104 protein-coding genes and 2 pseudogenes (1 of these 106 running past the window's edge) are annotated in these 113984 nt (G+C 73.0%); 58 read left to right on the top strand and 48 right to left on the bottom strand.

The features are described from left to right. Nucleotides 1-41 precede the first annotated feature (41 nt). The 4 genes from BMZ50_RS07460 to BMZ50_RS07445 all read right to left on the bottom strand — a co-directional run bounded on the left by BMZ50_RS07460 (nt 42) and on the right by BMZ50_RS07445 (nt 3865). Nucleotides 42-335: a hypothetical protein gene (locus BMZ50_RS07460; protein WP_091322652.1), complete on the bottom strand. Its 294-nt coding sequence runs from the start codon at nt 333-335 to the stop codon at nt 42-44. Between the two features lie 97 nt (nt 336-432). Beyond that, nucleotides 433-2196 carry a DEAD/DEAH box helicase gene (locus BMZ50_RS07455; RefSeq protein ID WP_091322650.1) on the bottom strand — a complete coding sequence of 588 codons (1764 nt, stop codon included), beginning with the start codon at nt 2194-2196 and terminating at the stop codon, nt 433-435. A gap of 400 nt (nt 2197-2596) precedes the next feature. Continuing rightward, on the bottom strand, nt 2597-3181 hold the full coding sequence (locus BMZ50_RS07450) for a DUF6328 family protein (RefSeq protein ID WP_245753441.1): 585 nt from the start codon (nt 3179-3181) through the stop codon (nt 2597-2599). Between the two features lie 117 nt (nt 3182-3298). Then, nucleotides 3299-3865 (bottom strand): hemerythrin domain-containing protein, encoded by a 567-nt coding sequence (locus tag BMZ50_RS07445; protein WP_091322646.1) that lies wholly within the window; start codon nt 3863-3865, stop codon nt 3299-3301. A gap of 309 nt (nt 3866-4174) precedes the next feature. Here BMZ50_RS07445 and BMZ50_RS07440 point away from each other — a divergent pair, with 309 nt between their 5' ends. The 5 genes from BMZ50_RS07440 (at nt 4175) to BMZ50_RS07420 (ending at nt 6994) form a co-directional block, all read left to right on the top strand. Beyond that, nucleotides 4175-4594, top strand: coding sequence for a hypothetical protein (locus BMZ50_RS07440; protein ID WP_091322643.1), 420 nt, complete (start codon nt 4175-4177; stop codon nt 4592-4594). A 550-nt stretch (nt 4595-5144) separates the two neighbouring features. Further along, nucleotides 5145-5567, top strand: coding sequence for a hypothetical protein (locus BMZ50_RS07435; RefSeq protein WP_143087114.1), 423 nt, complete (start codon nt 5145-5147; stop codon nt 5565-5567). Further along, complete coding sequence (gene gvpJ, locus BMZ50_RS07430; RefSeq protein WP_091322640.1) at nt 5568-5993, top strand: gas vesicle protein GvpJ; 426 nt, start codon at nt 5568-5570, stop codon at nt 5991-5993. It begins immediately after the preceding gene. Between the two features lie 21 nt (nt 5994-6014). Beyond that, a complete protein-coding gene (locus BMZ50_RS07425; protein ID WP_091322638.1) occupies nt 6015-6758 on the top strand; it encodes a GvpL/GvpF family gas vesicle protein in 744 nt (247 codons plus the stop codon). Between the two features lie 2 nt (nt 6759-6760). Continuing rightward, the gene (locus BMZ50_RS07420) at nt 6761-6994 is read left to right on the top strand and encodes a gas vesicle protein GvpG (RefSeq protein WP_091322637.1); all 234 of its coding nucleotides are present in this window, start codon (nt 6761-6763) and stop codon (nt 6992-6994) included. 19 nt (nt 6995-7013) lie between these two features. Here BMZ50_RS07420 and BMZ50_RS07415 read toward each other — a convergent pair whose 3' ends face one another. Continuing rightward, a complete protein-coding gene (locus BMZ50_RS07415) occupies nt 7014-7340 on the bottom strand; it encodes a hypothetical protein (protein WP_091322636.1) in 327 nt (108 codons plus the stop codon). A 164-nt stretch (nt 7341-7504) separates the two neighbouring features. Here BMZ50_RS07415 and BMZ50_RS25000 point away from each other — a divergent pair, with 164 nt between their 5' ends. The 8 genes from BMZ50_RS25000 (at nt 7505) to BMZ50_RS07375 (ending at nt 13323) form a co-directional block, all read left to right on the top strand. Then, on the top strand, nt 7505-7813 hold the full coding sequence (locus tag BMZ50_RS25000; protein ID WP_091322635.1) for an SH3-like domain-containing protein: 309 nt from the start codon (nt 7505-7507) through the stop codon (nt 7811-7813). Next, on the top strand, nt 7806-8084 hold the full coding sequence (locus tag BMZ50_RS24995) for an SH3-like domain-containing protein (RefSeq protein WP_091322634.1): 279 nt from the start codon (nt 7806-7808) through the stop codon (nt 8082-8084). Before BMZ50_RS25000 ends, BMZ50_RS24995 begins: the two co-directional genes overlap by 8 nt. Further along, a complete protein-coding gene (locus BMZ50_RS07400) occupies nt 8081-8668 on the top strand; it encodes a nitrile hydratase subunit alpha (RefSeq protein WP_091322633.1) in 588 nt (195 codons plus the stop codon). The genes BMZ50_RS24995 and BMZ50_RS07400 overlap by 4 nt, the downstream gene beginning before the upstream one ends. Nucleotides 8669-8724: 56 nt before the next feature. Next, the gene (locus tag BMZ50_RS07395; protein WP_091322632.1) at nt 8725-9078 is read left to right on the top strand and encodes a hypothetical protein; all 354 of its coding nucleotides are present in this window, start codon (nt 8725-8727) and stop codon (nt 9076-9078) included. 416 nt (nt 9079-9494) lie between these two features. Further along, nucleotides 9495-10958, top strand: a complete 1464-nt coding sequence (locus BMZ50_RS07390) for a protein adenylyltransferase SelO (RefSeq protein ID WP_218146146.1) — start codon at nt 9495-9497, stop codon at nt 10956-10958. Nucleotides 10959-11067: 109 nt separating this feature from the next. Beyond that, entirely contained in the window at nt 11068-11874 is an 807-nt protein-coding gene (locus BMZ50_RS07385; protein ID WP_091322630.1) for an aldo/keto reductase, read from the top strand. 247 nt (nt 11875-12121) lie between these two features. Then, nucleotides 12122-12328: a lipase family protein gene (locus BMZ50_RS24100; RefSeq protein ID WP_091322629.1), complete on the top strand. Its 207-nt coding sequence runs from the start codon at nt 12122-12124 to the stop codon at nt 12326-12328. A gap of 5 nt (nt 12329-12333) precedes the next feature. Continuing rightward, entirely contained in the window at nt 12334-13323 is a 990-nt protein-coding gene (locus tag BMZ50_RS07375; RefSeq protein ID WP_091322628.1) for a thioredoxin family protein, read from the top strand. Between the two features lie 33 nt (nt 13324-13356). Here BMZ50_RS07375 and BMZ50_RS07370 read toward each other — a convergent pair whose 3' ends face one another. Continuing rightward, complete coding sequence (locus BMZ50_RS07370) at nt 13357-14865, bottom strand: flavin-containing monooxygenase (protein WP_091322627.1); 1509 nt, start codon at nt 14863-14865, stop codon at nt 13357-13359. Nucleotides 14866-15094: 229 nt separating this feature from the next. After that, nucleotides 15095-16216, bottom strand: a complete 1122-nt coding sequence (locus BMZ50_RS07365) for a hypothetical protein (RefSeq protein ID WP_143087113.1) — start codon at nt 16214-16216, stop codon at nt 15095-15097. 144 nt (nt 16217-16360) lie between these two features. Here BMZ50_RS07365 and BMZ50_RS07360 point away from each other — a divergent pair, with 144 nt between their 5' ends. Beyond that, complete coding sequence (locus BMZ50_RS07360) at nt 16361-17386, top strand: tyrosine-type recombinase/integrase (RefSeq protein WP_091322625.1); 1026 nt, start codon at nt 16361-16363, stop codon at nt 17384-17386. A gap of 275 nt (nt 17387-17661) precedes the next feature. Here BMZ50_RS07360 and BMZ50_RS07355 read toward each other — a convergent pair whose 3' ends face one another. The 8 genes from BMZ50_RS07355 to BMZ50_RS07320 all read right to left on the bottom strand — a co-directional run bounded on the left by BMZ50_RS07355 (nt 17662) and on the right by BMZ50_RS07320 (nt 26238). Beyond that, a complete protein-coding gene (locus tag BMZ50_RS07355; RefSeq protein WP_245753439.1) occupies nt 17662-19389 on the bottom strand; it encodes a glycerol-3-phosphate dehydrogenase/oxidase in 1728 nt (575 codons plus the stop codon). Next, the gene (glpK, locus tag BMZ50_RS07350) at nt 19386-20903 is read right to left on the bottom strand and encodes a glycerol kinase GlpK (RefSeq protein ID WP_091322624.1); all 1518 of its coding nucleotides are present in this window, start codon (nt 20901-20903) and stop codon (nt 19386-19388) included. The genes BMZ50_RS07355 and glpK overlap by 4 nt, the downstream gene beginning before the upstream one ends. After that, nucleotides 20896-21813, bottom strand: coding sequence for an MIP/aquaporin family protein (locus tag BMZ50_RS07345; protein ID WP_091322623.1), 918 nt, complete (start codon nt 21811-21813; stop codon nt 20896-20898). The genes glpK and BMZ50_RS07345 overlap by 8 nt, the downstream gene beginning before the upstream one ends. 125 nt (nt 21814-21938) lie before the next feature. Continuing rightward, on the bottom strand, nt 21939-22358 hold the full coding sequence (dhaM, locus tag BMZ50_RS07340) for a dihydroxyacetone kinase phosphoryl donor subunit DhaM (protein WP_091322622.1): 420 nt from the start codon (nt 22356-22358) through the stop codon (nt 21939-21941). Between the two features lie 3 nt (nt 22359-22361). Continuing rightward, nucleotides 22362-23021: a dihydroxyacetone kinase subunit DhaL gene (gene dhaL, locus BMZ50_RS07335; RefSeq protein ID WP_245753437.1), complete on the bottom strand. Its 660-nt coding sequence runs from the start codon at nt 23019-23021 to the stop codon at nt 22362-22364. Continuing rightward, a complete protein-coding gene (gene dhaK, locus BMZ50_RS07330) occupies nt 23009-24010 on the bottom strand; it encodes a dihydroxyacetone kinase subunit DhaK (protein WP_091322621.1) in 1002 nt (333 codons plus the stop codon). The genes dhaL and dhaK overlap by 13 nt, the downstream gene beginning before the upstream one ends. 164 nt (nt 24011-24174) lie before the next feature. After that, a complete protein-coding gene (locus BMZ50_RS07325; RefSeq protein WP_245753435.1) occupies nt 24175-25551 on the bottom strand; it encodes a helix-turn-helix domain-containing protein in 1377 nt (458 codons plus the stop codon). A gap of 264 nt (nt 25552-25815) precedes the next feature. Further along, nucleotides 25816-26238, bottom strand: a complete 423-nt coding sequence (locus BMZ50_RS07320) for a GlcG/HbpS family heme-binding protein (RefSeq protein ID WP_091322779.1) — start codon at nt 26236-26238, stop codon at nt 25816-25818. A gap of 169 nt (nt 26239-26407) precedes the next feature. Here BMZ50_RS07320 and BMZ50_RS07315 point away from each other — a divergent pair, with 169 nt between their 5' ends. Genes BMZ50_RS07315 through BMZ50_RS07295 form a run of 5 tightly spaced genes read left to right on the top strand, consistent with a single transcriptional unit; the run spans nt 26408 to nt 31433 of the window. After that, a complete protein-coding gene (locus BMZ50_RS07315; RefSeq protein WP_245753434.1) occupies nt 26408-26869 on the top strand; it encodes a diol dehydratase small subunit in 462 nt (153 codons plus the stop codon). 17 nt (nt 26870-26886) lie between these two features. After that, nucleotides 26887-28581: a propanediol/glycerol family dehydratase large subunit gene (locus BMZ50_RS07310; RefSeq protein ID WP_091322618.1), complete on the top strand. Its 1695-nt coding sequence runs from the start codon at nt 26887-26889 to the stop codon at nt 28579-28581. Nucleotides 28582-28583: 2 nt separating this feature from the next. Then, nucleotides 28584-29180, top strand: a complete 597-nt coding sequence (locus tag BMZ50_RS07305) for a propanediol/glycerol family dehydratase medium subunit (RefSeq protein ID WP_091322617.1) — start codon at nt 28584-28586, stop codon at nt 29178-29180. A gap of 7 nt (nt 29181-29187) precedes the next feature. After that, nucleotides 29188-31041, top strand: a complete 1854-nt coding sequence (locus tag BMZ50_RS07300) for a diol dehydratase reactivase subunit alpha (RefSeq protein ID WP_143087112.1) — start codon at nt 29188-29190, stop codon at nt 31039-31041. After that, nucleotides 31038-31433 carry a glycerol dehydratase reactivase beta/small subunit family protein gene (locus tag BMZ50_RS07295; protein ID WP_091322616.1) on the top strand — a complete coding sequence of 132 codons (396 nt, stop codon included), beginning with the start codon at nt 31038-31040 and terminating at the stop codon, nt 31431-31433. Before BMZ50_RS07300 ends, BMZ50_RS07295 begins: the two co-directional genes overlap by 4 nt. A 65-nt stretch (nt 31434-31498) precedes the next feature. Here BMZ50_RS07295 and BMZ50_RS07290 read toward each other — a convergent pair whose 3' ends face one another. Beyond that, complete coding sequence (locus BMZ50_RS07290) at nt 31499-31975, bottom strand: carboxymuconolactone decarboxylase family protein (RefSeq protein ID WP_091322615.1); 477 nt, start codon at nt 31973-31975, stop codon at nt 31499-31501. A gap of 585 nt (nt 31976-32560) precedes the next feature. On the opposite strand from BMZ50_RS07290, the gene BMZ50_RS07285 reads away from it, so the two are divergent. The 3 genes from BMZ50_RS07285 to BMZ50_RS07275 all read left to right on the top strand — a co-directional run bounded on the left by BMZ50_RS07285 (nt 32561) and on the right by BMZ50_RS07275 (nt 35119). Continuing rightward, complete coding sequence (locus BMZ50_RS07285) at nt 32561-33583, top strand: methionine ABC transporter ATP-binding protein (RefSeq protein ID WP_091322614.1); 1023 nt, start codon at nt 32561-32563, stop codon at nt 33581-33583. Continuing rightward, the gene (locus tag BMZ50_RS07280) at nt 33580-34239 is read left to right on the top strand and encodes a methionine ABC transporter permease (protein WP_091322613.1); all 660 of its coding nucleotides are present in this window, start codon (nt 33580-33582) and stop codon (nt 34237-34239) included. Before BMZ50_RS07285 ends, BMZ50_RS07280 begins: the two co-directional genes overlap by 4 nt. 61 nt (nt 34240-34300) lie before the next feature. Next, entirely contained in the window at nt 34301-35119 is an 819-nt protein-coding gene (locus tag BMZ50_RS07275; protein ID WP_091322612.1) for a MetQ/NlpA family ABC transporter substrate-binding protein, read from the top strand. Between the two features lie 77 nt (nt 35120-35196). Here the strand turns inward: BMZ50_RS07275 and BMZ50_RS07270 are convergent, their stop codons facing one another. Together BMZ50_RS07270 and BMZ50_RS07265 are read right to left on the bottom strand one after the other, a co-directional pair. After that, the gene (locus BMZ50_RS07270; protein ID WP_091322611.1) at nt 35197-36672 is read right to left on the bottom strand and encodes an FAD-binding oxidoreductase; all 1476 of its coding nucleotides are present in this window, start codon (nt 36670-36672) and stop codon (nt 35197-35199) included. 258 nt (nt 36673-36930) lie between these two features. Next, nucleotides 36931-38340: a selenium-binding protein SBP56-related protein gene (locus BMZ50_RS07265; RefSeq protein WP_091322610.1), complete on the bottom strand. Its 1410-nt coding sequence runs from the start codon at nt 38338-38340 to the stop codon at nt 36931-36933. A gap of 218 nt (nt 38341-38558) precedes the next feature. Here BMZ50_RS07265 and BMZ50_RS07260 point away from each other — a divergent pair, with 218 nt between their 5' ends. From BMZ50_RS07260 to frdD, 8 genes are all read left to right on the top strand, one after another. Next, nucleotides 38559-39221 (top strand): ArsR/SmtB family transcription factor, encoded by a 663-nt coding sequence (locus tag BMZ50_RS07260; protein ID WP_091322609.1) that lies wholly within the window; start codon nt 38559-38561, stop codon nt 39219-39221. Between the two features lie 32 nt (nt 39222-39253). Further along, nucleotides 39254-40633 carry an MBL fold metallo-hydrolase gene (locus tag BMZ50_RS07255; RefSeq protein WP_218146145.1) on the top strand — a complete coding sequence of 460 codons (1380 nt, stop codon included), beginning with the start codon at nt 39254-39256 and terminating at the stop codon, nt 40631-40633. Next, entirely contained in the window at nt 40630-41982 is a 1353-nt protein-coding gene (locus BMZ50_RS07250) for an MFS transporter (protein WP_091322607.1), read from the top strand. The genes BMZ50_RS07255 and BMZ50_RS07250 overlap by 4 nt, the downstream gene beginning before the upstream one ends. A gap of 87 nt (nt 41983-42069) precedes the next feature. Beyond that, nucleotides 42070-42297 (top strand): hypothetical protein, encoded by a 228-nt coding sequence (locus BMZ50_RS07245; RefSeq protein WP_091322606.1) that lies wholly within the window; start codon nt 42070-42072, stop codon nt 42295-42297. Next, complete coding sequence (gene frdA / locus BMZ50_RS07240; protein WP_218146144.1) at nt 42290-44044, top strand: fumarate reductase (quinol) flavoprotein subunit; 1755 nt, start codon at nt 42290-42292, stop codon at nt 44042-44044. Before BMZ50_RS07245 ends, frdA begins: the two co-directional genes overlap by 8 nt. Before the next feature lie 2 nt (nt 44045-44046). Then, on the top strand, nt 44047-44796 hold the full coding sequence (locus tag BMZ50_RS07235; RefSeq protein WP_091322605.1) for a succinate dehydrogenase/fumarate reductase iron-sulfur subunit: 750 nt from the start codon (nt 44047-44049) through the stop codon (nt 44794-44796). Continuing rightward, entirely contained in the window at nt 44793-45182 is a 390-nt protein-coding gene (locus tag BMZ50_RS07230) for a fumarate reductase subunit C (protein ID WP_091322604.1), read from the top strand. The genes BMZ50_RS07235 and BMZ50_RS07230 overlap by 4 nt, the downstream gene beginning before the upstream one ends. After that, nucleotides 45179-45535, top strand: a complete 357-nt coding sequence (gene frdD / locus BMZ50_RS07225) for a fumarate reductase subunit FrdD (protein WP_091322603.1) — start codon at nt 45179-45181, stop codon at nt 45533-45535. The genes BMZ50_RS07230 and frdD overlap by 4 nt, the downstream gene beginning before the upstream one ends. A 99-nt stretch (nt 45536-45634) precedes the next feature. Here frdD and BMZ50_RS07220 read toward each other — a convergent pair whose 3' ends face one another. Beyond that, nucleotides 45635-46123, bottom strand: a complete 489-nt coding sequence (locus BMZ50_RS07220) for a single-stranded DNA-binding protein (RefSeq protein WP_091322602.1) — start codon at nt 46121-46123, stop codon at nt 45635-45637. Between the two features lie 204 nt (nt 46124-46327). On the opposite strand from BMZ50_RS07220, the gene recD2 reads away from it, so the two are divergent. The 4 genes from recD2 to BMZ50_RS07200 all read left to right on the top strand — a co-directional run bounded on the left by recD2 (nt 46328) and on the right by BMZ50_RS07200 (nt 51552). Continuing rightward, the gene (gene recD2 / locus BMZ50_RS07215; protein WP_245753431.1) at nt 46328-48595 is read left to right on the top strand and encodes an SF1B family DNA helicase RecD2; all 2268 of its coding nucleotides are present in this window, start codon (nt 46328-46330) and stop codon (nt 48593-48595) included. A gap of 112 nt (nt 48596-48707) precedes the next feature. Then, entirely contained in the window at nt 48708-50153 is a 1446-nt protein-coding gene (locus tag BMZ50_RS07210) for a DEAD/DEAH box helicase family protein (protein WP_091322600.1), read from the top strand. Next, nucleotides 50150-51199, top strand: coding sequence for a PD-(D/E)XK nuclease family protein (locus BMZ50_RS07205; protein ID WP_091322599.1), 1050 nt, complete (start codon nt 50150-50152; stop codon nt 51197-51199). The genes BMZ50_RS07210 and BMZ50_RS07205 overlap by 4 nt, the downstream gene beginning before the upstream one ends. Before the next feature lie 80 nt (nt 51200-51279). Further along, nucleotides 51280-51552 carry a hypothetical protein gene (locus BMZ50_RS07200; protein ID WP_091322598.1) on the top strand — a complete coding sequence of 91 codons (273 nt, stop codon included), beginning with the start codon at nt 51280-51282 and terminating at the stop codon, nt 51550-51552. A gap of 83 nt (nt 51553-51635) precedes the next feature. Here BMZ50_RS07200 and BMZ50_RS07195 read toward each other — a convergent pair whose 3' ends face one another. Next, nucleotides 51636-52181 (bottom strand): hypothetical protein, encoded by a 546-nt coding sequence (locus BMZ50_RS07195; RefSeq protein WP_091322597.1) that lies wholly within the window; start codon nt 52179-52181, stop codon nt 51636-51638. 112 nt (nt 52182-52293) lie between these two features. Here BMZ50_RS07195 and BMZ50_RS07190 point away from each other — a divergent pair, with 112 nt between their 5' ends. Then, nucleotides 52294-52473 (top strand): hypothetical protein, encoded by a 180-nt coding sequence (locus tag BMZ50_RS07190; protein WP_091322596.1) that lies wholly within the window; start codon nt 52294-52296, stop codon nt 52471-52473. Between the two features lie 125 nt (nt 52474-52598). On the opposite strand, the gene BMZ50_RS07185 is transcribed toward BMZ50_RS07190, so the two are convergent. Then, nucleotides 52599-53249, bottom strand: coding sequence for a DUF1345 domain-containing protein (locus BMZ50_RS07185; RefSeq protein ID WP_091322595.1), 651 nt, complete (start codon nt 53247-53249; stop codon nt 52599-52601). An 891-nt stretch (nt 53250-54140) separates the two neighbouring features. Here BMZ50_RS07185 and BMZ50_RS07175 point away from each other — a divergent pair. After that, on the top strand, nt 54141-55292 hold the full coding sequence (locus BMZ50_RS07175; protein WP_218146142.1) for an MFS transporter: 1152 nt from the start codon (nt 54141-54143) through the stop codon (nt 55290-55292). A gap of 44 nt (nt 55293-55336) precedes the next feature. Here BMZ50_RS07175 and BMZ50_RS07170 read toward each other — a convergent pair whose 3' ends face one another. From BMZ50_RS07170 to BMZ50_RS07160, 3 genes are all read right to left on the bottom strand, one after another. Then, nucleotides 55337-55798 carry an ATP-binding protein gene (locus tag BMZ50_RS07170; RefSeq protein WP_281245407.1) on the bottom strand — a complete coding sequence of 154 codons (462 nt, stop codon included), beginning with the start codon at nt 55796-55798 and terminating at the stop codon, nt 55337-55339. A gap of 344 nt (nt 55799-56142) precedes the next feature. Further along, a complete protein-coding gene (locus BMZ50_RS07165; RefSeq protein ID WP_091322592.1) occupies nt 56143-56724 on the bottom strand; it encodes a hypothetical protein in 582 nt (193 codons plus the stop codon). After that, the gene (locus tag BMZ50_RS07160) at nt 56721-59165 is read right to left on the bottom strand and encodes an arylsulfatase (RefSeq protein WP_091322591.1); all 2445 of its coding nucleotides are present in this window, start codon (nt 59163-59165) and stop codon (nt 56721-56723) included. The genes BMZ50_RS07165 and BMZ50_RS07160 overlap by 4 nt, the downstream gene beginning before the upstream one ends. A 167-nt stretch (nt 59166-59332) precedes the next feature. Here BMZ50_RS07160 and BMZ50_RS07155 point away from each other — a divergent pair, with 167 nt between their 5' ends. Continuing rightward, nucleotides 59333-60307, top strand: coding sequence for a formylglycine-generating enzyme family protein (locus BMZ50_RS07155; protein ID WP_091322590.1), 975 nt, complete (start codon nt 59333-59335; stop codon nt 60305-60307). Nucleotides 60308-60596: 289 nt separating this feature from the next. Here BMZ50_RS07155 and BMZ50_RS07150 read toward each other — a convergent pair whose 3' ends face one another. Next, nucleotides 60597-61589 carry a zinc-dependent alcohol dehydrogenase family protein gene (locus BMZ50_RS07150; protein ID WP_091322589.1) on the bottom strand — a complete coding sequence of 331 codons (993 nt, stop codon included), beginning with the start codon at nt 61587-61589 and terminating at the stop codon, nt 60597-60599. Between the two features lie 157 nt (nt 61590-61746). Between BMZ50_RS07150 and BMZ50_RS07145 the strand changes: the two genes are divergently transcribed. Continuing rightward, on the top strand, nt 61747-63012 hold the full coding sequence (locus tag BMZ50_RS07145; RefSeq protein WP_177212689.1) for a universal stress protein: 1266 nt from the start codon (nt 61747-61749) through the stop codon (nt 63010-63012). Between the two features lie 33 nt (nt 63013-63045). Here BMZ50_RS07145 and BMZ50_RS07140 read toward each other — a convergent pair whose 3' ends face one another. Continuing rightward, nucleotides 63046-63408: a hydrogenase maturation protease gene (locus BMZ50_RS07140; protein ID WP_091322587.1), complete on the bottom strand. Its 363-nt coding sequence runs from the start codon at nt 63406-63408 to the stop codon at nt 63046-63048. 166 nt (nt 63409-63574) lie between these two features. Between BMZ50_RS07140 and BMZ50_RS07135 the strand changes: the two genes are divergently transcribed. The 5 genes from BMZ50_RS07135 (at nt 63575) to BMZ50_RS07115 (ending at nt 71297) form a co-directional block, all read left to right on the top strand. Beyond that, nucleotides 63575-64027 carry a universal stress protein gene (locus BMZ50_RS07135; protein ID WP_091322586.1) on the top strand — a complete coding sequence of 151 codons (453 nt, stop codon included), beginning with the start codon at nt 63575-63577 and terminating at the stop codon, nt 64025-64027. Between the two features lie 566 nt (nt 64028-64593). Next, nucleotides 64594-67275, top strand: a complete 2682-nt coding sequence (locus BMZ50_RS07130; protein WP_091322585.1) for a GNAT family N-acetyltransferase — start codon at nt 64594-64596, stop codon at nt 67273-67275. Between the two features lie 168 nt (nt 67276-67443). After that, nucleotides 67444-68640: an FAD binding domain-containing protein gene (locus BMZ50_RS07125; RefSeq protein ID WP_091322584.1), complete on the top strand. Its 1197-nt coding sequence runs from the start codon at nt 67444-67446 to the stop codon at nt 68638-68640. Nucleotides 68641-68738: 98 nt separating this feature from the next. Beyond that, nucleotides 68739-69869 (top strand): DUF3500 domain-containing protein, encoded by a 1131-nt coding sequence (locus tag BMZ50_RS07120; protein ID WP_091322583.1) that lies wholly within the window; start codon nt 68739-68741, stop codon nt 69867-69869. Between the two features lie 207 nt (nt 69870-70076). Next, nucleotides 70077-71297, top strand: a complete 1221-nt coding sequence (locus BMZ50_RS07115; RefSeq protein ID WP_091322582.1) for an MFS transporter — start codon at nt 70077-70079, stop codon at nt 71295-71297. A 20-nt stretch (nt 71298-71317) separates the two neighbouring features. On the opposite strand, the gene BMZ50_RS07110 is transcribed toward BMZ50_RS07115, so the two are convergent. Then, nucleotides 71318-73090, bottom strand: coding sequence for a helix-turn-helix domain-containing protein (locus tag BMZ50_RS07110; protein ID WP_245753429.1), 1773 nt, complete (start codon nt 73088-73090; stop codon nt 71318-71320). A 314-nt stretch (nt 73091-73404) separates the two neighbouring features. On the opposite strand from BMZ50_RS07110, the gene BMZ50_RS07105 reads away from it, so the two are divergent. From BMZ50_RS07105 to BMZ50_RS07085, 5 genes are all read left to right on the top strand, one after another. Beyond that, nucleotides 73405-74286, top strand: a complete 882-nt coding sequence (locus BMZ50_RS07105; protein ID WP_091322580.1) for an FAD binding domain-containing protein — start codon at nt 73405-73407, stop codon at nt 74284-74286. Further along, nucleotides 74283-74858: a (2Fe-2S)-binding protein gene (locus BMZ50_RS07100; RefSeq protein WP_218146140.1), complete on the top strand. Its 576-nt coding sequence runs from the start codon at nt 74283-74285 to the stop codon at nt 74856-74858. Before BMZ50_RS07105 ends, BMZ50_RS07100 begins: the two co-directional genes overlap by 4 nt. Before the next feature lie 4 nt (nt 74859-74862). Beyond that, nucleotides 74863-77319, top strand: a complete 2457-nt coding sequence (locus tag BMZ50_RS07095) for a xanthine dehydrogenase family protein molybdopterin-binding subunit (protein ID WP_091322579.1) — start codon at nt 74863-74865, stop codon at nt 77317-77319. 70 nt (nt 77320-77389) lie between these two features. Beyond that, a complete protein-coding gene (locus tag BMZ50_RS07090) occupies nt 77390-78277 on the top strand; it encodes an AAA family ATPase (protein ID WP_091322578.1) in 888 nt (295 codons plus the stop codon). Between the two features lie 90 nt (nt 78278-78367). Beyond that, nucleotides 78368-79447 carry a vWA domain-containing protein gene (locus BMZ50_RS07085; RefSeq protein WP_245753428.1) on the top strand — a complete coding sequence of 360 codons (1080 nt, stop codon included), beginning with the start codon at nt 78368-78370 and terminating at the stop codon, nt 79445-79447. Between the two features lie 57 nt (nt 79448-79504). On the opposite strand, the gene BMZ50_RS07080 is transcribed toward BMZ50_RS07085, so the two are convergent. Continuing rightward, entirely contained in the window at nt 79505-79810 is a 306-nt protein-coding gene (locus tag BMZ50_RS07080) for an antibiotic biosynthesis monooxygenase family protein (RefSeq protein WP_091322576.1), read from the bottom strand. 630 nt (nt 79811-80440) lie between these two features. Here BMZ50_RS07080 and BMZ50_RS07075 point away from each other — a divergent pair. Continuing rightward, nucleotides 80441-82597, top strand: a complete 2157-nt coding sequence (locus BMZ50_RS07075; protein ID WP_091322575.1) for a DEAD/DEAH box helicase — start codon at nt 80441-80443, stop codon at nt 82595-82597. A 155-nt stretch (nt 82598-82752) separates the two neighbouring features. Here BMZ50_RS07075 and BMZ50_RS07070 read toward each other — a convergent pair whose 3' ends face one another. After that, a complete protein-coding gene (locus BMZ50_RS07070; RefSeq protein ID WP_091322574.1) occupies nt 82753-83706 on the bottom strand; it encodes a glycoside hydrolase family 26 protein in 954 nt (317 codons plus the stop codon). Between the two features lie 125 nt (nt 83707-83831). Here BMZ50_RS07070 and BMZ50_RS07065 point away from each other — a divergent pair, with 125 nt between their 5' ends. The 4 genes from BMZ50_RS07065 to BMZ50_RS07050 are packed head-to-tail and all read left to right on the top strand — an operon-like array spanning nt 83832 to nt 87745. Beyond that, on the top strand, nt 83832-85031 hold the full coding sequence (locus tag BMZ50_RS07065; protein WP_091322573.1) for a PP2C family protein-serine/threonine phosphatase: 1200 nt from the start codon (nt 83832-83834) through the stop codon (nt 85029-85031). Between the two features lie 56 nt (nt 85032-85087). Then, on the top strand, nt 85088-87007 hold the full coding sequence (locus tag BMZ50_RS07060; RefSeq protein ID WP_218146139.1) for a glycosyltransferase family 2 protein: 1920 nt from the start codon (nt 85088-85090) through the stop codon (nt 87005-87007). After that, a complete protein-coding gene (locus BMZ50_RS07055) occupies nt 87004-87339 on the top strand; it encodes an STAS domain-containing protein (RefSeq protein ID WP_218146138.1) in 336 nt (111 codons plus the stop codon). The genes BMZ50_RS07060 and BMZ50_RS07055 overlap by 4 nt, the downstream gene beginning before the upstream one ends. After that, nucleotides 87329-87745, top strand: a complete 417-nt coding sequence (locus tag BMZ50_RS07050) for an ATP-binding protein (protein ID WP_091322571.1) — start codon at nt 87329-87331, stop codon at nt 87743-87745. The genes BMZ50_RS07055 and BMZ50_RS07050 overlap by 11 nt, the downstream gene beginning before the upstream one ends. A gap of 355 nt (nt 87746-88100) precedes the next feature. On the opposite strand, the gene BMZ50_RS07045 is transcribed toward BMZ50_RS07050, so the two are convergent. The 9 genes from BMZ50_RS07045 to BMZ50_RS07005 all read right to left on the bottom strand — a co-directional run bounded on the left by BMZ50_RS07045 (nt 88101) and on the right by BMZ50_RS07005 (nt 96509). Continuing rightward, nucleotides 88101-88961, bottom strand: a complete 861-nt coding sequence (locus BMZ50_RS07045; protein ID WP_091322570.1) for an NAD(P)-dependent oxidoreductase — start codon at nt 88959-88961, stop codon at nt 88101-88103. Nucleotide 88962: 1 nt separating this feature from the next. Beyond that, entirely contained in the window at nt 88963-89361 is a 399-nt protein-coding gene (locus tag BMZ50_RS07040; protein ID WP_091322569.1) for a carboxymuconolactone decarboxylase family protein, read from the bottom strand. A 93-nt stretch (nt 89362-89454) separates the two neighbouring features. Continuing rightward, nucleotides 89455-90444 carry an alpha/beta fold hydrolase gene (locus BMZ50_RS07035; protein WP_091322568.1) on the bottom strand — a complete coding sequence of 330 codons (990 nt, stop codon included), beginning with the start codon at nt 90442-90444 and terminating at the stop codon, nt 89455-89457. Between the two features lie 70 nt (nt 90445-90514). Further along, a complete protein-coding gene (locus BMZ50_RS07030; RefSeq protein ID WP_218146137.1) occupies nt 90515-91372 on the bottom strand; it encodes an SDR family NAD(P)-dependent oxidoreductase in 858 nt (285 codons plus the stop codon). 187 nt (nt 91373-91559) lie between these two features. Continuing rightward, on the bottom strand, nt 91560-92762 hold the full coding sequence (locus BMZ50_RS07025) for an FAD-dependent oxidoreductase (RefSeq protein ID WP_091322567.1): 1203 nt from the start codon (nt 92760-92762) through the stop codon (nt 91560-91562). Between the two features lie 66 nt (nt 92763-92828). Further along, a complete protein-coding gene (locus tag BMZ50_RS07020; RefSeq protein WP_245753426.1) occupies nt 92829-93662 on the bottom strand; it encodes an ABC transporter ATP-binding protein in 834 nt (277 codons plus the stop codon). A gap of 43 nt (nt 93663-93705) precedes the next feature. Continuing rightward, nucleotides 93706-94572 carry an ABC transporter permease gene (locus tag BMZ50_RS07015; RefSeq protein ID WP_091322566.1) on the bottom strand — a complete coding sequence of 289 codons (867 nt, stop codon included), beginning with the start codon at nt 94570-94572 and terminating at the stop codon, nt 93706-93708. Between the two features lie 4 nt (nt 94573-94576). After that, nucleotides 94577-95440 carry an ABC transporter permease gene (locus BMZ50_RS07010; RefSeq protein WP_177212688.1) on the bottom strand — a complete coding sequence of 288 codons (864 nt, stop codon included), beginning with the start codon at nt 95438-95440 and terminating at the stop codon, nt 94577-94579. Nucleotides 95441-95477: 37 nt separating this feature from the next. Then, nucleotides 95478-96509: an ABC transporter substrate-binding protein gene (locus BMZ50_RS07005; RefSeq protein ID WP_091322564.1), complete on the bottom strand. Its 1032-nt coding sequence runs from the start codon at nt 96507-96509 to the stop codon at nt 95478-95480. Between the two features lie 909 nt (nt 96510-97418). On the opposite strand from BMZ50_RS07005, the pseudogene BMZ50_RS24990 reads away from it, so the two are divergent. Beyond that, nucleotides 97419-97643 (top strand): annotated as a pseudogene (locus BMZ50_RS24990) (epoxide hydrolase N-terminal domain-containing protein); the annotation flags it as partial. 402 nt (nt 97644-98045) lie between these two features. Here the strand turns inward: BMZ50_RS24990 and katG are convergent. Together katG and BMZ50_RS06990 are read right to left on the bottom strand one after the other, a co-directional pair. Further along, nucleotides 98046-100265 (bottom strand): catalase/peroxidase HPI, encoded by a 2220-nt coding sequence (gene katG, locus BMZ50_RS06995; RefSeq protein WP_218146136.1) that lies wholly within the window; start codon nt 100263-100265, stop codon nt 98046-98048. 50 nt (nt 100266-100315) lie between these two features. After that, complete coding sequence (locus BMZ50_RS06990) at nt 100316-100738, bottom strand: Fur family transcriptional regulator (protein WP_091322563.1); 423 nt, start codon at nt 100736-100738, stop codon at nt 100316-100318. Between the two features lie 244 nt (nt 100739-100982). On the opposite strand from BMZ50_RS06990, the pseudogene BMZ50_RS23640 reads away from it, so the two are divergent. Beyond that, nucleotides 100983-101117 (top strand): annotated as a pseudogene (locus tag BMZ50_RS23640) (transposase); the annotation flags it as partial. A 135-nt stretch (nt 101118-101252) separates the two neighbouring features. Here the strand turns inward: BMZ50_RS23640 and BMZ50_RS06985 are convergent. From BMZ50_RS06985 to BMZ50_RS06945, 8 genes are all read right to left on the bottom strand, one after another. Continuing rightward, complete coding sequence (locus BMZ50_RS06985) at nt 101253-102128, bottom strand: sugar phosphate isomerase/epimerase family protein (RefSeq protein ID WP_091322562.1); 876 nt, start codon at nt 102126-102128, stop codon at nt 101253-101255. Further along, the gene (locus BMZ50_RS06980) at nt 102125-102331 is read right to left on the bottom strand and encodes a hypothetical protein (protein WP_091322561.1); all 207 of its coding nucleotides are present in this window, start codon (nt 102329-102331) and stop codon (nt 102125-102127) included. Before BMZ50_RS06980 ends, BMZ50_RS06985 begins: the two co-directional genes overlap by 4 nt. Before the next feature lie 26 nt (nt 102332-102357). After that, on the bottom strand, nt 102358-104301 hold the full coding sequence (iolD, locus tag BMZ50_RS06975) for a 3D-(3,5/4)-trihydroxycyclohexane-1,2-dione acylhydrolase (decyclizing) (protein WP_091322560.1): 1944 nt from the start codon (nt 104299-104301) through the stop codon (nt 102358-102360). Next, nucleotides 104298-105242 carry a 5-deoxy-glucuronate isomerase gene (iolB, locus tag BMZ50_RS06970; protein WP_218146135.1) on the bottom strand — a complete coding sequence of 315 codons (945 nt, stop codon included), beginning with the start codon at nt 105240-105242 and terminating at the stop codon, nt 104298-104300. The genes iolD and iolB overlap by 4 nt, the downstream gene beginning before the upstream one ends. Continuing rightward, nucleotides 105223-106185, bottom strand: coding sequence for a class I fructose-bisphosphate aldolase (locus BMZ50_RS06965; RefSeq protein WP_218146134.1), 963 nt, complete (start codon nt 106183-106185; stop codon nt 105223-105225). Before BMZ50_RS06965 ends, iolB begins: the two co-directional genes overlap by 20 nt. Then, nucleotides 106178-107158 (bottom strand): 5-dehydro-2-deoxygluconokinase, encoded by a 981-nt coding sequence (gene iolC / locus BMZ50_RS06960; protein WP_218146133.1) that lies wholly within the window; start codon nt 107156-107158, stop codon nt 106178-106180. Before iolC ends, BMZ50_RS06965 begins: the two co-directional genes overlap by 8 nt. 580 nt (nt 107159-107738) lie before the next feature. Continuing rightward, complete coding sequence (locus BMZ50_RS06950; RefSeq protein WP_091322558.1) at nt 107739-109088, bottom strand: ammonium transporter; 1350 nt, start codon at nt 109086-109088, stop codon at nt 107739-107741. Between the two features lie 105 nt (nt 109089-109193). Beyond that, nucleotides 109194-109922 (bottom strand): TetR/AcrR family transcriptional regulator, encoded by a 729-nt coding sequence (locus tag BMZ50_RS06945; RefSeq protein WP_091322557.1) that lies wholly within the window; start codon nt 109920-109922, stop codon nt 109194-109196. Nucleotides 109923-110021: 99 nt separating this feature from the next. Here BMZ50_RS06945 and glnT point away from each other — a divergent pair, with 99 nt between their 5' ends. The 3 genes from glnT to BMZ50_RS06930 form a co-directional block, all read left to right on the top strand. Beyond that, nucleotides 110022-111401 (top strand): type III glutamate--ammonia ligase, encoded by a 1380-nt coding sequence (glnT, locus tag BMZ50_RS06940; protein ID WP_091322556.1) that lies wholly within the window; start codon nt 110022-110024, stop codon nt 111399-111401. Next, nucleotides 111401-112393, top strand: a complete 993-nt coding sequence (locus BMZ50_RS06935; protein WP_091322555.1) for an alpha/beta fold hydrolase — start codon at nt 111401-111403, stop codon at nt 112391-112393. The genes glnT and BMZ50_RS06935 overlap by 1 nt, the downstream gene beginning before the upstream one ends. Before the next feature lie 267 nt (nt 112394-112660). Then, nucleotides 112661-113984, top strand: the 5' portion of a protein-coding gene (locus BMZ50_RS06930; RefSeq protein WP_091322554.1) for an acyl-CoA dehydrogenase family protein. The gene runs 47 nt beyond the window's last position; the window shows 1324 of its 1371 coding nt (coding positions 1-1324); the start codon lies at nt 112661-112663; its stop codon lies beyond the right edge, outside the window.

Raw genomic sequence — 113984 nt, 5'->3', positions numbered from 1 at the left:
GCCGGCCCCGGGGTGTCGTCCCGCGCTGCGGGCGTCCGTCGTCAGGGGCGGGGGTCCGGTTGCGGAAGGTCGTGCTCGCCCTCGCGGCGTCCTTCGTCGCCGGACAGCACCGCGCGCAGCAGCTCGGCGGGGCCGGCGGGCGGCTCGGCCGTCGCACCGCTCGTGCTCTCGACGGGCGTGGTCCCGACGGAGAAGTCGGGGTCGGCGTGCTGCTCGATCAGGTGAAGCAGCGCCGTGGCGTAGGTGTCGGCCTCGGCGTCCTCCAGCGGCCCGACCGCCGCCACCACGTCCGCGTGCCCGTCGCCGGCCTGCCGCGTCAGCTCCACCAGCTTCACGTCGCGCTCCTCTCCCCGAGGTCCAGCAGCCGGGCTCCGGTCGCGTCGCACCGACGGCGACCCCCGTGACTGCCCGGAAACCGGCCCGGTCCGCCGCTCACCCGTCCGCGCGGTCCCGCCGGACGACGGGCCGGCGCCCCTTGATCGTGGCCTGACGCAGGGCTGCGATGACCGGTTCGGCCGCGGCCTCGGGGACCTCCACGACGGAGAACCGCTGGGCGATCTCGATGGCCCCGATGTCGCGTCCGCGCAGCCCGGCTTCCCCGGTGATGGCGCCCACCAGGTCGGCGGGCCGGACACCGGCGTCGCGACCGAGCCCGACGAACAGCCGGGTGACCCCGGCGCCGACGGCGCCTCTGCCCCGGTCGTCGCCCCGCCCACGCCGCTCGTCGCGTCCGCCACCGGGCCGCCGAGGATCCCGCCGCTCCGGCCGCAGCGCCACCTCGGGGATGTCCTCGTCGTCGTCGTCGGAGCCGCCGCCGGCCTCGTGGGCCAGCTTGACCGCGGCCAGGGCGACCTCCATGACGTCGAACTCGTCGGTGAGCGTCTCGACGACCACCCGGAAGTGCTCCAGATCGTCCTCCAGCAGGCTCTCGCGCAGCGCCGCGCGGGTGAGCTCCAGCCGGCGGGCGCGCAGGTCGGCGACCGTGGGCAGCTTCTCCACCGCGATCGACGAGCCGGCCACCTGCTCGATCGTCTTGAGCATGCGGTGCCCGCGGGGCTCGACGAGCGTGATCGCGACGCCTTCCCGGCCGGCCCTGCCCACCCGGCCGATGCGGTGGACGTAGGTCTCCGGCGCCGAGGGGACGTCGTAGTTCACGACATGGGTGAGCTGATCGATGTCCAGCCCGCGGGCGGCGACGTCGGTGGCCACGAGGAGGTCTGCCGTCCCCGCCCGCAACCGTCCCATCACGCGGTCGCGCTGCTCCTGGCTCATGCCGCCGTGCAGCGGTTCGGCCCGATAGCCGCGGCCGTTGAGGGTCTCGGTGAGCTCGTCGACCTCGCCGCGGGTCCGGCAGAACACGATGGCCGCCGTCGGCGCCTCCACGTCGAGGACCCGCCCCAGGGCGGCCGGCTTGCTGGCTCGGGGCACGACGTAGGCCGTCTGCCGTACCCGGGGCGCCTCGCCCGAGGCGCGCTGCTCCCGGGCGACCTGGATCCGTACCGGGTCCCGCAGGTGCCGGCGGGCGAGGGAGTCCAGGCGGTGCGGCATCGTGGCCGAGAACAACACGGTCTGCCGGTCCTCCGGCGTCTCGTCCAGGATCGCCTCGAGGTCCTCGGCGAAGCCCATGTCCAGCATCTCGTCGGCTTCGTCCAGGACCACGGTCGCGACCGACCCCAGGCGCAGGGTCGAGCGCCGGACGTGGTCCAGCGCCCGCCCCGGCGTGGCGACGACGACGTCGACGCCGCCGTCGAGAGCGCGCAGCTGCCGGCCGATCGGCTGCCCGCCGTAGACGGGGACGACGCGGGTGCCGAGCGCCCGGCCGTAGCGGTACACCGCTTCGGACACCTGGATCGCCAGCTCGCGGGTGGGGACCAGGATCAGCCCGACCGGCTCGGGGTCCCGGCGACCCGCCTGCAGCCGCTGCAGCAGCGGCAGCGCGTAGGCCGCGGTCTTGCCGGTCCCGGTGGCCGCCTGCCCCTGCAGGTCCCGGCCCTCGATCAGCAGCGGGATCGCCGCGCGCTGGATCGGGGTGGGCTCCTCGTAGCCGAGGCCGGTCAGCGCCGTCAGCAGCTCGGGGCGCAGCCCGAGGTCGGCGAACGTGCCACCGCTCTCGTCGTCCGGGGCGACACCGGGCGCCGGCTCCGCGGTGGGGGAGCCGGACCCTGCCCGGTCGTGTTGCCCTGCCTCGCCGGTCATCCGAGCCGCTCCTCACATCCTCGTCCGGGCCGGGTGCCGGCCCTGCTCACGGACGCGGTGCTGCACCTACCCCGCGGGCTGTGGGCCGGAACGGGACGGGCGAACGCCCGCAAGCCGGCCTCGAGCGTTCCTCACCGGGATGGTGGGCGCACATCCGGGGCACGACGACCCGGACCGATCGAGGACTTCGGGCGGCATCGGCGAACGACTGCGCCGGCCGGTCGGTATCGGAAGGCCTGCCGAGCGGAGGCTGTTCCGACCACGGCCGGGGAAGGACTCACCGGGGCGGCGAAGCCGAGTCGGGCTGTGTGAGGACGACGATCGAGCGCACGCCGCCGACGGGCACGTGCACCTCGACGACCCTGCGGGGCGTTGCGCACGCCGATCCGGGCGACCCGGTTCATCGGCGCGTGATGCCCGGCTCGTTGCGGCGGTCGACGACGCCGTGGCCGGAGCGGCGGATGGCCAGGGGCAACGCGTACCACGTGAGCAAACCGACCAGGGCGGTGAGGGACCCGCAGACGATCCCGGTCCACCGGCCGAGCACGACGCCGACGATCAGGAGGACGGCGCAGCTGATCGCGGGAACGAGCACCGCGAGGCCGACGATCAGCATCCGGTCCGCGACGACGACCAGCGCGGCCTTCTGCCGCCTGCGGAAGACGATCCGGTGGCACGACACCGGGGCGATGAGCAGGATCGTCGCCAGCGCGGTGGACAGCAGGGCCACGGCGTAGACGGCGAGGTCGAAGCCGTCGAGGGTTCCGAAGCGCTGGGTGAAGGCGAGGCTGAGCAGGAAGCCGAACAGGATCTGCACGCCGGTGAAGGCGACCCGCAGCTCCTGCAGCAGCTCGGCGAGGTTGCGGTCCAGAACCTGGTCGAGGTTCTCGCCCCGCGACTCCGCCACGCGCTCCGCCGCGGAGGGGTCGAAGCGCCGGTTCCAGGCCGTCGGTGCGTCCGGCGCCGACGACGGGCCTCCCCTCATGGACGGAACGTTCCCCTCGGGGGAGCGGTGAACCGCCACACCGCGGAAGGATTGCGTCACGCCGTCGAGCGGTGGTGGTCGATGGCCTCGTTGTCCGGGGCTGCTCCGGGAGAGCGGTCAGGCCCGGTTCGGCCTGCCCGTCAGCTTGTCCCGCAGCCGGTCCACCATGCCGACGCCCGGACCGACCAGTTTGTGGAACAGCTCGCTGTGAGGGGCGGCAGGGTGGGGGCGGGTCGGGGCCACCTTCTTCGCGGCCTCGACCTTCTGGCCCAGCTCCACCAGTTGGTCGCGGGAGAGGCGCGCGCGAAGCTCGGGGAACTGGTCGCGCTCCTCGTCCGAGATGTGGTCGCGCAGCACCTGTTCCAGGCGACCCAGCGTCTCGGTGAAGCTCGGGTCCGCGGCGTCGAGGCGCTCGAGCTCCTTCATGATCTCCTCGAGCTGCTGGTGCTCCTCGACGTCGTGCCGCACCCTGCTCTCGCCGTCGGGCAGGTGGTCCCGCATGGCCGGGTAGACGTACATCTCCTCGGCCACCGCGTGCCGCATCAGCTCGGCGATGACCGTGTCGGCCATGTCGCGCCGCTGCGCAGGATCGGCGGTGGGGATCTGCCGCACGAGACCGAGGACTTCCTGGTGGTCTGCGGTCAGGATGTCGACGACGTCCTGGTTGCCCGTGGTCGCGGTCATCTCGTCCTCGTCTCACTGCCTCGGTCTCTGAGCGGCCTGCCGTTTCCTCCCGTCCTACCCGGACGCCGGCTGCTGCACTCGGCGCGACGACGGGTCCCTCGCGCCGTGGCGAGGAGTCGAACGGCTACGCGGGCGCCGCGCCGCGGGGCCGGGGCCACCGCGGTCCGAATCCGAACACCGCGGGTGGGGCGCCCAGGCGCATCGCGTCGCATAATCGAACACAAGTTCGAGTGGATGAGGTCCACCCGTGCCCGCAAGCGATCGTCCGGGGCCGGTCCTCCGGCCGCCCCGACCCCCAGGAGGCTCCCGATGACCACCGTGCCCACGTCCGCCCACCCGTTCAGCCGGGCCGCGGGTGAGGTCGCCTGGCGCTGCGTGTGCGGGATGAGCCGGAAGGCCGCTGTGCACCGTGGCGCGGCGAGCCCGGCCCGGCCTGCTGCGCCGGCGCCAGAACCCACGGTCACCGTCTCGACGTCCCGCCTGCCCGCCGGCGAGCCGGTCCTGACCACCGACGTCGTCGGCACCGACTTCGGCCTGCCCCTCGTTCGACCGACCAAGACCCGGCGAGGGGGTCAGGTTCGGGTCGTGCGTTCGCACTGCAGGGCGCACGGGGGTGTCGTCGTGTGGTTCACCGACGGCACCAAGACCCCGCCGCTTCACGGGCGCACGACGTGGATCGTCGCCGCGCCCGAATCAGATGCGCACGATCCTGCGCGTGTCGTGGCGTGACCCGAGCGGCCGTCGCGCCCCGTTGCGCGACCGAGCTCGGACGGGTGATCGCGCGCGTGGCAGCCGGTCGACGGCTCGGGCTCCCGCCGCCGTTCCGATCGGTGCGTCGTCCGCCCCTCCTCGATCGGCGCGTGGGACCGGGCTCATCGCCGTCGGTGCCCGGGCGGTTGAGCGCCGTGTGCGACACGCCGGAAGTGCACCCGGTCGGCCCGAACCAGGGATGCCGAGCGGGTATCGCCGAGCCGCTCCTGAGTAAATCGGACGCGGCCGTCGAGCGGGGTGGGTGCCGGATGTCAGAGGACAGCAGGCTCTGCGCCCGTGAGGGGCCGGAGGGCACCGTCCAGCGTGTCCTGGGGGAGTGTGCCGAGCTCACCGGCCTGGCACCGGTGGCTGCCCGCGGAGGCGCGCGCTGCGGGAGCACGTGGCCGCGCACGAGGCGCCGGCCCGGCGGTCCTGTCCCGACCCGGCGGCGGCCGGGACGATGCGGTCGCCGAGGAGTCGCGGACGGGATGTCGCAGTCGTTCGCTCGAGCACGAAGAAGGGGCGGTTCATGACCACTTCGACCGGCGCGCGCACGAGCGAGTCCACCATCCTCAGGGATATCGAGGATGTGGTGGCCGAGATACTGGGTGAATTCGCCCAGAAACCCGACCAGTCGCCCCTGTCCATCGTGAAGTCCGTCGTGAAGGACGTCGTCAAGGGTGCGCTGCTCGGTGCCTTCCAGGGTGTGATCGAAGCTGTGACCTCGCTGTTCCGCAGCGGACGCGTGGTGGTCCTCGAGCACATGGTCGGCATCATCGGCCAGATCGAGCGGCTTCTGCTGCAGGCGATTGCAGCCATGGCGCGATTGCTCGGCCGGCTTGGCGAAGGATCCGGCGGCCCGGCCGCAACTGCAGAATCCGGTGAGGACGAGGACCGCGGCCGTCGCGAGGACATGGAACCCGCCCGACGAGAGAGGATGGGGAGTTCGTAAATGTCTGTCATGACGCAAGGTGGCGCTGGCGGCAATGTCGAGCATTCGCGCGGAGGCGGGTCGAGCGGCCTCGCCGATGTCGTCGCGCTGATTCTCGACAAGGGGATCGTGATCGACGTCTTTGCGCGGGTCTCTCTGGTCGGAATCGAGATTCTCACCGTCGACGTCCGTGTGGTCATCGCCAGTGTGGACACCTACCTGAAGTTCGCCGAGGCGGCCAATCGCCTTGACCTGTACGCCGACGGCGTGAAGCCGAAGGGCCTGACCGACGTTGTCCAGGACGTCACTCAGGCGCCGGCCCAGGGCATTGCCAAGGGGAAGACCAAGGGCGCGCTCGAGGGAGCTGTCGAGCAGATCGAGGACATGGTGGGCGGCCGACGAGAGCAGGAGCCGGAAGCAGCGCAGCGCCGGCAGACCGAGCAGTGATCGTAGAAGGAGCGTGAAGCGATGTCCTCTCCCGCGGATACTGCGAGGTACGTCTACGGTCTGGTCTCTGCCGACACCGTGTTACCGGACGGGCTGACGGGCCTGGGCCCTTCCGGGCAGGTGTGGAAGATGACCTGCGAGAACGTGGCCGCGATCGTCGGCGATGTTCCGGACGACCGCAGGTTGGGCCGGCGGCGCCACCTGATGGCGCATGAGGCAGTGGTCGAAGCCGTAGCGGCCGAGTCCACCATCCTCCCGATGCGGTTCGGGGCCGTCATCACGGAAGAAGGGGTGATGACGGAACTGCTCGCACCGCAGCACGAGTACTTCGCCGGTGTTCTCGAAGAGCTCGACGGGCGTACGCAGTACACGCTGAAAGGTCACTACGACCTCGAGGCGGTGCTCCCGGGCATCATCCAGAACGACGAGGGCATGCGGGCTCTCCACGAAAGGATCAGGGGACTCTCCGAGGAGGCCGCTCATTTTGATCGCATCCAGCTGGGTGAGCTCATCGCCCAGGCGCTGAAGGCGAGGCGGCAGCAGGACGCGCAGGACATCGTCGATGCGCTCGGGCCCCATGTCGCCGTGCGGAAGGTCTACGAGCCCGAACAGGACGGCGACGTGGTCAATGCGGCGTTCCTGGTGGAACGTGCTCGGCAACGTGAATTCGAGGACGCGGTGGACGAGGTCGCCGGACGGTTCCCGATGCTCCGCCTGAAGCTGCACGGACCGCTCGCCCCGTACGACTTCGTGTCGGCGAGGTAGCCGTGGGTCTTCTGACGGGTGTTGTCGGTCTCCCCCTGCTTCCTCTGAAGGGAGTCATCTGGGTCGCCGAGCACATCCGAGAAGAGGCGGAAGCGCAATACTACGATCCGGTGCGGATCCGTGCCCAGCTGGAAGAGGTGGACGAAGCCCGGCGTGACGGGACGCTCTCCGAAGAGGAGGCTGAAGAGCTGGAAGACGAATTGTTGGAGCGGTTGCAGGGCCCTCCGGCCGGGTGACCCTTTTCCGCGTTCCGGTTCAGGGATCGCGGAGAAGGCGCCTCAGATTCACCAATTGCACGAAGTGGAAGACGATCCAGGTGGAGTAGCTTCCCCAGTGGCTGGCTCGGTGCCTGATCCCGGATATGTCGCCGTGGTACGCGGCTCGCTCGAAGACGATGAGTTCTCCCTGGCGGGGTACCAACTCCCTGTGGCCGGTGAAGACGATGCGGTTCTCTTGTTCGTCGAGAACCAGATGGCAGGCGTCTCGCAGGCGAAAGAAGATCACGTCTTCGCTGTTGGTCTGGATCAGCCCGAGCTGTTTCTCCGGAAAGTAGCGGGCAACGATGCCGACTTCCACTCCCATGACGTCGATCCTGGCAGCTCGGCCGCGGCAGGAGTTGCTGCGGCGTACTCAGGGCAGCGGCTGCGGTAGATGGCCTCGCCGTCGCGATCCGCCACGACGCCTGCCGCCCGGCGGCCGGAAGGACGCACCTGTACCGCGCGGGCGCGGCACGGTAGGAAGCAGCGGTGAGCCGGATCAACGACGTCGGTGGGATGGCCGGGTTCCCGGCGATCGTCGAGGAGCCCGACGAGCCGCCGTTCCACGCCGACTGGGAGGCGCATGTCTTCGCCCTCAACGGCGCGCTGATCCGGCGGGGCGTCTACAACCTCGACGAGTTCCGGGACGCGATCGAGCGGATGCCGGCGGAGGAGTACCTGGCCGCCTCGTACTACGAGCGCTGGTTCGCCGCGATCACGACCCTGCTGGTGGAGAAGGGCGTGGCGGTGCCGGAGGAATTGGACCTGCCCGACGAGCGGGACCGGCCGCATGGCTGACCTCGCGCCCGGCATGCGGGTGCGCACCCGCACGACCGACCCCGACGGCCACACCCGGCTGCCCCGGTACGTCCGCGGCGCCGTCGGCGTCCTGGTGGAGGAGGCCGGCCGGCACCCCCTGGCCGACGACCGCGCCCGTGGCCGGGCAGGGGCGCCGCAGCCGGTGTGGCACGTGCGGTTCGCGGCCGCGGACCTGTTCGGCTCCGGCGCCCACACGGTCACCGTGGAGCTGTGGGCGGACTACCTGATCCCGATCGAGGAGCACCCATGAGCGACCACCCGAGTTCGGTCATCTCGGCGCGGGTGCGCCACGTCGAGGCGCTGCTGGAGAGCCGGGGTCTGCTCGAGGACGGCGAGATCGACGGCCGGATCGACGAGTTCCTCGCCGGTGGCTCACCCGCCAACGGCGCCCGGATCGCCGCCCGCGCCTGGGTCGACCCCGGATTCGCCGAGCGGCTGCTCGCCGACGCGAACGGCGCGATCCGCGAGCTCGGGTTCTCGATGGCCGGCGGGCTGCAGGAGCAGCGGCTGAAGGTGGTGGCCAACACCGCCGAGGAGCACAACGTCGTCGTCTGCACGCTGTGCTCCTGCTACCCGATCGCGCTGCTGGGCCCCTCGCCCGGCTGGTACAAGAGCGAGGCCTACCGCTCGCGGGTGGTGCGGGACCCGCGCGGCGTGCTGCGGGAGTTCGGGCTCGAGCTGCCCGAGCGGACGCGGATCTCGGTCTGGGACGCCAGCGCGGAGTCGCGGTACATGGTGGTGCCGCGCCGTCCCGAGGGCACCGAGGGCCTGTCGGAGGAGCAGCTCGCCGGTCTCGTCACGCGCAAGGGGCTGATCGGCACCGCCGCGGTCTGAACCCGCGCGCCGATCCCCCTTGTCAAGTCACGCTCGGTGCCGCAGCGTCACCGGCCGTGTTGATCACCCAGGCCCTGTTCCTCGTCACCTGCCTCGTCTTCCTCGCCCTGTGCTGGCGGGAGACGTGGCGGGTGCGGATGGCCGCGGTGGCCGGGCTCGTCCCGATGGCGGCCGGCGTCGCGATCGGCCCGGCAGGGGGCGGGCTGGTCATGCTCGGTCTGTGGCTGGTGGCGCTGGGCGTGGTCGCCTGCTGCTGCGCCACCCGGTCGGCCCGTGCCCGCGCGGCCCGCTGGCTGGCCGAGCAGGACGCGAGCAGCACCAGCCGGCGGGTGCAGCGGCGGCAGGCCCGGGCGGCGCTGCTGGCCGTGGATCCCAACGAGGCGGCCGAGCTGTCGGGCAGCTGGGGCTAGGCCCCGACGGCCGGCTCGGACGTCATCGCGCGCGTGACCCGGCGCCCGCGGATGGCCGCGAGCACGGCGGCACCCGGCCCCTCCTCCGCGCCGGTCACGCGCGGACCACCGGGTCCGGCGCCCATCGGGCGGTCAGGTGGGCGGCGAGCGCCCGGCACAGCTCGTCGAGCCCGGCGACGTACGCCTCCCGCCCGGTGCGGGGCACGGCGAGCTCGGCGACCTGCTCCAGCGGGCCGGTCCAGATGGGCCAGCAGCTCCAGCGCCTCGTCCTCCTCGAGGACCAAGGTGGGGGCGGTGCTCGGCATGACGGCTCCCATCCTGCCGCGCATCCCCGCAGCGGATCCGGCCCGCGGGGCCGGACCGGGATGCGGTCGCGGGGGAGGCCCCGGCCCGGCCCCGTCCGTACGCTGGGCGAGGTGACCGTCGCACCCGCCGCGCCCCTGACCCTCGGGAACCGCTTCGCGCGCGAGTTGCCGGAGATGGCGCTGCCGTGGCAGGCCGACGAGGCGCCGGAGCCGGGGCTGCTCGTGCTCAACGAGGGGCTGGCGGCGGAGCTCGGCCTCGACCCCGCCTGGCTGCGGAGCGCCGACGGCGTCCGACTGCTCGTCGGCAACGCCCTGCCGGCCGAGGCCACGCCGGTCGCGCAGGCCTACGCCGGGCACCAGTTCGGCGGGTACTCCCCGCGGCTCGGGGACGGCCGAGCCCTCCTGCTCGGTGAGGTCCTCGACGTCGAGGGCCGGCTGCGCGACCTCCACCTCAAGGGCTCGGGGCGCACCCCGTTCTCGCGGGGCGGGGACGGGCTGGCCGCGGTCGGGCCGATGCTGCGCGAGTACGTGATCAGCGAGGCGATGCACGCGCTCGGCATCCCGACGACCCGCTCCCTCGCCGTCGTGGCGACCGGGCGCCCCGTGCGCCGGGAAACCCTGCTGCCGGGCGCGGTGCTGGCCCGGGTGGCCGGCAGCCACCTGCGCGTGGGCAGCGTCCAGTACGCCCGCGCCACCGGGGACGTCGCCCTCCTGCGCCGCCTGGCCGACGCAGCGATCGGCCGGCACCACCCGGCCGCCGCGGAGGCGGAGAACCCGTACCTGGCGCTGTTCGACGCGGTGGTCGCGGCGCAGGCGTCCCTCGTGGCCCGGTGGATGCTGGTCGGCTTCGTCCACGGGGTCATGAACACCGACAACATGACCCTCTCCGGCGAGACGATCGACTACGGGCCCTGTGCGTTTCTGGACGCGTTCGACCCGGCGACGGTCTACAGCTCGGTCGACGAGTTCGGGCGCTACGCCTACGGCAACCAGCCACTCGTGGCGGAGTGGAACCTGGCCCGGCTCGCCGAGGCCCTGCTGCCCCTCCTCGACGCCGACGAGGAGCGCGCGGTGGCCCTCGCGGTCCAGTCCCTCGGCGCCTTCCGCGGGCGGTACCGCGCCGCCTGGCTGGCCGGCATGCGTGCCAAGCTGGGCCTGCCCGAGGGGCTGGACGACGCGGTGACCGCACCCGTGGCCGACGACCTGCTCGCCCTGCTCCAGGAGGGCCGGGCGGATCACACCTCGTTCTTCCGCCACCTCGGTGCCGCGGCCCGCGGCGACGCCGAGCCCGCGCGCCGGCTCGTCCTCGACCTCGCGGCGTTCGACGCCTGGGCCGAGCGGTGGCGGCGACTCGGGCCCGACGCCGACGCCATGGACGCGACCAACCCCGTCTACATCCCGCGGAACCACCTCGTCGAGGAGGCCCTGGCCGCGGCGGCCGCCGGCGACCTGGACCCGCTCGGGCGGCTGCTGGCGGTCGTGACCCGCCCTTACGAGGAGCGCCCCGGCCTCGAGCGCTACGCGGCGCCCGCCCCGGCCGGCTCCGGCCCGTACCGGACGTTCTGCGGGACCTGACCCACCGCGTCGTCCCGACCGCACCGGGAATTCCGCGCCGCGGCAGGGGACACCGGCGCCGGAGGGGTACACGGGCAGCGGCAGGCCGAACCGCGCGAGGGGAGCCGACATGGAGAACCGGAGCCTGGGACGGGGCCGGATCGGCGTGCCGGTGGTCGGGCTGGGCACCTGGCGGCGCCTCGAGGCCGCCGCCGCGGCCGGCCGGCACCGCGAGCTGATCGACACCGCGCTCGCCGTCGGCGTCCGGCTCGTCGACACCTCACCCATGTACGGCGACGCCGAGCGGCTGCTCGCCGCCGCGCTCGACGGACGGCGCGACCAGGCCGTCGTCGCCGACAAGGTCTGGACCCCGTCCCCGGACGAGGGCGTGGCACAGCTGGCCCGCGCCGTGAACTGGTACGGCGGCCGGGTCGACCTCATGCAGATCCACAACCTGGTGGCCTGGCCCGCGCACCTCCCGATGCTGGAGGCCGCCCGGGACCAGGGGCGGGTGGGACTGATCGGCGCCACCCACTACTCCGCGGCGGCCTTCCCCGAGCTGGCCGCGCTGATGTCCACCGGCCGCATCGACACCGTCCAGGTGCCCTACAACCCGCTGCAGCGGGAGGTCGAGGGCACGGTCCTGCCGCTGGCCGACGCGCTGGGCCTCGGCGTCCTGCTCATGCGCCCGCTCGGCGAGGGACGGCTCGTGCGCCGGCAACCCAGCCCGGCCGCGCTCGCTCCGCTGCAGCCCTTCGGGATCACCACCTGGGGGCAGGCCCTGCTCAAGTGGGGGCTGAGCGACCCGCGCGTGCACGTCTCGCTGACCGCCACCGCCCGTCCCGACCGGCTGGCGGAGAACGCCGCCGCGGGGGCGCCGCCGTGGTTCGGGCCGGAGGAGCGGGCCTACGTGCTGCGCCTGGCCGGCGCGCGCTGACCGGCCCGCCGCCTACGGCTCCCCGTTGCCGGCGGCACGGTGCAGGGTGATGAGGCCGTCGAGCAGCCGCCCGATGGCGCGCACGCGTGCCCGGCAGGCACATGTCGGCTTGTCGACGTGCGGGCAAGCCGACATGTCCGCCCCTCCCTGAGGTGGCCCGCCCTCTCATCCCTCGCGGATGAGGTCCGACGGTGCCGGAGCGATGAGCGTGGGGCCCCGGAACCGGTCACGGGAGGAGCACACGTCCATGAACCCGGATGTCCAGCAGCCCGCGCGCCCCGACCCCACCGTCGTGCTGCTGCACGGCGCCTTCGCCGACGCCTCCAGCTGGAACGAGGTCATCGCACTGCTGCAGCAGCGGGGCCGCACCGCCGTCGCGCCGCCCCCCGACGACGGCGAAGTCCTGGGCGCCGTCGAGAGCGGCGTCCCCGCTCCGACCACACCAGCGAGGTGAGGCAGATGGCCGGCCCCGGACAGACCCTGCGCGCGGAGGGCCGGATGCCGGCGCTCGACGGCGCGACCGGATGGCTCAACACCGAGCCGTTGACCCCGGAGGGGCTGCGCGGGCGGGTCGTGCTCGTCGACTTCTGGACCTACACCTGCATCAACTGGCTGCGGACACTCCCGCACGTCCGGGCGTGGGCCGGGCGGTACCGGGACCAGGGACTGGTCGTCCTCGGCGTGCACACGCCCGAGTTCTCCTTCGAGCAGGACGCCGGCAACGTCCGCCGGGCGGTCGAGCGCAGCGGGATCACCTACCCGGTCGCGCTCGACAGCGACTACGCGATCTGGCGTGCCTTCGCCAACCGGTACTGGCCGGCGCTGTACTTCGTCGACGCCACGGGCCGCGTCCGGCACCACTGGTTCGGCGAGGGGGACTTCGAGCGCTCCGAGCAGGTGATCCGGCAGCTGCTGGCCGAGTCCGGCGCCGACCCGGTCGGCCCGCCGCTCGGCCCGGTCGCCGGCGACGGCGTGGAGGCCGCCGCCGACTGGGGTTCCCTGGAATCGGGGGAGACCTACCTCGGCTACGAGCGGACCGGCGGCTTCGCCTCCCCCGAGGGACCGGTGCCGGACGAGAGCCGGTCCTACTCCCTCCCGGCGCGGCTGCGGCCCGACCACTGGGCCCTGGCCGGGACCTGGACCGTGGGGAGCGAGGCCGCCGTGCTCGACGAGGCCGGCGGGGTGATCTCCTGCCGCTTCCACGCCCGGGACCTCCACCTCGTCATGGGCCCGGGGGCCCGCGGAGCGCCCGTACCCTTCCGGGTGCTCCTCGACGGACGGCCGCCGGGCGGCGCCCACGGGGCCGACGTGGACGAGCGGGGCGGCGGGGTGCTCTCCGAGCCGCGGCTGCACCAGCTGATCCGGCAACCGCCGTCCGTCGCCGACCGGCAGTTCGAGATCGAGTTCGCCGCCCCCGGTGCGGAGGCGTTGGTCTTCACCTTCGGCTGATCCACCTCCGGGCGTGGGGGCAGCCGCTCGTGGTCAGCGGTAGACGAGCGACCCGTCGTCGAGGTCGGCGTTCGGCAGGATCTCCCGCTCCTGCTCGTGCTCCAGCATGTGGGTCCACGGCTCCCGGTCGCCCTGCTTGAACAGGATGTGCTGCGAGCGCAGCACGTACCCGGCGTTGAAGTTCTCCGGATCGGACCACGGGCGCAGCTGCATGCCGTCGTCCTCCGGCCGGAGGGTGGGGACGACCGTGGCGGCGCCCTTCGCCTGCATGGTCTCGAGCAGCCGGCAGACCAGGTCGCTGACCAGGTCCACCCGCAGCGTCCAGCTGTGCCGGAAGTAGCCGAACATGTACGCCATGTTCGGCACCCCGGCGATCATGACCCCGCGCCAGGTGACCCGCTGGGGGAAGTCGACCGGTTCGCCGTCGACGGTGAACGCGACGTCACCGAGGAGCGACAGGTTGAAGCCCGTGGCGGTGACGACGACGTCGGCCGGGATCTCCTCGCCCGAGCCGACGCGGATGCCCTTCTCGGTGAACTCCGCGATGGTGTCGGTGACGATGGACACCCTGCCCTCGCGCACCGCCGCGAAGAGGTCGCCGTCCGGGACGATCGCGATGCGCTGCTGCCACGGGCGGTAGCGGGGCGTGAAGTGCTTCTCGACGTCGAAGCCCTCGGGCAGCAGCGGGCGCATGGACTCGATGAGGAACGTGTGCAGCTCGTCGGGCGCCTCGAACGACATCCGGGCCAGCCAGTGGTACTGCGAGATGTACTGGCGGCGGAGGATCTCGTGCGTCCACTCCTCCGGGATGTCGAGCTGGCGCAGCGTCACGGCGAGCTCGTGGGTCGTGGGCGGGGCGAAGTAGTAGGACGGCGAGCGCTGCAGCATGGTCACGTGCGCCGCCTTCTCCGCGATGGCGGGGATGAGGGTCGACGCGGTGGAGCCCGAGCCGATGACGACGACACGCTTGCCGCTGTAGTCCAGGTCCACCGGCCACCGCTGCGGGTGGACGACGACACCCGCGAAGCGGTCCATGCCCTCCCACCGCGGCTGGTAGGGCCGGGCGTGGTTGTAGTAGCCCTGGCACATCCACAGGAAGTCGGTGGTGAGGCGCAGCTGCTCCCCGGTGTCGCCCCTGGTGACCTCCACGGTCCACCGGTGGTCCCCGCTCGACCAGCGGGCCGCGGTGACACGGTGCTGGTAGCGGATGTAGCCGGCCAGCCCGTTCTCGGCGATGACCTCGTCGAGGTAGGCCAGGATCTCCTCGCCGGCCGCGATCGAGGGGCCGGTCCAGGGCTTGAACCGGTAGCCGTAGGTGAACAGGTCGCTGTCCGAGCGCACGCCGGGGTAGCGGTGGGTCCACCACGTGCCGCCCCGGTCCTCCTGCGCGTCCAGGACGGCGAAGGACCGCTCGGGGAAGCGCTCCCGGAGGTGGTAGGCGGCATCGATACCGGAGACGCCGGCCCCGACCACGAGGACGTCGACGTGCTCCACGCCGCCGCCGCGCGGCTCCGCGCCGCTCGCCTGCTCGATCGTCGTCATGATGTGCGCCTCCGCCCGCCGAAGTGACCCAGCTCACGGACGCTACCGGCGGCGTCACCTCCGTGAACCGGATTGCGGCGCGGCCCCGTGACCGGCTCGCCACCGGCCCCGGACAGCCCGGCGCAGGTGGGCGGGGACGAGGTACCCGCCGTCCCCGCACGGCGATGAAGCCCATCGCGTGCGTCGTGGCGAACCGGGCGGTGCCGTGGCTCGGCACGCGCCGCGCCGGTCAGTCCGCGCCGCGCGGCGAACGGTCGGCGGTCAGGCCCTCGATCCGGGTGCGGAGGGCCGCGACCTCGGCGCTGAGCGCACCGGCGCGCTCGGCCGCGGTGCGGGCGCCGGCGGCGGCCTGCGCCGCCCGCCGCTCGGCGTCGTCGGCACGGTGGTGGGCGACGGCCGCGTCGGTGCCGGCCGCCTGACGGGCCTGCTCGGCAGCGGCCGCCGCGGCCGTGGCCCGCTCGGCCCGCTCCTGCGCGACCCGCTCGGCCCGTCGGGCCTCGGCCCGTTCGCGGTCGGCGTCGCGGGCCCGCTGCTGCGCCGCCGCCGCCGCGCGGCGTGCCTCGTCCCGCGCAGTCAGCGCATCGTCGCGGTCGCGGGCGGTGACCGCGAGGGACGCGCGCAGCGTGCGCTCGGTGACCGCCCACGCGGCGCGCGCCTCGACGAGGGCGTCGTGCTCGCGGCCGGCCTCCTCGCGGGCGCGCTGCGCGGCCTGCCGTGCCTCGTCGGCGTCCCGGGCGGCGGCCTGCCGGTCCTGCTCGGCGGCGCGGCGCTGCTCCGCCGACTCGTCGCGGGCGCTCTCGGCTGCCTGCTGCGCGGCCGCGGCGACCCGGACGGCGCGCGCGGCGGCCCCGCGCGCCTCCTCGGCCTCCGTGGCGCGCTGCTCGGCCGCACCGGCCCGCTGCTCGGCGAGGTGGGCCCGCTCCTCGGTGCGGGCCTGGGCGGCGTGGGCCGCGGCCACCTCGGCGGTCGCCTGGGTGATCCGGGCCTCCACGGTCGCGTGGTCCCGGTACTCGTCGAGCGCGTCGGCGGCCGCAGAGAGCAGACCCGCCTGGGCGTCGGCCGCGACGGCCGCCTCCCGGGTGGCCAGGGCCCACTGGCGCACCAGGTGACGGATCCGGCCCTCGGGGGGGAGCTCCTCCACCAACGCGGCGGCGGTCGCGGCCACCCGGGAGGTCGTGTCCCGGGTGGCCCGCACCCGCGCCCGGCGGGCGGACTCGGGATCGTGCCCGGGGTCCGCGCAGTACTTCGGTGGCGGGCCGCTGCGCCCGGGCACGCGGGGCTGCGGGGCCCGCCGGCAGCCGGGATAGGCGCACCGGGCAGGGGGCGGGGACTCACCGGAAAGCCCGGCCATGCCCACAAGATAGATGGGTGCAGCGCCGCCATCCATGCATTGCGGCCGCGGCTGCGGCCCGGCGCCGGGCGCGGCAGACTGCGATGGGTTCGAAGAAGTCCGCTTTCTCCGAACCGAAACCCGCCGTCGTCCGACGGAGCCCCGATGCCCGATCCGCTCCGCCCCGGGGATCCCCCCGGCCACCCCGCGCCACCCGGCGCCCGGCCGGCGCCGCCCGGGCTGCTGCCGCCCGGTGAACTCGACGCGGTCGGCTCCTACCTCTCGGCGTCGCAGGCCGAGTCCACCCGCCGGGCCTATGCCCAGGACGTGGCCGCCTGGCGGCGGTGGTGCACCGCCCGCGGCCTCACCGCGCTGCCCGCCGACCCCCTGGCCGTCGCCGCCTGGCTGGCGCACCTGGCCGACGCCGGCCACGCTCCGCGGTACATCGCCCGGCGGTTGTCCGGGCTCAACGACGCCCACCGGGCGGCCGGGCATCCCGCGCCCGGGGACACCGAGGGGGTGCGCCGCACCCTCGCCGGGATCCGCCGCACCGCCGCGCACAGCGGCCACCGGCCCCGCCGGGCCCGCGCGATCGACACCGCCACCGTCCGCGCGCTCGTCGAGGGCCTCCCCGACACGCTCGCCGGGCGGCGCGACCGTGCGCTGCTGCTCCTGGGCTACGCCCTGGGCCTGCGGGCCTCCGACCTGGTGGCGCTGCGGATCGAGGACCTCGCCCCGGCCGGCCACGGCGGCCTCGACGTCGTGCTCCGGTTCAGCAAGACCGACCAGGAGGGCCGCGGCGAGACCCTGGCCCTGGCCGAGGGCGTCCGCGCGGTCACCTGCCCGGTCCGCGCGCTCCGCGCCTGGACCGCGGCGCTCGCCGCGCAGGGGGCGACCCGCGGGCCGCTGTTCCGCAGCGTCGGCAAGGGCGCGAGCCAGCGCCTGGGCACGACCGGGCTGAGCACCCGCAGCGTGGACCTGATCCTGGCGCGCGCCGCCGCCCGCGCCGGGGTCTCCGCCGAGGGCCTGTCGCCGCACTCGCTGCGCCGCGGCTTCGCCACCACCGCCTACGCCCAGGGGGTGAGCGAGAAGGAGATCAGCCGGACCGGCCGGTGGAAGTCCCTGGTGGTCCGGTCCTACGACGCCTCCAGCCGGTGGGCCGACCCCGCCTCCGGGTCCCTCGGCCTCTGACGGTGAGCCGGCCGGACGGACAGCGCCCGACCGGTCGAGCCGGGCGAAGGGGTCGTCGCCGTCGCTGGCGCGGGGGACGCCGATTGGCTGCGCCGCGTCTCCGATTCCTGATCTGCCTCCGCCCAGATCCGACCTCTCCCGGTGGTCGAAGGGGTGCGCCTCGTCGGCAGGGTGGACATCCGCGTCGTCTGCCGGGGACTGCGTGCGACACGCAGGCACCGCGACGGCTGAACCCGCAGGTCACGGCGGACGGTAGGGGTGCCGCCACGTCGGAGCTAGGACGCGGTCGGGACCACGTCGCCGGCCTCCAGTCGCGCGGCGTCGGCGAACGCGTCGTCGGGCTGCTCCTGCGATTTCCGTTCCGCCGCGACCCGCCGCTCGTAGAAGTTGACCTCGCGCTTGATCTGCTCCTCGTCCCAGCCGAGGACCTCGCCCATCAGCCGGGCGGCCTCCTCGGCGGACTCGAGTCCACGGTGCCAGGTCTCGATCGAGATCCGGGTGCGCCGGGCGAGCACGTCGTCGAGGTGACGGGCGCCTTCGTGCGAGGCCGCGTACACGACCTCGGCCCGCAGGTAGTCCTCCGTGCCCGCGAGCGGCTGCCCCAGGCTCGGGTCGTCGGCCACCAGTGGCAGCAGGTCGAGGACGAGGGTGCCCTGCCGGCGGAGCAGGTGCTCGATCCGGGCGACGTGCAGGCCCGACTCCGCAGCGAGCTCGTGCCGCTGGTTCCACAGCGCGTGGTAGCCCTCCGCACCGACCAGCGGGACCTCGTCGGTGATGGACTCGGGCACCCGTTCGTCGAGGGCCCGGCTCGCTTCGTCGACCGCGTCCTTGGCCATCACCCGGTAGGTCGTGTACTTGCCGCCCGCGACGACGACGAGGCCCGGGGCGGGATGGGCGACGACGTGCTCCCGGGAGAGCTTGCTCGTCGCGTCGGACTCCCCGGTCAGCAACGGCCGCAGCCCGGCGTACACACCCTCCACGTCGGCGTGCGTCAACGGTGTCCGGAGGACGGCGTTGACGTGGTCGAGGACGTATTCGATGTCGGCGGCGGTGGCGGCGGGGTGGGCCTTGTCGTACGTCCAGGGCGTGTCCGTCGTGCCGACGATCCAGTGCCGTCCCCACGGGATGACGAACAGGACGCTCTTCTCGGTCCGCAGGATGATGCCGGTGGACGAGTTGATCCGGTCCCGCGGGACGACCAGGTGGATGCCCTTGCTGGCCTGCACGTGGATCTGCCCCCGGGTGCCGACCATGCTCTGCGTGTCGTCGGTCCAGACGCCGGTGGCGTTGATGACCTGATCGGCCTCGATGTCGAACTCGCGTCCGGTCTCCAGGTCGCGGGCGCGCGCGCCGGTGACCCGCTCGCCCTGACGCAGGAAGGTCACGACCTCCACCCGGTTGGCGCAGAGCGCCCCGTACGCCGCGGCGGTCCGAGCGATCATCATGACGTGGCGGGCGTCGTCGACCTGCCCGTCCCAGTACTGGATGGCGCCGACCAGGCTGTCGGGCTTGAGGCAGGGGGCTTCGCGCAGCGCCCGGCGCCGGGTCATGTGCCGGTGGTGCGGCAGCCCCCGGCCGTGACCCGAGGTGAGGGCCATCGCGTCGTAGAGTGCTATGCCCGCCCCCACGTAGGCCCGTTCCCAGAGCCGGTGCTCCAGCGGGTAGAGGAAGGGCACCGGCCGGGCCAGGTGGGGGGCCAGGCGCTGCAGGTGCAGCCCGCGTTCGTGCAGCGCCTCCCTGACCAGGGCGAAGTCGAGCATCTCCAGGTAGCGCAGCCCGCCGTGCAGCAGCTTGCTGGACCGGCTGGAGGTGCCGCTCGCCCAGTCCCGCGCCTCGACCAGCCCGACCCGCAGCCCGCGGGTGACGGCGTCCAGCGCGCAGCCGGTGCCGACGACACCGCCTCCCACGACCAGGACGTCGAGCTCGCCCGACTCCATCTCGGCCATGGCGTGCGCCCTGCCCGCGGAGGACAGGGCGCTGCTGCGCTCGAGGCCGTCGGTCACTGCACGTCGACCCAGTCGAGCGTGCGCTCCACGGCCTTCTGCCAACCGCGGTAGCCCGCCGCGCGCTCCTCGTCGCTCCAGGTCGGGGTCCACCGCTCGCCCTCGTTCCAGTTCGCCCGCAACTCGTCGGTGTCCTTCCAGAAGCCGACGGCGAGCCCGGCCGCATACGCGGCGCCCAGTGCGGTCGTCTCCGCGACCTTCGGCCGGCTCACCGGGACCCCGAGGATGTCGGCCTGCAGCTGCATGCACAGCGAGTTCGCGGTCACGCCGCCATCCACCTTCAGCACGTCCAGATCGACCCCGGAGTCCTTGGCCATGGCCTCGACCACGTCCCGGCTCTGGTAGCAGATGGCCTCGAGGGTGGCCCGGGCCAGGTGCGCGCTGGTGTTGTACCGGGACAGCCCGACGATGACGCCGCGGGCATCGGAGCGCCAGTAGGGGGCGAACAGGCCGGAGAACGCGGGGACGAAGTAGACGCCTCCGTTGTCCTCCACCTGGCGGGCGAGCACCTCGCTCTGCGCCGCGTCCCGGATGATGCCGAGCTGGTCGCGCAGCCACTGCACCGCCGAACCGGTGACCGCGATCGAGCCCTCCAGGGCGTACACCGGCCTGGCGTCACCGAAGCGGTAGCACACCGTCGTCAGCAGTCCGGACTTCGAGCGGACGAGCTCCTCGCCGGTGTTGAGCAGCATGAAGTTGCCCGTGCCGTAGGTGTTCTTCGCCTCGCCGGGGGAGAAGCACACCTGGCCGACGGTGGCCGCCTGCTGGTCACCGAGGTCGCCGGTGAGCGGGATCTCCCCACCGTGGGGACCGCCGGTGCGGACGGTGCCGTAGCCCTGCGGGTCCGAGGAGGGCCGGATCTCCGGCAGCATCGACCGCGGGATGTCGAAGAACGACAGCAGCTCGTCGTCCCAGTCCAGCGTCTCGAGATTCATGAGCATCGTGCGGCTGGCGTTGGTCACGTCGGTGACGTGCACGCCGCCGTCGATGCCCCCGGTGAAGTTCCACATCAGCCAGCTGTCGGTGTTGCCGAAGAGCGCGTCGCCGCGCTCGGCGGCCTCGCGCGCGCCGTCGACGTTCTCGAGGATCCACTGCACCTTGCCGGCGGAGAAGTACGTCGCCGGGGGCAGGCCGGCCTTGCGCCGGATGACGTCGCCGCGCCCGTCCCGCTCCAGGGCGGAGGCGATGCGGTCGGTGCGGGTGTCCTGCCAGACGATCGCGTTGTACAGCGGCCGGCCGCTGCGCCGGTCCCAGACCACCGTGGTCTCGCGCTGGTTGGTGACGCCGATCGCGGCCAGGTCCGAGGCGCTCAGGCCCATCTGGTTCATGACCGTCCGGACGACGGTCTCGGTCCGCTCCCGGATCTCCAGCGGGTTGTGCTCCACCCAGCCGGCGCGGGGCAGGATCTGCTCGTGCTCGAGTTGGAACCTGCCGCGCTCGTTGCCGCCGTGGTCGAAGAGCATGAAACGGGTGCTGGTCGTGCCCTGGTCGACCGCTCCGATGAAGTCAGCCACGGGTCGTCTCACCCCTCGTCTCGGTGGTGGTCTCGGCGGTGGTGTCGGCCGCCACGTTGTCGGCGAACTCGTGGGCCCGGGCCTTGTCCGCCTCCGGCTCGGTCGGGGTGCGACCGGGCTCCTGCTCGGCGGGGGCGAGCGGCAGGCTGCGGCCGATGAGGAGGTCGTAGAGGGCGGCGCCGATGACGCCCCCGATGAGCGGCGCGATCAGCGGCACCCAGAAATAGAGCCCTCCGTACTGGTCCCGCCAGGCGGTGTCGTACCCGGTGATGAAGGAGGCCAGCCGAGGCCCGAAGTCGCGGGCCGGGTTGATGGCGTAGCCGGCGTTGGTGCCCCACGCGAAGCCGATCGCCACGACGATCAGCCCGATGATCCACGGGGCGAGGTTGGCGCCCGGGGCGGTGTTGCGCAGGTCGGTGACGGCGAGGACCAGGAACAGCAGGATCGCCGTGCCGACGATCTGGTCGAGGAACGCGGTGCCGACGCTGACCGGCAGGGCCCCGTTGCCCGGCAGGGTCGAGAAGACGCCCTGCGAATTGAGCGTGTGGCCGGGGTCGAACGCGGTCAGGACGTCGTTGTAGACCCACCGGACGAGCAGGGCTGCCGTGAAGGCCCCGAGGGTCTGGGCCAGCGCGTACGGCCCGACCTTGCGCCACGGGAACCCGCGGAAGACGGCCAGCGCGAGGGTGACCGCGGGGTTGAGGTGGGCTCCGCTGATCCGGGCGGCCACGTAGATCCCGAAGACCACCCCCAGGCCCCACGCCCAGGCGATGCTGTCGTGGTCCCCGAGGCCGCCGGCGACGACCTGCGCCACGACGCCGACCCCGAAGATGATCAGGATGAACGTCCCGGCGAACTCGGCGAGCAGCTCACCGAGCAGGGTTGGCTTCTTGAAGCGCTCTTCGACCACGGTTGCCTCCGGGTTCTCGCGCGTCCGGCCGGCAGGGTTGCACCCGGCGGGGGCTGAAACTATGTGTGACCGGCGTCACTGCGCAATGGGGTACGCGGTGGTCGTGCGGGCTTCTCCGAGAGTGGTCAACCGGCTTCGCCGAGTTGTGCCTGCTTGGGTGCGAGCCCGCGCATCGCCTCGGCCGCCACGTCCTCCCGGGATGCTCCACCGGCGGCCACGACCGCCGCCCCGACCAGGCCCTCGACGAGCGGGGCAGGGGAGAGCACCACGCGGCTGCGGGCCTCGTCGTCGAGGAACTCCAGGGCCATCTCGGCGGAGAGCACCGCGCTGCCGAGGTCCATGAGCACGACCACGCCATCGCCGCTGTCCACCGATGCGACCGCCGCTGCGACGGCCGTGGCGTCGGTGCCCAGCCCCTGGTCGGCGGCGCCGGCGGCGACCTCGATGGCCGTCTCGCGGCCGGGCAGCATCTGCCGGGCGAGGGCCACCGCGGCGTCGGCCAGTGCCCGGCTGTGCGACACCACCACCAGGCCCACCCGCGCCACGTCTCAGCCCCCCGCGGGGGCCAGCGCGGTGACCGCGGCGTCGACGAGCAGGGTGGCCGACGTCGCGCCCGGATCCTGGTGGCCGACGCTGCGCTCGCCGAGGTAGCTGGCTCGCCCCTTGCGGGCGAGCATGGGCACGGTCCCGTCCCGTCCCTGCGCCGCGGCGGCCGCCGACCTCCGCAGGGCCTCGCCGAGGGAGGCACCCTCGGCCACAGCGGCGTCCAGGGCGTCGCAGGCGGGACCCAGTGCGTCGACCATCGTCTTGTCACCCGGCTCGGCCTTCCCCCGGGCGACGACCCCGTCCAGGCCGGCGCGCAACGCCCGGGCCCAGGTCTCCGCGTCGAGCGTGCCGTCCCCGGCGACCCCGGCCATCCGCAGGAACAGCGTGCCGTAGAGCGGCCCGCTCGCGCCGCCGACCTTGCTGACCAACGTCATGCCGACCTGCTTGAGCAGCGCGGCGGGGTCGGTGGGGGGTGTGGCCTCCAGCGCGGTCACCACCGCCGACATGCCACGGTCCATGTTCGCCCCGTGGTCGGCATCGCCGATGGCCGAGTCGAGCTCCGTCAACTCGTCGCGCCGGTCCGCGACCAGCCGGGCGAACTCCCGGATCCAGCTCTCCAGCGCGGAAAGGTCCAGGCCGTCGGCCACCGTCAGACGCCCCACCGCAGGGCGGGGGTGCGCACCGGGGCGTCCCACAGCCGCAGCAGCTCGTCGTCGGCCTTGAGCAGCGTCACCGAGCAGCCGGCCATCTCCAGGCTGGTGATGTAGGAGCCGACGAGATTGCGGGCGATGGGCACTCCTGACTTCTCGAGGATGGCCGCGACCTCGGCGTACATCACGTACAGCTCGATCAGCGGCGTGCCGCCCATGCCGTTGACGAACGCGATCACGCCTTCACCGGAGGCGAAGTCCAGGTCGGCGAGGATCGGCTCGACGAGCATCTCGGCGACCTCGCGCGCCGGGGCCACCGGCACCCGGCGGCGGCCGGGCTCACCGTGGATCCCGATCCCGATCTCCATCTCGCCCTCGGGCAGCTCGAACGTCGGATGGCCCGCCGCCGGCACGGTGCACGAGGTCAGGGCCATGCCCATGCTCCGGCCGTTCGTGTCGACCCTGCGGGCGACGTCCGCGACCTCGGCGAGGGGACGGCCCTGCTCGGCCGCGGCGCCGGCGATCTTCTCCGCGAGCACGGTGACGCCGACACCGCGGCGCCCGGCGGTGTAGAGGCTGTCCTGCACGGCGACGTCGTCGTCGATGACCACCGGGACCACCTCCGTCCCGGACTCGGCGGCGACCAGCTCGGCGGCCATCTCGAAGTTCATGACGTCGCCGGTGTAGTTCTTCACGATGTGGAGCACGCCTGCGCCGCCGTCCACGGCCTGGGTGGCGGCGACGATCTGGTCCGGGACCGGAGAGGTGAAGACCTCGCCGGGGCAGGCGGCGTCCAACATGCCGAGGCCGACGAACCCGGCGTGCATCGGCTCGTGCCCGGATCCACCGCCGGAGACCAGGCCGACCTTCCCCTGCACCGGAGCGTCGCTCCGGACGACGATCCGCTTGTCGTGGTCGACCCGTAGTTCGGGGTGGGCGAGCGCCATGCCGCGCAGTGCGTCGGCGACGACGTGGGACGGGTCGTTGATGAGCTTCTTCATCGCAGCTCCTGACGGAGGCGTGCCGGCGGGCGGCCGGCGATGGCAGGAGGCTAGGAGGGCGCATCGCGGGGCGCAAGCAGCCGGCGGCGTCCCGCACCCCGGTCCGACCGAGGTGATCACCCCGCCCCGCGCGCGCTCGGGAGGCCGGGGCCTCCCCAGGGCGCTCAGTCGGCCTGGAGCCGTGAGCGCCGGGCGGTGAGCGGACCCAGTCGTGGATCCCGCGGGGGGAGGAGCTCCACCAGGCGGTCGTGCACCTCCAGATCGGTCCTCCCGAGCGGATGTGCGGCGAAGTCGCACAACAGCGCGGTGTCCCCGTCCTCGAGGACCGCCCGGCGCAGTGCGGCGCCCAGCTCGTCGCGCAGTTCCCGGACCTCCGGTGACTCCGACCGTGGCAGGAGCGGCCCGGCGCAGCTGGCCAGGGCGGTCCGGAGCCGGCCCGCGGCCAGCGCCGCCCGGACCGCACCGAAGTCGCTGCCGACCGTGGCAGTGAGCCGGTAGGGACGGGTCGCCAGCAGCCCGTCCTCGAGGAGCCGGCGCAACCGGCGCACCTCGCCACGCACCGTCGTCGGGTTGCCGTCGTCGCCGTAGACCAGGTGGGCCAGCCGCTCGGCGCTGAGTCCCGCGGGGTGGAGAGCGAGCACGGTGAGCATCTCGGCCGGGCGGAGGCAGAGCGGGACCGCCCGGCCGCCCACCACCACGCTGGGCGTGTCCTCGGTCATGCACCGCAGGAAGAGCGCCGTGGCCGGGCGCGGAGCCGGGGCCCGGTGCACCGGGCCCCTGGCGCGCAGCAGGCAGCCCTCGGCCAGCGGCTCGACCAGCATGTCGCAGCCGTGGACCTGCACGACCCGGTCCACGGCCTCGCGCAGGTCGACCCGGTCGGGCCACCAGCCGGCCGGCTGGGCCGCCAGCACCCGACCGGTCGAGGTGACCAGGGCTCCGGGGGCGCCGCCGAGGCTGGTCAGGTGCGGCATGTTCCGCGTCCGGAGCCGTTCGTCGGCGATCGCCAGCCGCACTCGCAGCTGGCTCTCGGCGAGCTGCGCCGTGGCCGAGACCAGCTGGAGCAGAGGGGGGTGCACGGCGTGCAGCGGACCGCTGATGTCGATGGCGCCGAGGATCGCCCCGGTGTCCGGGTCGTGCACCGGGGCCGCCACGCAGGTCCAGCTGTGATCGGTGCGCACCAGGTGGTCGGCAGAGTGGATCTGCACCGGGGCGTCGGTGGCAAGGGCGGTGCCCATCGCGCTGGTGCCGATGGCGTCCTCGCTCCAGCAGGTGCCCGGGGACAGCCCGACCCGGTCGGCCTCGGTGAGCAGCGCGCTGGCCCCTTCGCGCCACAGCACATGCCCCTCGGCGTCGGTCACCCGCATGAGGTGCATGGCGTCGGCGGCGATGCTCGCCAGTGTGGCGCGCAGCAACGGCAGCAGGTCGTGCAGCGGGTGCGCCGCACCGCTCGCGCGCAGCTGATCGGGCGGGTAGACGAGGGGTGGGCTCGGTCGTTCCGGGTCCACGTGCGCGGCCAGGCTGCGGCGCCACGACTCGGACACGACCGTTCGGGGCGCCGACCGGACGGGACCGCCACCGACCGCGGAGTCGTAGACGTCTGCCGACGCCCGTGCCCGCCCGGCGGGGTCGGATCCGCTCACCTGCGCCGGACCCGCGTCCCGGCGCGGCGGTGCACCGTCGAGTGGCATCGTTCCCCCGACCGTCGGTACCGAGGGCCCTCGGGGCGACCCTCGTCGCCCCCCTCACCCGGGGCAATCGCCCGGCTCCTCACCGCCCGGTGCGGAGCCGGCCGTCCGGCCAGGTGGCTAGGCGCTGAGCACCGCGGCCTCGAGTGCTTCGGCCGCGGCGGTCGCCACCGTGACGTCCTGCTCCACCGAGCCGGCGCTGACCCCGACGGCGCCCACGAGCTCCCCGTCGCGGTACAGCGGGATCCCACCGCCGAAGGCCACCATCCCGCCGGCGGTCTGCTCCAGCCCGTAGAGCTCCGCGCCGGGCTGCACCAGTTCGGTGAGCGCCGCGGTGGGGAGGTTCATGAGGACCGACGTGCGGGCCTTGCGGATGGAGATGTCGATGCTGGCCCTGATGGCACCGTCCATCCGCCCGAACGCCAGGAGGTGGCCGCCGTCGTCGACGACCGCGACGTTCATCGGCTGGCCGATCTCGTCGGCCTTGGCGATCCCGGCGTCCAGGATCCGGTGGGCTTGCGCATAGGTCAGTGAGGCACTCATGGCGGCAGCCAACCGCGCCGAGGCCAGCAGGTACACCCCTTCACACCTCCCGGGCCCCGGCGAGGCGGGCGAACGGACCCGGCCGGGAGCCGAGGCAACGAAGATGCAACGTGGGCCCTGTCACTTTCTCGTGCACACAAGAGCCGACGTTCGAGGAGATGCGCCTGCGATGAGCCTCTCGCCGACCATCGAGCTGCGCACCGAGGACTACCCCCTCTCGGTCAACCGGCCCGACCTGCTCGCCACGCCGACCGGCAAGCCGATCACCGCCCTGACGATGGAGGCGGTGGTCTCGGGCGAACTGTCCCCGGACGATCTGCGGATCGCCCCGGAGACCCTGCTGCTGCAGGCCCAGCTGGCCGAGGCGGCCGGCCGCCCGCAGCTGGCGGCCAACTTCCGCCGGGCGGCGGAGATGACCGCCATCCCCGACGCCGAGGTCCTGGCCATGTACAACGCGCTGCGCCCGCGCAAGTCGAGCGGGCCGCAGCTGGCCGAGCTGGCCGACCGGCTCGAGAACGCCTACTCCGCGCCGGAGTGCGCCGCCCTGGTCCGGGAGGCCGCCGAGGTCTATGCCCGGCGCAACCTGCTCGCCCGCCCACCGGCCGCCGACCACAGCGCCACCGACGCATGAGAGGGGACGCCGACGCGATGACCACCACCCAGCCCCGCCGCTCCCGCCGCACCGAGATCCTCGAGAACCGGCCGGTCAACCTCGACGGGTTCGTCGAGGAGTGGCCCGAGAAGGGTCTCGTGGCCATGGACAGCGACTACGACCCCGCGCCGAGCGTCCGGGTGGAGAACGGGCGGATCGTCGAGCTCGACGGCACGACGCGCGACCAGTTCGACTTCATGGACACCTTCATCGCCGACCACGCGATCGACGTCGCGTCGGCCGAGAGGGCCAACGCGATCCCGTCGGAGGAGATCGCGCGGATGCTCATCGACACGCACGTCTCCCGCAACGAGGTGCTCGCGGTCACGCGGGGCCTCACGCCGGCCAAGATCCTCGACGTCGTCGAGCTGATGAACGTCGTGGAGATCATGCAGGGCATGCAGAAGATGCGGGCCCGCCGCACCCCTGCCAACCAGGGGCACTCCACCAGCGCCCGGGACAACCCCATCCAGGTCGCCGCGGACGCCGCCGAGGGTGCGATGCGCGGGTTCGCCGAGCTGGAGACCACTCTCGGCGTCGTCCGCTACGCCCCGCTGGTGGCCATCGCGCTCCAGGTCGGCGCCCAGGTCGGGCGCGGGGGCGTGCTCACCCAGTGCGCCCTGGAGGAGGCCACCGAGCTGGAGCTCGGCATGCGCGGGATCACCGCCTACGCCGAGACGATCTCGGTGTACGGGACCGAGCCGGTGTTCGTCGACGGGGACGACACCCCGTGGTCGAAGGCCTTCCTCGCCTCGGCGTACGCCTCCCGCGGGATCAAGATGCGCTTCACCTCGGGCACCGGCTCGGAGGTGCAGATGGGCAACGCCGAGGGCAAGTCCATGCTGTACCTGGAGATCCGCTGCATCCTGATGGCCAAGGGCGCTGGGGTGCAGGGCCTGCAGAACGGCTCGATCAGCTGCATCGGTGTGCCGGGGGCGGTGCCCGGCGGGATCCGCGCCGTGGCCGCGGAGAACCTGGTGGCGAGCATGGTCGACCTGGAATGCGCGTCCGGCAACGACCAGTCCTTCTCGCACTCGGCGATGCGGCGGACCGCTCGGTTGATGCCGCAGCTGCTGCCCGGTACCGACTTCGTCTGCTCGGGCTACTCGGGGGTGCCGAACGCGGACAACATGTTCGCCGGCTCCAACTTCGACACCGAGGACTACGACGACTGGAACACCATCCAGCGCGACCTGCAGGTCGACGGCGGTCTGCGGCACGTCCGCGAGGCCGAGATCCTCCAGGTCCGCAACAAGGCCGCCCGGGCCCTCCAGGCGCTGTTCTCCCACCTGGACCTCCCGCCGATCACCGACGAGGAGGTGGAGGCGGCCACCTACGCCGACTCGTCGAACGACTACCCCCTGCGAGACGTGCTCGCCGACCTCAAGGGCGCCCAGGCGGTGATGGACCGCGGCATCACCGGGCTGGACCTGGTGCGGGGGCTGGAGGCGACCGGCTTCCACGACGTGGCCGAGAACCTGCTGGCGGTCCTGCGGCAGCGGGTGTCCGGCGACCTGTTGCAGACCTCCGCCGTCCTCACGGCCGAGCTGACTCCGCTGTCGGCGATCAACGACCCCAACGACTACCAGGGGCCGGGCACCGGCTACCGGCTGCAGGGGGAGCGCTGGGAGCAGCTCAAGAAGCTGCGACACGTCACGTCCGCGACCGACCCCGAGACCGAGGTGGGCTGACCGTGGGCACTCCGACGACATCGCCGGCACCGGAGCGGACCGTCCGCCTCCGCGAGCTCGGGCCCGCCCGGCGCGGCTCCCGCCCCGACGAGGTGGTGATCGCCGTCTCCCCGGCGTTCGCCGACTTCTTCACCAAGACGATCGTCGACGTGCCGCACGCCGAGGTGCTGCGCCAGCTGCTGGCCGGCATCGAGGAGCAGGGGGTGACGGCGCGGATCGTCCGGGTGCGGGACACCGCCGACCTGGCGGCCATCGCGCACACCGCGGCACAGCTGTCCGGCTCGGGGATCGCGGTGGGCGTTCTGGCCCGCGGGACCACGATGATCCACCAGAAGGATCTGCCGCGGCTGAGCAACCTCGAGCTCTTTCCCCAGTCACCCCTGCTGGACGCCCAGGTGTTCCGCAGGATCGGGTCGAACGCCGCCCAGTACGCGAAGGGGGAGTCCCCGGAACCGGTACCGACGCGCAACGACCAGATGGCACGCCCCCGCTGGCAGGCCAAGGCCGCGCTGCTGCACCTCAAGGAGGTCGAGTGCATCGAGGCCGGCCGGGATCCGGTGGAGGTCGAGCCCGCGTTCGAGCTGAGCCGCGCCGGGTGAGGTGACCGTGCCCGACCGTGCCCGTCTGGTCGTCGGCGTCGACATCGGCAACTCCACCACCGAGGCCTGCCTGGCCGCGGTCGCGCCGGACCGGACGGTCTCCTACCTCGGCACCGACCTGACCCGGACCACCGGGGTCAAGGGCACCCCGGACAACACCGACGGGGTCCTCACCGCGGTCCGGGGAGCGCTGCGCCGGGCCGGCCGGGCCGCGGCGGAGCTCGACGCGGTGCTCCTCAACGAGGCGACGCCGGTGATCAGCGGTCTCGCCATGGAGACGATCACCGAGACGATCATCACCGAGTCCACGATGATCGGGCACAACCCGGCCACCCCCGGGGGGCAAGGCCTCGGCGTCGGCACCACGGTGTCCCTCACCGAGCTCGATGAGATCGACCCCGGTCCGCCGGTCGTCTGCGTGGTCCCGCACGGCTGGGACTTCGAGGACATCGCCAGCACCGTGAACGCCGCGGTCGGCCGCGGGGTCGACGTCGTCGCCGCGGTCCTGGCCGGGGATGACGCGGTGCTCGTCGCCAACCGGTTGACCCGGCCCGTGCCGGTGGTCGACGAGGTCGCGGCGGTGGAGAAGGTGCCGCTGGGCATGCTGGCTGCCGTCGAGGTGGCCGCCGCCGGGTACACGATCCGGACGCTGTCCAACACCTACGGACTGGCCACCGTGTTCGGTCTGGACCCGGACCAGACCCGGCACGTCTCGCCGGTCGCCCGCGCGCTGACAGGGAACCGTTCGGCGGTCGTGGTGCGCACCCCGTCCGGTGACGTCACCGACCGGCGGATCCCGGTGGGGACGCTGGAGCTGCGTGGTTCCGGCAAGACCCTGCGGGTCGACCTCGCCACCGGCGCCGAGGAGATCATGGATGCCGTCGCCCGGGCGCAACCGCTCGAGGACGCGCACGGTGAGCCGGGGACGCACGTCGGAGGGATGCTGGCCCAGGTCCGCGACACCATGGCCGACGTGGTCGGGCAGGACGGCGAGGAGGCGGGGTCTCCGGTGGAGATCGCCATCAACGACGTCCTGGCGGTCGACACCTTCGTCCCCGCGGAGGTCCGCGGCGGGCTGGCCGGTGAGATGCACCTGGAGAACGCCGTGGCGCTGGCGGCCATGGTGAGCACCAGCCGCAGCCGGATGCGGTCGGTCGCGGAACGGGTGGCCGAGGAGCTCGGCGTGGCGACGCTGATCGGCGGGGTGGAGGGCAAGATGGCGGTGCGCGGCGCACTGACCACGCCCGGCGTGGACCGGCCGGTCGCGGTGCTGGACCTGGGCGGTGGCTCGACCGACGCCGCCGAGCTGGACCGGGAGGGCCGGGACACGGCCGTGCACGTGGCCGGGGCCGGGGAGCTGGTCACCAAGCTGATCGACTCCGAGCTCGCGCTCGACGACCGCGAGGTCGCGGAGAACATCAAGCGTTCTCCCCTGGCCAAGGTCGAGAGCTTCTTCCACGTCCGTCACGAGGACGGCACGGTGCAGTTCTTCGACGAGCCCTTGCCGTCCCACGTCTTCGCCCGGGTGGTGACGCTGGCACCCGAGGGGCCGACCCCGATCCCGACCCGGCACGGCCTCGACCACGTCCGGCAGATCCGCCGGGAGGCCAAGCGGCGGGTGTTCGTGGTCAACGCCGTGCGCGCGCTGCGCCAGGTCGCCGCGGGTGGGAATCTGCGGACGCTGGACTTCGTGGTGCTGCTCGGCGGCTCCGCGCTGGACTTCGAGATCCCGGAGATGATCGCCGACGCGCTGGCCGGGTACGGCATCGTGTGCGGCACGGGGAACGTGCTGGGCACCGAGGGGCCGCGGAATGCGGTCGCCTCCGGATTGGTGGCCGCTCACGCGGCGGCGGCCCCGTGACCCACTCCGATCCCGGGAGCCGTCCCGCCGTCGTCGTGCATGTCCGTCCCGGCGCCCCCGAGCGCGTGCTCCGGGAGATCTGCGCGGGGGCGGAGGAGGAAGGGGTGCCCACCCGGGTGGTCACGGTCCCCGGCCGCAGCGCCGGTGAGCAGGACGGCTCCATGCGCTCCACCGGTGAGCACGACGTCACGGCCCTCGCGCACGCGGCGGCAGCGAGCTCCCGGCTCGACGTGGGGATCGCCGTCGACGCTGTCGGCGCGGCCGCCGTCCACCACGGCAAGCTCCCGGCGCAGCGGCCGGTGACCACGGTGGAGACCGACGCCACGGTGGCCGACTGGCGACGGGTGGGACGGACCGCGGCCCGGATCGTGAAGGGTCTCCCGCTGAGCTAGACGATCCAGGCCCACCCCGACCGCACGACCATCCGGGTCTGAGAGGCCTCACCGTGGGCCGTGCGTCAGGCCGGTCTGGGGCGAACCGGGTGACCGCTGATGATCGAGATCCGGTTGAACGCGTTCATCGTGATGGCCAGCCAGCACACCGCCGAGAACTGGTCGTCGGTCAGCTGCTGCCGGGCGCGGATCCGCTCCCGCTCCCGGTCGTGGTGGTCCGGCAGCGTGGTGATCGCTTCGGCCAGAGCCAGGGCCGCCTGCTCGGTGGGCGTGAACAGGCCGGCGTCGCGCCATGCGGGGAGGAGGGCGAGGCGCTGCGGGGTCTCGCCGTTCTTCACTGCGCGGCGCGCGTGCAGGTCCAGGCAGAAGCCGCAGCCGTTGAGCTGGGAGACCCGGATGTTCACCAGCTCCACCAGGATCCGGTCCAGACCGGCCGCCTCGGCGGTGACCGCCACCGCGGAGGCCACCGCCGACATGGACCGGTAGGCCTCCGGGCTCTGCCTGTCGATGAACAGCCGGTCGTACTCGGCCGTGAGGCTCATGTGCCCTCCGGGGTGGGGGTAGCGATCTCGGGCCGCTGACGTACCACTTTCGTCGCCGCGTCGACCCTCCGGCTCACCTGCGCCGGCCCGGGCACGTCATCCCGCTGGACCGAACCGGTGTCGATTCGTCGGATCAGCGGTCGGTGCCGAGCTGCTGCATCTCTCGGGAGAGCCTGATGTCCGGCCTCCCGGTGCTCACGAGCAGCGCACTCCTCCGATCGAAGATGCCGGCGAACCGGAACGATGGGCGACGTCCGTCACACGAGGGGCGGCCCGCAGTGGCGGTCCGGCGGCATCCCCGCAGCGCTTCCGGCGGCAGTGCCTCGCTGGACCAGACCCCTGTGATCCACACCAAGCCGGTGGGATTTGTTGCGGAGCTCGGTGGTGGGGGAGCATGGCGGGGTGGACCGGCAGATCCTGACGCGCGACCGCGCCGTCGACCTGGCCGGCACCGCCAGCTCCCTCTGTCGCTGACGTCCCCGCGCCGCCCCGCTCACCGGGGCCGGGTGCCGTCGCGCCGAGATCCTGCGCGACCGCGCAGCCCTGCTGCCCGGCCCGATCCGCTCCCCCCGAGGAACCGCTCCCGTGATCGAACTGCACGACGTCCGCAAGGTGTTCCCTGCCCGGGGACGGTCCGGCGAGGTCGTCGCCGTCGACGGGGTCAGCCTCCGGGTGGAGGCCGGGGAGTTCGCCGGCGTGGTCGGTCCGAGCGGGTCCGGCAAGAGCACCCTGGTCCGCCTGGTCAACCTGCTGGAGCGGCCGACGTCGGGCTCGGTGACCGTGGACGGGCAGGTGCTCTCCGACCTGCCGGACGACCGGGTCCGCGAGGCCCGTCGCTCCATGGGGATGGTGTTCCAGCACTTCGAGCTCCTGGACTCCCGGACGGCCGCGGGCAACGTGGAGCACCCGCTCGAGCTGGCCGGCGTCGGCCGGGCCGAGCGCCGCCGCCGCGCCGCGGAGCTGCTGGACCTCGTCGACCTGGGGGAGCGGGCCGGTGCCCACCCGGCGCAGCTGTCGGGCGGGCAGAAGCAGCGGGTGGCCATCGCCCGGGCCCTCGCGGGCCGTCCGAAGGTCCTGCTGTGCGACGAGGCGACCTCCGCCCTGGACCAGGCGAGCACGACCGGTGTGCTGGACCTCCTGCGGCGGGTGCGCGCCGAGCTGGGCCTGACCGTCCTTCTGATCACCCACGAGATGGCAGTGGTCAAGGCCGTCTGCGACAGCGCCGTCCTGCTCGACCGGGGCCGGGTCGTCGACGGCGGCCGGCTGGCCGAGGTCCTGACGCGGGAGCACTCGCCGCTGGCCGACGCCCTGCTGCCGGCGCCGGCAGCCGACGCCGGCGCCGGGCACGGCGGGGCCCTCGTCCGGGTGACCGTCACCGACCGCGCCCCCGAGACCGTGGTCCTGCAGACCCTGGTCGGGGAGCTGGGGCTGGCGGTGGAGGTCGCCGGAGGTTCGGTCGAGACGGTCGCCGGTGGGCGCTACGGCCGGCTGCTGCTGCGCGTCACCGGCGACCTCGGCCGGCTCGACGGCGCCGTCCACCGGCTGCGGGACGACGGCGTCCTCGTCGAACAGGTGCACGCGGGCGTGGCGGCGGGGGCGGGGCGATGAGCGACTGGAGCCGCGTCTACCCGCAGCTGCTGGAGGCCGCCGGCGCGACCCTGTACATGGTGGGCGTCGCGGCGCTGGTCACGGTGCTGCTCGGCGTTCCGCTGGGGGTGCTGCTGACCGTCACCGCCCCCGGCGGGCTCGCCCCCCGGCCGCTGCTGAACCGGGTGCTGGGGCTGCTGGTCAACCTCGGGCGCGCGCTGCCGTTCATCATCCTGCTGGTCCTCGTCGCGCCCGTCACCCGCGGCATCGTGGGGACGACGATCGGCTCGACCGCGGCGATCGTGCCGCTGACCATCGGGGCCGTCCCCTTCCTCGCCCGGCTCGTGGAGACCAGCCTGCGGGAGGTCGCCCCCGGCAAGGTCGAGGCGGCGCTGTCCATGGGGGCGCGCCGCCGGGACGTCGTCCGCACGGTGCTGCTGCCGGAGGCGCGGCCCTCGCTGATCGCCGGGGTCACCGTCACTGTCGTGGCCCTGATCAGCTACTCGGCGATGGCCGGCGCCGTGGGCGGCGGCGGGCTCGGGGACTTCGCGATCCGCTTCGGCTACCAGCAGTTCCGCACCGACATCACCCTGCTCACCGTCGTCCTGCTGCTGGTCATCGTGCAGGCCCTGCAGTGGGCCGGTGACCGCTGGGCGCGCCGCCTGGCCCACGTCTGACCTGGCCGGTGGCCGCCTGGCCACCGGGACCACCGCACCACCTCGAAGGAGAACCACGTCCATGCGCTCCCGCTCCACCCTGCTCCTGGCCGCAACCGCAGCGACCGCGCTCCTGACCGCATGCGGCGGCGGTGAGGCCGAGCTGTCCGCGGCCGACGAGCCGCTGCGGGTGGGCGCCTCCCCGGTCCCGCACGCCGAGATCCTGCGCTACATCGACGACAACCTTGCTGCCGACGCCGGGCTGGACCTGGAGGTCGTCGAGTTCACCGACTACGTGCAGCCCAACGTCGCCCTCGACGACGGCTCGCTGGACGCCAACTTCTTCCAGACCGTCCCCTACCTGGAGGAGCAGGAGGCCAGCGCCGGCTACGACTTCACCGCACTCGAGCCGGTGCACATCGAGCCGCTGGGCATCTACTCGAACTCGCTGACCGACCTCGCCGCGCTCCCCGACGGCGCCACCGTGGCGATCCCCAACGACCCGACCAACGCCGCGCGTGCGCTGCGGCTGCTCGAGGCCAACGACCTGATCACCCTGGCCGACACCGGGGACGCGGCGCCGACGTCCCTGGACATCGAGGACAACCCCAAGGACCTGCAGGTGTCCGAGGTGGAGGCCGCGCAGGTGCCCCGGTCGCTGGCCGACGTGGACATCGCGGTGATCAACGGCAACTACGCCATCGAGGCCGACCTGGTCCCGGCCGAGGACGCCCTGGTGCTGGAGGAGGCCGAGGGCAACCCGAACGCGAACCTGGTCGTCGTGCGGACCGGTGACGAGGACGACGAGCGGATCCAGCAGCTGGAGGAGCTCATCCGCTCCGACGAGGTCCGCCAGTTCATCGAGGACACCTACGAGGGCGCGGTCATCCCCGCCTTCTGAGCGTCGGCATTGCTGCGCGGGTTTCCCAGCGGGGCAGAGCGACCCCGGCCGTCCGCGCTGCTTGCGGGGGCGGCCCCTCAGCCGCTGGGCTCGGTGACCGAGGTGTCCGTGACCGAGGTGTCCGTGGTGGCCCGCGGCGACGGGACACCGATCGCGGCCGGTTGCGGGGCGATGTTGACGTTGGAGTGGAAGAGGTTGTCCGGGTCCCACTCCGCCTTCAGCGCCGCCAGCCGGCGGTACTTCCCCTCCCCATAGGAGGCCCGCACCCGCTCGGGGTGCGTGTCGTACTCGAAGTTGACGTAGGCGCCGTCGTCCGGCGCGTACGGCCGCAGCGCCGTCCACCCCTCGCGGGCCCACTCCCGCTCGGCGGCGAACGTCTCCGCGTCCTCCGCGACCGCCTCCAGGCTGACCGCCCAGCGCCGGCTCCGCGGGGTACCGAAGGCGGTCGCGTCGTCGGCGACCTCGCGGACCTTCCCACGCAGCGGGAACAGGGGAACCAGGGAGGTCGGGGACTGCTTGCGGGCCACCGCCTGCAGGATGACCCGGATCGCGTCATCGGACAGTTCGTCGAGGTTGAGGGACTTGTCGTACGCCCGGATGCCCCACGGTGCGCCGGCGTCGAGCATCTGTTGCAGGGCCACGTACGGGATCGGCGTCACCAGCTCGAACAGCGCCCCCAGGGCGCGCAGCGGCTCGACGGCCGCGGCGTGCTCCTCCGCGCTGCCCCAACTCACCACCATCACCGCGATCCCGGGGATCCCCTGGTGCTCGACCGGCACGAACGGCTCGGGGGGCGCGGACACCCCCGCGATCAGCGCGCCCATCTCCGGCGTCAGGTCGAACAGGTAGTCCCGGGCGAACGAGAGCGGCCCGGCGGCGTCCTCCGGGCGCCAGAAGAAGAGCCCCAGGTTGGCGAGCGGACTCACCTCCTGCAGGGCGAAGACCAGCTCGGTGACGACCCCGAAGTTGGTGCCGGCACCGCGCAGCCCCCACAGGAGCTCCGGGTGCTCCTGCTCGGACACGCGCACCGTCCGGCCCTCGGCGGTCACGACGGTGGCGGCGACGAGGTTGTCGCAACTGAGCCCCTGCCGGGACATGAGCCAGCCCAGGCCGCCGCCCAGCGTCAGCCCGGCCACCCCGGTGTGGCTGACGGTGCCGCCGGTGACCGCGAGCCCGTGCTCGGTGGTCGCCGCGTCGACGGCTGCCCACGCAGCGCCGCCGCCGACCGAGGCGCGGCGCGAGTCCGGGTCCACCCGCACCTGGTCGAGGCGGGACAGGTCGATCACGACGCCGTCCTCGACGACGGCCTTGCCCGCGTACCCGTGGCCGCCGCCGCGCACGGACAGGTCGAGGCCCTGGGCCCGGGCGAAGGCGATCGCCGCGGCGACGTCCTCGTTCGAGGTCGGCCTGGTGAGGAGCGCCGGCTGGTGGCTGATGTCGCCGTTCCAGAGCGCTTCGGCGCGCGCTCGGGCGAACCCGGCATCGGCCGGCGCCAGCACCTCCCCGCCAAAGGTCGCGCGGAGGGCGGTGATCGCGTCGTCATCCAGGGTCATGGGGATTCCCTCGGGGGAGAACTGCACGCCCCGCTGCTGGAGGCGGAGGAAGGAAGAAGGCACCGTGGCACAGCACACCCGGTTGCGTGATCGCGGAACGGCGCGGCACCGCGCGCCTCCCCCCGCCGCCGTGCGGGTTGTGACGCCGGTGGCGCGGCCTGCTCCGGAGAGCTACGCGCACGTCTCCCTGTGCGGGCCGCCACCGAGTCGGCGGGAGGGGGGCTGCTCCTGCACAGGTCTGCCGCCGCGCCGGCGGGCTCAGCGGTAGCAGTAGGAGTCCGAGGAGGCGTCCCCTCCCTGCAGGCGTACCTGGTGCGCACGCCGTCCGCGGAAGTCCTCGCCGTGTGGGAAGAAGCGCTGGTCGATGTCCAGCCCGCCGGCCGCCGGGTCGGTGTCGATCTTCGCCATCCAGGCCCCGACGCCGTCGGGGTAGAACTGGTCGTCCCAGGCCCCGTACAGGGAGTTGGTGACGTAGATCCGCCGGCCGTCGCGGCTGACCTCCACCATCTGCGGGCCGCCGGCCAACCGCTCCGACGGCGCGGCCGGATGCGCCGCGCGCCGGACGATCCCGCCCAGGTGCGCAGAGCCGACCTCGTGTGGGCTCGCGGGATCCGACACGTCGAACTGCTTCAGCTCACCGGTGCCCCAGCAGGACACGTACAGCATCTGGTCGTCGACGGACAGGTCGATGTCGGTGACCAGCGGCGGCACGGCGCCGAACGGCTGCAGCGCCGGCGGCAGGTCCGCCGGGTCGGCGGGCTCGGCGGGGATCGTGATGATCTCGTCGACCTGCCACTCGGTCCCCTCGCGGTGCCACCGCCACACCGAGGCCGACAGGTCGGCCGTGGAGACCACGACGCCGACGTACCCCCACGTGGCCTCGGGGTCGTGGGAGGGACGCAGTTCCAGTGTCATCTGGTGTTGGGGGCCGAGGTCGACCGTCTGCAGGTTCCGGCCTTCCGCGAGGTCCCAGAAGTGGAGGCGATGTCCGTACTCCTGACCGAGCAGCAGCTCGGGCACCAGGCCGTCCTCGATCATCGAGGGGGTGCCCCACTCGCTGGAGATCAGGGTGTTCTGGTTGAGGTGCCACCAGGCGTCGTAGGCCAGGTACTGCGGCCCCCGGTCGGTCTCCCAGGCCCGGAGGACGTCGAACGTGGTGTGGTCGAGCAACGCGATTCCACCCGGCCCGTCGTTCCCGTCGGCTCCGCCCAGGCAGGTGAGGAAGACGCCGTCCGGTCCGCAGTGCAGCGTGTGCGGGCGGGAGTAGCCGGCCCGCTCCGCCAGCTCCTTCGCCTCGACGGTCTTGTGCAGCCGGGGGGAGCGCGGGTCGGGCTGGGTGTCGTAGACGTGGATGCGGGAGCTGCGCAGGCCTGGCAGCAACAGGAAGCGGCGCTGCAGCCCGTCCTCACCCATGTCGTGCCCCTCGTGCATGAGCGCGCTGGAGCAGGCGTTCCAGCCGAAGTGATGCAGCTCGTTGCCGGTGGTGGGCAGGTCGGCCCAGCCGACCACGGTGCCGTACGCAGCGGAGTTCTCGTCGACGTCGACGACGGCCAGCGCGTCGGGGAGCACACCGGCCCGGTCGAAGGTGACCACGTAGGCGAGCTGCTCGCGTGGTGCGGCGATTGCCTCGGCCGGACTCCGGTAGAACGTCGGGTCGGTGATCGTCATCGGTCCCCCTCGTACACAGCGGCGCAGGAACCGGCGATGCGGTGGGCCGCGCGGGACCGACCCGGCGCAACGCCCGGTGGGTCCCGACATCCTCTCGCCGGGTCCGGTGCTGAGGAAGAGCCTTCGGGGGCGCCCTGCGGCGGAGGTGTCGCACGGGTGGATCAAGTAATCAAACGAATACTTGACAATGCGGCGACCCGAGGGCGACGCTCGCGTTCATGGGCGATCGGGCCGCCAAGGACTCGTTGTTCGACGCGTTCTCCGAAGCGGCGCGCGCACTGGGCAACGGGCGGCGTGCCGAGATCGTGGACGTGCTCGCGCAGGGGGAGCGGTCTGTCGAGGCGCTCGCCGGCGAGGTCGGGCAGAGCCTGGCCAACACCTCCCACCACCTGCGGGTCCTGGCCCGGGCGGGATTGGTGACCACCCGGCGCGAAGGAACACGGATCCACTACCGGCTCGCCGGCGAGGGCGTCGACCGGCTGTGGGCGGCGCTGCGCGATGTCGCCGTCGACCACGTCGCCGGCATCGACCGGCTGGCAGATGCCTACCTGGGGGACCGCACCGAACTGCGCACCGTGGACCGGCGGGAACTCGCCGGCCTCGTCGCGGCGGGCGCGGTGGTCGTCCTCGACGTCCGGCCGCCGGCCGAGTACGCCGCGGGGCACATCCCTGGCGCGCGGTCCGTGCCGCCCCACGAGGTGCAGCGACACCTCGGCACCCTGCCGCAGGACACCGAGATCGTGGCGTACTGCCGCGGCCCGTACTGCGTCTACGCCGACGAGGCCGTACGGGAACTGCGCCGGCACGGCTTTCGGGCGCGGCGGCTGGAGGACGGATTCCCCGAATGGAGACGAGCCGGCCTGCCGGTGGCGGTCGGCTAGTCGGGATCGAACGAGGCCTCGAGGAGGCGACCGTGCGCATCGACGTGACGTCGCTGGTCGACGGCGGGCTGGGCAACAGCGCCTACCTGGTCGACCTCGGCGACGGCCGGGGGCTGGTGGTGGACGCCAGCCGGGATCTCCGCCCGGTGCGCGCCGCCGCCGCCGAGCGGGGGGTGCGGGTGGCCTACGCGGTGGACACCCACCTGCACGCCGACTTTCTCACCGGCGCCGTCCAGCTGGCCGCCGACGACCACGCCCAGGTGATCGCCTCCGCCCGCGGGCACCGGGAGTTCCCACACGTCGGCCTGGACGACGGGGACGAGGTCGACCTGGGCGGACTCCGGATGCGCGCGATCGGCACGCCCGGGCACACCGACGAGCACCTGGCGTACCTGCTCCTGGACGGGCAGGTCCCGGTGGGCGTCTTCAGCGGCGGTTCGCTGATCGTCGGGTCGGCCGCCCGGACCGACCTGCTCGGTGCCGAACGGACCGACGAGCTCACGCGCGCGCAGTACCGGTCCCTGCAGCGGCTGACCAGCTTGCCCGACGACGTCGTCGTATGGCCCACGCACGGCGCGGGTTCGTTCTGCTCGGCGCCCGCGGGGGGCCGGCGCACGACGACCATCGGGGCGGAGAGGGCCGGGAACCCGCTGCTCGCCGCACCCGACGAGGACACGTTCGTCGCGGCGCTGCTGGGCTCCCTGGGCAGCTACCCGACCTACTTCTCCCGGCTGAGCGAGCTCAACCGCCGCGGGCCGGCCGTCCTCGACGTCGCGGCCGCAGGCCGGCTGGCCCCACTGCCCACGCCTGCCGTGCAGCAACTCCGGGACAGCGGTGCCGTGATCGTCGACGTCCGGCCGGTGGCCGACTTCTCGGCCGCGCACATCCCCGGGGCCATCTCGATCCCGCTGCGCCCTCAGTTCGCCACGTGGCTGGGCTGGCTGGTGCCGCCCGGAACCCCGCTGGTGGTCGTGCGCAATCCGGACCAGGACCCCGCGGAGGTCGCCTGGCAGGCCCGCAAGGTGGGCTACGACCAGCTCGCCGGCGAACTCTCCGGAGGCATGAGCGCCTGGCGCGGGGCGGGCGTCGCGACCCGCAGCATCCCGCTGGTCACCGCCGGGCAACTGCCTGACATCGCTACCGGCAACCCGGAGATCCTCGACGTCCGGCAGGACAGCGAGTTCCGGGCCGGCCACCTGCCCGGGGCCCGGCACGTCGAGCTCGGCGCCCTCGCCGGCCGCGCGGCTGGGCTGCCGACTCGCCCCACGGTCGTCATGTGCGGCCACGGAGAGCGGGCGATGGGCGCGGCCAGCCTGCTGGCCCGTGCGGGCAGGACCCAGCTGGCCGTCCTGACCGGCGGACCGCAGGACTGGTCGAGCGCCACGGAACGACCCCTGGCGTCCGGGGCATGAGCGCCGGCGCGAGCGCGCTGGCGGAGGGGGAGGGGGCCACCGGCCTCAGGGCCGCGGCCGGGCGGCCGATCCGTCTCGGGCTGCGGCAGAACGCTGCCCAGTTCACGCTCCTGGTCGCGGTCAACGCCCTCGTCGGCGGGATGCTCGGCCAGGAACGCACCGTGCTTCCGCTCCTGGCCGAGCGCACGTTCGACCTGACCGCGTACACCGCCGTCCTCACCTACATCCTCGCGTTCGGACTGGCCAAGGCGCTCACCAACTACCTGGCCGGCGCCTGGTCGGACCGGTACGGGCGCAAGCCCGTCCTGGTCACCGGCTGGATCGTCGCGGTGCCGGTGCCGCTGTTGCTGATCTGGGCGCCGTCCTGGGGCTGGATCGTCGCCGCCAACGTGCTGCTCGGCATCAGCCAGGGCCTGACCTGGTCGACCACCGTGATCATGAAGATCGACCTCGTCGGCCCCGCACGGCGCGGCCTGGCGATGGGGCTCAACGAGGCTGCCGGGTATCTCGCCGTCGCCGCCACGGCGCTGGCCACCGGCTACCTCGCCGCGGCCTACGGACTGCGACCCGAGCCCTTCTTCCTCGGCATCGCCTACGCCGCGCTCGGCCTGGGCCTGTCGACCCTCGTCGTCCGGGAGACGCGCGACCACGCCCGCCTGGAGGCGCAGACACACCCGGCCCCCGCCGGCGGCCGGAACCACCCCCTGCACGAGCACCTGACGCACGGGCAGGTGTTCGTCCAGACCAGCTTCCGGGAGCCGGCGCTGTCCTCGGCCAGCCAGGCCGGGCTGGTCAACAACCTGAACGACGGGCTCGCCTGGGGGCTGTTCCCCGTCCTGTTCGCCTCCTCCGGACTCGGGATCGGCCGCATCGGCGTGCTGGCCGCGCTCTACCCGGCCGTCTGGGGCCTGGGCCAGCTGATCACCGGCGCGCTGTCGGACCGCTGGGGCCGCAAGCCGTTCATCGTCGGCGGCATGCTGCTCCAGGCCGGGGCACTGGCGACGTTCGCCATGGCCGACACCTTCCCGATCTGGGCGGTGGCCGCCGTGGCCCTCGGTGCGGGCACCGCGATGGTCTACCCCACGCTGCTGGCCGCGATCGGCGACGTCGCCCATCCGGCCTGGCGCGCCCGATCCGTGGGGATCTACCGGCTGTGGCGGGACGGCGGCTTTGCCGTCGGCGCGCTGCTGGCCGGTGTCCTGGCCGACCTCTACGGCATGCGCACCGCCGTCTGGGTCGTCGCCGCGCTCACGGCCGCCTCGGGCGTTCTCGCGGCTGTGCGCATGTACGAGACGCATCGTCCCGCGCCCCCGCCCCGCGGGGCCGCCGCCGGTGACCACCCCACGTGAGCGGGAGCTCTTCACAAGCCGGTGGGTACGGAGCACGCTGGTTCCCGAGGTCGGAGGTCACTGTCCCTGTGCCAAGGGAGGTGGGCCGTGAGTGCAGCCGCCGCCACTTTCGAGCCAAGGCTCGCACCGTGCGGAAACAGGCACGGCGGCGAGCAGTACCTGACCGAGGACCAGCAGGGTCTGGTCACCGAGGACCTGCGGTACTCCTGCGGGTGCCGGAGCAGCAGGGAAGAGTTCCACGACGGCAGCTGCCACCGCATGGTCGTCCACCACAGCGGACGGGTGCTGGCCGACGAGGAGTGGCGAGGTGAGTGACAGCGTCATCCGCGCCGCGCACGACGTCCTGATCGTGGGGGGAGGCGGCGCAGGCCTGCGCGCTGCCATCGCCATCGCCGAGACCAACCCCGGGCTCGACGTGGCCGTGGTGTCCAAGGTCTATCCGATGCGCAGCCACACGGTCTCGGCCGAGGGCGGCGCGGCCGGTGTCATCGCCGACGACGACAGCCTCGACGAGCACTGCTACGACACGGTCTCGGGCAGCGACTGGCTCGGCGACCAGAACGCCATCGAGGCCTTCGTCCGGGAAGCTCCCCGGGAGCTCCTGCAGCTCGAGCACTGGGGCTGCCCGTGGAGCCGGCAGCCGGACGGCCGCATCGCGGTCCGCGCGTTCGGCGGGATGAAGAAGAAGCGCACCTGGTTCGCCGCGGACAAGACCGGCTTCCACATGCTGCACGCGCTGTTCCAGACGTCGTTGAGGTACGCCGAGGTCACGCGGTACGACGAGGAGTTCGTGACCCGGCTGCTGGTCGACGACGGCCGGGTGCACGGCGCGGTGGCGATCGGACTGATGAGCGGGCGGATCCAGGCGATCACCGCGAAGGCCGTCATCCTGTGCACCGGCGGCTGCGGCAAGGTCTTCCCGTTCACCACGAACGCCAACATCAACACCGGCGACGGCATGGCCCTGGCCTATCGCGCGGGCGCGCCGCTCGAGGACATGGAGTTCGTGCAGTACCACCCCACCGGCCTGCCGTTCACCGGCATCCTCATCACCGAGGCCGCCCGCGCCGAGGGCGGCTGGCTGCTGAACAAGGACGGCTACCGCTACCTGCAGGACTACGACCTGGGCACGCCGACACCGACGCCCGAGCTCCGGAGCATGGAGCTCGGCCCCCGCGACCGCCTGTCGCAGGCGTTCGTGCACGAGGTCGAGAAGGGCCGCGCGGCGGACTCGCCCTACGGCCCCGTCGTCCACCTCGACCTGCGCCATCTCGGCGAGGCGCTCATCGACGCGAAGCTGCCCTTCGTGCGCGAGCTGTGCCTCAAGTACGAGCGGATCGACCCGGTGCACGAGCTGGTCCCGGTCCGCCCGGTGGTGCACTACATGATGGGCGGGGTCTCCACCGACATCGACGGCGCGACCCCCCTGGGCGGCCTGTACGCCGCGGGTGAAACCGCCTGCGTGAGCATCAACGGAGCCAACCGGCTCGGCTCCAACTCGCTGCCCGAGTGCCTGGTCTTCGGCGCCCGGGCCGGGCGGGCGGCGGCGGAGTACGCCTCCGCCGCGGGCAGCACGCCGTCCGTCGTCGAGGCGCAGGCGACCGACGAGGTGCGCCGCCTCGAGCGCGACCTCCTCGGCAAGCGGCCGGGGGGCGAGAGCATCGCCGCCGTGCGCGAGGACATGCAGGCCACGATGGAGGAGGCCGCCGGCATCTTCCGGACGGGACCCGCCATGGCCAAGGGCGCGGACACCCTCGCCGAGCTGCAGGAGCGCATCGGGGACGTCGACCTCGCGGACACGAGCCGCTCGTTCAACACCGAGCTCCTGGCCGCCTTGGAGCTGGCCAACATGCTCGACATCAGCGAGTGCATCCTGCAGGCCGGGATGCAGCGGGAGGAGTCCCGAGGGGCGCACCAGCGCACCGACTTCCCCGCCCGCGACGACGAGCGTTTCCTCACCCACCTGCTGGTGCACCGCAACCCCGACGGGAGGTCGCGGATCGAGCACATGCCGGTGACCATCACCCGCTGGGTCCCGGGCGAGCGGGTCTACGGGAGATGACCATGGCGGACAGCATCCGGCTCCAGGTGTCCCGATACCGGCCCGACACCGACGCCGAGCCGCACTGGCAGGAGTACGACGTCCCCCTCCGGAAGGAGTGGACGGTCCTCGACGGCCTCAACCACGTCAAGAACGAGATCGACCCCACCCTGTCGTTCCGCTGGTCGTGCCGGATGGGCATCTGCGGCAGCTGCGGCATGGACGTCGACGGCGAACCCAAGCTGACCTGCGGCACGTTCCTGACCGACTACGAACCGGGGCCGGTCACGGTCGAGCCCCTCGCGAACTTCCCCGTGGTGCGCGACCTCGTGGTCGACCTGTCCGACTTCATGGCGAAGCTCCCGCGGGTCAAGCCCTGGATCATCCGGGACGACGACCACCGGACGGTGGAGCCCGACGTGGAGTACCTCCAGACGCCCGAGGAGCTGGACGCCTACAAGCAGTTCAGCATGTGCATCAACTGCATGCTCTGCTACGCCGCCTGCCCCGTCTACGGGCTCGACCCGGAGTTCATCGGACCCGCCGCCATCGCGCTCGCCGAGCGGTACGACCTCGACTCCCGCGACCAAGGGACGCGGGAGCGGCTCGACGTGCTCATCGAGCACGAGGGCGTCTGGGGCTGCACCTTCGTCGGCGAGTGCACGAGGGTGTGCCCCCAGCACGTGGATCCCGCGGCGGCCATCCAGCGCTACAAGCTGAAGGCGGCGATGGCGACGGTGAAGGCCTTCCTGCTCCCGCGGGGCGGGCGATGACCGAGCTGCGCCTCTACCGCCGCCCTGTCCCGACCTGGTGGTGGATCAGGAAGCGGTCCTACTTCGTCTTCGTGATGCGCGAGCTGAGCAGCATCTTCATCGCCTGGTTCGTGGTGTACCTGCTGCTCCTCGTCTACGCCGTCGGCCGCGGCGAGGCGGCCTACCAGCGCTTCCTCGACTGGGCCTCCTCGCCGTGGGTGACCGTCCTGAACGTCGTCGCGCTTCTCTTCGTGCTGCTGCACACGGTGACCTGGTTCACCCTCACGCCCCAGGCGATGGCGGTACGGGTGGGGGGCCGGAGGGTGCCCGCCGGGCAGATCATCGTCGGGCAGTTCGTCGGCCTGGCGCTGGTCTCCGGGTTCGTGTTCTGGCTGGTGACCGGATGACCAGGCGGCGGGTCGAGCCGCTCGTGTGGTTGATGTTCAGCGCCGGCGGGGTGCTGGCGGCGGTGCTCCTTCCGAGCCTGGTTCTCCTGTTCGGGCTGGCTTTCCCGCTGGGCTGGCTCACCCCGCCGGACCATGAGCACCTGCTCGCCGTGGCCGGACACCCACTGACCCTCGTGGTCCTCCTGGGCGCGTTCGTGCTGCTGCTGGTGCACAGCGCGCACCGCTTCCGGTACACGCTGTACGACGGGCTCCAGGTCAAGAAGAAGCGGACCGTCGCGGTGCTCTGCTACGGCACGGCGACCGTGGGCTCGGCCGCCACGCTCGCCGTGCTCTGGGCAGCCGCCCAGAGATGATGAGGGGTGGGTGCGGCCGGACGGGTCCGCCGACACGGCGGTGAGCGTGTCGGCGGACCCTCCTCTCTCACGGGGGTGCTGCGTGCGCGGTGGTGGAGCTCAGAAGGGCGGCTCCTCGCTGGCGCCACCGACCGGCGTCGCCCAGGGATCGGGGGAGCTGCCCCGCCCGGTCCCAGCGCCGCCGTCTCCAGCACCGATCCCGCCGCCGGAACCATGTCCGGAACGGGCGGCCTTGGAGACAGTCGCCGTCGCGTAGCGGAGCGATGGGCCGATCTCGTCGACCTCCAACTCGATGACGGTGCGCTTCTCGCCCTCCTTCGTCTCGAAGGAGCGCTGCTTGAGGCGGCCCTGTGCCATCACCCGTGAGCCTCGGGTCAGCGACTCCGCGACGTTCTCCGCTGCCTCCCGCCACACGCTGCAGCGCAGGAAGAGCGCCTCGCCGTCCTTCCATTCCTGGGTCTGGCGGTCCAGGGTGCGCGGGGTGGACGCGATGGTGAAGCTGGCGACCGCCGCGCCCGAGGGTGTCCAGCGGAGCTCGGGGTCGCTGGTCAGGTTGCCGATGAGGGTGATGACTGTGTCGCCGGCCATGATCCGGTCCTCCGTGTTGTCGGTGCATCGCTCGGGTGAGCAACTGGAGGCTAGGGAGACCTGCTGACAGTTCCGGGCTCGTCGCCCGGTCGGAGCAGGAGACCGTCCGGTCCCTGCCCAGGGCCAACAGCTGAGGGCCGCAGGGTGTCCCCGGACGGTGTGATGATCGGTCGTCGGACCGACTGCGTCAGCGAGGGAGGGCGGGTGCGAGAGGGGCAGACCGGGGCGGTTCTGGAGGCGACGCTGGAGCGGATCACGTTCGCCAACGCCCAGACCGGCTACACCGTGGCCCGGGTGGAGACGGGGCGGGGCGGTGACCTGGTCACCGTCGTGGGGTCGCTGCTGGGCGCGCAACCGGGGGAGACGCTGCGGCTGCGGGGACGGTGGGGAGCACACCCCCAGTACGGCAGGCAGTTCCAGGTCGAGGACTACACCACCGTGCTGCCGGCCACGGTGCAGGGCATCCGCCGCTACCTGGGCTCGGGGTTGGTCAAGGGGATCGGCCCGCGGCTGGCCGAGCGGATCGTGGACCACTTCGGGACAGACGCGCTGCGGGTGATCGAGGAAGAACCGGGACGGTTGATCGAGGTGCCGAATCTGGGCCCGAAACGCAGCCGGCTGATCACTGCGGCCTGGGAGGAGCAGAGGGCCATCAAGGAGGTGATGGTCTTCCTGCAGGGGGTGGGCGTGTCGACCTCGCTGGCCGTGCGCATCTACCGCCAGTACGGCGACGCCTCGATCGGCGTCGTCCGCGCCGAGCCCTACCGCCTGGCCGCCGAGGTGTGGGGCATCGGGTTCAAGACCGCCGACGCGATCGCCGCCGCGGTCGGGATCCCGCACGACAGCACGGAGCGGGTCGAGGCGGGGCTGCAGTTCGTGCTCTCCGAGGCGACCGGGCAGGGGCACTGCTTCCTCCCGGAGACCGATCTGGTCGCCCGGGCGGTCGAGATCCTGCAGGTCCCGGCGAGTCTGGTGGGTCACTGCCTGGTCCTGCTCGTCGCCGAGCAAGGCGTGATCCGCGAGGAGCTTCCCGGTGCGGACGAGGAGCCCCCGACGGTGGGGTACTACCTCGTCCCCTTCCACCGGGCGGAGGTCTCCCTGGCCGCGGGGCTGAGGAGGCTGGCGACCGCCGACGTCGACCGGATGCCGGCCTTCGCCCGTGTGGACTGGGACGCCGCGCTGGCCTGGCTGCATCGGCGCACCGGCGTGGAGCTGGCGCCCGGCCAGCAGGAGGCGGTGCGCCTGGCGCTGACCGAGAAGGTCGCCGTCCTCACCGGTGGTCCCGGCTGCGGCAAGAGCTTCACGGTGCGCTCGATCGTCACGCTCGCGGCGGCCAAGGGCGCGCGGGTCGTGCTGGCGGCCCCCACCGGCCGGGCGGCGAAGCGGCTGACCGAGCTGACCGGCGTCGAGGCGGTGACCGTGCACCGGCTGCTGGAGCTGCGGCCCGGTGGCGACGCCGCGTTCGACACGGAGCGGCCGTTGCCGGCCGACCTGGTCGTGGTCGACGAGTCCTCGATGCTGGACCTGCTGCTGGCCAACAAGCTGGTGCGGGCCGTCCCGCCGGGGGCGCACCTGCTGCTGGTCGGTGACGTCGACCAGCTGCCCTCGGTCGGCGCGGGGGAGGTGCTGCGCGACCTCCTCGCCGAGGGCAGCCCCATCCCGCACGTGCGCCTGGCGCAGGTCTTCCGGCAGGCCAGCCGGTCGGGGGTGGTGACCAACGCCCACCGGATCAACGCCGGGAGCCCGCCCCAGGTCCGCGGTCTCGACGACTTCTTCCTGTTCAGCACCGACGATGCCGAGGAGGCCGCCCGGCTCACCGTCGACGTGGTGGTGCGCCGGATCCCGGCCCGCTTCGGCCTCGACCCCCGCCGCGACGTGCAGGTGCTGACCCCGGTGCACCGCGGGCCGGCCGGCGCCGCCGCGCTGAACGAGCTGCTGCAGGAGGCGCTCACCCCGGCCCGGTCCGACCGCGCCGAGAAGCGATTCGGCGGGCGGGTGTTCCGCGTCGGGGACAAGGTCAGCCAGATCCGCAACGACTACGACAAGGGCGCGAACGGGGTCTTCAACGGCACGCAGGGCGTCGTCACCGCCATCGACGGTGTCGAGCAGAGCCTCACCGTCGTCACCGACGAGGACGAGACCATCGACTACGACTTCGCTGAGCTCGACGAGCTGGTGCACGCCTACGCCGTCACGGTCCACCGCTCCCAGGGCAGCGAGTACCCCTGCGTCGTCATCCCGCTCACCACCAGCGCCTGGATGATGCTGCAGCGCAACCTGCTCTACACCGCCGTGACCCGCGCCAAGCAGCTCGTCGTCCTCGTCGGCTCGTCGAGGGCTCTCACCCAGGCCGTGCGCGCCACCGGCTCCGGACGCCGGCACACCTCCCTCGCCCACCGCCTCCGCAGCCGGCCGTGGTGCTCGGCCGGTTCCGCCGAGAGCGAACGTCGACGCGCCGAGTCGGCTGCCTGACCTGCAGTTTCACGACGGCTGGCGGATGTGCTTGTGCCGGACGCCCGTTTCTGTCAGAGCCCGGTCGTAGCTTTCGGGTCGACATCTTCCCCATGTCGGCAAGGAGCACATCATGGCCATGGCTGGCCTCAAGACCCGCAAGCCCACCGGTCGCGTCCCGTGGCCGTGCATCCTCCTCGAGGGCGAGGAGAAGGCGGGCAAGAGCTGGGCACTGGCCCAGTTCAGCACCAGCGACCGGATCGGCGCCCTGTACTGGATCGACCTCAACGAGGGCGCCGGCGACGAGTACGGCGCCATCCCCGGCGCGAACTACCAGCTGATCGAGCATGACGGCTCCTACGCCCAGGTGCTGGGCGCCGTCCAGGCGGTCAAGGCCGAGGCGCGCCGCGCGGCCGACGCCGGCGAGCCGCCGGTGGTGCTCGGCATCGACACCGGCTCGGCGATCTGGGACGGGCTGAAGGACTGGGCCAGCGCGCGGGCGGCGACGTCGGCCCGCAACCGCGAACTGCTCAAGCGCGACCCCAACGCCGAGATCGTCATCAGCCAGAACCTGTGGAACGACGCCGGCGCCCGCTGGCGCAAGCTGCAGACCGAGCTGCTCACCTTCCCCGGCATCGTCGTCGTCACCGCGCGCGGCAAGGAGGTGACCGAGGTCGACGCCAACGGTCGCCCGATCGAGGGGCAGAAGACCTGGTCGGTGCAGACCCACCGGGAGTTCCCCTACGCGGCGACGGTGTGGGTGCGACTGCGCCGCGGGCGCCGACCGCTGATCGTCGGCGCACGCAGCGTGCACGTGGGCATCAAGCCGAACGACGACCCGGCCAAGGAGGTCACCGACCGGGCGGCCAACGGCCGGCTGCTGGAGTGGCTGGTCTTCGACGCCCTGAAGTGCGACCCGGGCACCGCGCACGTCCGGGATCTCGTCCCCTTCCACGGCGGCGGGCTGCTCGAGCACGAGCGGGCGGAGGAGGCCCGCGCCGGCCGGGCGAGCCGGCGGAGCGAGCCGGACGTCGCCGAGCTGGCCGCCCGGATCCAGGACGCCGAGAACGACGACGACCTGCGCGAGATCTGGGACGAGGCCAACCGCGGCGCGCTGCTGCAGGTCGACGTCCCGACCCCCGGCGGCTCGTACACCGTCGCGGAGCTGGTCCGGGCCCGGCACGAGGAATTCCTCGAGGCGGGCCTGGAGGCGCACCCCGCCGGTCGCCGCAAGGCCCCGGCCACTCCGCCCGCTCCCACGACGCCCGCCGCGGTGGTCGAGGCCGCCCGGGCCGCCGCCGCGGCTGCTGCTCCGGCCACCGAGGGGGCGCCCACGCCGGCGAACCCGCTGCTGGAGGCCTCGCCGACCCCGGACGACCCGCGGGAACGCCGGCTCACCGCAGCCCGCCGAGGCGTGCTCGCCAGCCTGGAGACCCTCGGTGTGACCGGCGAGCAGATCGCCGAGCGGTTCGGCCGGCCGGTCGAGCACGTGGCGACCAAGCGGCTGACCGCGCTCGTCCGCGAGGTGATCGCCACCCAGCGGGCCGGTCTGGCGGGGCAGCAGGAGATCGTCGCGTGACCGCAGTCCTGCCCGCTCGCCCCAGCGCCGCCGAGCGGCGGGCCGCGCCCAGCCTGGCTGCGGCGGTCCGCGACCTCGACCGCCGCCGGGCCCGTTCCCGCCAGCGGATGATCGGCGCCTCCGAGCTCGGCGAATGCCGACGCCGGGCGGCCTACCGGGTCGCCCGGCGCCGGCCCACCAACACCCGCACGGGGCTGCAGGCGTTCCTCGGCACCGAGCTGCACCGCGGGGTGCTGCGCGCCCTGCGCCGCCAGTACGGCGGGCTGACCGAGGTCGGGCTGAAGGGCGAGCAGGTCAGGGGCCGCTGCGACTGGTGGCACACCCCGGTCGTCGAGGACCTCAAGACCACGTCCCGGTTCGGCTTCGAGCGGGTGCTCACCCGCGGGGTGCCGGCCAAGCACTGGTTCCAGGTCGCCGTCTACGCCTGGCTGCTGCGCACCGGACAGGTCCGCGACCGGCGGCTCCCGGCCGGCACCGGGCAGGAGGTCGACGGACTGCGCCTCCGCTACCTCTCCCGCGACTCGGGCGAGGACGTCGTCTTCGAGGCCGACCACGACCCGGCGCTGACGGCCGAGGCCATCCTGTGGCTCACCGACGTCTACGCCACCGTGGAGGAGGAGGGGGTCGACGCCGTCCCCCGCGACGGGTTCGGGCCCGGCGTGGACACCATGTGCGACTGGTGCCCGTTCCTGGACCTGTGCTGGGGCCCGCCCGTCGACCCGGAGACCGAGGGCGACGTCTCCCGCCAGTCCCGCCTGACGGTCACCGATCAGGACTACGTCGAGGCCGTGCACGACTACGACGCCTGGCGGGCGGCCGAGAACGAGGCCAGGCGCCACAAGGAGTACGCACGGGAGCGGTTGCGCGGCCGGTCCGGTCCGGCGGAGGACCTGCACTGCGAGTGGTCGGGTGGCGGCCTTCGTACGCAGGTCGACAAGGAGGCCGCGGTGGAGCGGCTGGCCGAACTCGGTGAGGTCGTACCCACCCGGCGGATCCGCAGCCCGCAGACGATCCGGGTCACGCGGAACGGCACCGGGCACGACTGAACCCATGACCGCGGCGACCGCCCCTGCGGGGGACGAATCCCGGGGCCGGTCGTCCGATCGGCCCCTGTCGGGAGGCACCCATGACGACCGTCTCGACGATCAACCTTGCCGCCGGGAAGCTGGTCCTGACCAGCGACGTCGTCGGCACGGACTTCGGTCTGCCCCTGGTCCGGCCGACCAGGACCAGACAGGGCAGCCAGGTCCGGGTCGTGCGCTCACGCTGCCGGGCCCACGGGGGAGTCGTCGTGTGGTTCACCGACGGCACCAAGACCCCGCCGCTCCACGGGCGCACGAGCTGGATCCTGGCCGAGGCCGAGCCGGGGGCGCCCGCTCCCTCACGCGTTGTGGCATGACAGGGAACGTCCGTCACGACCCCATCGGACCGGTCGACGGCCCTCCTGCTCGCCCACCGGGGCACGCCCGGGGCGGGGACCGGTCAGTACGTCTCCCGGCGCGTCTGCTGCTCGTACTCGACGGCGGCCTGCAGCCCCTCCACCGTCACCTGGGCCTCCATCTCCAGTCCGCCGAAGGTCTCCTCCACCAGCGCCAGCCGCTCCCACCAGGCCTGCACCGTGCTCGGATCGGTCAGGTTCGACGGCTGCAGGGCCAGCAGTCCCCGGATCGACGCGTCGGTCGCCTCCAGCACACCGGAGTCGTCGTCCGGAGACCGTGCCCGCGCCGCCCAGAACACCTCCGCCCACAGCGCGGCGACGCCGTCGCTGCCGGACGGCGGCACCGTCGGCGGAAAGGCGCGCCGCCGGTCCCCGGCCACCGCTACGAGCCGCAGCGTCAGCAGTTGGCGGACCCGTCGCAGGAACTCCGGCGCCACGGCGATCCGCGCCCGCTCCGACGGGGCGGCGATCATCCGCTCGTACGCCGCAGTCACCTGCTGCCCGGCCCGCTGGGTGCGGTCCCACAGCTCGGAGCCCGTCAGCTCCGCGCGGGCGCCGGGCGCGCTCCCCGCGTCGAACCCATCGGTCACGCTCCGGAACGCTAGAGCCCCCTGCCGACTCATCCCGGCCGACCCGCCCCGGCCGCCCAGTGACGTCCACCAGCGATCCCCGGCTCCGGTACGGGCGCGCTCGGCCGCGACCGTGGTGAACGGCACCGTCGGTGCGGCGCCGGCCGGCAACGGGGCAGCTCCCGGTGGGGTGGTCGAGCGGAGCAAGCCCGGTGGGGTGGTCACGACCCCCGGCGGTGCGCCCACGAAGGCGCTGCGCGAGGCAGCCGTGTACCTCGCCGGCTACCGCCAGGAGGCGGAGCCGGACGGCTGATGCATTCCCACGCGCGGCCCATGTCGACGGCGAGATCGCCCGGCTGTTCCGAGCGTCCGTCTGACGATCGCGGCGGTTCGCGGCCGGTGGTTGCAGCGGGCGGGCAGGCTGGCGGCCCAGGGCCGCTACCGGCTGAGGCCGGCGATGATGTTGACCGTGACCGCGAAGATCACCGTGTTGTAGACGAAGGACATCAGCCCCTGACGCAGCACGGTCGCCCGCATCTCGGTCTTGCTCAGGGTGGTGTCCGACACCTGGAACGTCATCCCGATCGTGAAGGCGACGTAGGCGAAGTCCCGGAAGGTCGGGTCGTCGTCCTGGTTGAAGTCGACGCCTCCGCGTGGCTGGGAGTAGTACAGCCGCGTGTACCGGAGCGTGAAGATCGTGTTCATGACGAGCCACGAGGCGGCGATCGCAGCCACTGCCAGGGCCGTCCGCTCGGGCGGGTTCTCGTGCACCCGGAAGATCACCACGACCACGGTCACGAGCGCGCCGATCGAGATCGACAGCATTGCAACGTCCCGGATCGGGCGCGAGGGGTCCTCGCGGGCGGCGCACCAGGCTGTGTCGCGCGCGTCGAGCGACCAGATCGACGCCCATGTCCACAGGAGGAAGACGGCGGCCGCGACCACCCAGGCCAGCAACCCGGCTGTCTCCCCACCCAGCGACGGTCCCGCGAGGGCGCCGGCGATGGCGCCGGCGGTGAGCGAGACCACCAGGTGCACGCCGGCGGGGCTGGTCCGCCAGTCGGCCAGAGGAGACGGTGCCGCGCTCATCTCGGCCGTGGGCCTGTCATCCCCGGGGGCAGTGACGTGCCGTCCGGCATGGCGGAATTCTGGCAGCCGGACCGACGGGCCCGGCGGATCCGATGAATGCCGCGCGGACTTCCAGGACCGCTCCGTCCGTGGAGCTGCTGACCAGGTGGGACCGCGGCGAGCGGGCACTGATCGACACCGATCCCGACCGCGTAGCCCCGCTGGCGCCGCCACCGTTGCGGAGAACACGCTGGCGGGCCAGGCCACAGGCGACGTGGCCAGTGGCGTCGCCCGTGACCCGCGCTGCGGAATCGCTGAACTCGTCGTGGGCGAAGAGCAGGTTGCCGATGACGGTGCTGACAGTCTCGCCGGTCATGATCCGGTCCTCCGTGTTGTCGGTGCATCGCTCAGGTGAGCGGCCGCGGGTTACAGCGAGGGGCTGACAATCCGGTGCCACCGGAGGCACGGCCGCCGGTGCCCCGGGACGTGGACGCGTGCACTGCGGTTCGCCCGAGGGAAGCGGTCGCCGGCCCCGGATTCTTCTCCCGCGGGCCCGACGTCACGGGCCTCGGGCGCCGCCGCGGGCGGGGGGCCAGGCGCTGCGTGCTGCCGGACCCGCAGGCCGGAACGGCCGCTGCTCGGCCCGGGGGACACGGGGGTGCTGCCCACCCCGCGACGGGCGCGTCGGCGGTGGGGGAGCCGGGCGCGGCTGGACAGCCGCCGCGCAGGTGCCGCTACCGTCCTGCGCGCGGACGCGAAGGGTTCGCCTCCTCCCGTCCGGGAGGCGAGATCGGGTTCCGCATCCGAGGGGGTGAGCTCCTGAGGTCGACACGTCAGCGTCCCCTCGCCGGGTGGCGGGCGGGTGAGGGGTCCGGGGCCGCACCGTTGCCGCTGCTGCGCGCGGTGGGGTTCGTGAGCACGCTGGACCGGTTCGCGATGGCGCCGATGCTGGTCGCCATCGCGGCGGATCTCCGCGCACCCCTGGCGGCGGTGGTCAGCGCGGCGGGGGCCTACTTCCTGGCCTACGGGCTGTCCCAGCCGGTCTGGGGCGTCGTCTCCGACCGGTTCGGGCGCGTGCGGACGATGCGGTTGACGCTGCTGCTGGCCGGCCTGCTCTCCATGGCGGCGGCGGTGGCCGGCTCGGTGGCGGTCCTGGCCGTCACCCGCGGTCTGGCCGGAGGCTTCTTCGGGGCCGCCTACCCCTCGGCCCTGATCTATCTGGGCGACACCGTCCCGGCCGGCACGAGGCAGCGCGCCCTGGCCCGGTTGATGGTCGGTGTGGCGCTCGGGACGGCGCTCGCCTCCGCGGCTGCCGGATCGGTCGCCGACCTGTCCTCCTGGCGGCTGGTCTTCCTGGCCACCGGGGCCGGTGCGGTGGTCCTCTCCGGGGTGCTGCGGTCCCTGCCGGAGCCGGTGGTGGGGCGGCCGCGCACGTCGCCCGCGGCGGCGCTGCGGGCGATCGCCCGGTCCGGGCCCACGCTGGTGGTCCTGGGGCTGGCGTTCGTGGAGGGGGCCGTGCTCGTCGGCGTCCTCACCCTGGTCCCGACCGCCGCCCATGCCGGCGGCGCGTCCCTGTCGCTGGCGGGCCTGGCCACCGCCGTCTACGGCCTCGCCGTGCTGGTCGGCTCCGCGGTGGTGGCCCGCCTGTCGCTGACCTGGCACCCCTGGCGGCTGATAGCGGCCGGGGGCGCCGCGGCGGTCCTGGCCTGCTCCCTGATGGCCGTCACGCAGGAGGCCTGGATGGCCGCCGCGGTCGCATTCCTGCTGGGGCTGGCATGGACGGCGCTGCACTCCTCGCTGCAGACCTGGGCGACCGAGGTCCTCCCGGGGGCCCGGGCCTTGGTGGTCGCGTGCTTCGCCGGCTCCCTCTTCGCCGGGAGCTCGGTGGCTGCCGTCTCGCTGGCCGACCTGGTCGACGCGGGCCGGTTCACCGTGATCTTCGCCGGCGCGGCCGTGCTCGCCACGTCCCTGACCGTCGCGGCGGCCGTCGCGCGATCCCGCTGGACCCGACCGGCGTGCCACCGGGCCGACCCGGAGACCTCCGGCCGCGGCCGGACCGGATGATCCCCTCCGGCCGCGGCCGGAGGACCCCCCGTCGTGCGACCGGCTCACCCGTCCGCCTGCGGCCGGTCGTGCCGGTTCCGGACGATCTGCCAGTGGTTCACCTCTCCCTCCCGCCGGTAGACCAGCCGGTCCGCCGCGGCCAGGACCAGCGCCAGGCCCCACTCCGACTCGGCGAGGTCCTCGGGGAGCCGTGCCGCGTCGAGGTCCACGTCCGCCCGCCTGCCGCGGTCCCGGAACGTCGCCCCCAGGACGCCGGGACGAGCCCTCAGCGAGAGGTGGAACTCGATCGGCGCGCCGTCCGCGGCGTGCTGGATGGTGTTGCCGGCGATCTCCGTGACGGCGATCTCGAACCGCATGCGGTCCTCGGCCCCCACGTCGGGGCCAGCAGAAGCCGAACACGCCGAGCAGTGCGCAAGCTGCGAAGCCGGAGATGCCTGCGTTGTAGCCGACGACGCGTCGCCGCGACGGTAGCGTCGCGGCGACGTCCTCAGCCTGCGTCGTGTCACTACAAGGGGCTCCCGTTCACTGGCCCGACACCGGCGTCGGGCTGCTGCATCGCCTCATCGGCACCAATGCCCGACTGCTCGAGCCGGCAGCCGCGCCAGGCGCTCCGTCGGTCACCGCGCCCGACGGCCTCGCCCTCGCGATCGTGCCGCTTCGGCGCGCCTCCCAGTCCTTCGCCAGCACGGCCCTGGACCCCAGGCGGTCCGGCGCCAGCGACCGCCGAGTCAGCCCGATCTGTCACCCTCATCAGCCGTACTCACGCGCAGCCGAGTACGGCACATGAGGGTGATCGCATCGGGCCAACTTCCTGTGGCACCCCTCGCCCTGAAGGCGGCCTGAGGGCGACCTAACTGGCTGCGGTCAGGGCCATCTGGTGCTGGGCACCGGTGAGCGCGCCACGGAGTGCTTGGACGTGATGCCCGGTGGCCTGGCCGACGACCTTGTTCACGGCGCGGGTGACGGCCGGCTCGATCCGAGGGCCCGACGAGCGCGGATAGGCCAGGATCAGCGCGGCGCAGCCGAGCGGCACCATCGTCTCGGCCTGCTTCGTGGCCGCGTTCTCGATGAGCATGTGCAGCGCCTCGCCGAGGATTCCGCCGGTGACAGCGCCGAGGCCTGCGGCGAACGGTGCGAGCGGCAGGAGCGGCAGGCCGGCGAGGAGGCCCAGGGTGCCCAGGCCCTGGGCGCCCTCGCGGACCATGTGGTCGGACACCTCGACGGTGACCTTGCCGGTCAGGGTCTTGCTGACGACGATCGCGCCGTGCAGGTAGGCCCCGGTGTCCAGGGCGGCCCGGTAGTCGTCGCGGGCGGCGGCGTGCGACAGGTAGCTGCCGATGAGGACGACGGTGGTCTCGTGGTCGAAGGGCAGGCCCAGGACCTTGAGGCCCGCTGCGGGGTTGATGGCCTTGAGGCCGGCGGTGGGGTTCATGCCGAGATCCCGTGGGCGGCGTGGGCGTGGTGGGCGACCGCGTGGACGGCGTGCTCGTCTTCCGCGGTGAGGTGGGGCTTGATGTCGAAGGTGACCTTGCGGATGGTGCCGGTGAACGGGAACGGCTCGCGGTCGGCGTAGGACAGGTCGACGACGCCTCCGTTGTCGCGGCCGATGTCCATACCGGCGTAGGCGGAGAACCGCATCGGCACGGTGTGGTCCATCCGGCCGCCGCCGACCGGCGTGTCGTTGACGAACAGCGTCACCTGTCCGCCGGCGGCGGGCTCGGCGGCGTCGGCGGCGAACTCCATGCGGACGTTCACCTCGCCGGTCGGCAAGGGCGCCTCGGCCTGCTGGCGGTAGACGAACACACCCAGCATCGAGTAGGTGTGGGTGAGTCGGCCGGCGTCGACGAACAGCGAGAACCCGCCGAGGTGGTCGGCCTCGGCGACGATCACGCCCTCGGCGCCGCGCTCGGGCACGACGAGGTCGGCGCTGATCGTGTACGAGTGGTTGTAGATGCGCGGGATCATCCCGGGGGCGATGTTCTGCACGTCGCCGCGGAACTCGAAGGTGCTCACCTCGGGCAGCGGCGGGGTGATGCCGAAGAACGCCGAGAGGGTGGCCAGCAGCGGCAGCACCTTGTACCGCTCGGCCTCGGCCCAGAACAGCTCCTTGAGCTCGGCGACCTTCTCGGGGTGGGCGGCGGCCAGGTCGTGGGCCTGGGTGAAGTCGTCGGGCAGGTAGTACAGCTCGGCCGGGTCGGCGTCGGGGTCCCACACGTCCGGGGCGTACGGGGCGACCGCCTCGGGGGTGAGCACCCACGGGATGCGTGGGGTGCGCATCGCCAGCCACCAGCCGTCCTTGTACATCGCCCGGTTGCCGATGGTCTCGAAGTACTGCTGGGTGTGCCGCTCGGGCGCGGCCGGGTCCAGCAGCGCCTCGGCGAAGGTGACCCCGTGCAGCGGCTCCTGCGCCACGCCGTCCACCCGGGTCGGGGCGGGGATGCCGGCGACGTCGAGGATGGTCGCGCCGACGTCGGTGACGTGGGTGAACTGGCCGCGCAGGCCGCCGGGGTCGGGGATGCGCTCGGGCCAGTGCACGACCAGCGGGTTGCGGACCCCGCCCAGGTGCGAGCCGACCTGCTTGCCCCACCGGAACGGGGTGTTGCCCGCCCACGCCCAGGCCGCCGCGTAGTGCGGGTCCATGATCGCGGTGCCCCAGGCCTCGATGCCGCCGTAGCGCTCGGCCAGTTGCAGCTGCATCTCGTCGGTCAGCGGGATGCCGTTCTGCATGGTCAGTTCGTTGAACGAGCCGGTGACGGCGCCCTCCATGCTGGCGCCGTTGTCCCCCCAGATCCAGAGGACCAGGGTGTTGTCCAGCTCACCGAGCTCGGCGATCGCGTCCAGCACCCGGCCGACGTTGTGGTCGGCGTTCTCCGAGTACCCGGCGTAGACCTCCATCTGCCGGGCGTAGTACGCCTGCAACCGCGGCGGCACGTCGTCCCACGCGGGGAAGGCCTCGTCGCGGGGGGTGAGCTCGGCGTCCGCCGGCACGACCCCCAGCTCCTGCTGCCGGGCGAAGACCTCCTCGCGCAGCCGGTCCCAGCCCTGGTCGAACCGCCCCTTGTACCGGTCGGCCCAGGCGGCGGCGACGTGGTGCGGGGCGTGGCTGCAGCCGGTGGCGAAGTAGACGAAGAACGGCTTGTCCGCGTCCTGGGCGCGCACCCCGTGCAGCCACTCGATGGTCTTGTCGGCCATCGCGTCCGGCAGGTAGAAGGGGTGCTCCTCGTCGTCGTACTGCTCCGGAGTGCCGATGATCTTCTGGTTCTCCGCCAGGCACGGGTCCCACTGGCCGGAGTCCCCGCCGAGGAAGCCGTAGAAGTAGTCGAAGCCCCAGCCGGTCGGCCAGCGGCCGAACGGGCCGGCCGGCCCCTGCTGCCCGTCGGGGGTCAGGTGCCACTTGCCGAACGCCGCGGTGCTGTAGCCGTTGTCCCGCAGGATCCGCGGCAGCGGCGCGCATTCCGGCGGCAGCATCGCGGTGTAGCCGGGGAACCCGCTGGAGAACTCGCCGACCGAGCCGAAGCCCACGGCGTGGTTGTTCCGCGCGGTGAGCAGCGCCGCGCGGGTCGGCGAGCACAGCGCGGTGACGTGGAACCGGTTGTAGCGCAGCCCGCCCTCGGCCATCCGGGTGTAGTTCGGCGTGCGGATGGGGCCGCCGAACGTGCTCGGATTGCCGAAGCCGGCGTCGTCGACCAGTACCAGCAGCACGTTCGGCGCCCCGGCCGGGGCCTGCGGGGCATGGATCAGGTTCCAGTCCGGCCGTGAGCCGCGCAGCGTCCGGTTCGCCGTGCCCCGGAACGGTGGTGCCGCCAGCGGCAGCACGGCGCGGTCCGGGTCGGTCCGGCTCGGCCTCGGCGCGCGCGGCCTCGGGGTTGTCATGCCCGACCTCCGGGGTTGGGCCACCGGGCGCCCTCCGTGGCGGCACGACGTCGGCGGCGATCGGCACCTGCGCAGTGCGCCATCGACCCTCCGACCGCAGCCGAGGTGGCGTCCTCATCCTCCGGGGATGAGGCGGCGGGCCGGGGCGCCGGGAACCGTGCGCCGTCATGGCCGGCACCGCACCCAGGGATCCGGCCCGGTCGCCGTGCTGCGCGGCGACCCGCGGTGTCGTCCCGGGCGCGGCGCCCGCTCCGGCGCGCCGACCGGCGCGAGTACGGGTGCCGTCGGCTGGGCGGCAATCGTTCGTGTCGCTGCCCGGTGGGACGTTCCTGATGGGCACCGAGGACGCCGCCGGGTTCCCCGCCGACGGCGAGGGCCCGGTCCGCGCGGTGACCCTCGCCCCGTTCCGCATCGACCGCTACGCCGTCTCCAACGCCCGCTTCGCCGAGTTCGCCGACGCCACCGGCTACCGCACCGACGCCGAGCGGTTCGGCTGGTCGTTCGTCTTCGCCGGGCTGCTGCCCGCCGACCACCCCGCGACCCGGGCAGTCGCCCAGGCCCCCTGGTGGCGGCAGGTGGAGGGCGCCGACTGGCGGCACCCCGAGGGCCCGGGGTCGTCGATACTGCGCCGGCTGGACCACCCGGTGGTGCACGTCTCCTGGCGGGACGCCACCGCCTACTGCCGCTGGGCCGGGCTACGGCTGCCCACCGAGGCCGAATGGGAGTACGCCGCCCGCGGCGGGCTCGAGCAGGCCCGCTACGCCTGGGGCGACGAGCTGCACCCGGACGGCCGCTGGCTGTGCAACATCTGGCAGGGCCGCTTCCCCACCCGCAACACCGGCGAGGACGGCTACCTCGGCCCCGCACCGGTCACCGCGTTCCCGCCCAACGGCTTCGGCCTGCACAACGTGGCCGGCAACGTCTGGGAGTGGTGCGCCGACTGGTTCAGCCCCGACCACGACCCGCGCACTCCGCTCATCGACCCGACCGGCCCCGCATTCGGCACGCTCAAGGTCATCCGCGGCGGCTCCTACCTGTGCCACGACTCCTACTGCAACCGCTACCGGGTCGCCGCCCGCACCGCCAACTCACCGGACAGCTCCACCGGCAACACCGGCTTCCGCTCCGCCGCAGACGCCTGAGCAGCCCCGCGAGACTGCAACTCCCACTTCCGTTGCGGTCTCGAACCCTTCGCCCGGAATGGACCGTTCAGAGCGAACGTCGCAGGCTCTCCGGACCAGCGAATCTGACCGCGTCTCGCGCGGTCGCATCTTCGGAGTTGGCCCGATCTGTCACCCTCATCAGCCGTACTCACCTTCGGCTGACCAGGCGTACGACGTGGGCCACCCGCCGCCTGCCGACGAACGCCGGCGGCCCGGGCCGCCCTCGGTGCCGTGCCGCGCGCCCCGCCGCGGCGCCGGCGACCGGGGGTCAGGCGCGGTGCACGCGGACGACGGGCTTGCCGGGCCCGCGCGCCGGTGAGTCGACGTAGGCGTGGGCGGCGGCGATGTCGTCGAAGTCGAAGACGCGGTCGACGACCGGGGTGAACGCCCCGGTCGCGAGGCCGGCGCGGACGAAGTGCTCGGCGCGGCGCAGCGCGGCGGCATCGGTGGTGATCTCGTGCACCCGGTAGCGGCGCAGCCACACCGGCGCGTAGCCGCCGCCGGGCAGCGGGGTCGGCCGCCCGGACAGGCCCCCGTGCACGATCACCGTGGCACCCGCGGCGCAGGCCCGGACCAGGTCCTCCACCTGCGGCCCTCCGACGGCGTCGAGGACGAGGTCGGCGCCGTGGCCGCGGGTGGACGTGCGGATCGCGTCGACCAGGTCGTCCTCGTCGGTGATCACGGCGGCCGCACCGGCGGCGAGCAGGGCGGTGCGCTGGTCCGCCGACGGGGCGGTCGCGATCGGGAGGGCGCCCAGGTGGCGCACCACCTGCAGCGCCGCCATGCCGACGCTGTTGGCGGCCGCGGTGATCACGACCCGGTCGCCGGGCCGGACCCGGACGACCTCCTGCACCATCCCGTAGACCGTCACGTACGGCATCCAGATCGCCGCGCCGGTGATCGCGTCCATCCCGTCCGGCCGGGCAACCAGGGCCGCGGCCGGGACCACGGCCTCCTCCGCGTACACGGGGTAGTCGTTCTGCGAGAAGGCGGGCACGACGCTGACGAGGTCGCCGGGCGCCCACCGCGCGACGTCCGGGCCGACCTCCAGCACCTCCCCGGCGGCCTCCGTGCCCAGCCCGGCCGGCAGCACGGGCTGCTCGATGTAGGTGCCGCGGCGGAAGTTGACCTCCGCCCGGTTGAGCCCGATGGCATCGACCCGGATCCGCACCTCACCCGGACCCGGAGCGCGGAGCGTGACCTCCTCGTACCGCAGCACCTCGGGACCGCCGGTCTCGTGGAACCTGATGGCGCGCACCATGATCGGCAACCTACGGGTCGCGCCCGCCGTGAGCAGCACGGGCCGACCTCGGGGGATCGGGGAGGCTTTGGACCCGCGGCCGCGTGCCGTTGCGCCCTCCGCGGTCGGGCCCGGCCCGGCCCATCGTGGAACCACGCGAGCGCCGAGGGAGGAACCCGTGACCCCAGGAGCACCGGCTGGACCCGAGGACCGGGGGGAGCAGCCGCGCCGTGAGCCGGTCGAGATGTCGGAGGCCGAGAAGCTGGCCGTCCAGCGGGAGGCCCGCCACGACGTGGCCGCGCGGGGGTCCCGCGGTGACCCGCTCGGTCTGCAGCACTACCTCGCGCGCGCCCGCTCCGGGGAGAGCCGCCGGCCGGCCGAGCCCGACCGCCCGCCGCCCGGTGCACCGGGCGCTGCTCCGTCGCCTGCCGGCACGGACTCCGGCACCGTTCCCGCGGGGCAGCCCGGCCCGGGCGGCGCGGCGCACCGCCGGCCGCGCGTCGTCGTGGGCATGGACGGCTCCTCCGGCGCCCGGGCCGCCCTCGAGGCGGCCCTCGTCGAGGCGGCGCGCCGGGGCGCGGCCCTCGACGTGGTGACCGCCGTCCCGCTGGCCACGGTCTGGAGCGGTGGCGCGCCCGTCCTCGGGGCCCGGGTGGACGCGATCCGCGCGCACGCCGCGCGGCAGGCCCGGGAGCAGCTCGGACAGGTGCGGGGCGACGAGGCGATCGCCGCCGTGCCCGGCGTCGCCGCCGTCGACGTGCAGGTGCGCGCGGCGGAGGGCTATCCCGCCCGGGTGCTGCTGGCCGCGGCCGAGGGCGCGGAGCTGCTGGTGGTGGGCAACCGCGGCCGGGGGACGGTGCGCAGTGCGCTGCTCGGCTCGGTGGCGCTGCACTGCGTCAGCCACGCCCCGTGCCCGGTGCTGGTGGTGCATCCGGCCGGGGCACCGGAGCGGCCGCTGCGGGTGGCGGCCGGTGTCGACGGGTCGGCCGGGTCCCGCGCCGCTCTGGCGGTGGCGATCGAGGAAGCGGCCCGGGTCGACGGCGAGGTCGAGGTGGTCGCCGCCTACGAGCTCGCCGACTACTGGACCGACCTGGAGGTGGTCGGGTCACCGCCGGTCGAGCAGATCCGCGACACCGTGCGGGACGGCGTCGACGGCGTCGTCGAGCAGGTGCTGGCCGGGCGCACCGCGGCCGCCCCGGTGCCGGTGATCCGCCGGCGGGTCGTGCAGGGATCGGCCGGTGACACGCTGGTGGACCGGGCATGCGGCGCGTACCGCCTGGTCGTCGGCAGCCGGGGCCACGGCATGCTCCGCGGCCTGCTGCTCGGGTCGGTGGCGCTGCACTGCGCGATGCGGGCCCCGGCGCCGGTGCTCGTCGTCAGGCCGGAGCACGCCGGGACGCAGGCCGAGCCGCCCCGTCCGGAACCGGCCATGGCCGGTCGGTGACCCCGGCGCGGCAGCGGCGGGGCGGCCCGGGGGTCACCCCGCCGCCCGGCGGGTGACCCGGAGCTCGGCGAGGACGGCGCGGACGACCCACGGCAGGGCGGCCCGGACGGCCGGGGAGAGACCCGGGCCGTACCCGGTGTCGGCCGCCTCGACCGCGAGCACGACCAGCCGCCGCGGGGCGCGGCCGGGGGTCGCCGGCTGCCGGTGGACGGCGTCGACCACGACCGCCAGCTCCCGGCCGGCCCAGGCCTCGAGCAGGTGCGTGGGCTCGCCGTCGGAGACCGTCAGGCGCACGCCCGGCAGCCCTCGGGCGGCCAGCCGGGCGACGAGCGCCGGCCCGATCCCGTCGTCGCGCCGGAACTCGTTGCCGATCCCGATGACCCGGCCGCCCGTCATGCCGGCCGCCCGTGATCCCGGGTGCCGGTCTTCACCGACGTCGCGCACGAGCCATCAGGGGGCGCAATGCTCCAGACTGGGGCGGGCTTGTGCACCGCCCATCGGGCTGTCCCGCCCGGTGACGAGATGACCCGCGACCCAGGAGCGGTACGACGGGAGGGGCGAGATGACCACCGATGACCACGTTCCCGGGAGGATCGTCGTCGGGCTGGACGGGTCCCCCTGGTCCAGACAGGCGCTGCAATGGGCCGCGAGGCAGGCCCGGCTGACCGGCAGTGAGCTGCACGTGGTGACCGCCTGGGACCTGCCGAAGACCTACGGGGGGCCGCCCATCACCGGTATCGACTGGGAGGCGGATGCCCGCCGCTCCCTCGAGCAGGAGCTGAAAGAGGCTCTCGAGCCGGCGGTGGCCGGCCAGGTCCGGGCACAGGTGATCCGAGGCCACCCGGCCGGGGTGCTGGTGGACGCCGCGGCCGACGCCGACCTGCTCGTGGTCGGTTCCCGGGGACACGGCGGGTTCGCCGGCATGCTGCTCGGCTCGGTCAGCCAGCACGCGGTCGCCCATGCACGGTGCCCGGTCGTCGTCGTCCACGACTCCGAGCACGACGTGCCGGCCTGATCCTGCCGAAACGCCGCGCTCCGGCGGCACTTCCGGCCCCGCTCGGGCCGTGCCAGCCCGGGGCGACGTACCCGCACCTTGGAGGCCCCGATGGGACATGCCGGTCCCGCGGCCGACCACCGCCAGGGGGAGATTCTCGCGTTCGGGCCACCCTTCGAGCGGGACGGCGCCAGCGTCATCCCCGCGACCGCGGCGCGCTCCCACACCGCCACCCGAGGCGACGGGGCCGGACCGGAGAACCGGGCCTTCGATGCCGAGATGTTCGGGGGCCCGCCCCTCGGGCGCGTTCGTCCTGCGGGACGGTCGCGTGCGCTGGCACCCCGTCGTGGACCCCACCCGGGTCATCACCACCGCGGACCTCGTGGTGGGCCGGCGCATGCCACCGGCAGCCACCGGGCCGCCCACCCGCCGACCGTGGTGGGCCCGGCTGCTCGCCGCGACCGCCCTGGAGTCGGTGCTCAGCCGACCGACCGCCGGCGCCGACGAAGGTAGGCCAGCGGACCCATGCAGACCTCGGTCGCCCGCGATCCCCGAGCAGGACGGCAGAGTACTGGGGGTGGCCAGGCATGACCGTGACCGCCGAGACTGCGGCGGCCCGCGAGCGGCCGGTGCCCGGCATCGTTCGCCCCGCCCGGGTGCTGCTGCGGGACGGGTCCCCGGCTCTGGTGGCGCAGCTCGGGCCGGAGGACACGACGGCGCTCCTGACCCTGCACGAGTCACTCACCGATCGGGATCGCTACCTGCGGTTCGCGACCCTGCACCCGACAGACCTCGAGGCCTATCTCGAGCGGACCCTCGCCCCGACGAGCGGAGCGCGCACACTGGGCGCCCGCGTGCGGAGCTGCCTGATCGGCGCCGTTCAACTGATCCCGACCGGCGGGGACGCCGCGGAGGTGGCGGCCGTCGTGGACCCTCGCTGGCGCCACGAGGGCGTGGCCACCGTGCTGCTCGAGGAGCTCGCCGGTCTCGCTCGGCGGATGGGTGTGCAGCGGCTGCTGGCCCAGGTGCTGGCGGAGAACGGCCCGATGATGCGGGTGCTCACCGACCTCGGCCTGCCGCTGAGCATTTCCCGGGAGGGCGCGGAGCTGCAGGTCGAAGTCGTCCTGCACTCCGACGACCGGTACGAGACGGCCAGTGAGGATCGGCACCGCCACGCCGCCGCGGCGAGCCTGGACGCGGTCCTGCACCCGCGAACCGTGGCCGTTGTCGGAGCCGGCCGTTCGGAGACGTCGATCGGTCGAGCCGTGCTGCGCAGCCTCCGCGCCGCGGGGTTCCCTGGTGCGGTCTACGCGGTCAACCCCGGCGCCACCGAGATCGAGGGAGTCGCCAGTTCCCCGTCGGTGGGTGCGCTGCCGGAGCCGGTCGACCTCGCCGTCGTCTGCGTGCCCGTCGCCGCCGTCGAGCGGGTGGTCGAGCAGTGCGGAGAGCGTGGAGTGCGCGCGCTGCTGATCCTCACCGGTGGCCTGGCGGCGGTGCCGGGGCTCGGCGAGCGGGTACGGGAGCTGATCGACCGCCACGCCATGCGCATGGTCGGTCCGAACAGCGTCGGCGTGGCCACCCCCGCTGCCCAGCTCGACGCCACCTTCGCCGGGGCCGCACTGCGGGCAGGCGACCTCGGGCTCGTCGCACAGTCCGGCGGCGTCGTCATCGCCGCGGTGGCGGCATGGCAGCGGCTGGGGCTGGGGCTGTCGGCGATGGTGGCCGTCGGCGACGCCCACGACATCGGTGCCCGCGACGTGCTCGCCTGGTTCGACGAGGATCCCGGCACCGCGCTGGTGGTGCTGTACGCCGAGTCGGAGCCGGATCTGCGCGGGCTGGTGCGGACGGCCGCGCACCTGGCCGGCCGCGTGCCGGTCCTGGCGCTCGAGCCGGGGATCTCGCCGGCCGGGGCCCGAGCCGCCGCCTCGCACACGGCCCGCGCCGCGACGCCCCGCGCGATCCGGGAGGCGGCGTACGCGGCGGCCGGGATACAGACGGTGCCGGACCTGACCACGCTCGCCGCCACGGTCGGCCTGCTCCGCGGGCAACCGCTCCCGCGGGCCGGAACGGTCGTCGTCCTCACCAACGTGGGCGGGGGCGGGGTGTTGGCCGCCGACGCCTGCGCGGCCGCAGGCCTGCCCCTGCAGCCCCTCTCGGCGGTCCTGCAAGGCGGGCTGCGGGCGCTGCTCCCACCGTTGGCCAGCACCGGAAACCCGGTGGATACCGGCGCGGCCGTGCCGGCGGAGGTCTTCGCCGCCACCCTCGCCCGGCTGCTGGACGAGCCCACCGTGTCCGCGGTCATGACGGTGACCGCACCCACCGGCGTGAGCGACCCCGGGCCGGGGGTCGCCGCCGCGGCCGCCGCACACGCAGCCCGGGGCGGGGCGACACCCGTCATCGACGTCCGGCTGACCCAGGCGCCCGCCGTCGAGCGGCGCGAGCTGCCCGGGGCGCCGGAGGGTCGCTTCCTGACCGCGGTCAGCGAGCCGGTCCCGGCCGCCCGGGCGCTCGCCGCCGCCACACGTCGCACGGCGTGGCTGAATCGGCCGACGACCGCCACGACACCCCCGCCCGGGGTCGACGTCCTCGCCGCACGGACCGTCGTGACCGGCGTACTGGCTCGGGTTCCGCTGGGCGACTGGCTGCTTCCGGAGGAGGTGCGGTCAGTCTGTGCGGCCGCCGGGATACCCATGGTCGCCACGTCCTGGGCCCCGTCGGCGGCGGAAGCCGCCGCAGCGGCGACCTGGCTGGGGACGCCGGTCGCGGTGAAAGGCCACGTGCGGGGCGTCGTGCACAAGGCCGATGCCGGGCTGCTGCGCCTGCCGGTGAACAGCGCGGCCGAGGTCGCCCACGTGGTGGGGGAGTGGGCGGACCGGGCCGGCCCGGACTGGCTCGGAGCGGTCGTCCAGCCGATGATCGCCCTCGGTGACGAGCTGCTCGTCGGCGCTGTGCGCGATGCCGCGGCCGGTGCTGTGGTCGCGCTGGGACCCGGCGGGCGGGCCGCCGACGCCCTGGGGCATCGCGTGCATCGGCTGGCACCGCTCAGGGCCGCCGACGCAGAGGCGATGCTCGCCGATTCCGGCCTGTTCAACACGCCACACGGGGGCTCGCTGGACCACCGCGGCATCGTGGACTGCCTGCAGAGGATGGCCTGGCTCGCCGATGCGGTGCCCGAGGTCGTCGAGGCCGAGATCAACCCGCTCGTGGCCACCCCGGGGAGTTGCCGCGCCCTGGACGTGCGGGTTCGTGTCGCCGCCGTCGAGTCGTGACCGGGCCGGCGACGCGACGCACCGGGGACCGCGAGCAACGCCCGCCCGGCGCTGTGTCCACCCACAGTGTATCCCCGACATGCAGGGGGAGTACCCAGTGATCGACCCTGTGTCAGCCGTCACGCTGGGTTTCGCACGGTTGGACGGACATGGCGGGAGAGACAGACGATGACGGACCGAGAGCGGCAGAGGGCCATCGTCGTGGGTGGCTCCATGGGTGGGCTGACCGCGGCGCTGCTGTTGCATGAGCTGGGATTCGACGTGGACGTGTTCGAGCGGTCGCCCGAGCCGCTCGAGGGCCGGGGAGCCGGCATCGTCGTGCAGCCCGACACCGTGCGGTGGTTCGCCGAGCACGGCGGGACCGAGGCCGTCGAGCGGGTGAGCACCGGGTCGACGCACCTGCGGTACCTCGGCCCGGACGACGAGGTCGTGTACGACACCCCGTCGACCTGGCGCTTCACCTCGTGGACGGCGACCTACCGGGCCCTGCTCGCCGACTTCGGCACCGACCGGTACCACCTCGGTGAGCACGTCGCGGGTGTCACGCAGGACGAGGCGGCCGTGACCCTGCGGTTCGTCACCGGGCGCGAGGAGCGCGCCGACCTGGTCGTCTTCGCCGACGGCATCTCGTCGACGGGTCGCCGCCGCCTGCTGCCCGAGGTCACGCCGCAGTACTCCGGCTACGTGGGCTGGCGCGGCACGGTCCCGGAGTCGCAGGTCAGCACCCGGACGCACGACCTCCTGCACGACTCGCTGGCCTACGCCACCGCGCCCGGGACGCACATCGTCATGTACCCCATCCCGGGCCGGGACGGGGGGCTCACCGTGGGCTCCCGGGACCTCAACTACGTCTGGTACCGCAACGTCGCGGAGGGGCCCGACCTCGACGAGATGCTCACGGACAAGCGCGGGTTCCCCTGCCCCGTCTCGGTGCACCCGGGTCAGGTCCAGGACCGCTTCGTCGACGAGCTGCGCGCCGCAGCGCGCGAGCTCCTCCCGCCGGCCGCTGCCGAGCTCGTCCTGCGGACCGAGCAGCCGTTCATCCAGCCGGTGCTGGACATCGAGGTGCCCCGGATGGCCTTCGGGCGGGTGTGCCTCATCGGGGACGCCGCGTTCGCCGCTCGGCCGCACGCCGCTGCGGGCACCGCCAAGGCCGCCTCGGACGCGTGGGCGCTGGCGGACGCCCTGCGCAGCGCCGACGGCGACGTCCTCGCCGCGCTCGAGGAGTGGGAGCCCGGCCGGCTGGAGCTGGGCCGGAGCCTGCTGAAGCGGGTGGGGGAGATGGGGCGGCACTACCAGGTCGACAGCGACGCGGATCCCGCGGACGTGAGCCTGCGCTTCGGGCTGTACGGCCCGGACCACTGACCCGCCGTCCCGCGCGACCGACCGCCGGAGGAGGACGAGGCGATGACGCCGACCGCACTGCACGCCGCCACTGCGCCGGCCGCCCCGGGGAGCCGGCGGTGACGGCCCCCGCGCGGGCCGCCGGAGAGCGGATGGCGGACGCGGCCCGCGCCTGGCTGGCGAGCCTGGACCAGGGGCAGCGGGAGCAGGCCGCGTGGCCGTTCGGGGCCGGCGGGGAGCGGCAGCGCTGGTTCTACACGCCCACCGACCACGGAGGGCTGCCGCTGCGGGACATGCGCCCCGCGCAGCAGAGCCTCGCCATGCAGCTGGTGGCCACCGGTCTGTCCCGGGCCGGCTACGTCACGGTGTCGACCATCATGGGGCTGGAGAACGTCCTCGACCAGGTCGAGGGCTGGAGCGTCGACTGGGGTCGGGAGCGGGGACGCGACCCGCAGCTGTACTGGCTCCGGGTCTTCGGGGAGCCGGGGGACCAGGGCGCGTGGTCGTGGCGCTTCGGCGGGCACCACGTCTCGCTGAACCTCCTCGTCGTGGACGGCGAGGTGCAGGCGACCACCCCGTGCTTCCTCGGCGCGGACCCCGCGGAGTCGCCGCTGCTCGGGCCGCACCTGCTGCGCCCGCTCGGGGGTGCCGAGGACCTGGCCCGGGACCTCGTCCGGTCGCTCGACGAGGCGCAGTCGGCGCAGGCGCTGCTCACCGGCGTCGCCCCGGTCGACATCGTCGGCGGCAACCGTGCCCGGGTCGGGGACGGCGATCTGCTGCTCCCGCTGCCGGACGTCTGGCGCGGTCACTTCAGCCAGCCGCGCCTCGCCGATCGCGTGGAGGCCATGCACCGGGGGGCGGAGGAGAAGGCCGGGGTGCGGCCGCAGGACCACGAGGCGGTGCGGCTCACCAGCCGGCCGAAGGGTGTCGCCGCGGCAGACCTGACCCCGGCCCAGCAGGACCAGCTGCGTGCGCTGCTCGGCGTCTACCTCGGGCGCATCCCCGACGAGCTCGCGGAGCGGGAGGCGGCCAAGTTCGCCGGCGACCGGCTCGGCCACGTCCACTTCGCCTGGGCCGGCGGCACCGAGCGGCACCAGCCGCACTACTACCGGCTGCAGGGGCCGCGGCTGCTCGTGGAGTACGACAACACGCAGCGCGACGTGAACCACATCCACACCGTCTGGCGCGACCCGGAGGGCGACTTCGGGTTCGACGTGCTGCGCCACCACCTCGCGGCCGCACACCGCTGACGGCATCGCCCGGGGGCGGTGCCGGCTCCCGAGCGCGGAGCGGCGGAGATCAGCAGGGCAGAAACGAAGAACGACACCGATGCGCTGACGGTCGTGCTGCGCACCCGGCGGGCCACGACGGCCCGCTCCACCGGCTGAGCCCGGCGGGGCGGGCCGTCCCTCGTCGGGGCTGCTGGCCGCCCGGCGCGATGAACTGGAGGTGGTCCCGTGATCGAGACATCGGGGGGAGGTGCGCCTCCCGCGGAGGAGCGCCCGGCCGAGCCGCGGCGGTCGGTGCGGACGCTGGTCGCCGGCTGCCTGGTCGGCGGGGCGGCGGGGTGGTCCCTGACGGCGGCCGGTGCCGGGGCCACGGCGCTGGAGCGCGGCTACGGGGTGGACCTGGTGGTGGTCGGGCTCCTCACCACCGCGATGGCCGTCCCGTATGCCCTGCTGCAGGTGCCCGCCGGAGCCCTGGTGGACCGCTGGGGGGCCCGGCGGGCCGGGGTGCTGGGGCTGGGGCTGGTGGTCGTCGCCTACCTCGCCGCCCTCGTCGTGCCGGACGTGGGACTGGCACTGGCGGCGCGAGCGGTCGTCGGGGCGGGCGGCGCGATCTGCTTCTCGGCGGGGGCCGACCTGGCCCGGAGGTCCGGGACCGGACCGCTCGGGTTGGGGATCTTCGGCGGGCTGGCCATCGGCGCCGGCGGAGTCGCGGTGCTGGTCGTGCCCCTGCTCGCGGACGTGCTGAGCTGGCGCTCGGCGTGGGCGACGGGTGCGGGAACGGCCCTGCTGGCTGCCGGTTCTCTCGTGCTGGTACCCGCAGCCTCGGCGGTCGCCGCCCGGACCCGGGACCGGTCCCCGACCGAGGAGGCCGCCTCGGTGATCCAGGACGGGCAGCTGCACCGGCTGGCCGCCGTCCACGCGGTCACGCTGGGACTGGGCGTGGTGCTCAGCAACTGGGTGGCCGTGGTCCTCGAGCGCCTCTGGGGGCTCGGCCCGGGGATGTCGGCCGCACTGGGATCGCTGGTCCTGCTGCTGGCCGTCGTCAGCCGCCCGCTGGGCGGCTACCTGGTCCGGCGCCACCCGGCGAGCACCCGGGTGGTCGTTCTCGGTGCGCTGCTGGCCGCGGCGGCCGCGACGGCCGTGCTCGCCAGGCCGTCGGCCGTCGTGGTCGCGGGCCTGGCGGTGAGCGTCCTGGGGCTCGCGTCGGGGCTGCCGTTCGCCGCGGTGGTGGCCATCGCGCAGGCGCGGCGTGCCGACCGACCGGCCGCGGCCGTGGGCCTGCTGAACGCGCAGGCCAATGTGCTCGTGCTGCTCTGCACCCCGCTGCTGGCTGCCGCGATCCAGGGCTCGATGAGCACGCTGGGACTGCTCGCGGTGGCGGCGGTCTGGCTGCTCCCCCTGCTCGTACTGCCGGACTCCCTGCGACGGCGCCCGCGCCGCGGGGGCTGATCTCGTCCGATCCGGCGGGGTCAGGAGGGGGATTCCGGCCCGGCGGAGGAGAACGCGAGGACGTCGTCGACCATCAGAGCCACCTTGACCTGGGCGAGGGACTCCACGTCGGCGAAGGACAGCCCGAGCAGCTCCTCGGCCCGCCGGAGGCGCAGCCCGACGGTGTTGGGATGGACGTAGAGCGCCGCCGCGGTCGCCGCGGTGCTCAGGTCGTGGCGCAGATGGGTCGCGACGGTCTCGAGCAGCGCGCTGCCGCGGGCCTCGTCGTGCTCACGCAGGGGCCGCAGCAGCCCGTCGGCGAAGCGGGCCAGCTCCCGGGTGTCCTCGAGCTGCAGCAGCAGGCCGTAGATCCCGAGGCCGGCCAGGGTCACCGTCACGTCCCGGCGTCCGCGCAGCTGGGAGAGCTCGACCGCTCCCCGGGCGAGCCGGAAGGCGGCGGCGTGTTCCTGCAGGGCGGCGCACGGCCGGATGACCGCGACCGATGCGGTCGCTGTGTGCGCATGGGAGCGCAGGGCGCGGCGCATGGCGTCCGCGCCGGCGATGCAGCCGGCGAGGTCCCCGTCGGCTACCGGCCACAGCGCGACGACGTAGTCGGCCACCGCCGCGATCAGCGGGCGTGGGCGGATCGAGGCCGACACGGTTCGGACGGCGCCCAGCGCGGCCTGCACGTCGATGCCGTGCTCGGGGTCGGTCTTCAGGACGAGCGTCGCGTGCGGGGTGCGCAGGTCGTGCCCCAGCCTGGCTGCGCGTGACGTGATCGTCCGGAGCGCCGTCGGGTCGCCCGACAGGAGGTCACCGAGCAGCTCGCCGGCCAGCCGCCACTCGACCTCGAGGGCGGTGCGGGCGCGCAGGAGCTCCAGCGCCGAGATGGTCGCGGCGTGCTCGAGGGCCCGCTGGTCGAGCGGGCTGAGCTCGGCGAGCGAGCCGGGCAGCCAGATCCGGGCCACGACCTCGTCGCCCAGACGGACCGGTGCCATGACCCGTGGGCCCGGCGGAGCGGCCGTCGGCCAGCCGGGAACCTCGGCCAGCTCCTCGGGCAGCGGGCGGGCGACGTCGCGCCCGCCGGGTGCGGGGGCGTCCACGGTCCGACCCTCGTACGACGAGGACGCCAGCGGCGCGCCCGCCGGGTCCTCGACGAGCACCGGCCGGCGCAGGAGCGAGGAGAGCGTGGCGGAGACCGAGGAGATGCCGCCGGTCCGCAACGCCACGGCGGTCAGCTCCCGGTGGATCTGCTCGCCCTGCTGCAGCAGGGCGTGTTGTTCGGCGAGTGACCGGTTGAGTTCCCGCAGGTCGGCGATGGTGCGCGCTTCGAGGTCCCGCAGGCGTGCTGCTTCGATGGCGATCGCCGCCTGGTGGGCCAGGGTCGTGAGGAGGTCGGTCTCGTCGGGACCGAATTCGTGGACGTCGACGAGGTAGCAGTTCAGCGTGCCGAGGGCGCGGCCGGACACCAGCAGTGGGACGGCGATCATCGAGCGGAAGCCCTCCTGCCGGGCCACCCCCTCCCAGGGCCGGAAGGTCGGCGCCATCGAGATGTCCGACACCTGGACGGCTCGCTGGGTGCTGAACGCGCGGCTGGAGGGGGCCTCGTCGGGGTCGCCGGGCCGCAGGGTGATGGGGTGGGCGGCGTTGACGCCGGCGATGTAGTCGGCCGACATCCCGCAGGAGCCCTCCATCACGAGGACCCCACGGTCCGGGTCGGCCAGCATGACCGCGCAGAACTGGTAGTCCATCAGCTCGCACGCCGTCCGGCTGACCAGGGTGAGCAGCTCTGCGCGGGAGACCGGTGCGTTCACCGCCGCGGCGATACGGGCGATCCCGCGCAACCAGCGCTGCAGTTCGAGATGGCGGAGGCCCGGGTCGTCCGGACCCGCGGTGGATGGCGCCGGTACGGCAGTCGAGGCAGGGCGCGGTGCACCGGTCACCCCATCCACTGTGCCACGCCACACTCCGGCGCCGCGATGCAGTGTGACTGCCCATAGGGATCACCAGTGACGCGCGGCACAGTGGAGTCCGGATCACAGCACGCGGGCGCGCCGCGCCCGCTGAGCACACCTTCGTCCTCCACCGGGCGGCACTCCGCCGCACCGGTGCGGCGCAGAGGAGCACGATGAAGCCGCCACGTTTCGCCTACTACGACCCGGCCAGCGTCGCCGAGGCGGTCGAGCTGAAGAGCCGGTTCGGGACCGATGCTCTGGTGCTGGCCGGAGGGCAGAGCCTGATGCAGGACCTCAACACCCGCCGCACCAGGCCCGACGCACTGCTGGACATCAATCGCATCACGTCGCTGCAGGAACTCCAGGTCGGACCGACCCACCTCGAGCTCGGTGCTCTGGTGCGCCAGCACCGGCTGGAGACCGACCCGGCCGTCCGGCGTGCGGTGCCGCTGCTGACCGGCGTCACCCACCACATCGGGCACGTCGAGAACCGGCACCGCGGTACCGTCGGCGGCAGCATGGCCCAGGCCGACCCGTGGGCGGAACTCCCCACCGCCGCGGTCACCCTGGACGCCGAGATGGTCATCGAGGGACCGGCCGGCCGCCGGGTCGAAGCCGCGCGGGACTTCTTCACCGGGAGAGGGACCACCAGCATCGCGCCGGACGAACTGCTGGTGGCGGTGCGCTTCCCGCTCACGCCCGCAGACGCCGGCTGGGGATTCGTCGAGGTCGCCCGGCGCGAAGGGGATCGCGCCATGGCCGCCGCCGCCGCCCAGCTGCGTCTGGACGACGCCGGCCGTGTCGCCTCCATCGCGATCGGCCTGACCAGCATCACCGACCACCCGGTGCGCGCGGCGGAGACCGAGGCCCAGCTGCTCGGCCAGGTGCCCACCGCCGACGCCGTCGCCGCGGCCGCCCGGGCCGTCGAGCAGCAGGTCGACCGCGCCGACGACGTGCACGCCACGCTCGGCTACCGCCGGCATCTCGCCATCACCGTCACCCAGCGCGCCGTTCTCGCAGCGGTGCAGCGAGCCCAGGAAGGAGATCGTCCGTGACGACCCAGGCCCACATGGGAGCCGACCCGACCGTGCAGCGGGTGATCACCGCGCGTATCAACGGCCGCGACGTGACCCGCGCCGTCGACACCCGCACCACCCTCGCCGACTGGCTCCGCGACGAACTGGACCTGGTGAGCGTCCACCTCGGCTGCGAGCACGGCGTCTGCGGCGCCTGCACCGTGCTGCTCGACGGCCAGTCGGTGCGCGCCTGCCTGCTGCTGGCCGTCCAGGCCGACGGCCACGACGTGGAGACGGTCGAGAGCCTGTCGGGCGACCCGAACGATCTGCACCCGATCCAGCAGGCGTTCCACGAGGAGCACGGCCTGCAGTGCGGCTTCTGCACCCCGGCCATGGTGCTGCGCACCAAGGAGATCCTCGAGGAGCGCCGCGAGCGCACCGACGAGGAGGTCCGGCAGGAGATCTCCGGCATCCTCTGCCGCTGCACCGGCTACCAGAACATCGTCAACGCCGTGCAGTGCGCCGCCCGCAAGCTCTACGCCGGCTCGCCCGCCCCCATCGCCTCGGGGACCGGCACCGGCGGCTCCACCGACCCGCACCCGGGAGCGTGACGCGATGACCACCGACATCACCCCCGCCGCGGTCGACGCCGCTCCGGACGGCCAGCCCAAGCGCAAGTGGATCGGCCGCAGCATGAAGCGGGTCGAGGACCCGCGTCTGCTCACCGGCCGAGGCGGCTTCATCGCCGACCAGAAGATCCCCGGACTGCTGCACGCGGCCATCTACCGCAGCCCGGTCCCGCACGGCCGGATCGTCTCCATCGACGCCACCGCCGCCCTCGCCATCCCCGGCGTCGTCGCCGTGGTCACCGGTGAGGACTGCAAGGCGAAGATGAACCCCTGCATGAACTTCGGCCCGACGACGATCCCCCAGTACCCGCTCGCCGTGGACAAGGTCCGCTACGTCGGGGAGGCCGTGGTCGCGGTGATCGCCGAGAGCCGCTACCTCGCCGAGGACGGCGTCGACGCGCTGAAGGTGGAGTTCGAGGAGCTCCCGCCGGTGGTCGACCCGATGAAGGCGCTGCAGGAGGACGCCGCCCTCCTCCACGAGGAGCACGGCAGCAACCTCGCCTACGAGCGCACGTTCACCTTCGGTGAGGTGGACGACGCCTTCGCCCAGGCCGACCTCGTCGTCTCCGACACGCTGCACTGGGGCCGCTCGGCCGGCATGCCGCTGGAGACCACGGGGGCCATCGCCCGGCCGGGGCTGAACGGCGTCCTCGAGATCTTCTGCAACTCGATGAACTTCAGCTACTTCGTGTGGCTGATCGCGACCGCGCTCAACGTGCCGAGCAACCGGGTCACGATCTCGCCGGTCCCGGCCGGGGGCAGCTTCGGCAGCAAGTTCACCGCGCACAAGGTGCCCACGCTCGCCGGCTTCCTGGCGCTGCAGGTCAACCGGCCGGTCTCCTACATCGAGGACCGCTTCGACCACATCATGAACTCCGACCACCACGCGTCGGACCGGTACTACGACGCGAAGCTGGCGGTCACCTCCGACGGCATCCTCCTCGGCCTCGACATCGACGTGGTCGACGACTACGGCGCCTACCTGCAGTTCGGCGTCGGCACGCACGGCAACGCGCTGTCCCAGGGCGTCGGTCCCTACCGGATCAAGAACCTGCGCTACGGCCTGCGCGCAGTGCTCACCAACAAGTGCCAGCAGGGCGCCTACCGCGGCTTCGGCTCGGAGGTGCAGAACTGGGTGCTGGAGCGGCTGATCGACCAGGCCGCCGAGCGGCTCGGGATGGCGCCGGAGGAGATCCGCCGGAAGAACTTCATCCAGCCCGACGAGTTCCCCTACAAGATCCCCGGGGGCAACCTCTACGACAGCGGCGACTACCCCGCGGTGCTCGACAAGGCGCTGTCGATGATCGACCTCGAGCACTGGCGGAAGGAGCAGAAGCGGCTGCGTGAGGAGGAGGGCCGCTACATCGGCATCGGCCTGGCCACCACGCAGGAGCGCAGCGTCTTCAGCTCCACGGAGTTCTGGTACTGGTTCGACGAGCCGGCGTTCCCGATCACCTCCAGCCCGGAGAGCGCCACGATCACCGTCGACCCGGCCGGTGAGTTCCAGGTCCTCCTGCACTCGCAGGCCATGTGGGGCAACAGCCCCGAGACGGTCGCCGCGATGGTCGTGGCCGAGGAGTTCGGCGTCGACCCGTCCACGGTCAACATCCGGTACGCGGACTCGGCCCACGCGCTGCCCGGCACCGGCCCGGGCGGCAGCCGGTTCACCGTCATGGTCACCGGCGCGATCCGCGGCGCGGCGAAGAAGCTGCAGAAGAAGATCATCGAGATCGCCGCGCACACCCTCGAGGTGCCCCCGGAGGACATGGAGATCACCGATGGGCGCGTGCAGGTCAAGGGCGCTCCCGAGCTGGGGCAGAGCCTCGCCGAGGTGGCGCTGACGGCCTACTTCTTCGCCCTGAACCTGCCGCCCGGCATGACCAGTGGCCTCGAGGAGGCGTACACCTACGACCACCCGCTGACGACGCTGCCGTCCCCTGACCGCAGTGACCTCGGGATCTTCTACCCGATCATGGGCCACAACTGCCACATCGCGGTGATGGAGGTCGACCCGGAGACCGGGATGACGACGTGGCTGGACTACGTCGCCGTCCACGACGCCGGCACGATCGTCAACCCGATCACCCTGGGCGGCCACGTCACCGGCGGCACCGCGCAGGGCGTGGGCACCGCCCAGCTCGAGGAGCTCGTCTACGACTCCGACGGTCAGTTCAAGTCCTCCAGCTTCTGGGAGTACCTCGTCCCGTCGGCGACCGAGGTGCCGCCGATGAAGCTCGGCCACGTGGAGACGCCGTCCCCCTACACCGAGTTCGGCATCAAGGGCGGCGGCGAGGGCGGCCGGATGGCCACCCCCGCGGTCATCTCCGCGGCGATCGACGACGCGCTGCGCGAGTACGGCATGCGCGTCCGGAACCTGCCGGTCAGGCCGGCGGACATCGTGGCCGCGGTCCAGGCGGCCCGGCAGGAGCAGAAGGCCGACTGATGGAGCTGCGCGACTCCTTCCTGCGTCCCCGGCCACCCGCGGGTGGCCGGGGACGGGAGGACGACCCCGCATGACCAGGACCCCTCCCGCGCCGGGGGCCGACGGCCAGTTCGGCTCGGTGCCCGATCTCCAGCGGGCGCTGGCCGGCGTGGACTACCTCGCCGACGAGGGGCTGGCCATGGCGGCGTTCCTCGCCCTGCGCATGGGCCGTCCGCTGCTGCTGGAGGGGGAGAACGGCGTCGGCAAGACCGAGATCGCGCTCGCCCTGGCCCAGCTGCTGGACCGGGAGCTGATCCGCCTGCAGTGCTACGAGGGCATCGACACCAGCCAGGCCCTCTACGACTGGCACTACGCGCGTCAGCTCCTGGCCGTGCGCGAGGGCGCGGCGCACGCCGACGTCTTCACGCGGGAGTACCTGCTGCCGCGGCCGCTGCTCACCGCGCTCGAGCTGGGGGCGGGCTCCGTCCTCCTCATCGACGAGCTCGACCGGGCCGACGACGAGTTCGAGGCGTTCCTGCTGGAGATGCTGTCGGACTTCTCGGTCACCATCCCCGAGTTCGGCCGCATCCGTGCGCCGAGCCGGCCGCTGGTGGTCCTGACCTCCAACCGCACCCGCGACCTGCACAACGCCGTCCGCCGGCGGTGTCTCTACAGCTGGGTGGCCCACCCGGACGCGGAACGGGAACTCGCCATCCTGCGGGTGCGGGCCCCGCAGGTCCCCGAGCCCCTGGCCGCGGAGGTCGCCGGTGCGGTGGCCCGCATCCGGGGGCTGGATCTGGTCAACCGTCCGGGGGTCGGGGAGGCGGTGGACTGGGCCAGTGCGCTGCACATGCTCGGGCTGGCCAAGCTGGACCGGCAGACGGCGCTCGACACGCTGGCGGCGCTGGTCAAGGACGTCGACGACCAGCAGACCGTGGCCGAGGCCATCGACGACGTCATCCCCGAGCCGGAGTCCTGACCTCCGGTGGCGGCGCCGGAACGGGGACCCGAGGACCTCACCCGGGTCTGTGCGGAGTTCACCGTCCTGCTCCGACGCCGTGGTGTGCCGGTGGGTCCGCCGCAGACCGCGGCCTTCCTCGAGGCCCTCTACCTGCTCCGCCCGACGACTCCCGCCGAGCTCTACTGGGCCGGGCGGGCCGTGCTGGCCACCGACGTCGCCCAGGTCCCGGCCTACACCCGCGCCTTCGCCGAGTTCTTCGCCCCCGCCGCCGGCGACCCGCTCCCGACCGCGCCGGCTGACCCCCCACCGAGCGTGCTGGACACCGAGAGCGAACCGCTGGCGCGCCTGGCGCTGGACCTGGCGGGGGAGGAGCTGCTCGACCTGCCGGAGGAGGCCCGGGTCGAGGCCAGCGAGGCCGAGCGGCTGCGGCAGAAGTCCTTCGCCCGGATGACGGCTGAGGAACGGCGGGTCGCAGCGCTGCTCATCCGCCGCCTGCGGGTCCGCCTGCCCCGGCGGCTGAGCCGGCGGCGGCGGCGCGCACCGAGCGGTCGGTATCTGGACATGCGCAAGACCCTGCGCCGGTCGCTGGCCACCGACGGGGAGCCCGCGCGCCTCGGCCGGCGCCGCCGCCGGGTCCGGCAGCGGCCGGTCACCCTCGTCATCGACGTCTCCGGCTCCATGACCCCGTATGCGCACGCGCTCCTCCGGTTCGGGCACGCGCTGCTGCACGCCGGCCACCGGGTCGAGGTGTTCACCGTCGGCGTGCGGCTGAGCCGGGTGACCGACGCGCTCCGGCACGACTCGGCGGACCGGGCGCTCGACGAGGTCGGGCGCCGGGTGGCCGACTGGGACGGCGGCACCCGGCTGGCCACGTCCGTGACCCAGCTGCTCGAGCGCCGGCGCGGGCACGCGGCGCTGCGCGGGGCGATCGTGGTGATCTGCTCCGACGGCCTCGACCGCGACGACCCGCGGCTGCTGGGGGAGGCCACCGCCCGGCTGTCCCGGCTCGCGCACCGGCTGGTGTGGTTGAACCCGCTCAAGGGCGATCCTCGCTACCGGCCACTGGCGCGGGGCATGGCCGCCGCGCTGCCGCACCTCGACCTCTTCCTGGCCGGGCACAACGTGGCGAGCCTGGACGAGCTGGCGGCCGTCGTCGCGGGGCACGCCACCTCCGCGCGCAGGGTCTGACGCTGCTCGTGGAGCGGTGGACGTCGCGCCGGCCCGAACCCAGTACGGCCAGGTGTGTCAGCCGCCCGCCCGGGCGTCGGCCACGACGTGGAACCACCGGGTCACGTTGGGCGCTGACTCCAGGCGCTCCAGCAGCGTGCGCTTCTCCAGGAACGCCGGATCGTCATGCCAGGCCATCCAGTCCTCCCGGCTGTTCCAGGTGCCGACGATCACCCGGGACAGGGGGTCGTCCTCGGGAGTCAACAACTGGCCGGAGACCCAGCCCGGCTTGCGTTGTGCGGACTCGAACCGTTCGCGCATCGCTGCGTCCCACTCCGCCTCACCCCCGGGCCGCAGCTTGCTGGTGGTCAGGACGGTCATCATCGCCTGCTCCCTCGCCGAAGGACCCGCGGTTGCCGTCGCTTCGGTGTCCGTGGACCAGCCGCAGGAAACGCTGATCCGAGGAATGACCTGCCGTCCCCGGCCGGCCACATCGGCGTTCCGCTGAGGAACGTCGCCGCGTCGGCTGGGTGAGGACCACCTCGCGGGCGAGGCGCTGCGTCGTTCGCCAGCCCGACCCGAGAGAGGTCTCGGACATCGCCGGGGTGTTCGAGGGGCGACACGCGCACACGGCTGTGAGATCGTTGTTCACCGACCTGCTAGAAACTGCTGAAACACCACTCGGGTCGCCCTCATCCCCTGGCCGTCTCCGCGTCGAGCAGGCAACCAGCCGGAATGGTGCGTCCTTCGCAGGCGTTTGTCATGCTGGCGGCACGGACACGAGAACCGGAGAGGTAGTCCGACCACGACTGTCATGGTGCGGTGGTCACCTGCCCGACCGCCGGCAGCTCCGGGTCCCCCGGCAGCGGCCTGCTGAGACCCACGGGGTCGGTCCCCGCCAGGTCCGCAGGCCGGCTCGGCGATCGGAGCACCAGGCCCTCCGCTCGAGGGCCCGCCCCATCCGCCGGGCCGTGCGGCATGCTGCCGCGCCCGGCCATCTCAGAGGAGGAGTCTGTGGCTAGACCAGCCCAGCGCCGGACGGCGGGTCGCCGTACCGCCCCGCGGAACCAGCGACGGGTCCGCCACCGCGACGATGTCATCTCGGTGCTCGCGGGGATGGTCCGTGAGGTGGAGGCGGCCGCCCAGCGCGGCCGAGTAACGCCTGCCGTCCGCACGAAGTTCCAGGCCGTCGCCCTGCTGCTGCGGGAGGAGCGCGCCCGCGTCCGGGCAGAGGCAGCCGGCAGCGAGAGCCATCGGGCCGAGCAGCTCAAGCGCCTGGAGGGCGTCGCGACCATCCTCGCGACGACCGCCGTCCGAGACGCCGGGCTGCTGGCGTGCCTCGCCGAGGACGCCGTCGTCTCCGACGCGGCCCGGTCGCTGGCGCGGGACATGCTGAGGGGCCTCGGCGTCGAGCCGGCCCCCGAGGAGGTCCAGCCGTCGGAGATCGCGGCTGCGCCCGCCAGCCCCGAGCGCAGGGTCGTGCCGCAGTCGGTGCTCTCCCGGCAGCTGGCCAACCCCTTCCTGGCCCCCGACTTCTCCGCCGTTGCTCAGCGCACCCCCCGTCCGCGTCGCCTGGCCGGCTGGGAGCTGCTCGGCCCGCTCCTCAGCTCGTTCGAGCGCGCCGGCAGCGGGGACCCGGCGTGCATGCCGCTGCCCGAGCCGTCCTCGCGGCTCGGGCCGAAGGGCCTGGAGCTGATGCCGCACCAGGCGCAGCTGATCGCCGCGGCCGCTGCCGGCCACCGGACGTTCCTGCTCGCCGACGAGCCGGGCCTGGGCAAGACGGCCCAGGCGCTGCTCGCCGCTGAGGCGGCGAACGCCTATCCGCTGCTCGTGGTCGTGCCGAACGTCGTCAAGACCAACTGGGCTCGCGAGGCCGGCCTCTGGACGCCCCACCGCGCGGTCACCGTCGTCCAGGGCAACGGCGACACGGTCGACGGCTTCGCCGACATCGTCGTCGTCAACTACGAGGTGCTCGACCGCCACGTCGGCTGGCTCGGCGACTTCGGCTTCCGCGGCATGGTCGTCGACGAGGCGCACTTCATCAAGAACAGGTCTTCGCAGCGCTCGCAACACGTTCTCGAGCTCTCCGACCGCCTCCGGTCCCGCGCCACGCGGCCGCTGCTGATGGCCCTGACCGGCACTCCGCTGATCAACGACATCGACGACTTCCGCACCATCTGGCAGTTCCTGGGGTGGATCGACGACGCCAAGCCGCTGGGCGACCTCATGGATGCGCTCGAGGACGCCGGCCTGACGCCCGCCGACCCCGGCTTCTACGCCGCCGCCCGGCGCTGCGTGATCGACCGCGGCATCGTCCGGCGCCGAAAGGTCGACGTGGCCGCCGACATCCCCGCCCGCCGCATCGCCGACCTCCCCATCGAGTTGGACGGAGCGGCGGGCCGGTCGATCCGGGCGGCCGAGCGCGACCTGGTGCGTCGGATGGTGGCCCAGTACGAGACCGCCCTCGCGAACCGCTCGTCCGCCGGGGCCGTGGAGGGCATCGATCGCGACCTCGTGCGCCGGGTGGCCCGCTCGGAGCTGAAGGACGCGGCGACGACGGCCGGCGAGAACGTGTTCACGATGATGCGGCGCATCGGCCAGGCGAAGGCCGGCCTCGCCGCCGACTACGCCGCCCAGCTCGCGCGCAGCGCGGGCAAGGTCGTCTTCTTCGCCAAGCACGTCGACGTCATGGACGCCGCCGAGGAGGCCTTCGCCCGGCAGGGGGTGCGCTTCTCGTCGATCCGCGGCGACCAGACCCCCTCGGTGCGGCAGAAGAACATCGACGCCTTCGTGAACGACTCCGACGTCGCGATCGCGGTCTGCTCCCTCACCGCGGCCGGTGTGGGGCTGAACCTGCAGGTGGCCTCGAACATCGTCCTCGCCGAGCTGTCCTGGACCGACGCGGAGCAGACCCAGGCCATCGACCGCAGTCACCGCATCGGCCAGACCGAGCCGGTCACCGCATGGCGCATCATCGCCGCGCAGACCATCGACGCTCGGATCGCCGAGCTGATCGACAGCAAGGCGGGGCTCGCCGCCCGGGCGCTGGACGGGTCGGACGAAGAGGTCGCCTCATCGGCCGACATGCAGCTCGAGGCGCTGGTCGCGTTGCTGACGGATGCGCTCCGGTCGTCGCCGCAGGTGCCCGCGGACCTCGCGGTGGGCTACTGACCGACGTCCGGGGCCAGGTCGACGTGACGATCCGCGAAGTATCGCGGCGGCATCACGAGCCGGTGCCGACCCGAGCACGACAACTCTCCAGGCTCCTGACCTGGTGACGTGCAGGGACTCCGGGGCGATCGAGTGTCCGAGGGTCGTGTTCGCGGTCACGAGGGGTCAGACGGCCATGAGGCCGTGATGCGACCGGGCGCGGTGGCCGATCTGCGGAGAGCGTCCGCAGCAGCGGGTGAGCTGGTCGCGCGCCAGTCGGTCTCCTTGTCGTACTGGAACCAGATGACCACGCGGACGCCCTCGTCGAGGGCGAGCTCGAACAGCGCCTCGATCCAGGCGGCCTTGTCGCCGCCCTCCTCCGACGAGCCCGTCTCGGTGATGGCGAGAGGGCGGTCCGACAGGCGCCGCAGGTCCGCCAGCGACTCCCCGAAGACCTCCTCCGGACTGCGCCAGCCGCCCCACGGGAGGGCCGTGCCGCCGTTGTAACCGTCGACGGCCACCCAGTCGACAACGTCGTCACCCGGGTAGAGCGCTGCGTATGACGCCGTGCCGGGCGCGTGGACGTTGACCGACCACACCCAGAGGACGTCGTCCGCCCCCTCCTCCTCGAACAGCTGCCGGACGTGGTGCCAGGCCGCCACCGACTCGTCCGGATCGTTCCCGTTGACGCCGGTCGACCAGGGGTAGTGCGGGGCGTTCAGCTCGTGCAGGAACCGGATGCCGAGCCGGCCTCCCCAGTCCCGCACCTGCCGGGCGAACGCCCGGACGTAGACGTCGTGGACGCCACCCACGATGCTCGCCAGCGAGTAGTCGGGCTGGTCGACCCCGGCGCCCGGGGACCAGGGCTCCCAGGTCAGCAGCGGCAGGACCCCCCGAGCGGCCACCGCGTCGGCACGAGCGGTGTCGAGCGGCGGTCGCCCCGCCCACGCCTGGTACCACTGGTACACCCCGACCGGCGCGCCGGCGACATCCGAGAACGAGTCCAGCGCCGCCACGTCGTCGGCCGCGACACCGAGCGTGATGGGCCCGGCTCGACCGCACCCGGCCAGCACGAGGACCGGCAGGAGTGTCAGCACGCCGACGGTCGTCCACAGCCGACTCGGGTGCACCGCTCGTTGCTACCACCCCTCCCAGCGGGCCAACGAGCCGAACGGCCGCCGAGACCGCATCATCGGTGGGCGTGTCGCCAGGTCCCGGGCGTGTCGGGGTTCATTCTTTGTGGATGGTGGGGTCGATGAGCGCGTGTGCGGCACCGAGTCCTCCCGCCGTGGCCGTGGAGGACGCCCGCGTCCGGGCACTGGAGGACCTCGGAGTCCTCCCCACCGGGCCGGAGGAGCGGTTCGACCGCATCACCCGGCTGGCCCGGCGGGTCTTCGGGGTCGCCTCTGCCGCGGTCACGCTCATCGACCGGGACGTGCAGCACGTGAAGTCCCAGGAGGGCCGGCACCTCGACGCGGTGCCCCGTCACGACTCGTTCTGCCACCACACGTTGGGGACGAGCCGGACGCTGGTGGTGGAGGACGCCGCAGGAGACGAGCGCTTCGCCGGCAACCCCCTGGTGTCGGGTGGGCCGGGCATCCGCTTCTACGCCGGCCACCCACTCGAGGCGCCGGGCGGCCACCGGGTGGGCGCCCTGTGCCTCATCGACGACCGCCCACGCCGGTTCACCGACGAGGAACGCCTCCTCCTGGAGGAGCTCGCCGGCTGGGTCCAGGAGGAGATGACCCGGTCGAGGGAGTTGCAGCAGGCCGCTGAGGTGCAGCGGGCCCTCCTGCCGTCCCGCTGGCCAGACCTCCCCGGCTACGACGTGGCCGGGGCGTGCATGCCCGCACGGAGCGTCGGTGGAGACTTCATCGACTGGTATCGCACGCCCGACGGGGACCTCGCCCTCACGTTGGGGGACGTGATGGGAAAGGGCCTCCCGGCGGCGATCGTCATGGCCACCGTCCGCGGCGCGATGCGACTGGCCGGCCGGGAGTCGGAGCCCGGCGACGCCGTCCGGCAGGCGGCGGCGACCCTGTACGAGGACCTCGACGGGATGACCAGCATGGTCACCCTCTGCCATGCGCGGCTGTCGCCCGGTGTGGCGGTCCTCCGCTACACGGATGCGGGCCACGGCCTGATGCTGCTGGTGCGGGCGGACGGTTCGGTCGGGCGCCCGCAGCGGGGCGGCCTGCCGCTGGGCGTCCTGCCCGACCAGGAGTGGCGGGAGGACCGGGTCGTGCTGGGCGAGGGGGACGCGGTCGTGGCGTTCAGCGACGGGCTGCTCGATCTCTGCGGCGGCTCGCCCGAGACGGCGTTGGACGAGGTGGCCCGTGCCGTCGGGGCGTCGGCGTCGTCCGGGGACGTCGTCCGGCATTTCATGGCCTTGGCGCGCGCCCGGCCGGTGGTCGACGACGACGTGGCGGTCCTCGTCATCCGGCGGGATCGGTGAGCCGGCACCGGCTCCCGGACAGCCCGCGCGCCCGCAGGCGGCGGGGACTCATCCGGGTGCTGGTCGTCCTGACGCTCGTGTCCGGGATCAACTACGTGGCCTGGCGTTGGCTGTACTCGGTGAACTGGGACAACTGGTGGATCGCGGTCCCGCTCGTGCTCGCCGAGACCTACAGCCTCATCGACGCCTTCCTGTTCGGCGCCACGATGTGGCGGATCCGCGAGCGGGGCGAGCCGCTGTCCCCGCCGGACGTGACGGTGGACGTCTTCATCACCACCTACAACGAGCCGGTCGACATGGTCATGGCCACCGCCCGCGCGGCCGCCGCGATCCGATACCCGCACCTGACCTGGGTCCTCGACGACGGGGACCGAGCCGAGATGCGCCGTGCCGCGGCCGCGGCCGGCATCGGGTACATCACCCGCAGCGCCGACTGGGCAGACCGGCCGCGTCACGCCAAGGCCGGCAACCTCAACAACGCCCTCTTCGCCACGGAGGGGGACTTCCTGCTCATCCTCGACGCCGACCAGGTTCCCGACCCGACGATCCTCGACCGCACGCTCGGCTACTTCCGGGACTCGCGGGTGGCGCTCGTCCAGACGCCGCAGTGGTTCGTCAACGTGGACGACTCGGATCCTCTGGGCAGCCAGGCCCCGCTCTTCTACGGGCCCATCCAGCAGGGCAAGGACGGCTGGAACGCGGCGTTCTTCTGCGGCTCCAACGCGGTCTTGCGGCGGGAGGCGCTGATGCAGCTCGGGGTCGTGGGTTACGTGCGCGAGGTGGAAGTGGCCGTGCGCGAGGCTCTGGGCGCCGCGGGGGCGATGATCGCGCAGGCGCGGCGGGAAGCGCGGCACCACCCCGCGGCGGTCGCGGCGCTGGACCAGGTGGCTGCGGCCGTCGACGACGCGCGGTCCGACCTCAAGGCCGGGCAGCCCGTCTCCGAGGTCACCTACCGGTTCCAGCAGCGCGTCGACGCCGCCGGCCAGGACGTCGTGGCCGCCGACCTCGCGGCGCTCGAGGCGGATCTCGCCGCGATCGAGACGTTGCCGATCGAGACCGACGGGGAGCTCAACGCCGTGGTCGTCGACGAGGCGGCGCTCGAGCGGCTCGCCGTCCGGGAGTGGTCGCCGCTGGGTGCCCTGGAGTCGATCCGGGCGCTCGTCCGCGCGGTGGACGTGGACCTCGTCGACGAGGCCCAGCCGGTGATGCCCATGGCGACGATCTCGGTGACCGAGGACATGGCCACGGCCATGCGGCTGCACGCGCTGGGCTGGCGGACCGTGTACCACCACGAGGTCCTCGCCCGGGGGCTGGCGCCGGAGGACCTCGGCACCATGCTGCACCAGCGGCTGCGCTGGTCGCAGGGCACGCTGCAGGTGATGCTCAAGGAGAACCCGCTGGTTCAGCGGGGGCTCAGCCTCGGACAGCGGCTCATGTACTTCGCCACCATGTGGAGCTACCTCTCCGGCTTCGCTGCCGTGGTGTACATCGCGGCGCCGGTGCTGTACCTCTTCTTCGGCATCCGGCCGGTGCAGAGCTTCGGTGGCGACTTCGCCGTCCGGCTCGTCCCCTACCTGCTCGCGACCCAGCTGCTGTTCCTGGTCGTGGGCTACGGCATCCGGACCTGGCGCGGGCAGCAGTACAGCCTGGCGCTCTTCCCGCTCTGGATCCGGGCGTGCACGACGGCGGTCGGCAACGTGTTCTTCGGGCGCAGCCTCGGTTTCGTGGTCACCCCGAAGACCCGTCAGGACAGCGGGGGGTTCCCGTGGCGGCTGGTCCGGGCGCAGCTCGTGGCGATCGTGCTCCTGGTGGCCGCGCTGGTCGTCGGGCTGGTCCGGCTGGGGCTGGGGCTGGCGCCGACGGCGCAGGGCACCTGGATCAACGTGGTGTGGGTGCTCTACGACCTGGTCGTGCTCAGCGTGATCATCCAGGCGGGGCGTTACCGGGGACCGGTGCGGACGGAGGAGGCAGTGTGATCGAGGTGGACGTGCAGGGAACCGGGAACTCGGCCGTGCTCAGGCCCCGGGGCCGGCTGACCATGGTGACGGCGCCCCAGTTGCGCGCCGCCGTCGCCGAGGCGGTCGACGCCCAGCGGGTGCTCATCGTCGTCGACCTCAGCGCCTGCGAGTTCATCGACTCCTCCGGTCTGGGGGCGATCATCGGTGGCCTCAAGCAGGCGCGCCAGGCCGGTGGGGACCTCCGGATCGCCCGCGTCGGCTCCCAGGTGGCCACCGTTCTCCAGCTCACCAACCTCGACCGGGTCCTCCGACCGCACGACACCGTCGAGGGAGCCCTGCATGACGGTTGACGGGGGCCTGCGCCTCACGGCGTCGACCGAACCGGAGTCCCTCGAGAAGGTGCAGGCGCTGCTGGAGCGCCTGTGGCTGCAGCACGACGACGTCGTGCTGCCGGACAGGATCCGGTTCGAGACCGCCGTCATCGAGATCGCCGGAAACATCATCCGACACGCCACGGACGGCGAGCCCATCGCCTTCGAGCTCGCGGTGGTCGCGCAACCCGGCCGTCTCCAGGCCGAGTTCCGCGACGAGGGGAAGCGGGCGGACGTGGACCTGGACGCAGCTCAGCTGCCCTCCCCCCTCGCCGAGTCGGGACGCGGGCTGGCCCTGGCACTGGCCGCCGTGCACGAGCTCAGTTACCGACGTGAAGGTTCGACGAACCACTGGCGAATCGTGCGGTGGCGCATGGACCCATGAGCGATGTCGTGCAGCGCCGATACGGCAGAACCCCACGGCGGATGAGCGTGGGGTTCTGCCGAGGGTGCGCGAGGGGCGGCCCGGCACATGCGCACAAAGCTGGGAGCTCGGTGAGCCGCTCAAGCTTGCCCGGCGGGTGCGCGAAGCACAGTCGTCTCCGGAGGGACAGGTGCCTCGTCGTGCGGGCGGCAGCAGGGGAGGAGGGGCTCACCTGCAAGGACACCGGGTCGCCGCTCGCCACGAAGCGCAGCGAGCGCACCGGACCCCGGGTGAAGGGACCTCGAGTCACCGGCCCTGGGCCGAGCCGAGGGTGTCCGGCGAACTCGGACATCCCGCCCGTGGGTGCGAGAAGCGTTCAGGTCCCCAGCCAGCGGGCGATCTCGGTGTGGTCCGCGCCCGCCGGCAGCTCCTGCGCCGCCAGAGCCCACAGCTCCACGGCCCGCTCGCCGAGCCGGCTGGGGACGCCCAGCTGGGTCGCGAGCGCGGTCGCAATGCGCATGTCCTTGAGCATCAGCTGCAGCGCGAACCCCGAGTCGTACGTCCCGGGCAAGATGAAGTTGGGCCACTTGTTCTCCGTGGATCCGCTGCGGCCGCTCGAGCCGTTGACGGCGGCCAGCATGACGGCAGGGTCCAGGCCGAACTCGCGGCCGGCGAGCACCGCCTCGCTCGTGACGAGCAGGTGCGCGGCCGACATCAGGTTGTTCAGCGCCTTGAGCGCGTGCCCGGAGGCGACCGGTCCGGTGTGGACAACCGTGCCCATCGCCTCGAGGACGGGTCGCAGCCGCCCGACGAGCTCCTCCCGACCGCCGATCATGATCGTCAGCTTCCCGGCGACCGCGCCCTTGACGCCGCCGGAGACGGGGGCGTCGACCAGGTCGACCCCGCGCTCCGCGGCCAGGCGCTCGGCCAGCGCCCGCGTCCGCAGCGGCTCGGACGAGCTCATGTCGACGACGAGGCAGCCAGGGCGCAACGCCGCGGCGACCGCTTCGTCCGCCAGCACGGACTCGACGACGTCGGAGCTGGGCAGCATCAAGATCAGGACGTCGACGTTCGCAGCGACGTCAGCCGCGGATGTGGTGGCCACACCGCCCCGTTCCTCCAGTCGACTGCGGTTCTCGGCGACCAGGTCTGTGCCGACCACCTGATGACCGGCCTCCCGCAGGCGCGTGGCCATGGGCAACCCCATGTTGCCCAGGCCGATGAAGCCGATCCGCACCTCAGGCCTCGGCGTCCAGCTCGGCGAGCGCGCGTTCGGCGATCCGGAAGGACTCCAGCGCGGCGGGGACGCCCACGTAGATGGCCGTCTGCAGCAGGGCCTCCTGGATCTCCTCGCGGGAGCAGCCGTTCGTCACGGCCCCCTTGACGTGGACGCCGAGCTCGTGACCGCGGTTCAGCGCGGTGAGCATGGCGAGGTTCAGCAGGCTCCGTGTCTTGCGCTCGAGCCCGGGCCGGGTCCAGACCGCCCCCCAGCAGTACTCCGTCACGAGCTCCTGTACCGGGCGCGCGAAATCGCTCACGTTGGCCAGGGACCGCTCCACGTGTTCCGCGCCGAGGACCGCCTTGCGGACGGACAGGCCCTCCTCGTAGGTCTCTCTCCGCGTGCGGCTGGTGGTCATCGGCCTTCCTCTCCGGGAGCGCCCGCAGGCGTGTCGATCAGGGGCTGGATCACGGGTGCGGCGCCGACCGCGAGTGGGAGCGGCCGCTGTGGGCTAGGTTCGGCTGACCGTCCTCGTCGACAGCTCGGCGTGCACGCTCACCCAATCCACGACGAGCGTGAAGATCTCCGCGTTGTTCACCTCGAGTGTCAGACCGTGTCCGTTGCCGGTGATCCCGTGCTCGGCCAGGTCCACGTGGTCCACGCTGACTCCGCCGTCCCTGAGGAAGGCGATCGTCTCCCGGTCGTCCTCGGCTCTTCCGGACGCTTCGGCCGACACGACGCACGCCGGGACCTGGGCGAGGTTCGTCAGCCGCCGGCCGCTGGCCGACTCCTCCCAGTGCAGGGGAACGGCGGTAGGGCCCTCGGTCAGGACCCCCCGCGGCCCCATGTCCCGGTAGGGCGGCCCCAGCGGCTCGACGGCCACGACGCAACGGACGAGGTCCGGCCGGCGGTCGGCAGCCAGCCAGCCGGCAGGCCCCCCGGCCGAGTGGACGACGACCACCGCTGGCCCGGTGAGCTGGAGCAGATCTACGAGGCGTCGGGCATCGAGTTCCTGACTCAGCGGGGTGTCCAGCAGCATGCCGGACGAGGACGCCGCCTGGGCGTCGACGTGCGGCGTGCCGACCTCCCGGGGCCACGGCCAGGCCGTGTGCGCGCTCGCCCGCTGTCCCTCGCGCGGCACCAGGAGCGCCTCCAGCCCTGCGTAGTCGGGGAACGGTGTCTTCGCCCCCATCCGCGCAGGATCCCACGGGGAGCGCCCGTGCCCCGGGCGGTCGAGCAGGTACGCGGGGAAGCCGTGACGGACGGCGAGCTCGGCCCAGCCCACGGACGCCCCCGTGGTGCCCATCCAGTCCGTCGACTGACCCCCACCACCGTGGACGAAGATCATCGGAGGCCGGCCGGTCAGCTCGGCCGGCGCCTCCCACTGCACCCACGCCGGACCCAGCTGCCACGGAGCTGTCCCGGTGACCTGCACGTCGCCGGGAAGCCAGAAGGCTCCCCTGCGGCGGTGTACCGGCTCTGCCCGTTCATGCGGAGTCATCGTCGTCCTTGCTGCTCGTCATGGTCCTGCCGCCCCGGTGACGGCGGGTCCCGTCCAGGGATGGCCGAGGTCAGGTGCCGGCAACCCGCGGCGCCGGAGGGCGCCCGGTCTCCATCCACGTCAACCGCTTCCGCACCCCGGCCAGGGCCATGTCCGGATGGGGGAGGATGAAGAACCGCTCCTCGCGGACGGCCTCCACGACCATCGCGGCGACATGGGAGGGCTCGAGACCTTCGTCGGTGGCTTTCCGCGCCAGTCCCTCGAGAACCGCCAGACGTTCGGGCTCGGCTGCGGGGGGCACGTGGCTCGGAAGGTTCCGCTCGGCCTGCGGCATGCGGGTCCTGACCGGGCCCGGGGCCAGCAGTGACACCCTGACCGGGCTGCCCGTAGCCCTGAGCTCGATGTCCAGGCACTCGGTGAGACCGAGCACCGCGAACTTGGACACGCAGTACGGCGTCATCGTCGGTGTTCCCGAGTGGAAGGAGGCGACGGACCCGGTGTTGACGATGTGCCCCTCGTCCTGCTGCGCCAGCAGCGGCAGGAAGACGCGGCACCCGTTGAGGACCCCGTAGAAATTGACGTCCATCACCCAGCGCCAGCCGGTGTCGGGGATCCCGAGGAAACTGCCGCCCGTGTCCACACCGGCGTTGTTGCACAGGACGTCGACCCGACCGAACTCGCCGACGGCGCGCTCGGCCAGACTCTCCACGCTCGCCAGGTCGCTCACGTCGGTGCGCTGGCCGACGACGGCCCCCCCGTCGGCGGACAGTCGTGCCACGGCCGCAACGAGGGCATCGTCCTCGATGTCCGCGACGACGACCTTCATGCCCTCGGCGTGGAATCGCGCCGCCATCGCATAGCCGATCCCGCTGGCACCGCCGGTCACTACGGCGACCTTGCCGACCAGGTCCTTCATCCAGGACGTCACCCCCTCACGTGTAGGCCACGCACCGATCGAGATCACGGACCACCAAGCCCAGCGAACTCGTTCGGCCCCGGCCTCCGTCTTCATGGAGAGAGCCGCCGGCGCGGCAGCAGCTCCACCCGCCCCACTGGCGGCTCACCGCGTCGTCAGTCCCTGGCCTGTCCGCGGGCGGTGACGGTCTGCACGTCACTCACCAGGCCCCGATCAGGGACTTGCTCTCCATGGACTTGGTGAACATCAGCCGCTCGACGACGGCATCCTCGTCGGTTTCCAGCCGCCGCAGACCCTGGAGGTCGCGTTCGAGCTGGTCGGGGTCGGAGGAGTGGTAGATGAGCCGCTTGTTGTTCGATGCCGCGGGGCTGGCGACCTCGAGGAAGATCCGCCGTCGTTCCGCGGCGTACTGATCCAGGACTGCTTCGTCGGCCTGGCCGTGGATGACGGCGGCGAGGGCCTCCTGCAGGACGTAGGTGTCGAACATGCCCCCGGTCAACCCGAGCCCGCCGGTGGGGTTGGTGGCATGCGCGGCGTCCCCGGCGAGCAGGACCCGCCCGTCCCGATACCTCGTCGCCGACCGCTGGTGCATGCGGTATGGGGCGTGGGCCACCAGCTCGAAGCCCTCCTGCGTGGGCAGCACCGCCCGGAGGAAGTCGGGCATCCGGTCCAGCACGCCCTCCTCGGGCAGGGAAGCGTCCTCACAGTAGGTGTAGCGCCACATGCCCGGGCCGCCGGTGGTGTCGAGCTTGGCGATCACCGCGCCGTAGACGTCGTCGATGAGGAACGTCGTCTGGCCGAACCCGTGCTCCTGGAACGGGTACCGGACGTTGGTGGCCACGAACCGCTCGGGCCAGGTGATGCCCTCGAACTCGATGCCCAGCGCGGTGCGCACCTGGCTGCGCGCGCCATCGGCCCCGATCAGCCAGTCGCCGGCGTAGGTCAGCGTGCCCTCGGGCGTGGTGAAGGTCGCCCGCACCCCGTCGTCGTCCTGGTCCAGGTCGACGAACTCATGCTCCCAGCGCACAACGGCGTGGTCGAAGGCGGCGAGCTCCTCCAGCGCCACCTCCACCAGCCGGTTCTGCCCGAGGTGGAGGTTGTACGGGCGCTTGACGATCCCTTCCAGGGACTGCAGGCCGAACCTGATCTGCTCGCCGGTCTTGAAGACCCGGTACTCGTAGTCCTGCTTGAGGAAGCCCTTGTTCACGGCCTTGTCGTAGACCCCGAGTCGCTCGAGGCCGTCGAGGACCGACCAGTGGTAGACCGCCGCCCGCGGTGACTGAACGACCCCTGGACCGCGCTCGAACAGGGTGACCGGCACCCCGGCCCGCGCCAGTCCCAATGCATTCAGGACGCCGACCGGACCGACACCGACCACCAGCACGGATGCACGTTCGCTCACGCCTTGCTCCTCATGTCGCAGTTCGTCTCAGAGTCCGTCGCCTACCGGCCCGGGTAGGGGAGTGCCCTACCGGCTGCCCCCGCCGTCCGGCTGTCCGCCGCTGCGGATGAGGCGAGCCACGCGGCCGCGGAGGTCGACGAACTCGTCGGTCTCCTTGGTGGTGATCTGGTCCCGCGGGTGCGGGATCGGCACCGGGATCTCCTCGACGAGATGGGCCGGGGGACGGGACAGCACGAGGACCCGGTCGGCGAGGTAGACGCTCTCGTCGATGTCGTGGGTGACGAAGAGGATCGTCATGTCGTAGCGGTCCCGCAGAGACAGCACGAGGTCCTCCAGGTCCGAGCGCGTCTGCGCGTCCACGGAGGCGAACGGCTCGTCCATGAGCAGCAGCCGGGGCCGGTAGGCCAGGGCGCGTGCGATCGCCACCCGCTGCTGCATACCGCCGGAGAGCTGCCACGGGTACCGGTCGTGGCGGTCGGCGAGGCCGACGGCCTCGAGGCTCTCCCGCGCGATCCGCCGCCGCTCGTCCCGGCCGGCCTCGGTGCGGGTCAGCGGGAACATCACGTTCTTCTCGATGGACAGCCACGGCAGCAGGGAGCGGCTGTAGTCCTGGAACACCATCGCCATGCCCTCGGGCACCCCGTCGACCGGCTCGCCCACCAGAGAGACGGTGCCCTCGGTCGGGGTCAGCAGCCCCGAGAGGATCCGCAGCAGCGTGGTCTTCCCTGCACCGGAGGGGCCCACGATGGAGACGAACTCCCGAGGGCCGACGGTGAAGGACAGGTTCTCGATGGCCCGGTGGGCTGTCGCCCCCTGGCCGTAGACGTGGGTGATGCCCTCCACCTGGAGCATCGCGTCCACGGCGGAGCGGGTCGCGGTCATCGGCACGGTCACACTCATCTCTGGTTCGTCCCCCACCTCGGTCGTCGTCGGCACGCGGCCGTCAGTCCCTGGCCTTGCGGTGCCAGGCGAGCAGGCGCCCTTCGGTCACTTCGAGGATCGTGTTGAGCAGATAGCCCAGCACCGCCAGCAGCAGCATCCACGTCCACATGTCCAGCACCTGGAACCGTCGCTGCGCCTGGATCAGCTGGAACCCGATGCCGTTGGTCGCGACCATGAACTCCGAGGTGACCACGAGGATCAGCGCGGCGGTCAGACCGATACGCATGCCGGCCAGGATCTTCGGCATGGCCGCGGGCAGGATGATGCCGAACAGCTGCCGGACCCGGGAGACCCGGAAGGCCCGGCCCATCGCCAGCATCGTGGCGTGGATGGAGGCCACACCGCTGGCCGTGTTGATCAGGACGAACCAGCTGACACCCCAGGCGATGAAGGCCACGCGCATGAAGTCGCCGCCGCCGAGGACGAGGATGAACAGCGGCAAGGACGCCGTCGCGGGGATCGACCGCAGCAACTCCACCACCGGGTCGGTGTACTCCCGCGCCGCCCTGGAACGGCCCAGCAGCGTGCCGACGATGATGCCCCACGCGCAGCCGATCGCGTAGCCGAGCAGCATCCGCCACAGGCTGGCGAACACGTCCCCGGTCGCGGCGTCGGTCAGGAACAGATGTTCGGGGGGACCAGTGAAGAACATCTTCCCGAAGTTCTCCACGATCTCCAGCGGCGTCGGGAAGAACGGCGTGGTCGCGGCCGACGTCGCCAGCTGCCACAGGGCGACCAGCACCACCAGGGCGCCGAAATCCACCGCGAGCCGCTTGGACAGCCGCGCGGTCCCGCGCAGGCCCCCCTTCCCGGGGGCCGCCGGTCCGGGGTTCGCGGCGTCCGTCGTCCGGATCTCTGTCGTCGTCACGCCTCTACACGTCCTTCGTCGTGTGCCAGCCGAAGAACCGGCGCTCGGCCGCGCCCATCAGCAGGTTGATCACCAGCCCGACCACCCCGATCAGCAGCGTGCCGGCGTACACCACCTCGGTCTGGTTGCCGACCGCCCGCGCCTCGGCGACGAACGTGCCCATACCCGAGGCGCCTCCCGCGATCAGCTCGACGGTGATCACCACGATCAACGCGATCGACGAGGAGAGCCGGACCCCGGTGGCGATGAACGGCGCCGCGGAAGGCACTACCACCCGCCGGATAACCGCCAGGCGGGAGAAGCCGAAGCTGCGGGCCATCTCCTTGGCCTTGACGTCCACGTCGTGCACGCCGGAGATCGTGTTGAACAGGATCGGCCAGAGGGCGGCGAAGACGACCAGCACCAGCTTCATCTCCAGGCCCTGGCCCATGACCAGGATGACCAGGGGGATCAGCGCGATGGGCGGGATGGGCCGCAGCAGGTCGAGCACCGCTCGGGTGGCCCGGTAGGAGACCTGCGAGAGCCCCAGCACCACCCCGAGCGGGATGGCGACCGCCGCGGACAGCGCCAGTCCGGCCCCCCACGAGACCACCGTGGACAGGACGGCCTCCTGGAAGTCCTGCCGCCCGACGACGTCGACCGCCTCGCCGAGGATCGTGGTGAACGGCGGGAGGAACGTCGGGGACACCAGCCCGATGCGGGTGACGAACTCCAGCACGAGGCCGAGCGCCAACACGCCCACCACGCCGCGCCACAACCGCGAACGGCGCGTCGTGCGGGTCGGCCGCCCCCCACGCCCCTCGCCTTCGGGGGTGGGCCGGCGGCTGAGCCGGCGCTGGGCGTCGACCGGCTGCACGTCAGAAGTCATGTGCATCCCCTTGCCGGCTCCGCGGCCATCCGTGGGCTCAGCAGTTGTCGGGAAGGGGCACGACGAGGGACTCCACGTCGAACTCCTCGTCGATGGCACCGAGCTCACGCATCATGTCCGCCACGATCTGGATCCCGTCCGCGTCCAGCTCGGTCGGGTGGTTGAGCATCGGCGTGATGGCCAGGGCTTCCTGGTCGAAGCCGAGCTCCTCCTGCATGACGGAGTCGTAGAGCTCCTGGTTGCCCATGACCAGGCTCTGGGCCTTGATCATCGTGCACTGGAAGGCTGCGACCGCGTTCGGGTTCTCGTCCACGAAGTCGGACCTCATGATCCAGCCGCCCGAGGGAAACTCCTCGAAGATCCCTGCCCCGAAGTCGAGCACCGTCCGAGAGCTCAGGGTCTCCCGGACGTTCCGGAGCGAGGTGCCGGTCACCACCGCGGCGTCGATGACGCCCCGCTCGAGCGAGGAACCCATCTCGCCGAACGGCAGCTCGACGTACTCGACGGTCTCCGGGTCGAGCCCTTCCTTGAGCATCGCGTAGTTGATCCGCTGGTCGTGCGACGTGTTGAGCGCGACGACCCCGACCCGCTTGCCCTCCAGGTCGGCCAGGTCCTCGATACCGGAATCCGGGAGCGTCTCGAGGGTCAGGGAGTTCGGAACCTCACGGAAGAGCTCGGCCACGATGCGGACGCCGATGCCCTGCCGGGCGGCATCGATGACCCCCGTGTAGCTCGAGAACGTGGCGTCGACCTCGCTGCCGACCAACGCCGCCATCCCGGCGGCACTGCTCTCGATCCACTGCGGCTCGAAGCTGATCCCGTACTCCTCGGTGATCCCCTCGCGCTCGGCGGCGAGCTGGGGGACCGCCCCGTTCTGGCGGTAGTTGGCCACGCGGAACGTCTCGAGCTCCGAGGCCTGGGGGTCACGGTTGGAAGGCCCCTCCGCCTGGGCAGTGGCACCGTCATCGGAGGAGCCGCAGCCGGCCAGGACCAGCGCCATCACCCCGAACCCGACGAGCGCGCGCTTGCTGGTCTTGCGGGGCTTGGCCCCTGCGACAGTGCGGTTCACGAGTTGTTCCCTCTCCCTGTGGTCTGACGGGTCGTGTGCTCTACGGGTCCTGCGAGTGCGACGGCAGCCAGTCCGGGAGCTGGGAAGGTCAGGAGCGGGTGGCCGCGAACTCCACGGGGGAGAGAAGCGCCCGTCCGCGAGGGGGCCAGGGCTCCTTCCGACCCGCACCCCTTCCCGGTGCGGCGCTCACCAACCGGTACTGGACAACTGTCCGCTGTACGAACGGCCGTGACTGTGCCGTAGACCACACAAGGGTGTCAAGGCTCACACGACGGCGCGGCGAGTCGCTCCGAGTGAACGCGTGCGGATGGGACGCGGTGCAGCGAAGACGGCGCCGGGACGGCAGTTGCAGGACGAGCGGAGCTCTCCACCAGGACGACCGGATGGACCCGCAGCCAGGGCCGGATGCGCGGCCGGGGCCAGCCATTTCCGGCGTGCGGCCCGTGTCCTTGTGCGGTGCTCGTGCGCCGCAGTGTGGACGCGGGCTGTGCGGAGAGGCAGGACTGAGCACGTGAGCCGCCGCCGGCGACACGGCGCGGGCGGCGTGGCCGTGACCTGACGAGGGGGTGCCAGGAGGCGGGCCCGTGCCGGACGTTTGCGGACAGGGGTCCGCACAACGGCGGCAACGATCGTCGCGGGGGACGAATGATGGTCGCGGGGGAGCGAGGGCCGGTGACCCGCCGAGGCGCCTCGGCCCCCGGTGCCGAGGCTGTGCTCGCAGACCGGACCCGTGCTGCACGGGGAGGTGTCGCTGGACTGGACTGCTCGCCATCGAAGGCGCGGGGAACTGCACTCCCCGCCAGCACTTCGGTGTCGAGCCTGTGGGGCCCCTCGAGGGCTCGCTCTCCGGCCACCGCTTCGTGCTGAGCCGCTAAAGGGTGAGCGGGTGCTTCCCGACATGCCAGATCCCTGCGTCGCCGCCTGGCGGCGACCCGCTGGCCGAGCCGGGAGCTCGTGGAGGACCGCTCGCAGGGCGTGCAGCTGGCCACGATGCAGGCACCGTGCCGCTACCGGGGCGGCGAGTACGCGGGGCGCCGGGGCGAGACGCGGCTGAACGGGCTGCCGCAGTTCACCACCGAGATCGACGGCGTGGGCATCCACTTCGTCCGCGTTCGCTCGCGGCACGAGGACGCGCTGCCGCTGATCGACTCCATCGGCCCGCTGACGGACCCGACCGTGCACGGCGGCTCGGCCGAGGACGCGTTCCACCGGGTGCTGCCGTCCCTGCCCGGCTACGCCTTCTCCGCCGCGCCGACCGAGACCCGCTGGGACCTCGGCCGCACGGCGCGCGCGTGGGCGGAGCTCATGCGCCGCCTCGGCTACGACCGCTACGTCGCCCAGGGAGGGGACGTGGGCGACGGCGTCGCCGACACGATGGGCCGTCAGACACCGGAAGGCACGGTTGCCGACGGTGACACCGTGGAGGCCGGACAGTCCCATCTCGCGGCCCGTGCCAGGCGCCGGTCAACGGACCGCCTGGATGCGCGGATGCCCCGGCCCGCGGAGTGCGGACCGGGGCATCCGGACAGGGGGTGCTTACCGCAGGTCGAAGCGGTCGAGCTCCATGACCTTCACCCAGGCGGCGACGAAGTCCCGCACGAACTTCTCCTTCGCGTCGTCGGCCGAGTAGACCTCGACGATGCCGCGCAGGATCGAGTTCGAGCCGAACACCAGGTCGGCCGCGGTGGCCGTGCGCACGACGTTGCCGTCTGCGTCCAGGCCCTCGTAGACGCCCTCGGTGTCGACCGAGGTGCGCCACGTGACGCCCAGGTCGAGCAGGTTGCGGAAGAAGTCCTGCGACAGCACGCCCGGGCGGTCGGTGAAGACGCCGTGCTGCACGCCGCCGGTGTTGGCGCCGAGCACCCGCAGGCCGCCGACGAGCAGCGTCATCTCCTTGGCGGTCAGCTCGAGCGTGTACGCCTTGTCCACGAGCAGCGTCTCCGGCTCGAGCTTGCTGCCGGGCTTGATCCAGTTGCGGAAGCCGTCGGCGCGCGGCTCGAGCCACCGGAAGTTGTCGACGTCGGTCTGCTCCTGCGAGGCGTCGGTACGGCCGGGGTGGAACGGCACGGTCACCGCCACGCCGGCGTCCGCCGCGGCCTTCTCCACCGCTGCGGTGCCGCCGAGCACGATGAGGTCGGCGAGCGAGACCTTGTTGCCGGTCTGCTGCTCGAACTCCTCCTTCACCCGCTCGAGCACCGGCAGCACGTCGCGGACGCCCGCGTTGACCGCCCAGTTGATCTGCGGCTCCAGACGCAGCCGGGCGCCGTTGGCGCCACCGCGCTTGTCGGTGCCGCGGTAGGACGCGGCGGCGGACCAGGCCGTGTGCACCAGCTGCGGGACGGTCAGGCCGGAGGAGAGCAGCCGCTGCTTGAGGTCGGCGATCTCCGCCTCGCCCACGAGCTCGTGGTCGACCGCGGGGACCGGGTCCTGCCAGATGAGGTCCTCATCCGGCACGTCCGGGCCGAGGTAGCGGGTCTTCGGGCCCATGTCGCGGTGCAGCAGCTTGAACCAGGCCCGGGCGTACTGGTCGGCGAAGTACTCCGGGTCGTCCCGGAAGCGCTCGGCGTACGCGCGGAGCTCGGGGTCGACCTTGAGTGCCATGTCGGCCGTGGACATCATCGGGGGGTTCTTCTTGCCCTCGATGTGCGCGTCGGGGACGATCTCCTGCGCCTCGGGGTTCGACGGCTGCCACTGCTTGGCGCCGGCCGGGCTCTCGACGAGCTCCCAGTCGTAGCCGAACAGAGTGTCCCAGTAGGAGTTGTCCCACGTGGTGGGCGTCGGGGTCCAGGCGCCCTCGAGACCGCTGGTGATCGTGTCGGCGCCCTTGCCGGTGCCGTGCTGGCTGATCCACCCGAGGCCGTTGCCGTGCACCGGGCAGCCCTCGGGCTCCGGGCCGACGAGCTCGGGGTTGCCGGCGCCGTGCGTCTTGCCGAAGGTGTGGCCGCCACCGATCAGGGCGACGGTCTCCTCGTCGGTCATGCCCATCCGGCGGAAGGTCACCTTGATGTCGTGGGCGGAGGCGAGCGGGTCGGGCTTGCCCTGGGGGCCCTCGGGGTTGACGTAGATCAGCCCCATGGTGACCGCCGCGAGGTGGCCCTCGTCGAGGTCGAGCGGGTCCTCACCCGCGTAGCGCTCGTCGCCGAGCCAGGTGTCCTCCGGACCCCAGAAGACCTCCTCGGGCTGCCAGACGTCCTCGCGGCCGAAGGCGAAGCCGAAGGTCGGCAGGCCCATGTCGTCGTGCGCGACGTTGCCGGCGAGCACGAGCAGGTCGGCCCAGGACAGCTTGCGGCCGTACTTCTGCTTGATCGGCAGCAGCAGGCGGCGGGCCTTGTCCAGGTTGGCGTTGTCCGGCCAGCTGTTGAGCGGGGCGAAGCGCTGCGCGCCCTCGCCGCCGCCGCCCCGGCCGTCGGCGATGCGGTACGTGCCGGCCGCGTGCCACGACATGCGGATGAACAGCGGGCCGTAGTGGCCCCAGTCGGCCGGCCACCAGTCCTGCGAGGTGCGCATCACCTGGACGACGTCACGCTTGACCGCCTCGACGTCGAGCGTCGCGAACTCGGCCTTGTAGTCGAAGTCCTCACCGAGCGGGTCGGAGTCCTTCGAGGGCTTGTTCAGCACCGACAGGTCGACCTGGTTGGGCCACCAGTCCCGGTTGCTCTGGGGCCGGCGGTTCGTGACCTGGGTCGGCGACGGGATCGCCGGGTTCTCGCTCTCGCTGGTGCTGTCGGTGGTGACCTTGTTGGACTCGTCCTTCACGTCGAACCTTCCTGGGTGTCGGGCGGGGGAGGGGTGGAGCTGTCGGTGGGTCAGGCGGCCGTGCAGCTCGGGCAGCGGCCCCAGAAGACGACCTCGGCCTCGTCGACGGCGAAGCCGCCGTCGTCGGACGGGGTGAGGCACGGGGCCTCGCCGACGGCGCAATCGACGTCGACGATGGCGCCGCAGTCACGGCAGACCAGGTGGTGGTGGTTGTCACCGACCCGCGCCTCGTAGCGCGCGAGCGAGCCCTGCGGCTGGATGCGTCGCACCAGGCCGCTGTCGGTCAGGACGCGCAGCACGTCGTACACCGCCTGGTGCGACACCGCACCCAGCCGGGCGCGGGAGGCGCCGATCAGCGCCTCGGTGTCGAGGTGCGGCTCAGCGTGGACGGCGTCCAACACCGCCAGGCGCGGCCGGGTGACCCGCAAGCCCGCGGCGCGCAGTAGACGTTCGAGGTCTGCGGCGTCCGGCACAGCCGCATCCTGACAACTTCCCTTGAACAAGTCAAGAAACGGAGTGGTGCGGTCCTCCGGCCCCGAGCCGGGGATCGACGGAGGCCGTCGACGCGGGAACAGGCCCGGGTGCTGGAGGACGACGCCCGGGCCGACCCGCTGGTTCAGCTCTGGGACGTAGTGCGCGCGTCAAGAGGAGGGCCAGCGCAGCCCGGCCGAGGTGCTCCTCGTTTCCATCCGGCCGCAGGGGAGGACGTGCTGCGGCCGGAAAGTCATCTACACCACGAACCTGATCGAGTCGATCACCTTCCAGCTGCGCAAGCACACCCTGGCCCGCGGCTCGTTTCCCACCGACGAGGCCGCGATGAAGCTGCTCTACCTCGCGCTGCGCACCATCAGCGACCAGCGAGGAGGTGAAGCCGGCACCGGCGCCCACGACCGGAGGACGGTGACGGCGGACTGCTCGAGTTCCTCCTCGGCGGCGCGGGCGCCGCGGTACGCCGCGCGGTTCGCCCTCTCGGGACTGCGGGGCGGATCAGGGGGTCGTGCCGTGGGGGAAGTGCTTGGTGACCAGCTCGCGGATGGCGGAGAGCATCCGGGTGCCCGACTCGCGGGCCTGCTCGTCCCAGCCGAAGACGCAGGTGGTCAGGACGCCGTCGAAGCCGATGCCGGCCAGGGCGGCGAAGGCCTCGTCGAAGTCGACGTCCCCTCGGCCGATCTCCATGTGCTGGTGGACGCGGACGGGGTTGCCGGGCGGGTTGGTGATGTACCGCAGCCCGTCGGAGGCGGTGTGGTCCATCGAGTCGGCGACGTGCACGTGGGTGAGCAGGTCGCCGGCGTGCGCGATGATCCCCGGCGCGTCGTCGCCCTGGTGGAACGTGTGCGGCAGGCAGTACAGGAAGGACACGTACCGGCTGTCGATGCCACGCACCATGTCGATCGCCGGGTGCCCGAGTTCGATGAAGTCGTCCGGGTGCGGCTCCAGCGCGAGCGTGACGCCCTCGCGCTCGAAGACGGGTAGCAGCTCCTCCATCGACCGCCAGAACATGGCCTCGGCGAGCTCGGGGGCCTCCGGGCGGCCGTTGAACTCGCTGTTCATCGTGTCGACGCCGAGCTCGGCGCAGATCTCGATGGCCCGCTTCCAGTACCGGACGGCGGCCTGCCGCTCCGCCTCGCCGGGCCCGGACCAGCGCATCACCGGCAGCAGCGAGGTGATGCCGACGCCGGCGTGGGCCAGCCTGGCCTTGAACGCGCGAACGGTGGCGGTGTCCACCCGGGGATGTTTGAAGAAGGGGATGAAGTCCTCGCGGGGCGAGAGCTCGATCCACTCGTAGCCCATGCCGGCCACCACGTCGGGCAGCTCCAGCAGCGGCGTGGTCCGCAGCATCTGCGGGTCCAGGGCGATCCTCATCGCTCCTCCAGCCGGACCCCGGTGCGACGTCCGCTGCGCAGCGCCTCCACGCCGGCGGTGCACACCGCCTGGGGAATGGGGACGTCCGCGGCGTGCGCCCGCTCGATGACCGCCGGGTCGACCTGTTCGAGGTTCAGGTAGCCGATCCGCTCGGGAAATCGGCGGATGAGGTCGAGGTCGGCCGCCGAGTGCTGCGCGGTCATTCGTTTCCCTCCTCGGGGTTGGGTGCTCAGGAGTGCGCGGGACCGTGCTCGGACGGCGTCAGGTACGGGTGCTGGCGCGCCTTCGCGCGCTCGTAGACGGTGCGGGCCTCCTGCGTGCTCGCGAGGGTGGAGACCGCGCCGACCGGCACGTCCCACCAGGACCCGCTGGAGGGGGCGTCGACCAGCGGGTCGGTCTCGACGTGCACCACCGTCGCCCGGTCGCTCGCCTTGGCCTTGCGCAGCGCGGCCTCGAAGCTGACGGCGTCCTGCGCGACGAGCACGTCCACGCCGAGGCTGGCCGCGTTGGCTGCCAGGTCGACAGGCAGGACGCCGCCGTCGAGCCGGCCGGAGCGCGACCGGTACCGGTAGCGGGTGCCGAACCGCTGGGAGCCCAGCTGCTCGGACAGCGCGCCGATCGAGGCGAAGCCGTGGTTCTGCACCAGGACGACGACGAGCTTGACGCCCTCCTGCACGGCGGTGACCAGCTCGGTGGCCATCATCAGCCAGGAGCCGTCGCCGACCATGACGAACACGTCGCGGTCGGGGGCGGCCAGGGCCACGCCCAGGCCGCCGGCGATCTCGTAGCCCATGCACGAGTAGCCGTACTCGACGTGGTAGCCCTTGCGGTCGCGGACCCGCCACATCTTGTGCAGGTCCCCGGGCATCGACCCGGCGGCGCAGACGACGACGTCCCGGGGGCCGGACACCTCGTTGACCAGCCCGATGACCTCGTTCTGGGACAGCCGGCCGCCCTCGCCCGCGGTCACGGGGTGGTAGGCCGCCTCCACGGTGCGCTCCCACTCCGCGGCCAGCTCCGCCGCGCGCCCCCGGTAGGCGTCGTCGACCGACCAGCCGGCCAGCGCCCCGGTGAGCGCGGTCAGCGCCTCCCGGGCGTCGGCCTGCACCGTGACGCCGGCGTGCTTGGCGGCGTCCATCGCGGCGACGTTGACGTTCACGAACCGCACGCCCGGATCGCCGAAGGCGGTGCGCGAGGCGGTGGTGAAGTCCTGGTAGCGGGTGCCGACGCCGAGCACGACGTCGGCGTCGCGGGCCAGCGCGTTGGCCGCGGTGGTCCCGGTGGAGCCGATCGCGCCGACCGACTGCGGGTGGTCGAAGGGCAGGGCCCCCTTGCCGGCCTGGGTCTGGGCGACCGGGATGCCGGTGGCGGTGGCGAACGCGTCGAGGGCGTCGGTGGCGCCGGAGTAGATGACCCCGCCCCCGGCGACGAGCAGCGGCCGGCGGGCCGAGCGGATCACCTCGACGGCGCGCTGCAGGGCGGCCGGCTCGGGCAGCGGGCGGGCGACGTGCCAGGTGCGCTCGGCGAACAGCTCCACCGGCCAGTCGAACGCCTCGGCCTGCACGTCCTGCGGGAAGGCGAGGGTGACCGCGCCGGTCTCGGCCGGGTCGGTGAGCACCCGCATGGCGGCCAGCAGCGCGCCGGGCAGCTGCTCGGGCCGCCAGATCCGGTCGAAGTACCGCGACACCGGCCGGAACGCGTCGTTGACCGTGAGGTCGCCGCTGTCGGGGCGCTCGAGCTCCTGCAGCAGCGGGCCGGCGGCGCGGGTGGCGAAGGTGTCGGCGGGCAGCAGCAGCACCGGCAGCCGGTTGATCGTGGCCAGCGCGGCGCCGGTGACCATGTTGGTCGCGCCGGGGCCGATGCTGGTGGAGACCGCCCAGGTCTGCAGCCGGTCCCTGGCCCGGGCGAAGGCCACCGCGGTGTGCACCATGGCCTGCTCGTTGCGGCCCAGCACGTAGGGCAGGGCGCCGGGGTCGTCGATCTCGGCCTGCAGCAGCGCCTGGCCGAGGCCGGCGACGTTGCCGTGCCCGAAGATGCCCAGGCAGCCGGCGAACAGCCGCCGGCGCTGCCCGTCGCGCTCGGTGTACTGCCGGCCCAGGAAGCGGACGACGGCCTGGGAGACGGTCAGCCGGACGGTGTCCGTCCGGGCCGGGGGGTGGGACGGCGCGCTCACGGTCGGGTCGCTCCGTTCTGGTCGGGGCGGGTGGGGGGATGTGTGGCTGCGCGGTCGGGGGAGTGCAGCGGCAGGCGCGGGTCGACGTCCTGCCCGGTCCAGGTGCCGCGGATCCAGGCGTGCGCGGGGTCGTCGACGATCCGCCAGGCCCGCTCGGGCCCGGGGCCGGCCATGACGTTGAGGTAGTAGAGGTCGTGGCCGGGGGCGGCGATCGACGGGCCGTGCCAGCCGTGCGGCACGAGGACGACGTCGCGGTCGCGCACCTCGGCGAGCACGTCGATCGGCCGCCCGGGGGTGCCGTACACGCGGTGGTAGGCCAGGCCGGGCTGGCCCTGCGGGCCGGGGGCGATCTCGAAGTAGTAGATCTCCTCGAGCTCGGTCTCCACCTCCGAGGTCTCGTCGTGCTTGTGCGGCGGATAGCTCGACCAGTTGCCGCCGGGGGTGATCACCTCGCAGGCGATCAGCGCGTCGGCCTCGAACACGCCGGCGGTGGCGAAGTTGTTGACCTGCCGGCTGCAGGACCCGGCCCCGCGCAGCTCCACCGGCACGTCGGCGGCCGGGCCGTGGCGGAGCGGCAGGGTGCGACGGGCCCGCGCCGCGCAGAGGGCGAACCGGCCGCCGCCCTCGCTGGAGAGCTCAGCGGTGGTCCCGCGGGGGAGGTAGGCGAAGTCGGTGGGACCCGCGAAGACGTTCGCCCGGCCTGCGAGAGTCAGCGTTCGGTCGTCGCAGGAGACGACCAGCCCGCCGGAGAGCGGGACGACGACGACCTCGTCCTCGCCGGTGTGCAGGCGGCGCCTGCCCCCGGGGACGAGCTCCAGGACGCGCAGGCCGGAGTGGGTCCAGCCCGCCGACTCGGGGGTGACCTCGAGGGCGTAGTCCCGGGTGGCCGCGCTGCCGGCGGGCAGGTGCAGCGTGCGGGTGTCACGGGCGGCGGTGGTCACGAGATGCCTCCGGGCCGGCTCGGTGGACGAGGGACACCGCGGTGTCCACGGCGTCGGCGACGTCCTCGTCGGGCGGGTAGAGCAGCGTCCGGCCGACGACCAGGCCGCGCACGGACGGCAGTGCGAGCGCGTCGCGCCACTGCGCGAAGGTCTCCTCCGGGCGCCGGGACGGGTCGCCGCCGAGCAGCAGCGTGGGCAGCGTGGTCGCGTCCATGACGCGCTCCATGTCGTCGACCACCGGGAGCTTCAGCCAGGTGTACGCCGAGGTGGCACCCAGGCCCTGGGCGATGTGCACGCTCTTGATGACCGCGTCGGGGGACAGGTCGTTGACCACCCGGCCGTCCACCCGGCGGGACAGGAACGGCTCGAGCATGGCGATCACCCCGGCGCGGGCCAGGTCGGTCACCGCGCGGCCGGCCGACTCCATCGAGACCACGGTCCCCGGGTCGTCGAGGTCGAAGCGGTTGAGCATCTTCGCGGCGTCGAAGCGGGCCTCGACCACGCCCCGCACGTCGTAGGCGGTCATCCGGTCGTCCAGCTCGAAGGCCGAGCCGGCCAGGCCGCCGCGGTTCATCGAGGCGACGACGACCTTGTTCTCCAGCGCGCCCAGGAGCAGGAGGTCCTCGGCGATGTCGGCAGTGGCCAGCAGGCCGTCCACGCCGGGCCGCGCCAGCGCGGTACGCAGCCGGTCGAGCATGTCGGTACGGCTGCTCATCGCCGTCGGTCGGCGCTGTGCGGCGAGCGCGCCACGGGCCGGGTGGTCGGCGGCGACCAGCATCAGCCGGCCGTCCTCGGGGAGGAACGACGGGCGCCGCCGCCGTGTGGCCAGGGCCTGCGCGATCGCCTCGGGATGCCGGCTGCGCAGCTCGGTCACCTCGGCGTAGGTCGCGCACAGCGGTGGCGCCGTGCCGACGTCGGGGAGATCCAGGACGGTGTCAGACACGGGTGTCCTCCAGCCGGGGGGCGGGTGCGCTGTGGGCGGCGACGTGCGCGTCGACCTCGTCCGCCGTCGGCATGGCGGTCGCGCACTCCAGCCGGGAGGCGACGATCGCCCCGGCGGCGTTGGCGTTGCGCAGCACCTGCTCCAGTGGCAGGCCGGTGAGCAGGCCGTGGATGAGGGAGCCGCCGAACGCGTCGCCGGCGCCCAGGCCGTTGACCACGTCGACCGGCGTCGGGGGGACCTCGACGCGCTCGGTGCGCGTCTTGCCGAGGACGCCCCGTGGGCCCTGCTTGACCACGGCCAGCTCCACGCCCGCCTCGAGGAGGGCGTCGGCGGCCCGCTCGGGGTCGGTCTCCCCGACGGCGACCTCGCACTCTTCCCGGTTCCCGACGGCGACCGTGACGTGCGGGAGGGCCGCGTGGACCTGGGCCGAGGCCTCCTCGCGCGACGTCCAGAACATCGACCGGTAGTCGAGGTCGAGCACGGTGTGCCGGCGCCGTGGCCGCGCCTCCCAGGCGGCGTGGTGGGCCGAGCGGCTCGGTTGCTCGGACAACCCGGTCACCGTCGCCCAGAACAGCGCGGCACCGCGGATCGCGTCGAGGTCGAGGTCGTCGGGCCGGAGTTGCAGGTCGGGAGCCGTGGGCCGGCGGTAGAAGTACAGCGGGAAGTCGTCGGGCGGGAAGATCTCGCAGAAGGTCACCGGCGTCGGGTGCTCGGGGTCGACGACGACCTGGCCGTCGTCGACCCCCAGCTCGCGCAGCGCCCGGCGGACGAAGCGCCCGAAGGGGTCGTCGCCCACTCCCGTGACCAGGGCGGGGCAGTGACCCAGACGCGCAGCGGCGACTGCGACGTTGGCCGCGCTACCGCCGAGGAACTTGCCGAAGGTGGTGACGTCCTCGAGCCCGACGCCGACCTGCAACGGGTAGACGTCGACGCCGCTGCGGCCCATGACCACGACGTCGGGTGCGTTCTGCACGGTGCGCTCCGTCCCTGTGCGTCGTCCGGCGGTGTGCCGACTGTGCGCCAGGACACGGAGACGCGTCAAGGGTTTGTCAGGACATGAAGACAGCGGACCTCCGGAGGTCCGAACGCCCCGACGTGGTGAGGTCGACGGGCGGGCCCGGGTGCGCGGATGGCCAGGGCGCCGCCGTCGGGCGCCGTCCGTCAGGTCCGGACGAGGAGGACGAGGTGGTCGTCACGCCGGCCTTCGACGTCGACCGCTCGAGCCCGACCCCGCTGTACTTCCAGCTCGCGCAGGCCCTCAGGAGCTCGTCGACAAGGGCTTGCTCGTCCGCACGCACGGCGTGGGACCCAGGTCATCCAGCCCCACGTCCGGCGGTCGGTCGAGCTCACCAGTCTCTATGACGATCTCGCCCGAGGCGGCGAGACGCCTTCGGCCGAGGTGCTCTCGCTCGAGCGAGTGCCGGCACCTACCGACGTCGCCGCGGAGGAGGACGTCGGCAGGTGCCGGCTGAGGAGGTCGCCGCTGTCCGTCGGCTGCGCCGGACCCACGGCGAGCCGCTGGCGATCCTGATCAACTATTCGTGCTGCGGGGCTCAACCCCGCCGGATCGGCTCGGCCTCGAGGCCGAGGTCGACATCCAGGTGGTGCTCCTGCTCGGCGTGGCCGCGCGGCTGGTGGGCCAGCGCGTCGGGGTCCTCGTAGGCGTTCTCGGCGTGCAGCGCGCTGTCCAGCCCCTGGCGCTCCTGCTCGTCGGTGACCCGGATGCCGATGGTCCGGTCGAGCACCTTCGCCAGCAGGAAGGTGAACGTGAACGTCCAGGCGCAGGTGGCCAGCAGCGCGATCGCCTGCTTGCCCAGCAGTGCGAGGCTGCCGCCGTAGAGCAGGCCGGCCTCGCCGATCGGGGCGTCGGGGTGGGCGAGCAGCCCGATGGAGAGCGCACCGACGATGCCGCCGACGAGGTGCAGCGCGACGACGTCGAGTGCGTCGTCGTAGCCGAAGCGGTGCTTGAGCAGGACGGCGAAGTAGCAGACGACGGCGGCGGCCATCCCGACGATCATGGCGCCGACCGGTGAGACGACCCCGCACGACGGCGTGATCGCGACCAGCGCGGCGATCGCGCCGGAGCACGCGCCCAGCGTGGTGGCGTGCCCGTCGCGCAGCTTCTCGACGACCAGCCAGGCGCAGGCACCGGCGCACGCGGCGGCGAGGGTGTTGAAGATGGCGACGGCCGCGTCGTTGTCGGCGGCACCGAGCGCGGAGCCGTCGAAGCCCAGCCAGCCGGTGAGCAGCAGGCCCACGCCGACGACGACGAACGGCAGGTTGTGCGCCTTGGGCTGCACCGGCCAGGTGCGGCGCTTGCCGAGCACGACCGCCAGGGCGAGGGCGGCGATGCCGGAGTTGACGTGGATGGGCGTCGAGCCGGCGTAGTCGACGGCGCCGAGAGCGTTGGCGAGCCAGCCGCCGGTGCTGCTGCCGTCCTCGCTGTCGAACGCGAAGGTCCAGTGCGCGACGGGCAGGTAGCACAACACCACCCAGAACGCGGCGAAGGTCATCCAGGCGCCGAAGCGCATCCGGTCGGCGGCCGCGCCGGCGATGATGCCGATGGTCAGCCCGGCGAAGCCGAGGTGGATCGTGGCGAGGGCCAGCGGGGGGAGGGCGGCGTCCTCGTCGGGCGTCAGCAGCTGCCCGAGGCCGGCGAACTCCAGCGGGTTGCCGAGGACGCCGGCGCCGCCGAGGGAGTCCCCGAAGACGGCGGAGTAGCCGAACGCGACCCAGACGAACGCGGTCAGGGCGAAGGAGCCGAAGACCATCATCATCATGTTGGTCGTCGTCTTGCGGGAGACCATCCCGCCGTAGAAGAGGACGAGCCCGGGCAGCATGAGGATGACCGCGATGATTGCGGTCAGCAGCCATGCCGTGTTGCCCGTTGTCGTGGGATCCATGTGCGCCTCCAGGGGGATGACCCGGGCGCACCGACACCTTCGATGCGCTATCGGAATTGTGCGGAGGCGCCGTTCCGATGGCTTATCGAATCTGTGTCGCTCGCGTTACGCTTCCAGCGCCGCCAGGGCTACCCGCTCGACCTCGGGGGAGCGGGCCGGGTCGGCGAGCAGCGCCCGCAGGGCCGCCGTCGCCGCGAGGCGGGCGGCGGTCACCGGCTCCGTCAGGGCCGGCCCGCGCTGCGCGTCGTCCGGTGTCGGGGTGCGGAACCGGTGCTGCATCCCCTCGGTCTGGGCGAGACAGGCGGCGGTCGCGGTGCGGGCGTCACCCGCGGCGAAGTCGCCGGACCGCATCCCGGCGTCGACGATCGCCTCGAGTTCGGCGCGCAACCGGCCGTAGTCGGCCAGGATCTCGGCGAAGAACTCCGGCTGGGCGTGGGCGGCGCGCTCCAGGTCGTAGAAGTCGAGGGCGCCGCGGCACATCTGCAGCACGTCGGCGTAGAGGACGGCGTAGAGGTGCTCCGGCGGTGGCGTCGACCTCGCCGCGAGCCGGCGGGCGACCTCCAGTGACTCGCGGTTGGCGCCGGCGAGCGCCAGCAGCAGATCTTCCTTGGACCGGAACCAGTAGTAGACCGACGACTGCCCGAGGCCGACCGTCTTCGCGATCTCGGACATCGTCGTCGCGACGTAGCCCTGGTCGGCGAACAGCCGGGCGGCGGCGTCGAGGATCTCCTGCCGCGGATTCCCGGTGGGGGTGACGCCGGTGCGGCGGGGGCGCCCCACCGTGCGCGGTCGCCCACTCTCGGCCGGGGCTTCAGATGTCGGGGGGTCGGCCATGCCCGGAAGTTAACACGACCGGAACGGTTTCGATGCTGCATCGGAACCCGGGGGAGGGAGATTTCGACGAGACATCGAAATCCCGTCCAGGAGGACCGCATGACGCTCACCACCGGAACCAGCACGCAGGCCGGCGCTCAGGACGTCGAGGCCGTCCGCGCCCGGCTGGAGGCCGCGGGTGTCCGCTACGCCCTGGCCGGCTTCAGCGACCTGCACGGCCGGCTCAAGGGCAAGGTCGTGCCGCTGGGGCACCTGGCCGACATGGCCGCGGGCTCCGAGCTGTTCACCGGCGCCGCGGTGGACGGCGTCCCGCAGGACATCAGCGATGAGGAGGTGTCGGCTCACCCGGACCTCGAGCGCGGTTTCCAGCTGCCGTGGCGCCGCGACGTCGCCTACTTCCCGTCGACCCTCTACACCGAGGGCAAGCCGTTCGAGGCCGGCGCCCGCTACATCCTGCAGCGGCAGCTGGCCGCCGCCGCCGAGCTGGGGTTCACCTTCAACCTGGGCATCGAGACCGAGTTCTTCGTCCTCCAGGACGGCGCGAACGGCCCGCAGGAGGTCTCCGAGCGCGACACCGCGGCCAAGCCCTGCTACGACCTCACGACCACGCTGGACAACTTCGGCTGGCTGACCGAGCTCGTCGAGGCGATGGACGAGCTGGGCTGGGGCGTCTACTCCTTCGACCACGAGGACGCCCGCGGCCAGTTCGAGATCGACTTCTCGTACGCCGACGCCCTGACCTCAGCCGACCGCGTTAGTTTCTTCCGCATGATGGCCGGCGAGATCGCCCGCAAGCACGGCTACTTCGCCTCCTTCATGGCCAAGCCGTTCGCCGACCGCACCGGGTCGGGCGCGCACTTCAACATGTCGCTGGCCGACAGCACGACCGGGGTCAACCTGTTCGCCGAGGGGGAGGACCCCAAGGGCGCGGGCGTCTCCGCGCTCGGCTACTCCTTCATCGCCGGCGTGCTGCGGCACGCCAAGGCGATCAGTGCGGTCATCGCCCCGACGGTGAACAGCTACAAGCGGCTGGTCCGCGGGGGGTCGACGTCGGGTTCGACGTGGGCGCCGGTGTTCGTCACCTACGGGGACAACAACCGCACGAACATGGTGCGCATCCCGCTGGCCGGCGGCCGGGTGGAGTGCCGGGCGGCCGACATCAGCTGCAACCCCTATCTGGGTGCGGCGATGATCCTGGCCGCGGGCCTGGAGGGCGTTCGCGAGCAGCTGGACCCGGGTGCGCCGCACCGGGAGAACATGTACGAGTACAGCGACGCCCAGATCGCCGAGCTCGGCGTCGACACGCTGCCCCGGGACCTGTCCGCCGCGATCGACGAGTTCCAGGCCGACTCGCTGTCCCGGGAGGTGTTCGGCGAGGCGCTGTACAACTCGTTCATCGACTACAAGCGCGCCGAGTGGGAGTCCTACCAGTCCCACATCTCCACCTGGGAGACGGAGCGCTACCTGAAGTTCTTCTGATGCCGGAGACCTTCGACCTCGGCAGGCTCGTGCTGGAGTCCGGCGCGAGCCTGCCGGTTCGGCTGGGCTACGCCACGCACGGCACGCTCGCCCAGGACGGCGGCAACGCCGTCCTGGTGCCGAGCTACTACACCGGCACCTCCAGCAGCTACCTGCCGTGGATCGGCTCCGGCAGCGTCCTGGACACCGACCGCCTGTTCGTCGTCGCGGTGGACATGCTGGGCAACGGCGTCTCGACCTCCCCGTCGAACGCTCCGGAGGAGGTGGCCGGGCCCCGTTTCCCCGTGGTGACCGTCCGGGACCAGGTGCGGGCGCAGCGCCGCTTGCTCGACGCACTCGGGGTCCGCCGGCTGCGGCTGGTCCTGGGGTGGTCGATGGGGGCGATGCAGGCCTACGAGTGGGCGGTCACCTATGCCGACGACGTGGACGCGCTGCTCCCGATCTGCGGCGCCGCCCGCTGCTCTCCGCACAACCACGTCTTCCTCGAAGGGGTGCGCGCGGCCCTCACGGCGGATCCCGCCTTCCGCGGCGGCCGGTACGAGTTCCCCCCGGTGGCCGGGCTGGAGGCGTTCGGCCGGGTGTACGCAGGGTGGGCCTACTCGCGCGACTTCTTCCACCTGGGCACGTACCGTGAGCTGGGCTACCCCAGCGTCCAGGCCGTCCTGGAGGGGTGGGCGGCCGATCACGCGGCTCTGGACGCGAACGACCTGCTGGCGATGATCGACACCTGGCAGAGCGGTGACGTGGGCCGGGGCCGCGCCGGGGGCTACGAGGAGGCTCTGCGGGGCGTTCGGGCCCGGACGATCGTGATGCCGTCGACGACGGACGCCTACTTCACGGCGGCCGACTCGGAGGCCGAGGCGGCCCTTGTCCCCTCCGCGGAGCTGCGCCCGCTGTGGTCGGAACTCGGGCACATCGCCGGCCGGCCCGGCATCCGGGCGGCCGAGACGGCCACGATCGCCCGGGCGGTGCGCGACCTGCTCGACGGCTGACCGGGGTCACCCGTGCCGCGCTGCCCGAAGCGTCTGGCGGCTGCCGGCGACAGGCCACCCACGGCGCGCGTCGGCGACGCACGGCAGCGAGCACGGCGCAGAGGCGCGCAGAACGTGGTGTCCGAGGGGCGAGACCCCTTCCCCTCGGGCGGCATGGGCACGAGCGTGAGGGGGGACACGAGCAGGTCCGTCCCGGGCTCGGCCCCGTGTCCTCGGCCGGCCTCCGCCGACCGGGAGGTGCTGTCGTCACAGAGGAGATGTGCAGACATGTCCATCGACTTCGGGCAGTCAACCGGGATCAACTTCTCGCTCAGCGATGACCAGAAGAAGGTTCAGCTCGCGGCTCGTGACTTCGCCGAGAACGTCCTGGCGCCCGTCGTCCGGGACGCGGATCGGGAGCCGGACCCGCTGAAGGCCTTCCAGATGACCAAGCCGGCCTACGTGGAGGCCTACAAGCGGGGGATCGCCTTCTGCATGCTGCCGAAGGAGTACGGAGGAGGGGGCCTCACCAACGTCGAGCTCATCCTCGCAGCCGAGGAGATCTGCGCCGTCGACCCAGGATTCGCCTGCACGGTGCTGGTGAACGGGCTCGCACTGCTGCCGGTCTGGTACTGGGGCACGGAGGAGCAGAAGCAGCGGGTGCTGAGGGCGGCCACATCCGACACCTCAGGGGAGTACCTCGCCGGCTACGCCGCCAGCGAGCCGCCCGGGACGCCGGGTGGGACGGCGAACTTCGACGCACCCATGCCGCATCCGGTCGGAATCGGGGTGACTGCCCGGCGGGACGGCGATCAGTACGTGCTCAACGGGCGCAAGTACTGGCCGTGCAACGTCGGAGGCTGGGACGGCGAGGGGGCGAACGTCAACCTCGTGGTGGTGCGCACCGATCCCGACAGCGGAGGCACGGAGGGTCTCTCGGCGATCCTGGTCGAGCGGGGAACGCCGGGTGTCACCTACGACATCATCGAGACCTTCGGGCACCGGCTGACCCCGAACTCCGAGATCGTCTTCGAGGACGCGAGGGTCCCCGCCGACAACCTGATCCAGGGCACCCTGGGCAACGGCGACCTGCTGATCAACCGCAACTTCGCCTGGTCGGGCCCGGTCGCCGGGATCGCCGCGGTCGGCGTCGCCCGCACGGCCTACGAGGCAGCCCTCGCGTGGGCGAAGACCTACACCGCCGGTAGTCCGCACCCGATGATCTATTTCCAGAACGTGGGATACGTGCTCGGGGACGTCGCCGCCCGCATAGAGGCCTGCCGCTACTTCTGCTGGAAGGCCGCGCACTACATCGATCAGCACGAGTACCACGGTGAACTGATCGGCGCGCTGAACAAGACCTACTGCACCGAGACGCTCCTGGACAGCGTCTACAAGTGCATGCAGGTCGTCGGCGTCAACAGCGCCGACCGGAAGCACCCCTTCGAGAAGCTGCTCCGGGAGGCAGCGATCTTCCCGATCTACGACGGCGGCAACTTCGGCATGCAACGGCGGCGGATCCACGGGGTCCTCGCCAGCCCGGACTTCAACCCACGGGCCCTCATGGATGACGAGTACGTGGAGTTCACCAAGCAGATGGAAACCATCGACA

It is taken from the genome of Geodermatophilus ruber, assembly GCF_900114385.1.
GTDB lineage: Bacteria > Actinomycetota > Actinomycetes > Mycobacteriales > Geodermatophilaceae > Geodermatophilus > Geodermatophilus ruber.
The sequence above is the reverse complement of the archived record's forward strand: the minus strand, read 5'-3'. Positions and strand labels throughout refer to the sequence as shown.

Coding starts and splice junctions, on each gene's coding strand:
- BMZ50_RS06935 (WP_091322555.1), top strand. CDS start 111,401: ATGCCGGAGACCTTCGACCTCGGCAGGCTCGTGCTGGAGTCCGGCGCG.
- BMZ50_RS07035 (WP_091322568.1), bottom strand. CDS start 90,444: ATGACTCCGCATGAACGGGCAGAGCCGGTACACCGCCGCAGGGGAGCC.
- BMZ50_RS06945 (WP_091322557.1), bottom strand. CDS start 109,922: ATGGCCGACCCCCCGACATCTGAAGCCCCGGCCGAGAGTGGGCGACCG.
- BMZ50_RS07235 (WP_091322605.1), top strand. CDS start 44,047: ATGGCGGACAGCATCCGGCTCCAGGTGTCCCGATACCGGCCCGACACC.
- BMZ50_RS07135 (WP_091322586.1), top strand. CDS start 63,575: ATGACCACCGATGACCACGTTCCCGGGAGGATCGTCGTCGGGCTGGAC.
- BMZ50_RS07435 (WP_143087114.1), top strand. CDS start 5,145: ATGACCACTTCGACCGGCGCGCGCACGAGCGAGTCCACCATCCTCAGG.
- BMZ50_RS07270 (WP_091322611.1), bottom strand. CDS start 36,672: ATGACCCTGGATGACGACGCGATCACCGCCCTCCGCGCGACCTTTGGC.
- BMZ50_RS07220 (WP_091322602.1), bottom strand. CDS start 46,123: ATGGCCGGCGACACAGTCATCACCCTCATCGGCAACCTGACCAGCGAC.
- BMZ50_RS07105 (WP_091322580.1), top strand. CDS start 73,405: ATGAAGCCGCCACGTTTCGCCTACTACGACCCGGCCAGCGTCGCCGAG.
- BMZ50_RS07370 (WP_091322627.1), bottom strand. CDS start 14,865: ATGACGACGATCGAGCAGGCGAGCGGCGCGGAGCCGCGCGGCGGCGGC.
- BMZ50_RS07415 (WP_091322636.1), bottom strand. CDS start 7,340: ATGGGAGTGGAAGTCGGCATCGTTGCCCGCTACTTTCCGGAGAAACAG.
- BMZ50_RS07185 (WP_091322595.1), bottom strand. CDS start 53,249: ATGAGCGCGGCACCGTCTCCTCTGGCCGACTGGCGGACCAGCCCCGCC.
- BMZ50_RS07155 (WP_091322590.1), top strand. CDS start 59,333: ATGGCCGGCACCGCACCCAGGGATCCGGCCCGGTCGCCGTGCTGCGCG.
- BMZ50_RS07265 (WP_091322610.1), bottom strand. CDS start 38,340: ATGACGATCACCGACCCGACGTTCTACCGGAGTCCGGCCGAGGCAATC.
- BMZ50_RS07260 (WP_091322609.1), top strand. CDS start 38,559: ATGGGCGATCGGGCCGCCAAGGACTCGTTGTTCGACGCGTTCTCCGAA.
- BMZ50_RS07230 (WP_091322604.1), top strand. CDS start 44,793: ATGACCGAGCTGCGCCTCTACCGCCGCCCTGTCCCGACCTGGTGGTGG.
- BMZ50_RS07450 (WP_245753441.1), bottom strand. CDS start 3,181: ATGAGGGGAGGCCCGTCGTCGGCGCCGGACGCACCGACGGCCTGGAAC.
- BMZ50_RS07360 (WP_091322625.1), top strand. CDS start 16,361: ATGCCCGATCCGCTCCGCCCCGGGGATCCCCCCGGCCACCCCGCGCCA.
- BMZ50_RS07065 (WP_091322573.1), top strand. CDS start 83,832: ATGAGCGCGTGTGCGGCACCGAGTCCTCCCGCCGTGGCCGTGGAGGAC.
- BMZ50_RS07400 (WP_091322633.1), top strand. CDS start 8,081: ATGAGCGACCACCCGAGTTCGGTCATCTCGGCGCGGGTGCGCCACGTC.
- BMZ50_RS07095 (WP_091322579.1), top strand. CDS start 74,863: ATGACCACCGACATCACCCCCGCCGCGGTCGACGCCGCTCCGGACGGC.
- BMZ50_RS07010 (WP_177212688.1), bottom strand. CDS start 95,440: ATGACTTCTGACGTGCAGCCGGTCGACGCCCAGCGCCGGCTCAGCCGC.
- BMZ50_RS07090 (WP_091322578.1), top strand. CDS start 77,390: ATGACCAGGACCCCTCCCGCGCCGGGGGCCGACGGCCAGTTCGGCTCG.
- glnT (WP_091322556.1), top strand. CDS start 110,022: ATGACGCTCACCACCGGAACCAGCACGCAGGCCGGCGCTCAGGACGTC.
- BMZ50_RS07050 (WP_091322571.1), top strand. CDS start 87,329: ATGACGGTTGACGGGGGCCTGCGCCTCACGGCGTCGACCGAACCGGAG.
- BMZ50_RS07425 (WP_091322638.1), top strand. CDS start 6,015: ATGTCCTCTCCCGCGGATACTGCGAGGTACGTCTACGGTCTGGTCTCT.
- BMZ50_RS07040 (WP_091322569.1), bottom strand. CDS start 89,361: ATGACCACCAGCCGCACGCGGAGAGAGACCTACGAGGAGGGCCTGTCC.
- BMZ50_RS06950 (WP_091322558.1), bottom strand. CDS start 109,088: ATGGATCCCACGACAACGGGCAACACGGCATGGCTGCTGACCGCAATC.
- BMZ50_RS07020 (WP_245753426.1), bottom strand. CDS start 93,662: ATGAGTGTGACCGTGCCGATGACCGCGACCCGCTCCGCCGTGGACGCG.
- BMZ50_RS07440 (WP_091322643.1), top strand. CDS start 4,175: ATGACCACCGTGCCCACGTCCGCCCACCCGTTCAGCCGGGCCGCGGGT.
- BMZ50_RS07455 (WP_091322650.1), bottom strand. CDS start 2,196: ATGACCGGCGAGGCAGGGCAACACGACCGGGCAGGGTCCGGCTCCCCC.
- BMZ50_RS07200 (WP_091322598.1), top strand. CDS start 51,280: ATGACGACCGTCTCGACGATCAACCTTGCCGCCGGGAAGCTGGTCCTG.
- BMZ50_RS07125 (WP_091322584.1), top strand. CDS start 67,444: ATGACGGACCGAGAGCGGCAGAGGGCCATCGTCGTGGGTGGCTCCATG.
- dhaK (WP_091322621.1), bottom strand. CDS start 24,010: ATGAAGAAGCTCATCAACGACCCGTCCCACGTCGTCGCCGACGCACTG.
- BMZ50_RS07140 (WP_091322587.1), bottom strand. CDS start 63,408: ATGACGGGCGGCCGGGTCATCGGGATCGGCAACGAGTTCCGGCGCGAC.
- BMZ50_RS07290 (WP_091322615.1), bottom strand. CDS start 31,975: ATGAGCCTCACGGCCGAGTACGACCGGCTGTTCATCGACAGGCAGAGC.
- BMZ50_RS07315 (WP_245753434.1), top strand. CDS start 26,408: ATGAGCCTCTCGCCGACCATCGAGCTGCGCACCGAGGACTACCCCCTC.
- BMZ50_RS07080 (WP_091322576.1), bottom strand. CDS start 79,810: ATGATGACCGTCCTGACCACCAGCAAGCTGCGGCCCGGGGGTGAGGCG.
- BMZ50_RS24100 (WP_091322629.1), top strand. CDS start 12,122: ATGAACCCGGATGTCCAGCAGCCCGCGCGCCCCGACCCCACCGTCGTG.
- BMZ50_RS07160 (WP_091322591.1), bottom strand. CDS start 59,165: ATGACAACCCCGAGGCCGCGCGCGCCGAGGCCGAGCCGGACCGACCCG.
- BMZ50_RS07310 (WP_091322618.1), top strand. CDS start 26,887: ATGACCACCACCCAGCCCCGCCGCTCCCGCCGCACCGAGATCCTCGAG.
- BMZ50_RS24995 (WP_091322634.1), top strand. CDS start 7,806: ATGGCTGACCTCGCGCCCGGCATGCGGGTGCGCACCCGCACGACCGAC.
- BMZ50_RS07365 (WP_143087113.1), bottom strand. CDS start 16,216: ATGGCCGGGCTTTCCGGTGAGTCCCCGCCCCCTGCCCGGTGCGCCTAT.
- BMZ50_RS07385 (WP_091322630.1), top strand. CDS start 11,068: ATGGAGAACCGGAGCCTGGGACGGGGCCGGATCGGCGTGCCGGTGGTC.
- BMZ50_RS07250 (WP_091322607.1), top strand. CDS start 40,630: ATGAGCGCCGGCGCGAGCGCGCTGGCGGAGGGGGAGGGGGCCACCGGC.
- BMZ50_RS06985 (WP_091322562.1), bottom strand. CDS start 102,128: ATGAGGATCGCCCTGGACCCGCAGATGCTGCGGACCACGCCGCTGCTG.
- BMZ50_RS06980 (WP_091322561.1), bottom strand. CDS start 102,331: ATGACCGCGCAGCACTCGGCGGCCGACCTCGACCTCATCCGCCGATTT.
- gvpJ (WP_091322640.1), top strand. CDS start 5,568: ATGTCTGTCATGACGCAAGGTGGCGCTGGCGGCAATGTCGAGCATTCG.
- BMZ50_RS07280 (WP_091322613.1), top strand. CDS start 33,580: ATGAGCGACTGGAGCCGCGTCTACCCGCAGCTGCTGGAGGCCGCCGGC.
- BMZ50_RS07320 (WP_091322779.1), bottom strand. CDS start 26,238: ATGAGTGCCTCACTGACCTATGCGCAAGCCCACCGGATCCTGGACGCC.
- BMZ50_RS07150 (WP_091322589.1), bottom strand. CDS start 61,589: ATGGTGCGCGCCATCAGGTTCCACGAGACCGGCGGTCCCGAGGTGCTG.
- BMZ50_RS07445 (WP_091322646.1), bottom strand. CDS start 3,865: ATGACCGCGACCACGGGCAACCAGGACGTCGTCGACATCCTGACCGCA.
- frdD (WP_091322603.1), top strand. CDS start 45,179: ATGACCAGGCGGCGGGTCGAGCCGCTCGTGTGGTTGATGTTCAGCGCC.
- BMZ50_RS07210 (WP_091322600.1), top strand. CDS start 48,708: ATGGCCATGGCTGGCCTCAAGACCCGCAAGCCCACCGGTCGCGTCCCG.
- BMZ50_RS07165 (WP_091322592.1), bottom strand. CDS start 56,724: ATGAACCCCACCGCCGGCCTCAAGGCCATCAACCCCGCAGCGGGCCTC.
- BMZ50_RS07275 (WP_091322612.1), top strand. CDS start 34,301: ATGCGCTCCCGCTCCACCCTGCTCCTGGCCGCAACCGCAGCGACCGCG.
- BMZ50_RS07130 (WP_091322585.1), top strand. CDS start 64,594: ATGACCGTGACCGCCGAGACTGCGGCGGCCCGCGAGCGGCCGGTGCCC.
- BMZ50_RS07375 (WP_091322628.1), top strand. CDS start 12,334: ATGGCCGGCCCCGGACAGACCCTGCGCGCGGAGGGCCGGATGCCGGCG.